Below are 115,343 nucleotides of genomic sequence, written 5' to 3'. Positions count from 1 at the left end.
TTGTGCAAACTCAGCCACATCTCGTGTGATTTTATTTTCAATTCCTAAAAATTCTAACGAACGAGACAAACTAAATAAATTACCTACGCCATAATCAACAATTGCTAACATTTAGTGCCTCCTTTATACGATTGTTCCTTTAGTTGAAGGAATTTCATCTGGTGCTGCCTGATTGATAGCGACTGCTTCGCCTAACGCACGACCAAAACCTTTAAAACACGCCTCCACAATATGGTGGCTATTTTTTCCAGCAATTTGATGGAGATGCACACTCGCACCTAATTCTCTAGCAAAAGCAATAAAAAATTCTTCTACCAATTCGGTATCAAACTGAGAACCAATTTTTTCACTAGGAATTTCTAGTTCGACTACCGCCATACCACGACCACTAATATCGATTGCCGTCATTACTAAAGCTTCATCCATCGGTAGTAACATACTGCCGTAGCGTTTAATCCCACGTCGTTCGCCTAAAGCATCTGAAAAAGCCCGAGCAATCGCAATTCCCACATCTTCAGTCGTGTGATGCGCATCTACTTCAGTATCGCCATTACAAATCAATTCCAAATCAAAGCGACCATGGCGGACAAACAATTCCAACATATGATTTAAAAAACCGACTCCAGTCTCAATCGATTGTTTTCCGCTGCCATCTAGATTTAAGCTTAATTGAATTTTTGTTTCGGTCGTATCTCGTTTGACTGTTGCTGTTCTCATCAGGCCACTTCCTTTAAAATGTCTTTACAAGCTGTTATTAACGCTGCCATTTGTTCGGTTGTTCCAATCGAAATTCTCAAATAATCTTTGGTTCTAGGTTGATTAAACCAGCGGACAAATATCTTACGGGCTTTTAATTGGTTTAATAAAACTTCGCCCGAAATATTTGGATGTTTAGCAAATAAGAAATTGCCATAGCTATCAGTTACTTCAAAGCCCAATTTTTCCAAAGCTGCTTTTGTTTCTGTACGATTATCAATAATTGTTTGAATTTTTTCTGCCACATAAGCCGGTTCACTTAAGACAGCCGCAGCCACTGCTTGAGTCATAGAATTGATATTATAGGGATTGGTAGAAAACTTTAATTTATTTAAATCCGCAATCAAATCCGAATTACCCACCGCATAACCTAGTCTTGCACCAGCCATTTGACGAGATTTAGAAAACGTACCAATCACCAACAAATTCGGCAATTGATCGACAAATTGAGTCATTGATTCTGCCCCAAAATCAACATAAGCTTCATCAACAATCAATAAGCGTTCTGGATTGCGCTGTGCAAAAGCTACTAATTCATCTGTGGCTAAAAAAATACCCGTCGGTGCATTGGGATTCGTAATAATCACTGCACCAGTTAAATCATCATAGGCTGTTAAATCAATCGAAAAATCCTCATTAAGAGGTATGATCGTTGCGGGCGTTTGATAATAATTGGCATAGATTTGATAAAAACCGTAAGTAATATCTGGAAATGCTACACCATCTTCAGTGAAGGCTTGAAAAAGATAAGCTAAAACTTCATCAGAACCATTACCTAAAAAAATCTGATTTTCTTTTACTTGAAAATGTTTAGCCAATGGTTTGATGACTGATTGACAACTGGTATCACAGTAACGATTCAAATTTACTGCTGCTGTTACCGCTGCTTGTTTAACTGCTGGTGCCGGCTCAAAAGGACTTTCGTTGGTGTTTAATTTAATAAATTCAGTATCATCGACTTGTTCTCCCGGTGTGTACGGCACTAAATCGGCATATTTTCGATTTAAAAATGACATTTAGTCCGCCTCCAATCGTAGCTGCATCGATCTAGCATGCCCCACTAAATCTTCTGTTTCAGCAAAATACGCCACCGCTGCGCCAACTTCTTTCAAAGCAGCTTCATCATAATACAAATAGCTACTTTTCTTCACAAAATCATCCACAGACAATGGCGAATAAAAGCGAGCAGTACCTTCTGTCGGTAAAGTATGATTCGGTCCTGCAAGATAATCTCCTAATACTTCTGGTGTATGGTGACCTAAAAAGACACTTCCGGCATTTTTCACTTGGCTTAATAATGCAAAAGGTTCTTTAACAGCTAATTCTAAATGCTCTGGTGCAACTAAATTAGCAATTTCCACGGCTTCTTTTAAATCCTTAACTAAAATAATTTTACCATTTTGATTCAATGAAGCTTCAGCAATTTTTTGGCGGGGTAAAGCAGCCAATTGTTTACTGACCTCAGCTTCAACAGCCTCCGCTAAATCAGCATCGGTCGTCACTAAAATGGCTTGAGCCAACGTATCGTGTTCAGCTTGCGCAATCATATCTGCGGCTAACCAATTAGCTTTGCCACTTTCATCCGCTACGATTAAGACATCACTTGGTCCAGCGATCATATCAATATCGACTTTGCCATAAACCATTTTTTTAGCTGTCGCAACATAAATATTTCCCGGTCCGACTATTTTATCGACTTGCGGAATCGTTTCCGTTCCATAAGCCAAAGCTGCGACTGCTTGTGCACCACCAACTTTATAAACTTCATCAACACCAGCAATTTTTGCCGCTGCTAAAATAGCCGGTTCAACTTTTCCTGCTTGATTTGGTGGTGTCACCATCACAATTTTAGCTACGCCAGCGATTTTTGCCGGAATCGTATCCATTAAAACCGTGCTAGGATAACTAGCTGTCCCGCCAGGAACATAGACGCCAACTTTTTCTAAGGGTAAGATTCTTTGCCCCATCACGACACCGGGCTCGTCAGTCGCAACAAATCCTTGACGAACTTGCTTTTGATGGAATGAGGTGATTTTTTCTTTGGCTAATTTTAAAACGGTCAATAATTTCTCCGGTACTTTTTCTAACGCTTCTACCATCTCAGCTTCACTGACTTTTAGGGCAGTTAATTCAATCCCATCAATTTTCTTGGTTAATTGAAATAAGGCTTGATCCCCGTTTTTTTCAACATCTGCCAAAATATTTGTTACAACTTGGGAAACATCGGCGGTTTCGTTTGCTTGTCTTTGTAAAATTCGACTGTATTCATCTTTTTTTGTATCAAATTTTCTCATAGCTGTTTCCTCACATTTTCAATTACTTTTTGAATCCGTTCCTGTTTAAAACGCCAAGCAGCTTGATTGATAATTAATCGGGCAGATGATTGGGCTATATCAGCGGTCACTTCTAAATCATTTTCCTTCAAAGTCGTTCCTGTCTCTACAATATCGACAATCACATCTGATAAGTTTAGCAATGGCGCTAACTCGATTGATCCATGTAATTGAATCAATTCTACTGAACGTCCGATGCTTTCAAAATATTTTCGGGTAATCTTAGGATATTTTGTGGACACTCTCAATGGTCGTGAAAAATCCTCTTGATAATCTTTATGCGCTGCCACCGCTAATTTACAAACACCCATTTTTAAATCTAAAAATTCAATCACATCGGCTTCTGATTCTAATAAGATATCTTTGCCTACCACACCAATGTCAGCAGCACCATGCTCTACATAAATCGCGACATCACTAGGTTTCACTAAAAAGAAGCGCAACTGATTCAACTGGTCTTCAAATATCAGTTTACGATTGTCCTCAAAAATATTCTCTGCTGCAATTCCTGCTTGGGTCAGCAATTGATAAATAGCATCTCCCATTCGACCTTTTGGCAAAGCAATATTTAAAAACTCTGTTTGTTCGGTGGTCTCATGAGCTGTTTTTCCCACGTGATTTAGATTCATGCCATAACCAACAGCGCCTTGATTCTTATGTTCCTTTTCTAATAAGCGATCATAGCGACCCCCGTAAAGGATCGTTTCTTTTGCTTCTTTAATGAACCCTTGAAACAATAAACCACTATAATAATCCGCATCATTCACAACTGAAAAATCCAAGCGCATCCGAATATTTGATGATAAGTCATCCATCTGACTTAAAGTGTCAAATAAATTTTTTAATTCTTTTAAGCTAGCTAAGCTTTCAGGAAAGTTTGCCAACAATTCTTCGGCTCGACAAATTTTCTTTTCAAAATGACCAGCTACTCGGACAAGTTTTCCAAGATTTTCGCTTTCTTCTTTCGTCAATCCATTCTTTTCAGCCAGTTCTGTCATGGCGTGGGAGCTCTTCATTCGCATGGCAACGACTACTTTTTCATGCTCAGACTCAGGAAATTTCTGACAAATGCCCGCTAAAATACCGATGTGAGAAACATCTAATGTCCCTTCGCCAACCAAAGATAGACTTTGCCAAGCCAATTTCAAAACTTCTACTTCGTCTTTTGGTTGGATTTTATCGATTAGTTCGATCCCGATTTGATTGATTTTTTGATATTCACCTGCTTGCGAGTCATGACGATAAACATCTTCCACATAATACACTCGTTGCGGTTGATTATTGGGTAAATTTTTAACGATGGATAAAGTGACATCCGGTTTTAAAGCCATTGTACGCCCATCATTTCCGGTAAAGGTAATTACACCAGTATTTCTTAGGAAATTCAGATTCCGTTGATATAGTTGATATTCTTCAAAATTATTTAAGTGATATGGACGAAACCCATGCTCTCGGTATAACTTTCTAAGCTGTAATTCAATTTTTTCTTTTGGAAGTAAAATATCCCACAATTGATCCATTTATTTCGCCCCTTAAATTAGAATATAATTAGTTTTTGTTTAAACTATATTAATCATTTATGCAGAAAAGGTCAATCTTTTTCAGTAAAATAAGCATTTTTTCCAAAAAAAAGAAACCTAATTTTCAGGTTTCTCTGGTCGTTTTAAAACATCTTCCCATTCAGTCATTTGGTCGATAAATTTTTTACTCTTTAAATGCAATCCCACATACTCATCATATAATTGATCCAGTATCTTGCGAATTTCTTTTTTTGTTTCTGCTTTTAGTTTGATTTCACCGATTTTGTCATAAGATAAATTGGCAAACATCCGTAAAAAATAAATACCCCGAGGATCCGCATGATAACGATGAAGATCATGATCAAAATGCTGCTGACATAAGATGCCATGATATTTTGAAGAAAAATCAAAAATCCCTGTCGTCTTACCGCAAACACCACACGCCCGCCAATTCAAGCCAACACCAAAGCGAGCCATCATTTGAACCTCAAAAATATTAAGGATGGTTTCACCGTCATAACCCTCATCTAATAATTTCAAAGCCGAATGAGTGAAATGATACAAAGCTGGATCATAGACATGGTCGTCGATTGCCGCATCCACCAAACCTAAGATATAAGTGCCATAAGCATTTAGAAAAATATCTGCTTGTAACTGACGAAACGGGTGTACCTCTTTCGCACTGTTTAAAAAAGACAAGCCTTCTTGTTTCAAGCTGCCAATATAAATAGCTTCCGTAAAAGGCTGAGTCGCACTTCTCAAAGGATTATTGGGTCGATGTAATCCTTTTGCATAAAACATCACCTTACCGGCCGATTCAGTAAATATTTTCACTAGCTGGTCTTTTTCTTTATAGTCGCGGGTAAATAAAATCATTCCTTTTGTTTCTGCTAGATTGGCCATCCTTTCACCTCCCCATCAAAAAAAGACAGAAATTCTCTGTCTTTTAATAGTCATCGTTGCGATAACCATAATCTTGTAAATAAGTTTTCTTATCACGCCAGTCTTTTTGTACCTTAACCCAAAGTTCTAAAAAGACTCTATCGCCCAAAAGATTCTCAATATCTTTACGGGCCTGCGTACCGATATTTTTCAGCATTTTACCGCCTTTTCCGATAATAATGCCTTTTTGACTATCTCGTTCCACGATAATAGTCGCTTGAATATGAATTTTACCAGTATCAGCCCGTTTCATCGTATCGGTAACCACCGCAACTGAATGAGGCACTTCATCCCGCGTTAATTTTAAGACTTTTTCACGAACCAATTCAGAGACAATAAAATATTCTGGATGATCAGTGATTTGATCATCAGGGAAATATTGCGGACCTTCTGGCATTTGGTCCACTAAGACTGACAACATCCGATCGACATTGTTTCCTTCTGTCGCAGAAATAGGAATGACTTCTTTAAAATCCATTTGAGTTCGATAGTCGTCAATAATATGCAACAACTGGTCTGGATGAACCTTATCGATCTTATTAATGATCAAATAAACTGGCACGTTTTGATGGGACAATCTTTCTAAGATGAAATCATCTCCGCGACCTCTTTTTTGATCAGCGCTAATCATAAACATGATGGCATCCACTTCCCGTAACGCACTATAAGCAGCTTCCACCATATAATCACCTAAACGTGATTTAGGTTTATGAATTCCCGGTGTATCGATAAAAATAATTTGGGCATCGTCTGTTGTATAGACCCCTTGAATTTTATTTCTTGTTGTTTGCGCTTTGTCACTCATAATCGCAATTTTTTGACCAATTAAACGATTAAGTAAAGTTGATTTACCCACATTAGGACGACCAACAATCGCTACAAAGCCTGATTTATGTTCTGTCATAAATTGTTCCTTTCTTAACTAAATAATAGTGCCCAGATTTTGGGAATAAAGATCATCGCACCAATCAATGCGGCAAATAATGATGTAACTAACACAGCGCCTGCCGCCATATCCTTAATTTTCTTTCCGATTGGATGAAAATGAAAGTCAGTCACCATATCGACGACATTTTCAAAAATAGTATTGATGATTTCTACAATCCAAACAATGAAAACCGCTAATATAATCCAAAGCCATTCTTGATGGGATAAACGAAACAAGAAGCTGGCAATAAAAACCAAAACACCAAATAGGACATGTTTACGCATATTACGTTCTTCTTCAAACACAGTTCGAATACCAACTAGCGCAAACTCCAGTGAATTAATGAAGTGTTTATTTTTTTTTACGTTCTTATCTTTTGAGTCCATAGGCATCCAAAATCTCTTTCTGTAAACCAAACATTTCTTTTTCGTCTTCAGGTGTCATGTGGTCATATCCATTAATGTGTAGGAAGCCATGGAGCGCCAAAAAACCAATTTCACGATCAAAACTATGACCATATTCTTCCGCTTGCTCACGGGCTCTTTCTGTGGAAATCATGATATCGCCTAATTCTCGCGGCATCTCTGCCAACTCTTCATCATTCATGATGACGGCAATTTCCCCTTCGCCTTCTTCTTCCAAGGCAAAGCTTATGACATCAGTCGGCGCATCTTTTCCACGGTAGTCACGATTGATCACTTGAATCGCCGCATTATCCATAAAAGTTACTGACATTTCGGTATCTTTAGGCAATTTCAAAAAATCAGCAGCAAATTGCAACAATTCGTCGATTTCTTTGATTTTTTCAGGTGTCACTTCGCCTGTTTCATCAATAAAAGTAATCTCCATTATTCTGCTCCTTGTTCTTCTTTCATTTTCTCTGCTTCAGACTTCATCTTAGGATATTTAATCCGAGAATGGAAGGTTGAGCTCAAACTAGACACTAGCGACTTTTCAACAATCCGAATTTCTTGTAGTGTTAGTCCCGATTCATCTAATTGGCCATCTGAGATTCTTTCTTCAATTAAGTCATGAACAAAAATTTTAATTTTATCAAAGCTAGGCTGGTCCATCGCTCGAACGGCAGCTTCACAGCTATCGGCAATATTAACGACACCAGCTTCGCGGGTTTGCGGTTTTGGTCCCGGATAACGAAAATCAGCTTCTGTTATTTCTGGGTTACGTTCTTTGGCTTTCACATAAAAGTATTTCATTAACGTTGTACCATGATGTTGCCAGCAAATATCAATCACCATTTGTGGCATCTTATATTCTTCTAAAATTTCTGCACCTTCAGTTACATGACCAAATATAATTTGCTTACTGTCTTCTGGTAATAAGAAATTATGAGGATTTTCTGCACCTGGCGGCAGATTTTCCACGAAGAAATTAGCATGACGTATCTTACCAATATCATGGTAATAACAAGCCACTCGTGTTAACAAACTGCGGCCGCCAATTTCAGCAACGGCGTTGGCACTTAGATTCGCGACCATCATTGAATGATGATACGTTCCCGGTGCCTCTTCTAACAATCTTTTTAATAAAGGATTGTTCGGATTACTTAACTCATTCAAGGTAATGACACTGCTATCTGTCACTAATAATTCAATATACGGCTGTAATCCCATGCCCAAAAGAATCGAAAACATTGAGCCGGCAAACGAACTAATTAATGTGGTCCATGTTCGACTGTCAAAAGCCGACAAGCCTTGATAAATATTCAACACAATTGTCCATAAAACCGGAAATAGCACAACCCAAAGCAATGCTTGTTTTGCTTGATCGGCAATGCGTTTTTGTTTCACCATAATCGCCAATGTTCCAGCAAATAGATAACTCATTAATATAATCGTTAAATTATTGGTTCCAATCGCGCTATAAAAAACAAACAAGGCAAAGATAGTTTGAAAGACTGCTGCCAAGGCTCCTGCTCGTCGATTTACAAAGACTGTAAGAATCAATGGCACAAACGCTGCTGGGAAAAATAAAGACAGCGTACTGGTATTACTACTTTGGAAAATCTGTAGGAATTTCATCAGCAAAATACCGACACTCAAACTAGCTGCATAAAACAAGATAAAGCGAACTCGTTGAAAATTCCCTTCGATTTGATGAGAATAAAAATACAACAACAATAATTGTAATAATACAGCACAAATCATCGCTACTAACGGAAAGATTGAACCAGTTGAATTGGTCATTCCTAGTAAATCCAATTTATTTAAAGCAGTTGCATCAATCTGACTGCCCTCGCGGACAACTACTTCCCCTTGATAAATCATGACCGGTTGAACTGATTGTCGCGCCTGTCTTTTTAATTCTGCTGTTCTTGTTTCATTTAATACATCATTGATGACGATGCCATCTTCAATCAAATAACGAATGACTTGGACTTGGACTTCTGTGTGATTGGTCATATCAATCTTATCCAACGCCAATTGTTTATCATCACTTAAATCCGTTTCACGAATCCTTTTTTCCATTTGTTCATCGATTAAAGCCAAACTTTCCGTTTTCACTGCTTCTAATTGACTTGATGACAATTGCACCGCATCACTATAAAAATCATTAGGCAACTGTTGATAAAAATTCACAGTATCTTGATCTAGAGTTTCGAAGCTTTTTTTAACGGCGGCAACACGTTCATCCACAGTGGGCTGAGAAATGACTTCACCGCTATCTGCATCAGCAACCTTATCTTGATAGCTTTTATCAATTTCATTATTTGTTTTAACAATCAAATCGATCAGCTGACTGATTCTATCGTGCTGAGTATCCGCTGTATCTGCTTGGTAGGTATATTCAGGCGTAACTGCCTCAGCCGCTAATTTTCTACGCTGTTTTGTCTCAGTCGTGTTCTCAATCGTTTTATTTGCTCGAACACTTTCAGTCGCTACTTGACCCTCTTGGTAGTTTACGCCCTTTTGCTTCACACTACTAAAGAGCGTCAAAAATAAAATCAAACCAAAGACGAATAAAATCAATGGAATGAAGTATTTTCCTAGCTTTTTGCGTAATTGATTGATTGGCTGGTTAAACATAGATTTCCTCCAATCTATTCGTTGGTACGTTTCAAGCTTTCTTTTTCGTAAGCTTCAATAATTTCAGCAACTACAGGGTGCCGAACAACGTCGCTAGACTCAAAATTAACAAAGCGAATTTTTTTTATGCCTTTTAATGTTCTTTCTGCATGAATTAATCCACTCAATTGACCTTTAGGTAGATCGACTTGGCTAGTATCACCATTGACAATCATTTTAGAATTAAAACCTAGTCTAGTTAAAAACATTTTCATTTGCGCAATCGTTGTATTTTGTGCTTCGTCTAAAATTACAAAGGCATCATCTAAAGTTCGCCCCCGCATGTAAGCTAACGGTGCTATTTCAATCACACCGCGTTCCATCAAACGATTGGTATGTTCTAAACCAAAAATTTGGTGTAACGCATCGTACATTGGTCGTAAATATGGATCGACTTTTTCCTTTAAATCACCTGGTAAAAATCCCAAGCTTTCCCCGGCTTCCACCGCTGGACGAGTTAAAATAATTCTCTGGACTTCACCTTTTTTCAAAGCCGCAATCGCCATAACGATCGCTAAATAAGTTTTTCCTGTTCCGGCCGGTCCAACACCAAAGACAACGTCAGACTTGTTGACGGCTGCAATGTAACGACTCTGACCGATATTTTTTGGTCGGATTGGTTGACCATTGCGATCCTTTAAAATTTCTTGTTCATACATTTGAATAAATTCATCCAGATGTTGTTCTCTTGCCAATCGTAAAGCAGACATAATATCAGGTGTCGTAATCTTGATGCCACGATCAATCAAGACTTGCAACGCCCGAATAATTTCCACAACTAACTTGGCTTCTTCTGACTCGCCGATGACCTGAATCGTTTCTCCGCGAGTGTTAATCGTCGTTCCAGTATTTTCTTCTAAAAATTTAATATGTTTATCGTGAGCACCTAACAGCATACTCACATCGTCTTTAGCATCTAATTTTATCTCTAACGACTCAAAATCGTTGTTTACCAAAAATCCTTCATCTCCTCGTTTTTTTGTTCATCTTATCATACCACATCACCCTTAAAAGCAAAATTTTCAGGGCTAATTTCTTATCTTGCGCTGCTATGTAAAGTAACAAAAAAGCCACCGACTAAACGATGGCTTACTAATCTTATTGTAACAGTTCTTTGACGATGGCGTTAACTGCATTACCATCGGCTTTGCCTTTGACTTGCGGCATCACCACACCCATCACCTTACCAAATTCTTTAGCTGATGTTGCGCCTGTTTTTGCAATTGCCGCCTTCACAATTTCTGTAATTTCTTCGTTAGAAAGTTGTGCTGGTGAATACTTTTCGACAATCACCATTTCTTTTTTTACCTTGTCAACTAAATCTTGACGGTCAGCTTTTTCAAATTCAGCTAAAGAATCACGCCGTTGTTTCATCTCACGAGATAAAACCGTTAATTCTTCGTCTTCATTTAAATCACGACCTAGTTTGATTTGCTCATTTTGAACTGACGCTTTCAACATTCGAATCACTTGCAAAGACTCTTTATCTTTTGCTCGCATCGCTGTTTTCATGTCATCGTTCAAAGTCGTAAGTAGTGACATCTGAATCACTCCATTTGCTAACTAGAATTTTTTACGTTTTCTAGCTGCTTCTGATTTTTTCTTACGTTTCACGCTTGGTTTTTCATAAAACTCACGTTTACGAGATTCCTGCAAAGTCCCAGCTTTTGATACGGAACGTTTGAAGCGACGAAGAGCATCGTCAAGGGATTCATTTTTACGAACCACTGTTTTTGACATATTTAATTCCCTCCCTCCGAGCTTTAAAAGTAACCGTTTTTGTATTTGAAATTAAAATTCCAAAAACTAGACTGTCCATCTGATATTATAGCTAAAGGTCAAATAACAGTCAAGTTGTCTTGCGTTTTTTTATTTTCGTTGACAATCTGGACAGCGTCCATATAATTCAAAACGGTGTCCTTCAATCTCACAACCATTTAATTGTTCTTTAAAGAAATCCATCGGACACATATGAATTTCTTCTGTTTTCCCACAAACATTACAAATAAAATGATGATGATGGCCAAAATCTTCATTACAGCTAAAACGGAATTTCATTTCTCCATGAAGTTCGGTATCTTCAATAATTCCGATCTCACAAAACTCCCTTAGATTACGATAGACTGTGTCATAACTTAAACCTGGAAATAAATCATTCATATAGTCATAAACTTCTTTAGCCGCCACATAACGATTATTTTTAATTAAAAAATCAATTAGGGTCTCTCTTTTTTTTGTATATTTAAAGCCATTATCTTTTACCGTCACCAATGCTTTTTCTAAAAGTGTTGCCACAGGTATCCCTCCATCAAAGTGTAATCATTCTGATTAAAAATATGGTATAATAAAATTACTATCAATGCAAGGAGTTATCAAACATGGAGAATCAAAACCCCGATTTAGTTTCAATTTTTATTCTGTCAGATTCAGCCGGCGAAACTGCTTCAAAATTGGCACAAGCGTCTATGGCGCAATTTCCAACGACTGAATTTTGTTTATTCCGCCGTACTTTTATTAATACCGAAGAAATGTTAAATAAAGCTTTAAATGATGCAAAAAGCGAGGATGGTATGGTTTTTCATACCATTATTGACCCACATCTTTCACAGCTTGCCCGTGATTTTTGTGAACGTGAAGGTATTTTCCAGCTAGATGTCCTTCATCCTGCGGTAGATGAGATTTCTCGCCGAGCACATGTTGATCCCACTGGTGAACGTGGTGCCTTACATCATTTGAATGAAAATTATTTCAAACGGATCAAGGCAATGGAATTTGCTGTAAAATATGATGATGGAAAAGATCCTAAAGGCTTTTTAGAGGCCGATGTCGTTTTACTTGGTGTTTCTCGTACATCAAAGACGCCTTTAAGTTTGTATTTAGCAAATAAAAACTTAAAAGTCGCCAATTTGCCGTTGATTCCACAAGCGCATATTCCTAAACAACTTTGGGAAATTGATCCGAAAAAAATTGTCGGTTTAACAAATGATCCAGAAGTTTTAATCGGTATCCGCAAAGAACGGATGCGGGCCTACGGTTTAAACCCCGAGACAGCCTACTCAGACGCTTCTAAGATCCAAGCCGAACTAGACTTCGCTAATGACCTATATCAAAAGCTAGGTTGTGTCATCATCAATGTCGCGACTCTTTCAATCGAAGAAACCGCAGCAATGATCATGAGTGCCCTAGATTTAGAGGATCACAGTTATTTCTTTACCGAAGAAGAAAAAGCCTGATAAAAATAAAGCCAGTGAATCTGAGATATTTTTCTCGATTCACTAGCTTTTTTGTTTAATCTTTTGGTTCATCCTCAGTCTTAGTTTCTTCGGTTTTTTCAACTGACGATGTATCAGCTACTTTATTTTCTACTTCATTGTTTTCATTACTTGTTTCGCTAGTTGATTCACTAGCTACTGATTGTTCTTCTGTGATTTGTTTCAGACTATCAGGAGTATTCTGACTTTCTTCTAAAGCTTTTAATTTGGCTTTTTGTTGTTTATTCTTACGGATTAAGAAAATTGCTGCTAAAGCAAAAATTGCTACTAAGACCCCTAAAATAATCACCATCGTGTAATCTTCTGGTTCCACATCTGGATCGGCCTCATTAAACTTATCCGCTTCCTCGCGAGTGATAGTAAAGCTTTCTTCGATAGGCCATTCATTCTCTCCTGATGTAACCGAACCAGTTAAAACATAATCTCCTGCTTCAAAACGTCGGCCATCCATCGGCAAGAACAAATCAAAAATAGTATTTGGCGCAAACTGCATATTCTCCTGATCCGTTTCAACGATCACTTCATCCGATCCTTCTCGCTTAAGTTCAGCTTTGTAATGAGCTTTATTAATGTATGTAGCTGAAGTATTCCGAACTTTTAAAGAAATCGCATTTCTTACATTTTGTTGGTTGGCTACAGCGCCGTCAAAAACAACTTCTGGCGTAACTATTGTTTCATTATTTCGTAATAAGATGGCAATTTCATAGCCAAATAAATTTTTAATATTTGTTCCGGAAGCTTCTTCATTAGTAGAATCATCTTGTTGACTTAAATAAATACCACCGGCGATTACACCATCATATTCTTCCGCGGGCATCGTAATCGTCATCGCTAATTCTCGCTCTTCTTCTGGCGCTAAAGTGACAGTCTCTTCATTTAATTTCACTATGTCTTCTATATTATATTTCAAGCTATCGTCGTAAATTCGTTCTTTATTTTCAAAATTAGAGTATTCAACTACCCCACCAGAATTGGTCATTGCAGAATTAATTTTAGGAACTACTGTAACATCACTGTCTGAAGTATTTCTTAAAGTAACGGTGATTTCCTGTGATTGACCTGGCGACATCATTAAATCATAATAAGTAACCTCTTTATTATGTTGATTATCTGGAATATTAGGTTTCACACTAAATCGTAGTCCACCTGCTGCTTCCACTTGCTCCACGAAAAAAAAGGCACTAGTTATAAAAAAAAGACTACATAGTACAGTAACTAACTTTTTGAATTTCATCTTCTTCCCTCACTTCTCATTTAACTTTGCTATAAAAAAGCTCAAACATTAACTTTAAGAAAATGTTTGAGCTATTCTTTTAAATAATCTTATGGAGCTGGAGCTGCTGTAACTGTCCAATTGATAGTAGATTCATACTTTCCGACAGCTTTAGATGCTTCTTTAGGAACTTCCAAAGTAAACTGAGTTAGATCTAGTTCAGTTGTTCCTTTTGCACTATCAGAAGTCACTGCATTTAAAACTGTTCTATCTGATCCTGGTACTAATTCTAGTTTATTTTCAATTGGATCAAAATCATTGGAACCAGTGATATTAGTTAATGCTCTAGGATTACCGTAAGTTGATAATACTGCACCATTTAGCTCATCTGTTCCTAATTTAAATTGTTCAGCTTGTTGAACTTTTACAACCCAACCATTTGTTGCACTACTACGATTATCCGTTACAATAACTTTACCAGTCGTGATATTAGAAGCTGAACCATTCTCATTATCTGTGCCATCATCAGTGGCATAGTAAACTTTGTCTGCATCATATTGAATTTCATGAGAACCAAACAATAAATTATCTGGCAAAGCAGCATCACTATCATCCAAATCTAAGGTCCCGTCAGTGTAAGTAACTTCTCCTTTAGTAGTTTTTGTTTGAACCGCTTCTACACTCTGTAACCCCGCTGTAACACATACTGCTGATAAACCAATAATACTCAATACGTATCCTAATGCTTTTTTCTTCATAATCTTCTCTCCTTAATTTTTTTTATAATAAAACATTAAATGTTTTACTAGCTTTGTTAGGTAAATCATCATACAAAATATCACTACACCAATTCCCAAACCCACCAATGACCATTTAATCAACATACCGGTTTGAGGTAGACGACCATTAGGTTTAGTCCCACCGGTTGATGGTACAGTTGATCTGTTTTGTTCGGACGTGGAGCTTTCAGTAGGCGGGGGATCAGATTTTTCATAAAAACCAACTTGTGCATTTGAACCATTTCCCTCATTATCTACCGTTTGTGCCCCAAACCCAGCAGAGGCCATGCTCAAAAGTATCAAGATACTTAAGAACAGACTGGAAAAAAATTTAATTAAACACTTTTTCATTGTTTTTCCCCTCTCCTCTGTCTATGGCACATTTGACAATAACCACTCTACTTCTGTGGTGCTTTGTCCTACATGCTTTGCACCCGTCTTTGGAATTTTTAACGTGAAGCGTTCGATTGGCAGTGTCACTGTTCCTTTTCCCTGTCCATTGGAAGCTCGCAATAATTCTGTTGCATTGCCGGGAATTAGAGTGATCTCTTCATCATCGACACCGCTCGGAATACCTCCTGTACTTTGACTTGTATCTAATGGTCCTACTTTAAAACCTAATTCAGCTGAAGATAATTCTTGATTAGTACTTGTCTTAAACTGAGCCAATTGCTTAACTGTTAAACTCCAACCTTCCGTTCCCAATCGAGTATCTAGCATACCTATTTCACCGGTTGTCAAATTGTTGGCTGAACCATTTTCAGTATTTGTTCCATCATCTGTCGCATAAAAAGTTTTATCCGTGTCGTATTGAATCTCATGAGTGCCAAAGTTTAAATGACTCGGTATCTTTCCATCGATTAAAGATAACTCTTCGACAACACTATTCGAACGCCACTGTGCAGTGAACGTCACATCTGATTTTCCCATTTTATAAGTCGTCGGTGAGCTAGCAATTTGCGGATTTTGATAAACCTGACCATCGGCACTATTCAGCCAGCCAACAAAGGTGTGATCCGTTAGCGTTAAGTTCCCTTGTGATGCGACATTTACTGAATCATTTTCAGAATAAAGATTACTATCAGTTGGAACATCTCCACCATCTGCACCGTTACCGTCATAAGTTACTTTATATTGTTCTTCACGGCGAACAATCATGTTGATTTGATGGAGGATTTTTTTATCATCTCCAGAAACATCCGCATTAAAGATTCTTTCGTCAGTAAGATATTTTTCACGACTTGCAGTTAATTTAGCTTCCGTATATGAAATATCGTTAGTTGAAAGTTGATTATTAGCAATTTGACTTTCATCAATTACTACATCTCCACCTGTATCAGTTCTCGTTGCAGACCATTGATAGTTTCCATATTTTTCAACATTGAAAGGATTCGTAGTTTTATATGGAGAACTCGGAGTAGTGTTGAAAGGCTGTGAGACGGCTGTTTGGTAGTTTTCAATGAATTGAACCCCTTCGTTATTGTTCATCTCAACATTATAGTTTTCAACATAAAGCGCTGGATAATCAGCTTTATCTGGTACTAAATTACGCGAGGTCGCAATAAAAGAAAATGTATTTCCTAGAGGATCTCCCGTTTCTTCATGGTTACCTGAGTCGTTACTGATATTTACCATCTCGCTACCACTAACCCAAATCGGATATTGGTCTGCAGTAACTTTAATTGGGTTATCCGTTGCTGTCGTGCCTCCGTCTACATAACTAGAAAAATTAATATTATATAGTTGATTTAATTTCAACCCATAAGTACCACTATCAATGTCCACTGTTGTATTTTCTATAGATCCATATCCATAACCACTTCCGCCTTCTTCATCAAATACTAGCCCATCCTCAGAACTATTAATCTTAATTGTAGAATCACGCAAACTATAATTTTCCTGTTTGATCGCAGAAAAACCCAAACGAGCATTGTCAATCACTAAACCAACATTAAAAATATTAATCCCTGACTGATAATAGGAGGCACTTCCAGAAGCAGCAGGATCTGGTGCAGAAATCCCCGTATCAGTTGCTGTGATATTAACAGGTAAACGCCATTTTTGATCGTATGTCATTATATCCCACTGTAATCCATATGGTACGTTAATGCCGTTTCCTTCAGATGCTTCGATATTTATCTGCATGTCTTCGCTAGTGCTATTATATCCATTAAAAGAAATTATAAATCGGGGAGCATTGATACCCGCCGTACGACCATCTACATCAACCGAGAAAACTGGACTTGCATCACTTGTTTCATCTGAGCGTCCCATAGATAAAGCTCCGGTCTGCATACCGATATCACCAGCAATTACAATATTGGTATATTTTATTCCTTGGATGTTTACTCCCGATTCAGATCCTTCTGGACTGTACACACCATAAGAATTATCTTCATTAATTGGCGCAGTTGCAGTAAAATTAGTATCAAAGCCCATTCCCCCTTGAGAATCGACCTCCAATCCTTCAAGAGCAACTACCCCTACTGAACTTGGAAATTTATCAAGACTTATGCCAGACTCTTGACTTTGAGTTGCTAAAATTTTTTTTACCATTGACATTGTCGCTGTAGAACTACCATTTGAAGTAGCAGTAAAATCAAGTTTCGGTGCACCTGATTGTACTTGATTAGATAAAGTGAGTTGACTACCAATGATTCCTTGCCCTATTGTGGCCGTTCCAGAAACTTCAATATCAGCAAGATTAAATAACTGTCCGCTAATACTAGACATAATCCCTGTACCATCCTGTGTATGACCGTTAATTTTTCCACTTGTCACATTAATGCTTCCGATAGATAGACTATCACTATAAGAATCATAAGTTCGTGTCAAGATACCAAAACCAGTCCCCGTCATGCCGTTGACTTCAGGAGCATTCCCTGTCTCATTTTGATCCGTCATAGTAATATTATATGCCTCAAGTCCTATTCCGTTAGTTGTTTTTCCAGTAACTATTCCCGCATCATTCCGAAAATCCATAAACGAAAAAAAGCCAATCCCATCAGTACTTGTTCCTGAAATATTGGAAATGTAAGTAGGAGATGGTGATGCGTAATCGTCATTTGCTGTATCTAAAACTGTTATACCACCATCAAAAAGACCGTATTTTTCTCCAGTGGCATTTAAAGTAGCACCTTTTAAATTCACAAATTTTAATAATGCACCTGTACTATCAGGATCAGTTGCTGTGGCAGTCATACTTGTATCAAAACGACCCTCATAAGATGGCTGCGCCTCGCCAAATGCACCCAAATCCATATTTTCTACAAATGTGTTAACTTCTACATATTCTTCCCGATCAGGCGCCAGATCATCCACAACACTAATTCCTGCTTTAGTAGCCCTTGCTGTAGCACTCCCTGTATAATTCGTAATTCCTGCAGGTGTATATATACCAATCTGATTAGCATTAACGTTTAAAGTTACAGGCAATCTAACAAGTTCCGTTGGTTCACCAATATTTAAGTGGTCCACATAAATGCCATAATCTAAAGTTGTCGTTACATCTAGTGTTGAGTTTCGACAAATAGTTAAATTACTTTGTGTTCCTTCAGTTCTGATAATTTGTTGCACTTTATTATTTCCATCACCTGTTCGTGGCTCAGAATAAATTCTATTTTCTAAGTATGAGTTGCTATTCGTAAATTCGATAATTGTGTTTTCATCATATTCTCCCTCTCCTTTGATTTCTCCGGATATAGGAAATTGCGATGGATCTTCATAATACATTTCTGGCGAATCTGTTAGAATATATGTCCCATCATTTTTTAAAATTATCCCTGTATCAACAATCGTGATTTTACTCTCCGCCGCCTGAGTCAGATCAGCGGAACTATCAACTTTTTTTTCAGGTTCCACATTTTCTGGTACTAAAGAAGTGACTCCCCTTGCTGGTTCTTTTTCTTTGACTGTTTCATTTGATTTTGTAATGCTTGGTAATTCATTTTCTACAATGTTACTTCTGATTGTTTGCAGCGAAGATTCTCCGACAGCTGCTTTTGCCTCAATAAAAGTAAGTCCAGGAAAAATTGGTGCGAGTGTACTAGATATCAAACAAATCGTTACCAATAGTTTCAATTTTTTTGTGTGTTTTACTTTCCTTTTCCCAAAATGCCCCTTCAAAGATTACACACCCCCTTTTCTTTTTCACTTGTTACTAACTACACAAAATCAAGTGTTAAAAATAACTTTATATAAATAAATATTTAAAAATATGTATTTGAAAAAAGCGTTATATTAAATGTTTATTCAAAAATAATTATAATATCCTTACAATCATTCTATTTAATTAACAATAAAAAGTCAATTTTTTTCCAAAAATAACTTATTTTATAATTATATTTGCTTTTTTATTTTTAAAAATGGATATTTTTTATTTATTCAAGTGATATTTATACCATCTTTTTTATTTTATAATTATTTAATTTTATTTTATATCTAAAAAAAGAATAATAAATATTTTTATCAAAAAAAGCTCTAATAATTAGTAGTCTCCCTACTAATTATTAGAGCTGAAATACATCTTATTTAAAAAACTTGTACGCCTTCTTGTTCAATCGCCAAAACTTCTATTTTACTAGTTGATTTTATTTTCATTAATTGTTTTACAATTTGTTTGGTTTTATCATAGGGACTTAAAATTAATACAGTTGGACCGGCACCACTTAAAAAACTACCATAGCCATCATTTATTTTGGCAGTTTTGCGAACTTCAGCAAAATTTGGAATTAAATTTTTACGATGAATTTCATGAAATAGATCTTTTTCCATCATTTTTCCCGCTAATGATAGATTGCCATTCAAAATTGCAGCAATCATGACATTACTGATAGCGCTGGCTTTTACTGCTTCACCATAAAGCATTTCTTCAGGTAGAACGCCGCGGCTGCTGCTAGTCAGCAATTGCGTTTCAGGAATCACCGCGATTATATCACAGTCAGGAAAATGATGCTTCACATAGCTGACTTTTTCATCAATATAGCTAGCAACCACAAATCCTCCGCAAATTGCTGGCGCAACATTGTCAGGATGGCCTTCGATTTTTGTTGCTATCTCTATTTTTCTTTCTTGTGTTAAACCTAAATTACCCAATCGATTCGCCAACTCAATTCCTGCAACAATCACCGAAGAACTGGAACCTAATCCTCTAGCAACTGGAATATTAGAAATCATTTTTATCTTATGAGGCGTTAAATTTGGTGCCAATCTTAATGCTGTTTGAATCAATAAATTTTTTTTATTAGTGGGAATTTCAGCTGTAAGATTATGTTCAATCTCCCAGTCCAAACTTTCTGCACCGACTTCAATCTCTAAATAAAGCGAGACTGCCAAGCCACAAGAATCGAAGCCTGGTCCTAAATTAGCACTAGTTGCAGGCACACGAATTCTCATAGCTTTGCCACGCCTTCCCGCAAATGATTACGCATATCTTCTAGATCACTCATTTTTGAAATATTCACATTTGATTCATTAATTGCAGTATCTGGATCTTTTAAGCCATTACCAGTGAAGATCGATACAACTGTTTCGCCTGGTTTAATACGTCCATTTTTAACATGTTGAATGACACCGGCTAAAGAAGCTGCTGAACCTGGTTCTACAAATACACCATCTTGGGCAGCAATTTTTCGATAAGCATTTAAAATTTCTTCATCAGTTACCGCATCGATAAAACCGTTTGATTCGTCGCGGGCTGCTTCTGCTAATTTCCAGCTGGCAGGATTTCCGATACGGATAGCTGTCGCGACTGTTTCTGGTTGTTCAATTACTTCATTGCGCACAATCGCAGCTGCACCTTCTGCTTCAAATCCATGCATTCTTGGTAGAGCTGTTCCTTTAACTTCATGCCATTCCTTAAAGCCTTTCCAGTAAGCTGAAATATTTCCAGCATTTCCCACCGGAATCGCTAAAACATCTGGTGCTTTTTCTAATTGTTCACATATTTCAAAGGCAGCAGTTTTTTGTCCCTCTAAACGATAAGGATTGACTGAGTTTACTAGTGCCACTGCTTCAGTTTTGGCGATGTCACGTACAGCTTTTAAAGCCTCATCAAAATTACCTGGAATCGAAATAATGTCAGCGCCATACATAATTGCTTGGGCTAATTTTCCCATGGCAATTTTTCCATCTGGAATCACCACATAGGCTTTAATTCCCGCTCTAGTCGCATAAGCCGCAGCTGCTGCCGAAGTATTTCCAGTAGAGGCACAAATAATTGCTTTGGCGCCATCTTCTACCGCTTTTGCCACTGCCATCACCATCCCACGATCTTTAAATGAGCCAGTTGGATTTAATCCTTCATACTTTCCATATAAGGTAATGCCTAATTCTTTGGATAAATTTGGTAAAGGAATCAGTGGTGTATTTCCTTCTGCTAGAGAAATCATTGGTGTGTTTTCAGTGATTGGTAGATACGCTTTATATTGTTCTAATAGGCCTTGATACATTTATTTTTCCTCCATAACTTTCATTGACGAGATAAATTTGAATTTGGTTTTTAATTGGATTTGATTTTGAATTTCGGCATACGTTGTTTCTGATATAGGATGAGTAATAATCACTACTCTAGCTTTTTCACCATCACCTTTAGCTTGAGAGACTTGTTCGAATCCAGCATCTAGTTTAGTAAAAATTTCAGCCAACTTTAAAAATTGACCTGAATGATCCGGCATTTCTAAAGAGAAGAAATAAGAATTAATGATTTGATCTTTCGGAGTCAATTTTAATTCTTGCTGATACGGACTAAATGGTCTTCCTGTAGTACCGTTTTCTATTTCTTGAGCAATTGCTGCAAGGTCCGCTACGATACTTGTGCCAGTCGGCCGTCCACCAGCTCCGGGACCATAATACATTGACTCACCGATACCGGAACTTTCTACAAAAACAGCATTATACTCGTTTTGAACAGCTGCCAGTGGATGATTTTTCGGTACTAAAACCGGTCCGACTTCAGTATGGATGCTGTCGTTAATTTTAATTGCTGAACCGATTAGTTTTACTGCATAGCCTAGTTTTCCAGCAACTGCAACATCTTCAGCCGATAATCCACGAATGCCACGAATCGTCATCTGATCCATCGTAATCGTCATGCCAAAAGCAAATTTACTTAAAATGACCATCTTGTAAGCCGCATCTATTCCATCAACATCATTAGTAGGATCACTTTCAGCAAAACCTAAAGCAGTTGCTTCATCCAATGTATCTTGATAGGTTCGTTGTTCTTGAACCATTTTCGTCAGCATAAAATTAGTGGTGCCATTGACGATTCCTAAAACTTTTGAAATATTGTCTCCAGCAAAACTAGTGGCTAAAGTACGTAAAATCGGAATCCCACCCGCAACACTAGCTTCATAATAAAGATTGACTTGATTTTCTGCTGCTAATTCAATTAATTCGGTGCCATGTGTCGCCAATAAATCTTTATTAGCAGTTACAACATGCTTGCCAGCTTTTAAACTAGCCGAAATGTAAGCTTTCGCAGGCTCAATGGTTCCCATCGTCTCAATGACAATAGCTATTTCTGAATCTTGTAAAATTTCTTCAACCTCATAAACCAAAGTTAAATCAAATTTTTCAGCTAGTCTTTCTTTTTCTTTGGAAGGGCGGACGAAAGCTTTCGTCACCGTTAAGGAGCGCCCGATTTGGTTGGTTAATTTCTCTTGGTTTTCAGCCAAATTCTCTAAGACGCCTGTGCCGACAACCCCCATACCTAGTAAGCCAATCTTGATTGGTTCTGCCATAATGTCCCTCCATCATTAAAATGTTAATTTTATTTCATCGTTTTCTAATGTTTAACTTTCAGTATAGCGAAATCTAACAAAAAAAACTAGTGATTTTCCAAATAAAATCGGAAATCACTAGTTGAATTATTGATGTAAAATATGTTGGAAAGTTTGATCTAAAATATCTAGGACATGATGATCATCTAGACTATACAGCATGGCTTTACCATCGCGGCGCGCTTTAACTAGTCGGTTATCCCGTAATAATTTTAGTTGATGAGAGACTGCGCTTTGTTCCATGGCTAATTTTTCTGAAATAGAAGAAACATTGCGTTCGCCATCTTTCAAAAACATCAATATTTTTAGACGAGTGGGATCACTTAGTACTTTATAAAAGCGGCTGACGGTTAAAATTTCTTCATGTTCCTTCATCTTGTAGCTCCTTTATTCAGTCAATTGTTTAATAGCTGTTTCAAAAGTTTCAAGCTTATTGACTGCATCAGCTTGGCTTTCACCTTTCACGCCGATATAAAACTTAATTTTTGGTTCTGTCCCTGAAGGACGGATGGCGATCCAAGTTTCATCTGCTAAAACATATTTTAAAACATTTGATGGTGGCATTTCGATCGGACTTATTTTACCACTTTCGTCTGTTGTTTCTCTTTTTAAGAAATCTTCGGTTAAGACAACATTTATACCAGCAAAATCTTTAGGCGCTTCTTGGCGTAAATTACCTAAAATTTCTTCAATTTTTGCAGCTCCAGCTTCCCCATCCAAAGTAATAGAAATTGTTTTTTCAGCAAAATAGCCATATTCAGCTAAGATATCTTGTAAACCATCATATAAAGTCTTACCAGCTTTTTTATAATAAGCTGCTACTTCTGCTAATAAAATCAATGCTTGAATCGCATCTTTATCTCGTACGAATGGTTTGATCAAATAGCCATAGCTTTCTTCAAAGCCAAACATAAAGGTATGAGAACCATCATCTTCATATTGTTGAATTTTTTCAGCGATAAATTTGAAACCAGTTAAGACACTAATCATTTCTGCGCCGTAGCTTTTAGCGATTGCAGTCGGTAGCTCACTAGAAACAATTGATTTTAAAACAGCGGCATTTTTAGCTAAGGTTCCTGCATCTTGATGGGCTTGTAATATATAGCGAATCAATATTGCACCAATTTGATTTCCAGTTAACACTTGATAACTGCCATCTGGTAAACGAACTGCTGCACCTAATCGATCGGCATCTGGATCGGTGGCAATCAATAAATCAGCATCTTCTTTTTCACCCAACTTCATAGCGTATTCAAAAGCGCCTGGCTCTTCTGGATTTGGTGACTTCACAGTTGAGAAATCTGGATCAGCAATAGCTTGTTCTGGCACTAACATATAAGATTTAAAGCCGGCTTGTTGTAAAGCTTTCTCACCTAACATGCCACCAGTACCGTGTAATGGTGTATAAACTAGTTTTAGTTCTTCGCCCATTTCATTGATTAGCTCTTGATTGATCGTGACAGTTTTCATTTCTTTTAAATAAGCGGTGTCGATTTCTTCACCGATGATATGGATTAAATCAGCCTGTTTCGCTGCTTCTTCAGATAGAATTTCAACTTCCAAAGGATTTTCTACTTGGCGCACAAAAGCTGTTAAAGCATCCGCGTGCTCAGGTGGCATTTGACCACCATCTTCGCCGTAGATTTTGTAGCCGTTATAAGCGGCAGGGTTGTGGGATGCAGTAATCATAATCCCCGCAAAAGCTTCTTCAAAACGAACCGCGTATGACAATTCTGGTGTTGGCCGTAAGCTTTCAAAAACAAAAGATGGAATATCATGTTTAGCTAATGTTTTTGCTGCCTCCATTGCAAATTCTGGTGACATGTGACGAGAATCGTAGGCGATTGCTACCCCGCGTTTTTTAGTTGCCAAATCTTGTGTATCCATGAAACGTGCTAAGCCTTCTGTTGCTTGTCGTACCGTAAAAATATTCATCCGATTAATACCAGGTCCAATAATTCCCCGCATTCCGGCAGTTCCAAATTCTAAAGGTTTATAAAAAGCGTCTTTTTTCATTGCCTGATCGTTCGCTAAATCTGCCAATTGTTTTTTTAAGGTATCATCTAATTTATCAGAATCGGCCCATTGTTCGTAAACTTTTTCCCAAGACATATCTTGCACCTCTTTTTAATTTTTATTCTTAATAAGTATACCATTGTCGTTATTCTACGCAAAGCCAAAGTCCAGCAAAAAAAAGCAAGAAAAACTCAAAAAAGTTCATCTTGCTTTAGATTATTAGGCATTTTCTTCAATATATTTATAGACTTGTTGACCAGCAATACCGCCTTCACCAACAGCAGTTGTAATTTGACGCAAATCTTTGTTACGCACATCACCAATAGCAAAGACACCAGGAATACTTGTTTTCATTTCAGTATCGGTTTCTACCCAGCCTGCTGGATTGGTAATACCACTATTGATAAATGGTTCAGTTAATGGTTCTAAACCAACATAAATAAAGATTCCACCAGCTGCTTCTTCAGTCACTTCGCCAGTTTTTAGATTTTTAATTTGGACTCCTGTAACAGCCATATCATTACCATGAATTTCTTCAACAACACTATCCCAAATGAAAGACATTTTTTCATTGGCAAAAGCGCGGTCTTGAATAATTTTTTGCGCCCGTAATTGGTCACGACGATGAACAACAACTACTTCAGCAGCAAAATTAGTTAAATAAATCGCTTCTTCAACTGCAGAATCACCACCACCAACAACGATTAATCGTTTGTTACGGAAAAAGGCACCGTCACACACGGCACAATAAGAGACACCGCGACCAGCATATTCTTCTTCACCTGGCACACCTAGTTTACGATGGTTACATCCAGTTGCAATGACAACTGTTTTCGCTTCGAAGGTTTGGTCTTCAGTAATGACTTCTTTATGTGTGCCTAAATCTTTAATATCTTGCACAATGCCATAAGCATTTTCTGTCCCAAATTTTTCGACGCTGTCAAACATTTTTTGTGATAATTCTGGTCCCATGATTGATTCGAAACCAGGATAATTTTCCACTTCAGCTGTATTATTCATTTGTCCGCCAGGGGCACCACGTTCCAACAATAATACTTTCAAATTAGAACGGGAAGCATATAAGGCAGCGGTCATCCCTGCAGGACCGGCACCGATTACGATTACATCATACATTTGTTTTCCCTCCGTTTGTTCTTACAATACATCCATAATCATTTTCTGTCGATTAATTTGCTTACTAAAGATTAGTAAGTTAACGATAAAAAAGAGCAACCTCTTAAGATTGCTCTCATGAATCCTTATTGTTGATTTTTCATTTGTTGCATCATTTGACGAATCTTTTTCTCAGATGGTTTTTGGCCCATAGACATCATCATTTGACGTAGCATATCTTCGTTAATTGGTGGATTTTTTTTGAAATAATCCATCATATATTTACGAGCTAAGAAGAACCCGCCGACTGCCCCAATGGCAATTCCGATCACAATAAATAATACGATCATCCCGACACTCATGTTCACCGCTCCTTTCTGGTAACATTCCCATCATATTTTACTAGACTTCTCTGTAAAAGAAAAGTTTATTTTTTAAAACTTCTATGCTTCTAATTCAGGAAAAGCAGTTGGATCAAAAGTACCTGCTCTGAACATCGCAATCTCTTTGCCATATGGTGCATAAGCAGTCTTTTTATCTGGACCAACATAAGGTGTTTCCAAAATTTTTGAGACATGGCTAAAACGTTCATCATGGACAATTTTATTAAGTGCTTCAAAACCGATTGTGCCGTGACCAATATTGGCATGACGATCTTTGTGAGCACCAATCGGATTTTTTGAATCATTAATGTGTAAGACTTTTAAACGATCTAAACCGATAATTCGATCAAAATCCGCCATCACACCATCAAAGTCTTCCTTGACATTGTAGCCGGCATCATTGGTATGACAAGTGTCGAAAGTGACTGACAATTTTTCATTTAATGTCACGCCATCAATCATATAAGCCAATTCTTCAAAAGTTTTACCAACTTCGGTTCCTTTACCAGCCATTGTTTCTAAAGCGATTTGAGCCTTTTGATCTTTGGTTAGGACTTCATTTAACCCTTTTATAATTTGATCCATCGCAGCTTTTTCACCTGCACCTACGTGAGCACCAGGATGTAAAGTTATTTGAGTCGCACCTAAGGCTTCTGCACGCATAATTTCTTCTCTTAAAAATTGTACGGCAAAAGGAAACATTTCTGGTTTGGTCGTATTCCCTAAATTAATAATGTAGGGAGCGTGCATCACAATATTACTAAGACCGTGTTCCTTCATATAAGCTTCACCAGCAGGAATATTCATCTCCTCAACTGGTTTTCTTTTGGTATTTTGCGGCGCGCCACTATAAATCATAAATGTTGTGGCACCATAACTAGCCGCTTCTTTAGCAGAGCCCAACAACATTTCTTTGCCTTTCATTCCAACATGAGATCCTATTAACATAATTTCCTCCAATTTCTTTTATAACATAAATAGTAACATAGCTGTCATGAGGGGCAAACTAATTAAAAAACTTAAGCTAGAACTAAAACCAATTACTTCTTGTGGCATGCCGGCTTTCGCACTATTCACAACACCAAACATGGGAATGGGGCCAACAGAAACTAGACACAACACAACTTTTACTAAATTAGGCAAAGGTAATAAGAAAAAAATCACCGCAATAATAATTCCGAAAAAATATTTGATACTTAATAAACGAACAACGACCGAAAAATCTTTTTTTGGCAGACGTAATTCTAGATACAAGCCAATCACAAACATCGATAAAAAGGCATTGGCGTTAGCAATTGGTTGCATAATTTGAAAAAAGCTCGCCGGTAAATCAATGGAAAAACTCCGCAGAATGAACATCACCAAGTAACACATAAAAGGAACCGACGTCCCTAATCGCTTAACAATCGAAAATAAATTAGGTTTTTCTCTTTCATCGCCAACTAAATTATCAACAGCAACATTCGTACCTCCGGCTAGCATAATGGAATTACCAATATCAAAAAAAGAAAGAAACGGAATCGCTTGTGGCAAAAAACTTTGCAGAAAAGGCAAAGCAAAATTACCAATATTGTAACCTGAGCCGCAATACATGATAAATTCCCGTTCAGTAGTGGTTTGTTTTTTCGATAATAAATTGCCAACTACCACCATCAATAGATTTAGTAAAAAACCTGCCAATATCAAAAACAATAAATTGACATGGACGGTTAATTTTTGTAAGTTTACCAGCACAGCTGCGGGTAAGGTAACATTGATGATGATTCTGGATAAAGTATCTCCGTCTACTTTTGATAGCAGACCGACTCTTTTAACTAAAAAACCAAAAAAGATAATTACAAATAATCCAAAAGAATTAATTAAAATTGTACCCATTTTCTTCTCCTCGCTAATTCACACAAAAAAGGCGAGACTGTTGCCTCGCCCCATTTTTAAAATTCTAAAACAAAATACTTTTTCTTACCACGACGAACGACTGTATAGCCACCAGCTAATTTATCAGCATCAGATAATGTGTAAGCCGTATCTTGTATCCGTTCCCCATTCAGATAGATGGCACCATTAGTAATATCTTCACGGGCTTGACGTTTTGAGTTTTCAATGCCAGCTGTAATTAAGATTTCTACTAGATTCAAATCATCTTCGCCCTTAACTTGATAACTTGGCACGTCTTTAAAGGCTTGTTGGATTTCTTCAGCGGCTAGATTTTTCACATCGCCAGAAAACAATGCCTCTGAAATACGAACCGCTTGTTGGTAAGCTTCTTTTCCGTGAACGATCGTAACTACTTCCTCAGCTAAACGTTTCTGTGCCAAACGTTGTTCTGGTGCTTTAGCAAATTCAGCTTCAATCTCAGAAATTTCTGCTAAGCTTAAGAATGTGAAATATTTTAAGAATTTCACAGCATCACGGTCATCAGTATTAATCCAAAATTGGTAAAATTCATATGGAGAAGTTTTTTCTGGATCCAACCAGACTGCGTTTCCTTCTGTTTTACCAAATTTCGTGCCGTCTGCTTTAGTAATTAACGGCATCGTAATACCAAAAGCTTGAACACCTTTTTCACGGCGGATTAATTCTATTCCTGAAGTAATATTGCCCCACTGATCGCTACCACCTAGTTGTAATAGACAACCGTAACGTTCATATAATTGTTGGAAATCATAAGCTTGTAACAATTGGTAAGCAAATTCAGTATAAGAAATCCCCGTTTCAATCCGGCGCTTCACACTTTCTTTACTCATCATGTAATTAATCGTAAAGTTTTTACCAATATCCCGTAAAAAGTCAATCATTGAAAGTTCGCTCAACCAAGTATAGTTGTTCGCCACAATCGCGGGGTTTTCTTTATTTTCAAAATCAATAATGCCAGAAAGCTGGTTTTTAATACTTTCTGACCAATTTTTAACTGTGTCTAATGTGTTCAATTGACGTTCCGCATCTTTAAATGATGGATCACCAATCATGCCTGTCCCGCCACCAACTAAGGCAATTGGCACATGACCATTTTGTTGGAAACGACGCAACGTTAGAATTGGTAACAAATGTCCAATATGTAAACTGTCAGCCGTTGGGTCAAATCCGATATATAATTTGACAGACTCTTCATTTAATTGTTTTTCTAAAGCTTCTTCGTCTGTTACTTGGTAGACTAATCCGCGGTTTTTTAATTCTTGAAAAAAGTCCGAATGCATCTCATTTTCCTCCTAAAATATGGTATATCACCCATCTTAACTGAAAAAAAACGCAAATAAAAGCTTAAAATTTCATTTTGACTGGATTTATTTGAAGTTTGTGTTACAAAACTGTCAAGCGCTTGTGAAACATGTAAAGACTTTGCTATAATTCACTGGTGATTGAAATGAATTTAACGAGGTGAAATCTTTGGTTTCAAAGAAAAATCCAAAAAAGATAAAAAAGAAAAATCCGCAAAGATTAGGTGGCAGTTTTTTTCTTAACGTATCGATAAGCGTTGTGAAATCTTTGCTGCTAGGTTTTACTACCGTCCTTTTCTTAGCTGGCATGCTGGCTTTGGGAATTGGCGTCGGTTATTTCGCTAATTTAGTCGAAGGCACCTCCTCATTAACCAAGACCGATGTCCGACAAGACATCTCGAATGTAAATGAAGGCTCTCTTTTAAAATATGATGACGGTCAAAACATTGCTACCATAAATACTGATCCTATCCGGCAAAAAGTCGACGGAGACGAAATTTCTCCATGGGTCAAGAAAGCCATTGTAGCGACTGAAGATGAATACTTTTACAAGCATAAAGGAGTCGTTCCAAAAGCAGTTATTCGTGCACTATTAGGTGAAGTTACTGGTCTAGGCTCAGGGTCTGGTGGCTCAACTTTGACACAACAGTTAGTAAAACAGCAAGTGTTAACCAGCGAAACATCTTTTAAACGAAAAGCCAATGAAATTTTATTAGCCATGGATGTTGAAAAATATTTAAGCAAAGATGAAATCTTAACGGCTTACCTAAACATTTCTCCATTTGGTCGTAATAATAAAGGACAAAATATTGCTGGCGTAGAAGAGGCTGCCCAAGGAATTTTTGGTGTCGATGCCAAAGATTTATCGTTAGCCCAATCTGCTTTTATTGCTGGCCTGCCTCAAAGTCCAATCGTATACAGTCCCTACACCAATACCGGTGAACTAAAAGATGACTATTCATTGGGTATCGAGCGACAAAGAAATGTCTTATTCAATATGTATCGCGAAGGTGCGATTAGTAAAGACCGCTATGAAAAAGCTGTGAATTATGACATCTCCAATGATTTCTTGCCACAAGGAGAATTAACTGTTGATGAACATGGCTTCTTATATTACACCGTCTATAATGAAGCAATTAACTTATTGGCAAAAGAAGCAGCTAAAAAAGATGGCGTCAGTGATGCTGATTTTGAAAATGAATCTGTCAGCAATCGCTATGTTGAACAAGCAACTTTAAGTATTCAAAATCAAGGTTTAACCATTAATTCCACGATTAACCGAAATATTTATGATGCGATGCAACAAAGTGTTACTTCTTACGGTTCTTATTTAGATGATGGCTCAGGAGTCACTGTCGAGACTGGCTCAGTTTTGATGGATAATAAAACCGGAAAAATCTATGGCTTTATTGGCAGTCGGGATTATAGCACTAATCAACTAAATCATGCTTTCGATACTTCTCGTCAAGCTGCTTCTTCCATCAAACCTTTATTAGTTTACGGACCAGCAATTGATCAAGGCTTAATTGGTTCAGAAAGTCGTATTTCTGATTATCCAACGACTTATCAAGAAGGCAAAAACAATGGCAAGCGATTAAAAAATGCGACTAACAACGGGACAAGAACTTTCTTAACAGCCCGAGACGCTATTGTACAATCTTCAAATATTTCAGCCTATCATTTATATCAAGATATATTGACGCAAAAAGGTTCAACTAGCTACGTCTACGATACGTATTTATCTAAAATGAACTTCCCAGAAGCTAGCAGCTGGGGCTTAGAATCTGCGGCCCTAGGAACGACCGGTGTTTCTACTTTAACCGAGGTCAACGGCTTCCAAACCTTAGCCAATGAAGGGGTTTATCAAGAAGGTTACCTGATTGATTCGATTACCAATGCAAATGGTAAAACTTTATATGAACATGAATCAAAAGGAACCGAAGTATTTTCAAAAGCAACGGCTTCAATTATGAATGACATGATGCGTTCCGTTATTGATGAACAAGAAACAACACCATTTAAATCTATTTTATATAGTACAAATAATACTTTGGCTTCCGTCGATTGGGTGGGTAAAACCGGTACAGCAGATGATTCTGCGGATAATTGGCTAATTGTTTCATCTCCTTCATTAACTTTAGGTAGCTGGACAGGAAAAGATGATAACTCAGCGATGGCTGATGGTACTGGAAATAGAACAGCCACTTATATGGCTTATCTGGCTAACCAGATTTACTCTGTCGCGCCGTCATTATTTGATCCGAAGGAAAAATTTGAATTAGATGACAGTGTTAAAAAAGAGAAAGTCAGTGAATTTACTGGTTTGAAAGAAGGTAAAGTTGCCTTTGAAGGGAAAAATATTTCTGTTCCCGGCGGTGACACTACCTCCCTTTGGGCAACTGGTGGTCCCGCAGACAATACTTATAAATTTGGGATTGGCGGCACCGATGCCAATTATAAAAATTATTGGGACAATAAAGGTAACAATTCCTCTGACGATGAAGATGATGATGAATAAAAATAAGCAAAAAAACTGGGAAGTAAGGTCATTTCAAACCTTACTCCCCAGCTTTTTTTATTGTTTCTGCGCAACCATTGCTAAACCTGATAATGGATGTCCACCTGGCAATTGGAAAGAAGTATCCCAATCATAGCCTGGTGCGATATTGGCAGTTCCATGAATTCTGAAACTTGGTTTGTATAATTTTGCGTCATTTGTCGTAAAGGCGTCATTACTATTATGAACTGTCCCTTCTTTAATCAAATCAGCTCGTAAACCAAAGAAATTAAAATCATCATTGTTCCAGCCGTCTTTAGCTGCTTTGATAATACCTAAATGATTAACGTCATTCGGATTACCTGCCTTGACTGTGACATCTTTCAAATAGGCGTCAACACTTTCATCACGTTTTCTAACACTAGCTTCTGCACCAAAGGTAAATGGTCCAGTTAAATTGGCTTTAGTTTCAACTATTTGAACATCATTGACATAGCCTTTCAAAGTTTGATCTGGATACCATGACAAACGAACTTTAATATCTTGATTTAAAGCTGCTTGTTGAATAAATAAATATTCTTTTCCTACAGGACCGGCTTCAGCTGCATTACTTTTTATATTTTCCAACAAATAGGCTGGCTGATTGGGAAAACGAGCATTATCTGGATCAACTTGAATCCCAAATGAAGCTACTGTCCCGCCACCTTTTGAATTAATCATCACTTTAGAATGATAACCGCCGGTACCAGACAAATTCATAACCGCTTCAATGGAAACATATCCATCATCTTGTGTGATTGGTACAGAAGGTTCACTTCCTGTGGCACTGATTGCATACCAACCATGACCTTCATCTTTCCAACCAACCGAGACAATATGATTTTGTTCACTGCTGCTAGTTGTATAGTTATGAGATCCTGCTACTGCATTAGGATTATAAGCCCGATAAACGGGGGCTGTTTTCGCATCATCAGAATACCAATTGACTCCTTCAGCTTTCCAGCCTGCGTTAACTAAACCATCTCGTTCACTGGCGCTCAACGTATAATGATGATCCCCTGCATTCTGATTATACAAACGGTAAACCGGGGAATCACTTTTTTCTGGTGCTACCCAGCCGATTCCTTCATTATGCCAGCCCGCTCGAACTAATCCCCATCTTTCACTGGTGTTTGAAGTATAGAAATGTTCGCCACTGTTAGGATTGTACAAACGATAAATATTTTGTTGTCCACTACTGGCAGCATCTGCTTGATTCGTTAAACTAATCGCAAATATTCCTAAAAAAACCGGTAAAACCAACCATAATAACTTCTTAAAACCCTTGTTCATTCTCTCATCTCCTTTATAAATTTTAGATAAGCCGTAGCTGATTAAGCGCTACCATTATAATTATACAATATTTGTTTTAAAAAGATTAATTATTTATTCCAAAATCTCTGCTTGTTGTTTCTTTGTTAATTTCTTTAACACCAAATCATAAGAACGGGCGATCATTGCTTCGATTTCAGAATCGCTTATCTCTTCCACAGCTAACTTGATTGAATTCCAATGTTTTTTATTAGCGTAATAGCCAGGAATAATCATTCCAGGATAAAGTTCCCGCAATTCTTCATTTTTTTCAGGTAAGTTTTTTAAGGTAATCAATGCTTCAGGACTTGCTTCAGGACTCATCATACCAAACTGTTTTCCTAATAAATCAAAATAAATGGTACCCCAATCTTCTCGAAAATAAACCTTCGCTCCTTTTAGCTGATTGCCGTAAGCTTGAAAATGATCAATTCTTTTTTGAATAGATATGTTGTCCATCTTTATTCTCCTTATCTAAAAAAAGACCGATTCAAAAAGAACCGGTCTAAAATTTTTATTTTGTTGAACCTTTTTCATAAATACTGTGAGGTAAGATAATTGTTTTTTCTTCTAAATCTTCTTTATTCATCATTTTAGTTAATAAACGCATAGCAACCGCACCGATATCATAAAGTGGTTGAGTCACACTAGTTAAACGAGGGCGAGCCACGTCAGTTAATAATGAATCGTTCGAAGTCACAATTTCAAATTCTTCTGGTACTTTGATACCTTTGTCGATTAAACCATCTAATAAGCCAATCGCTAATTCATCATCGGTTAAATATGCCGCTGTTGCACCACTGTTTAAAATACGGTCTGTTAAAGCTAAACCTTCTTTAAAGCTGTACGGCGCTTCAAAAATTAAACCTTCGCTGTATTTTAATTTGTGGTTTTCTAAAGCTTCTTTATATCCGCTCATCCGGTCTTGTCCGTTAATTGGATCAATTAAAGCGCCACTGACAAAAGCGATTTTTTCATTGCCATGACTTGCTAAAAGATCAACGGCTTCTTTTGTCGCTTGACGATAATCAATATTAACACTACCTACTTGTACATCTGGATCAATCGAACCAGCTAAAACAATCGGTGTTTTTGAGCGAGAAAATTCAGCTCTGATTTCATCAGTGATACGGTGTCCCATGAAAATCACACCATCTACTTGTTTTGCTAATAAATTGTTTAATACATTGACTTCTTTTTGGGTTTCGCCATCTGAATTAGCTAAAATAATATTGTATTTGTACATGGTCGCAATATCATCGATTCCGCGTGCTAATGAAGCAAAGAACATGTTGCTCACATCAGGAATAATGACGCCGACTGTAGTTGTTTTTTTACTTGCTAAACCACGCGCAACGGCATTTGGTCGATAATCTAAACGATCAATCACCTCTAAAACTTTTTTTCTAGTGGTTGGTTTTACATTTGGGTTGCCATTTACGACCCGAGAGACGGTCGCCATTGAGACATTGGCTTCACGAGCAACGTCGTAAATTGTAATTGTTTGTTTTTCCATTTATATTTCTCCTGTTCTGTTTCGTGTTTTCTGAAAATATCATTTACATTTCTAAAAGATAATAGCACGCTGTCATGATTATTGCAACCGTTTTACACTAGAATCTTTTTAAAAATGTAAGCGTTTTATCATTTTTATTTTTCAATAAAATGAACAAGTGATACAATAGCTTTAAGCTTAACAGAAAGAAGGATATGTAATGAATCAAGAAAAAGTTTCAGAATTACGCAAATGGATGGCCGCCAATCAAGTTGATTTAGCCTATATTTCAGATCCAGCCCATATTGGCTATTTCTCAGGATTTGAAAGCAATCCGATGGAACGGGTGCTTGCTCTTTTCATTCCGCTGGAAAAAGATCCTTTCTTATTTGCTCCGGGATTAGAAGTTGAAAGTGCTAAGGCAAGTAGCTGGCCCTTTGATGTAGTAGGATATTTAGACAGTGAAGACCCTTGGAAGATTATTATCGCAGAGATCAAAAAACGCTATGGCGATGTAAAAAAAGTGGCTTTGGAAAAAGGCCAACTAGTTTTAGATCGGTATTTAATTTTAGTTGAAGCTTTTGGCAATGCTGATTTTTCAGCTGATTTAACGCCGATGATTCAACAATTACAACTTTATAAAACTAAAGAAGAATGCGACAAATTAGTCGAAGCTGGTCGCAGTGCGGATTTAGCTTTTGAAATTGGTTTTAAGATGGTCAAGGCTGGTGCAACGGAAGAATCAATCGTAGCCGAAATCGAATACGAGTTGAAAAAACAAGGAATCAAGCAAATGTCCTTTCCAACTGAAGTTTTAGCGGGAGCAAATGCTGCAAATCCTCATGGTTCACCAGGTAAAAATACAGTGAAACAAAATGAATTAGTTTTATTTGATCTTGGAACTATCGTTAACGGTTATTGTAGCGATGCCACTAGAACAGTTGCTTGTGGCGAACCAACCGATCATATTAAGAAAATTTATGACCTTGTTTTAGAAGCACAATTAAAAGCGCAAGCTGCCGTAAAACCAGGGATTACTGCCGCTCAATTAGATAAAATTGCCCGCGATGTGATTGAAGACGCTGGTTATGGCGAATACTTTAATCACCGTTTAGGTCATGGCATTGGTACGACGATCCATGAATTCCCATCAATTGTTGGCGGCAATGATATGGAAATCAAAGAAGGTATGTGCTTCTCTCTAGAACCGGGCATTTATTTACCTGATGATGTCGGCGTGCGGATTGAAGACTGCGTTTATGTTACTAAAGATGGTTGTATTCCATTTACCCAAACTTCTAAAGAATTAATCATTCTTTAAAAAAATTGGTAGACCTAGTTTGTTTACCAATCCAAGTACTAAAAAAGAGGTTGAGAAATTTTTTCTCGACCTCTTTTTCTTTAGAAAAATTATTCTGGATTGTTTTCTTCCAAATCTTCTTTTAATTCTTTTAAATCTTCTAGCGGTGCTGGATCTTCATCACTCAATACTTCATCTTCTTCAGCAACTTCTCGTTCCATTTCATCAGCATTAATCACAATATCGGCGGTATCTGCTGCTTCACTAGCTGCTTTGCGAAAACGATCTGACAAGTCTTCACTTTGTTGTTTCAAGCTGTCAGATAAGTCATCAGCTGCATCTTGCATGTCATCAGCAGTATCGCTTACTTTATCTTTTAAATTGCTGGCTTGTTCTTTTACGACTTCACCAAATTCATTTGTTTTCAAAACAAAATCATCTGTATAATCACTCGCTAAGTCCATAAAATCATCAGCTTTTTTCGCTAAATCATCTCTTAATTCACGCCCTGATTTTGGTGCTAATAAAAGAGCAACGGCTGCAGCGGCTGCACCACCAAGAATCGCACCTGCCCAAAAATGTCCTTTTTTTGCCATAGTAAATCCCTCCAATTTTTATTTAACTGTTTGATTACGTTTTTTGAAAAATTTTAAAGTCGCACTACCCACTTTTCCAGCAACAGTTGCTTTAGCGGTTGTTTTTCCTACATCTGCAAATTTATCTACTAAATGACGACTAGATAAATTCAAATCAGAAACGGTCTCACTTAAATCTGCGACTGCGGTAAATAATGGATCAATCGTTTCAACCTTACCGTTGATATCGTTTAACAACGTATTACTTTTCACCAAAAGCCCTTCAACTTGAACCATCAGCAAATCAACATCTTTTGTTAATACGTCGATCGTATTATTGGCTTCCTTGACGGTGTCGTCAACTTTAGACACGGTACCGGCTACTTGATTTAAGACCTTCACTAAATAAATCACCAATACAACAAACGCCAAAGCTGCGATGATTGCTGCAATTCCTCCTAGACTCATGACATCACCCCTTACTTATTATCCATTATTATACCATTTACTTTAAGATATAAACAAAAAATCCCCCTTTCATTATTTAGAAAAGGAGACTTCAATTGTTTTACTCTGATTTTTTATTTTCGTTAGGCGCTAATTCTTGACCAAGTTCAATAATGTATTCTCTCAACTTGTCTTTGATTTCTGGATGTTTCAAACCATATTCGATACTAGTAGTCATGAAACCAAATTTATCACCAACATCAAAACGTTTGCCGGTAAATTCTCTAGCAAAAACCCGTTGTGTTTTATTCAAATTATCAATGGCATCAGTTAATTGAATTTCATCACCAGCACCAGGTGCTTGATTTTCTAAAACTTCAAAGATTTCTGGTGTTAACAAATAACGTCCGATTATCGCTAAGTTACTTGGAGCTTCATCAGCTTTTGGTTTTTCTACAAAATTCTTAACATTGTACAAGCCTTTTTCCACTTGTCCTTCAGGATTAATGATTCCATATTTTGAAGTCTCTTCTTGAGGAACCTGCATCACTGCAATTGTTGAAGCATGAGTTGTTTCATAATCATTCATCAACTGTTTGGTTAAAGGAACCTCACTTTCCATCAAGTCATCACCTAACATCACAACAAATGGTTCATTGCCGACAAAAGCTTTGGCTTGCAAGACTGCATGACCTAAACCTTTAGGATGAGATTGACGAATAAAATGTAGATTCACATCGGTAGTTTCTTCCACCAATTTTAAAAGATCTGTTTTGCCTTTTGATTTTAGATTGGTTTCCAATTCGATGTTGGCATCAAAATGATCCTCAATCGGACGTTTGGCTTTTCCTGTAACGATTAAAATGTCTTCAATTCCAGAGCTTAAAGCTTCTTCTACGATAAATTGAATCGTTGGTTTATCAACAATCGGCAACATTTCTTTAGCCATTGCTTTAGTTGCTGGTAAGAATCTTGTTCCTAAACCCGCAGCAGGGATAACTGCTTTTTTTACTTGCATAATGGGGCCTCCTGATAAATTATAGTGTAAATTCATTTTCGAAAGTGCCCTCCCGTGTCATTAAATCGTTACAAGCTTGGCGCACTTCTTTTCCATTGTATAAAACATCATAAATTGTTTCAGTGATAGGCATATCAACGCCTAAGCTTTCTGATAATTCCTTGGCAGCTTTCGTTGTCGAAACACCTTCAACCACCATACCCATATTTTCTAATACTTCATCCAATTTATGGCCTTTACCTAATAGATTACCAGCTCGCCAGTTTCTCGAGTGAACCGATGTTCCAGTCACAATCAAATCACCAACACCGCTTAAACCGATAAAAGTTAATGGATTAGCACCCATTGCCACGCCTAAACGACTGATTTCTGCTAAGCCACGAGTCATAATTGCGGCTTTGGCATTATCGCCATAATTTAAACCAGCTAAAGCACCAGCACCGATGGCAATAATATTTTTTAATGCCGCGCCAGTTTCAACGCCAACCACATCTGTATTAGTATAAATTCGGAAATAATCATTCATAAATAATTTTTGGACGTATTTCGCTAAGTTTTCCTCGTCACTCGCAGCTGTAATTGTCGTAATATCATGAACCGCTACTTCTTCAGCATGACTTGGTCCAGATAAAACAACTATTCCTTGACGATTTTCTGGAGCGATTTCTTCTGCTAAAACCTCTGAAATTCGTTTATGACTGCCTTGTTCCAAGCCTTTACTGGCATGGATAATCACTGGTTGATTTTTCACCACTTGATTAAATTCACGAGCAACAACACGAATGGCTTTAGTTGGTACTACAAATAAAACTGCATCCACATCTTTGACGGCATCAGCTAAACTCTTCTCAGCGACAATGCTGTCAGGAATTTTTAGATCTGGTAAATAATGACGGTTCGTGTGATACGTGTTAATCTCATCCATTTGTGCTTGGTTGTCACCCCAAATATGCACATCATGACCATTCTCAGCTAATACTTGCGCCAAGGCAGTCCCCCATGAACCAGGGCCTAAAACGGCAACTTTTTGTTTCACACAAGTTTCCTCCATTCATAATTTTTCTACCCTTATTTTAACATAATCAACTATTTTTATATGAAAGATTGATTAGTCCCTAAGTTTCTGAGATAGGTTTTAGGCTGCACTTTTTTCCTACGATAAATGACTAAAGCAATGCCGCCAACAAATAAAACTAATGATAAAATTTGCGATACTCGTAGTTGTGTATCAAAGAAATACAGACTATCTGTGCGTAAACCTTCTACAAAGAAACGTTCGAAACTATACCAGATAACATAACTCAAAAAGATTTCCCCAACCTTAAAAATGTTGGTTTTCTTTCGGATAATAATGATTAAAATAAACCCTAAGAAACACCACAGCGATTCATAAAGAAAAGTTGGTTGACGATATGCACCATCAATGTACATATTATTAATGATAAATTCTGGCAGATGGAGACCTTCTAAAAAACTGCGGGTGGTCTCTCCACCATAGGCTTCATGGTTTAAAAAGTTTCCCCAGCGGCCAATCCCCTGTGCCAAAATCACACCAGGTGCCACCACATCTAAAAAGAGCCAAGAGTTAATAAAATGATGGCGTGTATAAAAGATTAAAAATATCCCCGCAGCTAATAAGCCCCCGTAAACTGCTAGTCCTCCGCCGCGAGTATTAAAAATCTGAATCGGATCCGCCAAATACATCGGTAAATCAAACAACACATAATAAAGACGGGCACCAATAATCGCAATCGGTAATGCAAACAATAAAAAGTTTGAAAAATCATCTGATTTCAAACCGACTCGCGGTGCTTCTCTAGTGGATAACCATAAAGCAATCGCAATTCCCGAAACGATTAAAATTGCATACCAATAAATCGGTAAACCAAATATAGTAAACGCTGTCCGATTTAAATAGCCGTCCATTATTTCTCACCCGAATTTTCATCAATTAATCTTGATAAACGATCTTCAAAGGTTTTGGTTGCATCATAACCCATATTTTTCGCTCGGAAATTCATCGCAGCTACTTCAATAATAATCGCCACATTTCGTCCAGTTTTTACCGGAATTTTAATTCGTGGTACTTTAACATCAGCAATCTCAACTTCAGTATTATCTGAGCCTAAGCGATCATAAGTTTTGTCTTTTGACCAATTTTCTAAATAAACTACTAATTGAACCGGCATTTCACCACGAACGGCACTTGCACCAAACAAATCCATCACATCAATAATGCCGATGCCACGAATTTCGATTAAATGCTGCAAAATCCCTGGTGGTTCACCGATTAAGTTTAATTCATCTTGTTGATAAACATCCACTCGATCATCAGCAATTAAACGATGACCACGTTTGACTAATTCTAAGGCAGTTTCACTTTTTCCGATACCGCTATCTCCTTGAATCAATACACCTAGACCATAAACATCGACTAATACGCCGTGAACACTGGTTCTAGCAGCCAAGCGACCACTTAAAAAGCTAGCGATTTCTCCAAGTAGCCGGGAAGTACCTATTTTTGATTTTAAAACGGGAATATTATGTTCATCGGCTGCTTGAATCATTTCTTTTGATGCTGTTAAATCCCGAGAAATAATAAATGCGGGTGTATCATCTGTACACAGACGACGCATCACCATCAAGCGTTCTTCAGGAATCATTCGCTCAGCGAAAGTAATTTCTTTATTTCCAAATAATTGCAGACGATCATGAGAATAATAACTAAAGTACCCTGTCAACTCCAGACCGGGTCGCGAAATATCACTATTGGTTACGATTCGTTCCAAACTAGCAGCATTACCGGTGACCACTTCTAATGACAAATTGTCTACCAATTCTTTTACTTTTACAATTTCAGACATTGTTTACCTCTTTTCTACGACTTACTGCTATATTTTATCATTTTATCTTACTCCTTACTAGATTTTGACTGTTTCTAGTGAAAATCTCTAAATAAGTACTCTTTACTACTGTTTTTTAATATTTTCCATTGAAGTTATACTACTATATTTTTCTTTTGGACAATTTTTATTTTAAAACAACAAAACATCCGAATTATCTAGAAAGAAGTGATACTTGTAAATTTAAGCACTTCGACCATAAATAATTCGGATATTCTGTTTTTAATCTTTATATTGTTAAACACTTAAAAAGCCCTAGTTAAAATTAAATTATTTAGTCACCATAAACTGTGGGACCATTAATGGCGAACTCCAAAAATCCGTCAACATTATGCCCATCACTTCTGGCGATTGTCGACAGCCTCTTTTAAGCCACTCTTCAAAAATGGTTACGTAAGCGTTAGCTAAAATTTTTCTACGGTAGACTTCCAAATCATCATAATTTGTCTCTACTCCCCAAGCACTAATAGTTCCTTGGCGAGTTTCATTAATTTTATTTGCTAAAAGTTCTTGAAAATTAGTTGCTGAGGTTCCCGGCAGTAAAGCAGTAAAATAAAACTTATGTTTATTCAAGTAAATAAAGTAATCAATATATGGCTCACAATAGTGATTAGTTATTTCTTCAAAAAAAACTCTTTCTCCACGTTTTCTTAGGCGCAACATGATATCAATAAAGCCCGCAATCAATTCATTCGAGATTGTCTCCAGCACATCAAATTTATCCTCAAAATGATTATAAAATGTTGACCGACTGATTTCAGCAATATCAATAATTTGTGGCACTCGAATCTCATAAAAATTTTTTTGATACAACAAACTAATAAAAGCGTATTGAATCTTCTTTTTGGTTTTATTCATTTTTTGATCCCCCAAAATTTTCTCACTCTGGACAAAACGACAAAAATTGTGTACTTCTGGACACTTGCACGAAAAGTGTTCTAAGCAATTGGAAGCGCTTACGTTACTATTGAATAAAGAAAAAGAAAAGACCCTACAGTAATCATAGCACATTTTGTCCATTTTTTTTAATTTTTAAAAAAAGAAAGGAGATTTTTGACATTTTGGAAAGGAAGGAAAAATAATGAAAAAAAGCATTTATCATGGATGGTTCATCGTTTTAACTTGTATGGTTATCATGGCTTTTGTTTTTGCTCCAAGAATTAATTTAGTCGGCGTTTTTGTACAACCACTTTCAGAGAGTTTTGGTGTCAGTCGAACCGCTGTAACTTTAATGATGACAATTGGAACAATCGTCACTATGCTAGGCGCGTTATTTGTCGCAGGAAAACTATTTCAAAAAGTAAAAATTAAAAAAGTCATGACTGTCGCTATCGTCTTAGAAATTATCGCTTTTATCGGATATGCCTTAGCACCAAATATTTATGTAATTTATTTCTTTGCTGTAATTGGTGGTTTTAATGGTGTCTGTTTAACTAGTATCCCTATCTCAATTTTAATCAATAGTTGGTTTGGGCCAAAGTTACGAGGTCGTGCAATGGGAATTGCTATGTTAGGTAGTGGTTTGGGATCAATGATTTTAAATCCAGTCATGGGTTTCATCATTCAAGAATTTTCTTGGCGTTGGGGTTATGCATTAATTGCTGTTTTAAACTTAATCGTTACGCTACCGTTAATATTATTTACCATCGCTAACAGCCCAGCTGAAAAAAATCTTGAACAAATTGGACAAGTTGAAAATACAGGCACCTCAGCTGTAAATGGTTTAAGTTTCAAACAAGCTAGACATACCTCAATATTTTGGATTATGGCCTTTGCATTTATTCTTTATAGCGCTGTTTCTACTATCTTTAATGCAAATGGTGCGGCTTATTATACAGACATTGGTTTCACGCCAATTTTTGCAGCTTCGCTAATTTCTTTTTCTTCAGCTGCATTATTAGTCGGAAAACTTATCTTAGGCGAAATTTGCGACCGAACAAATGCTTTTACGGGTGCAGCCATTGCTTCAATGGTCATGTTTTTCGGGGTTGTCTTAATTTTGGTAACCTCCAATATTCCATCAATGGGTATTCCGTCAGCAATTGTGTTTGGCTTAGGAAATGCATTGCCAACTGTTACCATCCCTTTATTAACGGCTGAAATGTTTGGTAATCTCGATTACGGTCAAATTGTCAGCAAGTTAAATGTTGCTAGCTCATTTGGTGCTGCTCTGGGCCCTATCCTAGGTTCTTCATTTTATGACATGACTGGTAGCTATAGTTCTGCATGGTATATCGTATTATTTTTGATGGCTGGTATGACAATTATCACCTTAATTGGCAAAACAATGACAAAACAATTACACAACAAAATGGAAGGAGTCGAACGAATTGAGTAAGATTATGCGCGCAATAGATGCTGTTCAAGTTGTTAAAGATGGCGACACTGTTGCCATTGGAGGATTTGGTCCCTTAGGTTGTCCCGTTCAACTGATTAAATTTCTCTTTGCTAGAAGTGATGCTAAAGATTTACACATCGCTTTAAATGCCCCTAATGGAATGGTTTTACGTCATTTGGAGCGTCTAATCAAAGAAAGAAGCAAAAAACTGACTACTACCTTTATGAGAGGCAGCCAATCTGCGGAAATATTTTTTGATCATCAGCAATTAGACTTGGTCCCCCAAGGAACTTTTGCCGAAAGACTCCGTAGTGCTGGTGCTGGAATTCCAGCTTTTTATACTCCAGTTGGCGTAGGAACAATCGTTGCAGAAGGAAAAGAAACAAAAATATTTGATGGAAAAGAATATTTAATGGAGTATTCGCTACCGGTTGATGTTGGTTTTGTTCGAGCCACTAAAGTCGACCGAGACGGTAACTGCTTTTTAGAAGGCTCCACTAAAAATTTCACCCAGTTGATACCACCTGCGGCTAAATATACGATTGTTGAAGCTGAAAGTATTGTTGAAGTTGGTGAAATTGATCCTGAATTAGTTACTATTTCAGGTATTCATATTGATGCAATCGTAAAGGTAGGTGCTAGAAATGAATAGTAGAACGTTTATTGCATATCGTGTTGCTCAAGGTCTTAAAGATGGAGACATTGTGAACTTAGGCATCGGGATTCCAACCTTAGTACCAAAGTTTATCAGTCAAGATAAAAAAGTCGTTTTCCAAGCTGAAAATGGCATTATCGGCATTGCTGCTGCCACAAATCCACCAACACCCAATGTCTTCGATGCTGGCGGTTCCAGTGCTTCGGTAGCTCCTGGAGGACAACTGATTAATTCAGCAGAATCTTTCGGATTAATACGCTCAGGAAAAGTTGATGTGACCGTTTTAGGTGCTTTGCAAGTAGACTCAAAAGGAAACTTAGCCAATTGGCAGATTCCCGGAAAAATGGTGGTTGGCTATGGTGGAGCAATGGATCTAGTTACGTGTGCAAAAAAAGTAATCATTGCTATGGAACATACAGCGAAAGGGACACCAAAAATTTTAGAAGAATGTGAATTTCCTCTAACTGGTGTTGGCTGTGTCAGCGAAATTATTACAGAATTAGGTGTTTTTGAAGTCACACCAACCGGTCTTGTTTTGACAGAGATGTCCAGTACTACCACCTTGGATGAAATTAAAGAAAAAACTAAAGCAAATTATCAGGTCGCTGAAGATTTGAAGATTAATCAAATTAATTAGGAGGGTATAATAATGACAAGAGAAGCAGTAATCGTTGGATATGGACGTTCACCTGTGGGTAAAGCAGTAAGAGGAACACTCGCTGATGAGCATCCAGTTGAATATGCAGCAGAAGTTTTAAATGGTGTACTAAAAAAAGTTGAAAATTTAGATCCTAGTGAAATTGATGATATTATTGTTGGCTGTGCAATGCCACAAGAATCTCAAGGAATGAATATGGCCCGAGTAATTTCACAAAGAGCTGGTATTCCTGATAGCGTTTCCGCTCAAACAGTCAATCGTTTCTGTTCTTCAGGTCTACAAACAATTGCTACGGGAGCCAATGCTATCATTGCCAATCAGTCAGATATCATCGTGGCTGGTGGTGTAGAGTCTATGTCTTTAGTACCGATGGGCTTTGAATTTGCGGGTATTGATCCCTGGGTAATGGATAACAAACCTGGTGTGTACGCTTCTATGGGCTTAACCGCTGAAAATGTTGCCGTGAAAGATGATGTTAATCGCGAAGATATGGATCAGTTTGCTTTAGAAAGTCATCATAAAGCACAAAAAGCACAGGAAGCTGGTCTATTCAAAAAGGAAATTATTCCTGTTACTTATGGTGATATCGAAGGAAATCCACATATTTTCTCTGATGATGAGTCGATTCGGTATAATTTAACCTTGGATGACTTAGCTGGTTTGGGCCCTGCATTCCAAGAAGATGGTGGTACAGTGACTGCAGGTACTTCATCGCCGTTAAATGACGGTGCTGCATTTGTCATCTTAATGGAACGTTCGGTAGCAGAAGAAAAAGGAATTAAACCAATTGCTAAGTTCGTTGGTTTTCAAGTTGCAGGATTAGATGCACTACTGATGGGTGAAGGACCAATCTATGCCATTCCTAAAGTAATGGAACGGACTGGCTTATCTCTAGATGATATGGATATTATTGAATTAAACGAAGCCTTTGGTTCACAATCTTTAGCCTGTATTCGTGAATTAGAATTAGATGTAAATAAAGTGAATCCTCGCGGTGGTGCAATTGCTTTAGGTCACCCGCTAGGAGCAACCGGCGCAATCCTGACCTGTAAAGCATTAAGTTATTTAGAAGACACTGATGGAAAATATGGACTGGTTTCTATGTGCATCGGTGGAGGCATGGGCGCTGCAGGTATTTTCGAAATGATTTAAAGAAGATGAGGTGAATAATGTGAAACGAATTGCAGTAATGGGTACTGGGTCATTAGGTACAATTTTAGGCGCCTTTATCTCTTTGCATAGACAAGTTGACTTAATTGATGTAAACGAAGCTCATGTTAAAGCTTTAAATGAGCATGGTGCAAAAATCACTGGAACGATGGAATTTACTGTTCCTGTCAAAGCTTTCTTACCAGAAGAGCTCACCGGTGAATATGACTTGATTATATTTTTAGTGAAACAAGTATACAATGATTCAGCAATTGCTTCTATTAAAAATCATATCAATGAAAATACGATTATTTTAACTTTACAAAATGGTTTTCCAGAGCCTGCGTTAATTGAAGTATTTGGTGAAAATAGAGTTATTGGGTGTACAGTTGGCTGGGGCGCGACTTGGATTGAACCAGGTGTTTCCGAATTAACTACACCAGAATCAGCTTTAAGCTTTTCGATGGGTCGTTTAAATGGCGAAGTTGATCAGAAAGTCTTAGACTGTAAAACAATTTTAGAAAATATGTGCGAAGTCCATTTGGAGGATAACTTTGCAGGCATGCGTTGGGCAAAATTGTTAGTTAATGCTACTTATAGCGGCTTATCCGCTGCTTTAGGTTGTACTTTTGGTGATGTACTAGATGATCCGATTGCCAGTGTTTATGCTATGTACGTTTGTAATGAATGTATTCGTGTGGGAGATGCCTGGGGAGTTACTAAATATTCAACTGCTCAAGGTGAAAACATGCGTGACACTTTAGGCTTTAAAGATAATCAGGAAAGGTTATTAAAAGCCAATACTTATGAGACTGGTTTCAGACCAGCACAGCTATTAAAAGCTAGCATGTTGCAGGACTTAGAAAAAGGCCGTCCAACTGAAATTCATGCAATCAATGGCATTGTGACATTCTTTGGTAAAAAAGAAAAAATAGCAACCCCTTTTAATGATGAAATCATTCGAATCGTCACTACCGCCGAAGCCAACAAAACAGTTCCAACTATGGAGAATCTTCCAGCTTTAGAAAAAATCTTAGCAAAATATCGCTATTAAAAGAAAAAACTGATGGATAACATAATGATCAATAACGTAAAGTTAATGATCATTATATCCGTCAGTTTTTATTTCTAGCTAAAAAAACGGATAGCTATTACTAGCCATCCGTATATTTATCGATATTTCGTTCTGAGACAATCGCATTGACAATCGCCATCACGACTGCGACTAAAATCGAGGCCCAGAAACTTGAGAAACCGAAGCGAGCTGCTCCTAAAATACTAGAAGTCAGTTGTAACATTCCAGCGCTAATCACAAAACTAAATAATCCAAGAGTTAAAATATTTAGTGGCAGTGATAATAAAACTAACACCGGCTTAACTAAGGCATTTAACAAGGATAGCACGAAACTCGCTATAAGTGCGGTGGTTAAACTAGCCACAAAAACGTGGCTAGGAAATAACACCGTCAGCGAAATAAAGATTAACGTGTTTACGATTAAGCGCTGCAAGTAGGTCATTAAAAGTCGCTCCAGTCATCATCATCAATTTTTTCTGCTTGTTTAGGTTGTTTCTTTTGGTTTGCACCATAATATTGGTTTTGGTGACCATAAGATTGCCCACCGCGTGGTGCTGCTGGGATAATGATCGCCAATAAAATATATAATAAAATTGGTGAACCAATTAATACTAAACTTAAAAATACATAAATGACACGCACAATCGTAGGATCAATCCCGAAAAATTCAGCAATCCCAGCTAAAGTCCCGGTTAATACTACATTATTACGAGATTTGCGTAATTTCTTATCCATAAAAATCTTCTCCTTCTATCAGTAAACTAAGCGTCATAATCTTTTAAGAAAATGCTCCCAGTTGTCGTTGTTAAATCAATTTGAGTCATCGCATCATCTAAGCGACGGAATTGGAATAGGCGGTTGGTTTTATCTTTTTTCTCCCGCACAACTTCAACTTCACTTAAGCGTTGATTGATATTCCCAAAGCTTGTTTTAGCGATTCCTTCTAAACCGATGTTTGTTGGTAAAGAAACTTTGATGGTTCCGTTCACCGCACTAGCTTTAACTTTGCGCAATGAATCATTTTTAGCGGTTAATTTAATATCGCCGTTGATTAATGAGATGCCGTAATTTTGTACATCTGCTTTCCCAACAATCGTACCATTTACTGTTTCAATAATCGAGTCTAAAATTTCACCATTTTGAATTTCAATGTTGCCGTTAACTCCTTCAATTTCCAACATTGTTGCATTGATTTGTTTGAAGGTGATGTTCCCGTTGGTTGATTTTGCGTAAACATCTTTTGCATTTAATTCTTCTACTGTAAAGTTCCCATTTAATAGTTTGACTGCCACATGATCGTAAGTCCGATTTGGTAAATAGAAAGTTAATTCAGCATGGACCCGTTTGTTTGGTACTTGGAATGAAATGTGATCATTATCCACTTCAATCTGACTACGTTCCATGAATGATTGAATTGGTGATGCTTCATTCATCTTACCATATAGTTTAATTTTGGCATCAATTTTGATGTCATTATCGTCCCATGATTTAAAGATTACTTTACCGTTGGCTAACTTCACGTCAATCAAGGTTGGTTCAACCTCAGTATATAAAAATTGATGTTCAAATTTTGTTGAAGCGACACCTGGAACTTTGACGTTGAAATCTTTCCAGTCAACATTATCTTCTACTGTGTCAGAAATCGTTTTGAAAGTTTTCTTCATTAAACGACCTAATTGTAAACCAGCATCCCCTAGTTTTTCACCGACTTGAGTAAAGGTTTCAGTCGCTTGTTCTTTCAAATCTTCTGGAATATCAAAATGACTACGACGAGAACGACGATTTTCTTGTTGGTCTTCGTGAATGCTGTTAAGCATTTCTTTTTGGGCTATTTCTTGATTGTCCAAGAGAATTAATTGTTCTTCCAACTCTTTAATTTCAGCTTCCAATTCAGCCATCAAACCTTCATCACCTTCGATTAAAATTTCGAAGTCCTGTTTTGTGTGAAGTTCTGATAAAGCTTCCTGTTTGTCAGCTAATAATGATTTTACTTCGCCTTTTTCTTGATTGATTTCATCAATTTTGGCAGAAATTTGGTTGGCTTCAGTCGCTAACTCATCGTAGTATGCTTCTAAATCTGCTTGAGATTCCTCTTCAAATTCATCCATCAAATCATCGACTTGATCTTTATGATAAGAATCTACTTGATCGGCTTCTTTTTGAACTTGTGCTTCATCTTTATCTTTTGCGATATTTTCTAATAATACTAAACCTTCTTCAGTTGTAATGATCCCTTTTTTAACTAAGTCTAAAATACGTTGTCTTTCATTCATAAAAATTGCCTCCTTCAGCAATGTTAAAGTCATTTTGTTTACATCCTTATTATGCAACGCTTCGCAAATTTTGTCATAGGACTTAAGGCCGAACTTTGACTAAGACTTTAATAAATTAAACAAAAAAAAGAAACTCAAGATAATTATCTCAAGTTTCTTCTATTATATACTTAAAAAATTAGTCTCCTCCGGCAGCAATTTTTGCACGGTTATAAATCGCATCTTTTTCCTTTAAGTCGGCTAAATCTGCGATATCTTCGCCTTTGGAATGGAATTTATCAGTAATTCCCAATGCTTGAAATACTGCTTGTTTATAAGCTATTTCCGCATTCCACTCGACAGTGTCTAATATTGATAAAGCTTTATGAATTGCCATCATTCCAGTATCACCAGTCGCATTAATTAATACACCATGGCTGTCCAACAACAACATATGTGGAACTGGTAAATCATTTTCTTTGATATAAGAGCTAGTAATTTCAGCTAGTTCTTCCGAACAGTTCGGTGCAAACTTCATTACAGGAACTGGTCCCACTTTTTGAGTAGCTTCAGTCAGATTAGGCATAGGTAAGCCACTTGTTGCCCAAAACATTGCATTTGGTGCATGAGAATGTAAAACAGCTTTAATCTTTGGATTAGAGTCATAAACTGCCTGATGCATATTGATTTCTCTCGTCAAGCTACCAACACCACTGACTACTTCTCTTGTATCAGGATCCACAACTAAGATTTGAGCCGCTGATAATTCTCCTAAGTAAGCTTCTGACATCATTGTTGGTGTCATAATAATAAAATCTTTTCTATTATCATCTGTAGCTAAAAAAGAGAAATTTCCACCAGCCACATTTGTATTTTTTCTAGTAAAAATTAATTTAACGATTTTTGCCAAATCTTCTCTTTCTCTTTCAAACAACATACGTCCATCTGACATTTATAATTCCTCCATTATTTTTTTCTAAGTAGATTACCTGATTGAAGTGCTGTTTTTGCAGCTTCTCGCACAGCTTCAGATTCTTCCAATTTTTTCTTACGTTTTTCATCGTATTCTTTAAATAAAATCGGACTCCCATATTTATAGATATACACTGCTAGTCCAATCACAATAAGATTTAATAGCACTTGTTTAGTAGCCATTGCAGTAAGGAAAAGAACAACTGCTAAAAAAAGCAATCCATACCACTTCATTTTTTCTCTTTCAATTTGCTTCACAATTCTCTCTCCTTACTTCAATCCTGATTATTCTGTTGTGGTACTGACATTTAATTTGGTATCTTTTCCACTTTCTTCGTAGCGTTTACTTGGGATGGCAACTTTATTCATATATTTATAAAGAAGTACAAACAATCCTAGGAAGATGATTACACCCGCTATAGCGATTGGATTTAAATTAAATGCTTCTGCAAAAAAGATTCTAAACTCTGGACCTTCTATTGATGACCAAGTAATCGATTGTCCTTCACGGAATCCTTCTACCGCTCCAGTTGATTCAGCCAAACCAGTAAGTATTGGTGCAAGATACGTCGCTGCATATAAATAGATCGGTAATGAAATAACACCTAAAACCAACATCCGTAAAAGATTACCACCAGTTAATAAAAGACCACCGACAGCAATTGCATAGTTAATAATACCTGCCAATGGTAATACTTCATTTCCAGGAAGAATGATGGCGTAACCGATAAATACAGGAACTAACAAGATTGCTGTTACCCAAATTTCAGAACGACCTGCCAAAATTGGCCAATCCAATCCGATATACACTTCTCTATCTTTAAATTTACGTTTCATAAATTCCGACATTGCATCTGCTAAAGGAGACAAAGATTGCATAAACATTTTTGAAATCATTGGAAATAGCGCCATTGCTGTAGCGACTTGAATCGCCAAATTTAATGAACCAGATACACCGTAAGCAGCCGCTAAACCAAGACCTAAACCAATGATGAATCCCATAACAGAGTTCTCAGAAAAAATACCCAACTTAGATTTTAAAGCATTGGTATCTGAACGTTTATTAAAGAAAGGAATTTTATCCATCAGCATATTAAAAGGCAACAATAAGACTGCTGAAGAAGTCATAAAATGTGTCACTGTTACTAAAGGAATACCAGTTAAATCTTGAATATGACGTTGGAACATATCTCCTAACTTCAACTCTAAAACAACTTGAACAATCGCTGTAATAAATCCAGCTACTAAGTTTCCTGACACATAATAAACTAAATAAGCAGTTAAGGCTTTACCCCAAACGTTCCACATATCTACGTTCAAAGTTTTTGTAAGATTTAACACCAATAGTAAAAAATTTACACCAATCGTCACTGCAAAAAAGACAAAAGCATAAGTCCAAGACCAAGTAATACTTGCAGCTCCCGTCCAACCTAAGTCAAGTGCCGGTAGGCTAATACCAGTATTTGTAGCTAGTGCTTCTGATGCAGGACTTACCGCATTTGACATAAAAGCAATTACCATCGACATCCCAGTAAAAGCGATACCCAATGTAATAGCTGACATAAAGGCTTTTTTGATTTTCATTCCAGCCAGTAAACCTAATACTAAAATAATCAGTGGGACAAAAATTGCCGAACCTAATCCTAAAATGTAATTAATAATATCTTGAAATATCTGCACATTCGTTACCCCCTTATTTTTTTATTTAATTAGAGCTAGTATTTCATTGTAGACATCCGCATCACCCATACCTGTTAAGAAAGGAATACCAGGGAAAACTTTTACGCCTAATTCCTCTGCTTTTGTCAATACATCTTCATCTGGTTGGGCAACATACACATAAATCCCGGCAGAAGGTAGTTCATTTTGAATCGATTTGTAATCCACTGCTTCCACTGGGAAATCAATACCATCATCCTCAAATTTGCTAGCAATTTTACTAGCAATTGTTTGACTTGTTGCTACTCCACTACCACATGCTACGATTAATTTTCTCTTCATTGTTTCTTCCTCCTATATATTATTAAATATTTTCTACAAATAATTGATAAACCGATTCTGGACAATTTGTATTTTGGTAAGCTTCAACAAAAGTCTCATCCATAAATAAATTCATAAAGGCTTGAAGCAAGCCAACTTGATTTTTGCCATCTTTGATACCCAAGAAAAATAAATTTTTGACCTTCATTTCTTGGCTGTCTCCCATTTGACGACATTGAACATCTTCATTTAATCGACAAATAAATACAAAAGGCTTTTTTACATACTCAGGATCAGCATGTGGTAAACCAATATTTAAATGCTGTGTAATTAAACCTGTGGGAAATTTTTGTTCACGTTTGGTAATGCCTGTTAAGTAATCATCATTAACCATTCCGTTTTCTTTAAGCAGATCTGCTACTTGACTAAAAGCTTCTTCTTCAGATGCTGCAGAAATCTCCAAATCAATGAGAGCCGGATCAAACATTTCTTTATAGTCCATTACAATACCTCCATTTTGAAATAATTTGAAAAACATTGTTAATCTTTTGTGATATAATGTTTAACTTTGTTTGCAAAACAATCATATTACAAAAAAAGCCTTATGTCAACGCTTTCTTAAAACAAAGTTTAACAATTTTACAAGTGATAACGCTTGAAAATAATAATAATAGCGACTATAATGAACTTGAACATTAATGTTGAACAAACATAAACAACATAAAACAAATAAAGGAGGTACTTGTTCTATGCTAAAACAAGAACGACAAGAAAAACTCTTAGATCTAATTCAAAAACACACTTATCTTTCAATAGTTGAAATCGCTTCACGTTTAGATGTTTCCGAAATGACGATTCGTCGTGATATCACTGAATTGGCAAAACAGAAAAAACTGACTAAATTATATGGAGGTGCTCAAAAGCTAGATATTCTTGATAAAGAATTGTCTACTGATGAAAAGATCCAAACCAATGTAGCGCAAAAAAAATACATTGGAAAAATCATTAATAGTTTAATCCCAGATCATTCGATTATATTTGTTGGTGCTGGTACAACCATTTACTATGCCTTACCAGAAATTCAGCGAAAAGATTTATTCGTTATTACAAATAGCCTAATCGCCTTTACTTATTTGAAAGAAAATACAAATTATCGGATTTTGTTAACTGGAGGAGAATTTTCCCATACAACTGAGGAATTCATAGGTGAAGTAGCTGTCCGTTCCTTTGATAATTTAAATATTGACTTAGCTTTTGCTGCTACTAATGGTATCTTTGACAACAATGTCACAACCGCTCAATTTGATGAAGGAAATGTCCAAAATGCTGCGTTTAAAAAAGCAAAAACAACCTGTATTGTTGCTGACAGTTCAAAGCTAGGTGTGTCAGATATTTATACCTTCACACGCTTAAGTGATCACGACTACTTAATTACGGATGATGGTATTTCCGATGAATTAGTAGCGCATTATAGTGATTACACGAAAGTTTTGAAGGAGGAAATTCAATGATTTTAACTATTACCATGAATCCTTCAATGGATTTTGCTTATTTTATTGACCACTTTAATGTGGGTAAAATGAATCGTTTTGAATCCCCTACAAAATCAGTTGGCGGAAAAGGTGTTAATGCAGGGCGAACAGCAGCAATTTCAGGTTCAAAGGTTTTATTAACTGGTTTTTTAGGTGGCGATTTTGGCTCCTTAGTGAACAAATATTTACTCCAAGAAAATCTGTTTGAATTGGATATGCTACAAGCTAAAGGAGAAACACGCAACGCCATAACAATCATGCATGATAACCATACCCACACAGAAATTGTCGAAAGTGGACCAAAAATTTCTGATGATGAAACTTCGATCTTAATGGAAAAAATTATGCAAAAAAATAAGCAAAAAAAAATCAATCTAGTTTGTATTTCTGGGTCGGTCAATTCAGACAATCCACAACTTTACTTACAAATGCTAAACTATATCCGAGAAAATATTGATGCTGATATCCCAGTTTTTATGGATGTTTCAGGAGTTCAGCTAACGTCTTTATTGAAAAGTGAAAACTATAAGCCAAATTTTATCAAACCCAATGTTCATGAATTAAGTGAAATTTTGGATAAAAAAATCGAGACAAAAGAACAGGCACGAGGTGAATTAAACCACCCTTATTTTGCTGGTATTCAATACATTATGATTTCTTGTGGCAGTGAGGGTGCCCTTTGTAAAGTGAATAACGATTTTTATGATATTGAAATTCCTAAAATCGATATTACCAATACAACCGGATCAGGAGATGCTTCAGTAGGTGGTTTTGCTCACGCAATCGAGCAAAATTTTAAATTGGAGGATGCTTTAAAATATTCGATGGCTTGTGGCATGTCTAATGCGCAACATGGCGAAGTTGGCGTAATCGATGTTAATGATGTTAAAAAGTTCATCAAAATGATTACAGTAAAAAAACTATAATTATTATTTTTTTAGTAAACATAGAGCGACCCTCAAAAAGTTAGCACTTTGGTCTAACTTTTTGAGGGTCGCTTCAGTAGAAGCATATTGTGAAACTCTCGATACAAAAAAATCTAGTGCTACAACATTTAAAACTGATAAAAACTTTCTTGTATCTGAGACTTTTTATTGTGGCTTTCGTGATTCTCAGAATATGATAACTAAAATTCTTCTATTGAATCATTTAATTCAATACATTAAAAAAAACAAGAACGATTTGAAATCCGTTCTTGTCATAGGTCTGATTTAAAAAAGTTACTGAAAAAAATTCAGCAGTTTTTTTCAGGATGTTTAGTGATTTTCGGCTTTTCGTCGATAGATAATCATTACGACACCTACTAGTAACATAATTCCGACTATCGATAAAATACTAGATATTTTTTTATTTTCTCCCGTTTTTGGTAAAGTTTTTGCTGTATTAGTAGCAACATAGTTAGTTGGTGCTAGTCCATTACCACCTGAACCAATGTAATTTGAAGTATTTTTGCCCCCCGTTGTTGGGATGGTCGGTTCATTTTTACTATAAACATAGATGATAGTAATTACTTCATCACTATATTTCCCTTTAGTATTTCCTTTTGTCTCTTTGAAGGTAAATCCATCAATTGTTTTTTGTTTTGTTTCATAAGCAGTATTAATGGCTCCAATTGAAAAATCTGGCATGGCAATATCTTCACCTTGTTCATCTTGATATCTAGTAATGACTAAGCCATTTTTTACTGCTTGTTTTGCATAAATTAAAGTAACTGTTTGTGGTTGTGCTTGATAAATACCAAACAAATTACCCTTCACTTCTGTTAAATAATAGTCTGGAATTGTTTTAATGACATCAGTATTTGTCCCTGGATAAACGTCACCGACATTTCCAGTTATTTCTTTGGCATCAGCTAGCTCTTTTCCTTGTTCATCTTGATAATAATAGGTAACTTTACCAGTTTCGACAGGCGTTGGTATCTTTTGATAAACATAGGTCACAGTTATTAAATCTTTGCTATAGGTCCCTTTGGCATTATCTGGAATTTTCGGTCCCGTATAACCATTAATTTTTTTAGCTTCCGTGTCGTAAGCTTCATCAATTTCCCCTGTTTTTACTTCGCTTAATGCAATTGGCAAACCTGTTTCATCAACATAATGCACTAAAACAGTTCCAAGATCTTGACCCTGTTTGATTTTTTGGTAAACTAACACCACTTCTTGTGGTTCATCTGTAACAAGCCCTGAAAGTTGTCCTTTAACTGCTTTTAACGTGTAACCCTCAAAAGATTTTATTTCAGTATTATAAACGGTCCCTATATCTTGATTGATTACAATATCTGGACTAAACAGAGGATTGCCCTCTTCATCTTGATATTTAATAGTGACTTGACCACCAGCAATAGTATCTTTTTTATAAATATATTTTACGTAAGTAATATCTTCAGCATAATTTCCGTTAGCATTTGTCGGTGTAGCGACTAAACTATAACCACTAATTGTTTCGGCAGAAGTTGTGTAAGCTGAATTTATTTTACCTGTTAAAATCTTAGTGTCTGCTAAAGGATTTCCTGCTTCATCTTGGTGACTTACTACAACCGTACTAACATCTGGTTTATATTCAAAAATAATGGTTTGTGCTTGATCAGTAAAGGTACCACTCATGCTGGTTAAAGGATTTCCTGCACCATCTTTAACATTTACCAGACCATAGTTTTCAAACATTTTTACTTCTGCTTCGAAAGAATCGCCAACAAAGCCAGTCAGAGTTATCTGATCTAATTCCTTTACTTCATTTCCTGCACTATCAATTTCGATGTAACGAACTTTTACGTCAGCTGCTTTTTCTTGATATATAGCGTATAAAGTTTGATTGCCTTTAACAATATTGATGGCTTTTCCGACCTCTAAACCAACATCTGGTTTTGTAGCAGCTTTATTTTCTGACCAGCCTAAAAATTTAGCATTGGCTTTAGTTGCCTTCAATGTATTTGCGCCATCAACAATTGTTGTTGCCAACTGATCGTAGCCAACTTGATAATACGCTGTAGGATTTTCACCTTCATAATAAATTTTTCCATCATATGTTGTTAAGGCCTTATTTAGTTCAAAGGTTCCTCCGTTAGCATCATATTTAAGCCAATTGATTTCCACTGAACCAGGATCAGACTTCAAGCCATTAGTATTTAAATCCGTTTCATCTGGTCGTGGTCTCCCTCTCTGATCCAAGACAGAATCAATACCATCAACATAATTGTCAATTTTATCATCTGCCACTTTTTCAGGAGCAATCGGTACAGTCGGAATAATAGTAGTCGAACCATCTACTGCGGCACCGGCGGAAATCTTTCCGTAATTTTCCAACAAATCCATCGTATCTAAACCAAAAACATCCGCCATGGTAACATCCTCTTCAAGTCCGATATTGGAATTCTTTTTAGAGATTGTTTTTGCGCCACCAACGTTGTTAGTCTTCGCATCTGACTGTGAAATATTACCAACAAATAAATTATTATAAAATTTCCCAGCACCACCGATGCCCCAAGAACCGCTGTTTCCAATTGCTCCACCACTATAAGTAGCAAAATTATTAATAAAGCTATTATTAATGTAGTCAATGTTAATCGTACGAAGTCCTACGGCAAAAACCTGAATGGCACCACCGCTATTTGAACCCTTATCATTTCCTAAAGCTTGATTGCCATAAAAAGTATTATTCTTAAAAGTAATACCACTAGGAATACTTTCATTTGATTGCAGTAAGATAGCGCCACCATCATCACCGGCAATATTATTGGCAAAAGTATTTCCTGTTAATTGAATGGTGACTCCTTTTTTAACATTCCAAAAAGAAAGTGCCCCACCATCAGCCAATAAAGAATATTGATTCGTTTCTTGGACATTTTTTGCTGCAGAGTTTCCTTCAAAATAATTGTTCTTTAATTCAATGACTGCTGTTGCTGCAGGCTGATGAAAATGAATGGCGCCACCCTCACCGCCAACCACCGGACCGGTAACATCTGTTGTACTATTATTATTAAAGCGTGTATTCATAATTGATAACTTTTTGCTGAAGCCATCAGCCGTGCCAATCGCTCCACCAGAATAACCACCATTGTAATTTACATTATCAGAGAAATTCGAGTTTTTGATGGCTGTATTGCTAGCGATATACATCGCACCACCATGACCCCCACCATTAAAGTGACTAATTGATAAATTGTCCAAGATCAATGTTCCAGTGTAACCACCAGCATCAATACCTTTACTTTTATCTGTCGTACCATTCCCTGCCAGTTTCAGATTTTGCAAAGTCAACTCAGAATTGGTATCTCCAGTACCAGCCCCATAAGAAAAAATTTGCACACTTTTTCCAACTGCTGCCTGTAAGGTTTTTCCACCACCATCAATAACTGTCTGATAAGCTGTCTCTTTTAATTTGATCGTTTGATCAATCTCTGTCGGAAAAGTATCCCCTAAAGTAATTGTCTGATTGCTGCTAGCTTGATTGACTGCATTTTCTAAATCCGCAATCGTATTTACCTCAGTCCCAAACACTGGAGTAGAAAACCCTACTAAAAACAGACCACTTAAAAGAAACCCTAATAAATATAGCCTTTTTTTCATTTACCTCTCACCGCTCTTTTCTTGATTAATAAGCTAACTATAGCCTCATAATGAGCAGTCGAAGTTTTTTTGAAACCGTTTACAATACTTTTTGGCAAAAAAATATTATTTTTATGTTTTTTTCCCTTTTTTTATAGGTCAATAGCAATATATTATGAATTTTTTTCATAAAAAAAAGCAGTTCTTAACAATTACTAATTAAGAACTACTGTTTTTATATTAAAAATTTTCATTTCGATTCGAATTTAATTCAGTAATTTTTCCAGTTGCTAAGTAAACAATCCACTCACAGATATTGGTCACATAGTCGCCAACCCGTTCCAAGTAACCAGCCACGTGTAAATAATCTGTTCCACTAATAATCGTTTCTGAATCTTTTTCCATTGTATTGGTGGTCATGTCATAGATTTTTTGGAAGTAATCATTGATAGTTTCGTCCATCTTCGCAATCATCCGAGCATCTTTTTCGTCAGTTTTTACGTAAGCAACTAGCACGTTGTCTACCATTTTTTTCACGTAATCAGACATTTCGTTGATTTCTTTTTCGACTTCTAAAATTCGTGGCAAGCCTTTTAGTCGGATCGTTGATTTGGCGATTGACACCGCGTGATCAGCCATTCTTTCTAAGTCAGAACTCGCTTTCATAATCGTAATAATCGTTCTCAAATCCGTGGTAACCGGTTGTTGTAAGGCAATCATTTCGAAGCTTTTCTTTTCTAATTTGACTTCCATCTCATTGATTTCAATATCATGATCAATGACTTCTTGGGCCAATGCTTTGTTATGATCAATATAAGATCGCACCGATTTATGGACGGCACTAGAAACCATCATCCCCATCTCGTAAAATTGGTTATGCAAGTTTAATAAATCTTCTTCAAATTGTGTTCGTAACATTTTTTTCCCTCCACTAAGGTGCTCTCTGTCTCGTCTTTAGCCAAATTTACCAGAAATATAATCCTCTGTTTCTTGTTTTGCTGGATCTAAAAAGATTTTTTTCGTTTTATCAAATTCAATTAACTCACCTTGCAAGAAAAAGGCAGTCTTGTCAGAAATACGTGAAGCCTGACTCATATTGTGGGTCACAATAATAATTGTATAGTTTTCTTTTAATTCTAACAGCATATTTTCGATTTTCCCAGTCGAAACTGGATCTAGCGCACTAGTAGGCTCATCTAATAAAATGATCTCAGGATTTACTGCCAAAACACGGGCGATACATACCCGTTGTTGCTGCCCACCAGATAAAGACAAAGCACTCTCATGAAGTTTGTCTTTCACATCTTCCCAAACCGATGCTGCTCGCAAACTTTCTTCAACTTTTTGATCTAAGACTTGTTTATCCTTTTCCCCTTTTAATTTCAATCCGTAAATAACATTTTCATAAATTGAGAAAGGAAATGGATTAGGCTGTTGGAAAACCATTCCGATTTCTTTTCGTAACTCGACAGTATCTGTCTTCGGACTATAAATATCGCGGTTTTTATAATCAACGCTTCCTGTGATTGTCACACCCGGAATTAAATCATTCATCCGATTTAAACAACGTAGATAAGTTGATTTACCACAACCTGATGGACCAATCATAGCAGTAATTTCATTTTTATTAAAGGCTAAATCAATGCCTTTCAAGGCTTCTTTTTCACCATAATAAAGGTGCAAATCTTTTGAAGTAATAATTTTGTCAGCCATATTTTGTCGTCTACTCCATTTCAAGGTATTAAATTTCTTGCCAGAAATTTAGTTTTATCTTCCGTGCGACTACCATTCTACTAAAGCAAAGAACGCTAAGTAGAACTGGTAACTCCATTTCAAGGTATTAAATTTCTCAGCACACTCTTCTAACCAAAATGGCCAGATACATAATCTTCGGTGGCTTGAATTTTTGGTCGGGTAAAGATTTTAGTCGTCTTGTCATACTCGATGGCATGTCCCAAGTAAAAGAAAGAAGTGTAGTCACTGATCCGTGCGGCTTGTTGCATATTGTGGGTCACGATAATGATGGTGTAATCTTCTTTTAATTGTACCAAAGTTTCTTCCACTGTTCCGGTCGAGATCGGGTCTAAGGCCGAAGCTGGTTCATCTAGTAATAAGATGTCGGGTTTCATGGCAATTGCTCTGGCGATACATAATCTTTGCTGTTGTCCGCCAGACAAGGCTAAGGCACTTTTATCCAAGTTATCTTTGACTTGTTCCCATAGTGCCGCTTGTTTTAAGCTGGTTTCTACCATTTCTTCTAATTTGTGCTTATCTTTTTCACCGTGTTGTTTCAAAGCAAAAGTAATGTTGTCACGGATCGATTTACTAAATGGATTTGGTCGTTGAAATACCATGCCGATTCTTTTACGCATTTCGTAAACATCAATGTTATCGGCATTGATATTGACATCTTTGTACATAATTTTTCCAGTTACATGAGCTGCGGCGATGCCATCATTCATCCGGTTTAAAGAACGTAAATAAGTTGATTTCCCACAACCGGAAGGACCGATTAACGCGGTAATCTTATTTTTTTCAAATTCCAGATCAATTCCTTTAATCGCTTCGTTGTTACCGTAAAACACATGTAAATCTTCTGTATGCAAAGCAATTTCACCAGGCATGCTGATAATATTGCGTTCATCCCAATTATAATCTTTCATTATGTTGCTCCTTATGCTGAAGTCATCTTTTTGTGAAGTCGTTTGCCGATTGCGCGGGCACCAAAGTTGAATAATAAAACAGCGATAATCAATACGGCAGAAGCTCCGGCTGAAACAGCTGATCCATCTGGCATTGTACCTTCTGTATTAATTTTCCAAATGTGTACCGCCAATGTTTCCGCTTGACGGAAAATACTAATCGGACTTGAAACACTTAATGGGTTCCAGTTTGAAAAGTCTAAAGCTGGTGCACTTTGTCCAGCAGTATAAATCAAAGCCGCCGCTTCCCCAAATATCCGACCAGAACTTAAAATAATCCCAGTTAGAATCCCTGGTGAAGCATCAGGTACGACAATCTTTGTTACGGTTTCCCAACGTGACAAACCTAAAGCCAAACCTGCTTCTCGTTGAGTATAGTGAATCGCCCGCAAAGATTCTTCGATATTTCTAGTTAATAACGGTAGGTTGAACAGCGTTAATGCTAAAGCCCCTGATAAAATCGAGAAGCCATAGCCAAATTGAATAACAAAAATCAAGAAACCGAACAAACCAACTACTACTGAAGGTAACGAACTTAAAATTTCAATCGATGTCCGAATGACATTCGTGATCCAGTTTTTCTTGGCGTACTCAGATAAATAAATCCCAGCACCTAAAGAAATTGGAAAACTAATCACCATGGTAACCAATAATAAATAGATTGAGTTAAATAATTGAATCCCAATCCCGCCACCGGCTTCATAAGCTTTTGACGGTGAAGTCAAGAAGCTTAGTGAGATATTCGGTAAGCCTCGAACTAAGATATATAATAGTAGGAAAGCCAAAATACAAACGATTAGGCCAGAAATAAAATAAAGGACTCCCGTCGCAATTTTGTCTGCGCGTTTTGCTTTATCCATTTGTTATTTCCCCCTTTTTCCCAATGTAGCGAATCAAAATATTAAAGACTAATGACATGAATAATAGAATCAATGCCAATGACCATAAGACATTATTTTCAACAGTACCCATAATAGTATTTCCGATACCCATAGTTAAGATTGAAGTTAAAGTTGAAGCTGGGGTAATTAAACTTGTTGGCATCAATGCGGCATTCCCGATGACCATTTGAATAGCCAAAGCTTCACCGAAAGCTCGCGCCATACCGAAAACAACAGCTGTTAAAATCCCAGGAATCGCTGCCCGCAACACCACTTTATAAATGGTTTGCCAACGTGTCGCTCCTAAAGCTAGAGAAGCTTCACGATAATATCGTGGCACTGATTTTAACGTATCGACGGTCATTGTGGTAACTGTTGGTAAAATCATTACAAACAAGACGAAGGTTCCAGATAAAATCCCAAAACCAGTCCCACCAAATACTGAACGAATCATTGGAACAATTACTGATAAACCAATAAAACCGTATACTACTGAAGGAATTCCTACTAATAGTTCAATGACTGGTTGTAAAAAGCGTTGACCTTTATTAGGTGAAATCTCAGTCATAAATACAGCCGCACCAATCGCAAATGGTGTTGCCACAATCGCCGACATGAAAGTAACGACAAAAGAGCCGACAATCATGGGTAAAGCCCCTACCATTGGTTTGCCATCAGGACCAGTGGCACTTGGATTCCAATCAGTTCCAAATAAGAAATCCATTACGTTTATTTTATCTACAAAAAATGTTGCTAAACCTTTGCTGGCAACAAAATAAAAAATCGCTGCTACCACAAAAACAATTAGTGCAATACAAGCAAAACTAATCAGGCGCCCCCGTTGTTCAATTCTTGCACGTTTAGATTTTGTTGTGAGTGCTTTTTTCACATCTTCATTATTCATTTCTTTACTCCCTCAAAAAAAATAATCTAACACCGCTATTTTACAAGGCGAAAATCAATTTCTCTTTAACCTTCTATGTTGTTTTTGTAACAATTGTAAATTTTGTGTAAATATGCAAATAAATAAAAAATCCAGTGAAATTTCATTCACTGGAAATCATTTTTATAATTCAGTTGTATCGCCGGCGGCATTGCGTTCGACTTTCATTTGAGAAATCGGAATATAACCTAATTTTGAAACAATCGTTTCTTGAACATGCTCAGAAACCATATAATCAAGAAATTCTTTGGTTAATTTTGTTGGTTCACCTTTAGTATACATATGTTCATACGCCCAGATTTTCCAAGCATTATTCGCCACATTTTCATCCGTTGGTTCAACATTATCAATACTTAATGTTTGCACATCATCTGTCACATAAGAAAAAGCAGTATAGCTGATTGCGCCTGGTGTATCTGTAACAATTTGTCGTACCATGCCGCTGGAATCTTGTTCTTGTGCTTGAATCGCTGTTTGTCCATCCAATACCCATTTTTCAAAAGTCGAACGGGTTCCACTTCCAGATGCACGGTTTAAAATGACAATCTCTTGATCCTTGCCGCCAACATCCTTCCAGTTCGTGATTTCACCTAAAAAGATTTTACGTAAATTATCTAGACTGATATTTTTTACGCCAACTTTTTTATTTACAATGGGTGTGATACCTACTACCGCTACCCGATGATCAACTAATTTAGAGGCATCGATGCCATCTTTTTCTTCAGCAAACAAATCTGAATTCCCAATATCGACCGCACCAGATTGGACTTGGCTCAGACCAGTCCCACTTCCTCCCCCTTGAACATTGATAAATTCGCCGGGATGATCGTTTTGATATTCATCAGCAACTGTTTCTACAAGCGGTTGTAACGCCGAAGATCCCACCGCTGTAATCGATTCTCCGCGGTCAATCCATTTTGCACAACCAGATAATATAAGGACTGTACCTAATAAAATAGGCAGTAACCATTTTTTCATAATATTCTCCTTTGACAAAAAAATAAGCTAGTTCATTTTAACATGAACCAGCCAAACTGAAAATTAAAAGTTTTATAACAATGGTGAAATCAGACGAGCGATTCCTTCTTTGAATTTTATCAACAGTCCTCGCTCTTGATAAATCTTTTTTGTCAGCAAGTGAGATTTCTCTGAATCCTCAAAAAATGCATCTCGAACTTGCTTAGCAAAACCACTATCGTAAATAATCGTATTAACTTCAAAGTCCAATCTAAAAGAACGAACATCGATATTGGCTGAGCCAACAGAGGCGATCCCTTCATCAATAATCATTGTTTTAGCATGAATAAATCCTGCTTCATAAGTCTCAATAATTGCCCCATAATCCAATAATTCTGCCGCAAAAGAATAGGTCGCCCAATAGACCAAAATATGATCTGGCTTATTAGGAATCTGTAAACGAACTTTTACACCTGACAGCAATGCCAACTTAAGCGCCTCATGAATCGAAGCATCTGGAATATAATACGGCGTCTGAATCAAAATTTCTTTTTTTGCCAAATTAATCATTTTTAAATAAGTCATCTTAATCTGTTCATGTTCACTATCAGGACCACTAGAGACGACTTGACTAGCATAATGACCAATCGAATAGTTTTCCGGGAAATATTTTACATCATAAGCTACTTCATGCTTATGCTGAGAGTTCCAATCCATCATAAAACGATTTTGCAAAGTGTAAACCGCATCACCGACTATCCGCAAATGATTGTCCCGCCAATAGCCAAAAGTCGAAACCAAACCTAAATATTCATTTCCTACGTTAAAACCGCCAGTGTAGCCTATCGTTCCATCAATCACAACAATCTTGCGGTGATTGCGATAATTCATCCGCGGATTTAAGTAAGGGACAAATAATGGGAAGAAAAACTCCACCAAACCACCAGCTTCAATCAGCGGCGCAAAAAACTTATTATTTACTTGAGTGGATCCCCATGCATCTAAGAGTAATAAGACTTTCACACCACGTTTAGCAGCTTCAGTCAAGGCATCCCGCACTTCAATCCCCAGTGCATCACTCCGATATATATAATATTCCATATGAATATGAGATTTTGCTTGATGGATATCAGCGATCAGAGCGTCAAACTTTTCACGTCCATCCGTATACAGCTTGATATCATTATTCATCGTATAAAGAGAGCTTTCAAACATCGTTAACATATAAATCAATTGCTGAGAATCTACCAAATTCGTATTCGGCTTCGGAAAAAGTCCCCGCTCTAGCGCACGTTGCTGATCAGCAATCTCAATATTTAACCCTAATTTATTTTGCATCCGCAAATCAAAAATCTTTTCTTTGGAAATCCCCTTACCAATAAATATATATAAAACAAATCCCAAAACAGGAATAAAGGTCAAAATTAATAACCAAGCCCACGTGTGGACCGTATCTTTACGTTCACGAAACACAATAATCAACGATAAGATTGTATTAATCACTAAAAAAATTGTCCCAATATTGTTCCACACAAACCCCACACGCCTCACCCCTTAGAGTTAAGCATAGCAAAAAGCCGCCACTGGGTAAATATAAAAAACAATTAATGCCCGCTAGTCACCTTAATTCCGATGATGCCTATAATCAATAAAGCCACAAAAAATTCTGTCCACAAAGATAAATGATCCTTGAAAAAAAAGATCCCAATCAAAATCGAACCCACGGCTCCTATCCCTGTCCAAATAGGGTAAGCCAAGCTCATGGGCATAACCTTAATAGCTTTCGCCAAAAAATAAAAACTGGCGATCATTCCGACAATTGTTAAGACCGAAAAGCTTAACTTACTAAAACCATGACTCAACTTCATCGTCGTCGCCCAAAAAACTTCAAACACACCTGCAATAATTAATTCAATCCACGCCATCAAAAATCCCTCCTAAAAAAATACAAAAAGAGAGCCACCAATTTCTTCATCGACCTAACGAAATTGGCACTCTCTTAACTACTCGGTAGCAGTTTTTTATTTACTTAGCTATTTTAGTCCTAGATTTTTTTAAAGGCAAGCTCTGTAAAAAAATTCTTACAATTTACACCAGCATTTCTTACAAAAAAAGACTGGAACAAAAGATTCCAGTCTAAAACTTTTATATTTTTAAGAAACGGCGCATTGACATCACTGAGCCTAATGAACCAATCAAATAGCCTGTCGCTACCATCGCGACATCTAACTGCCAGACAATCTGACTTGGTCGCAATAAATCTAAACCAGATTGCACCAAGTATTGAGCAGCTAATTGATAGACTTGTTCGTAACCATAAGTGATAATCAGAACTGGGATAATGGCACCGATTAAGCCAATCCAACCACCTTCTAAGAAGAATGGCCAACGGATGTAACCATTTTTGGCACCTACTAAACGCATAATTTGAATTTCTTGTTTACGGGATAAAATCGTAATTCGAATCGTGTTGGAAATCAGGAAGACTGCTACAAAGACCAGCAATAATGCTGCTCCTAAGCCCCACGTTCGCACGACTCTTGCGATACGAATTAATTGATCTGCCGAGGCACCGCCATAATCGGCTCGATAGACATTGGCTAAATCACCTGCATCATTGGCAACTGAGCGCACATATTCGGCATCGGTCGTTTGTACCACATATACATCAAACAATGGGTTGTCATCGCCACTGAATAGGCTCCAAGCATCACCATATTGTTTCTTGATATTTTCTAGCTGATCTTCTTTACTAGAGAAGGTTACTTTGTCTACATGATTTAAATCACGTAATTGGCTGGCTAGCTCATCACGATCATCCTTACTGGTTTCAACGTCAACAAATACTGTTACATCAACATCGCCTTCTGCATCTTGCGCCAGTTTGGCTGCATTTAAGATGACTGCTAAAAAGACACCTGCTAAGGTTAAAGTAATGGTAACTGCTGAAACAGAAGCAATCGTCATCCAACCATTGCGTTTAATATTCTTAATACTTTCCCACCAATGCCGGAAAAAATTTCTAATCATCAAACTCGTATTCTCCTTCCGCTTCGTCACGTACAATCAAGCCATTTTCAATACCAATAACCCGATGACGCATCGTATCTACGATGGTTTTATTATGGGTTGCCATAACGATTGTCGTGCCTTGTTGATTAATACGATCTAACAATTTCATAATTTCCCAAGAAGTATCAGGATCTAAGTTACCAGTTGGTTCATCAGCGATTAAAACTTTAGGTGTGTTAACAATTGCTCGGGCAATCGACACCCGTTGTTGTTCCCCACCAGATAGTTGATTAGGAAAAACTCGGACTTTGTGTTTTAAGCCAACTAAGTCTAACACTTCCATCACTCGTTTTTTGATATCTCGCGGTTTACGTCCGATAACTTGCATAGCATAAGCGACATTTTCGTAGACTGTCTTACGCGGCAACAATTTAAAATCTTGGAAAACGACACCGACATCGCGGCGCAAATAAGGGACTTCTTTGTTTTTGATTTTCAATAAATTATGACCAGCAACTTCTAATTTATTACCAGAAGTAGCTTTTTCTTCACGATACATTAATTTGATAAAAGTTGATTTCCCACTACCAGAAGGACCGACAACATAAACAAATTCACCGCGGTCGATGTTTACTGAAATACCACGAACAGCGGTTGTTTTATTAGGATATTTCTTTACTACATCCTGCATTTCAATCATGGTTATCTCTCCAAATTCTCTATAAAATTCTTTGCTATTATAACACGCTAACATTGCAAGTGGCTTTCATAAGGTTACATTTTCATTTCATTTTTAATTGTTGCCTTGAGCTAAGTGCCATTTTAAGTAGGCATCAATGAATGGATCTAGGTCTCCGTCCATCACTGCTTGAACATTTCCGGTTTCATAATTGGTTCGATGATCTTTCACCATTGAATAAGGATGGAAGACATAAGAACGGATTTGTGAACCCCAACCGATGTCCATTTGATCGCCACGTAAAGCCGCAGCTTCTTGTTCTTTTTTCTCTAATTCTAACTGATACAGTTTTGCCTTTAACATATTCATAGCTGTTTCACGGTTATGGAATTGGGAACGTTGGGCTTGGCTAGCCACGACTGTTCCAGTGGGTAAATGAGTAATCCGTACTGCCGAAGAAGTCTTATTAATATGCTGACCACCAGCACCACTTGCCCGATATACGTCCACCTTTAAATCATCTGGATTAATTTCAATATCAATATTATCATCCAGCTCTGGCATGACATCTAAAGAACAAAAAGAAGTATGGCGACGGTTAGCCGAATCAAATGGAGAAATTCGTACCAAGCGGTGCACGCCTTTTTCAGATCGCAAGTAGCCGTATGCATTTGTGCCTTTAATCATCAAAGTCACACTTTTAATTCCAGCTTCATCGCCCGCTTGATAATCAATCGTTTCAACAGAAAATTGATGTTGCTCTGCCCAGCGAGTATACATTCTTAGTAGCATCGAACCCCAATCTTGCGACTCGGTACCACCAGCGCCAGGATGAATTTCGATAATGGCATTGTTTTTGTCATAGGGACCATCCAATAAGAGCGCCAATTCAAAACTTGCCACTTGGCTGTTGATTTCTTTTAGCCGTTCTTCTAATTCAGTCTGCATCAAAGGATCAAATTCTTCCTGCTGCATGTCCATCATTAGATTTAATTCTTCTACTTCCTCACTCAAATGAGTGAATTGGTCGTAGGTAGCTTTATCGGAATTATTTTGATTGATTAAGGTTTGGGCTGATTCTTGATCATCCCAAAAATCTGGTTCAGACATCTTTTGTTCCGCTTCAGCAATTGCTTCTTCTAGCTGATCGAGGTCAAAGGGACCCCCTAAAGCTGACTACTTGTTCCTGCAGTTGGTCAAGCATGTTACGAATTTCTGCATTTTCCAAAAGGTTTCCTTCTTTCTTTAAAAAAGAACCGGAACACCGTTATTCACAGTGCGCCGGGTTCTAGAGCTTCTTTAGCTTATACTTCTTTGCCGTGGCAATTTTTGAATTTTTTACCGCTGCCGCAAGGACATGGATCATTTCTGCCAGCATGTTTGAATTGTTCAATCATTTCTGGTGTTAGATTTGTTGGTGGCACGCCACGCGTTTGGCTGTTTGCAGGTGGTACTTGATCACCGTCTGCTTCAACTGGATGCGTTTCTTGGGTTTCACCGACTTGTTCCCGTTGGACATTTTGGCGGATTTCAGCTTTCATGAATAAACGAGTTACTTCATATTCAATCGCGCCGACCATGTCTTCAAACATTTTGTAGCCTTCTGTTTGATATTCAACCAATGGATTATTTTGACCATATGCCCGCAAACCAACTGATTGACGTAATTGATCCATCGCATCGATGTGATCCGTCCATTTAGTATCTACAACTCGTAGAATAACTACTTTTTGAAATTCCAATAATTGTTCTGGACTTTGTAGCTGTTCGACTTTCATATCAAAAATTTCTTTTGCTCGTTCCAACAAGTAATCTTTGATTTCTTGAGGTTTCTTACCTTCTAAGTCACTAACGGCAATCTTGTCTTCATGGACTAACGCATTACCAGCAAAATCTTTAATTCCTTCAAGATTCCAATCTTTTTGTTCCCCTTGGGTATGTCCATCAACTACCCGTGAGATTGAACGGCGAACCATATTTAATAATTGTGGCGATAAATCTTGTTCCGCCATAATGACATCTTGTCTTTGTTTGTAAATAACTTCCCGTTGTTCCCGCATTACATCATCGTATTGCAAGACATTTTTACGTGTATCGTAGTTATTACCTTCTACCCGTTTTTGTGCTGATTCAACTTGACGAGTTAACATTTTACTTTGAATAACTGCATCTTCATCTTCAACATTTAAGCGATCTAAGAAAGCTTTGATTCGTTCTGAACCAAAACGTTTCATCAAGTCATCTTCCAATGATAGATAAAATTGTGAAACCCCTGGGTCACCTTGACGACCAGAACGTCCACGTAGCTGATTATCAATCCGGCGTGATTCGTGACGTTCAGTACCAATAACGGCTAAACCGCCAACTTCGATAACACCTAAGCCTAATTTAATATCGGTTCCCCGACCAGCCATATTGGTAGCGATGGTTACCGCGCCTTTTTGACCAGCATTCATAATAATTTCAGCTTCTTTAAAGTGATTCTTCGCATTTAACACTTCATGAGGAATGCCATCTTCATTTAACATGTTAGAAAGTAATTCAGAAGTTTCAACGGCAACAGTACCGACTAGTAATGGTTGACCTTTGCGGTGGCGTTCTTTGATATCTTGTACCACAGCATGAAATTTACTTTCCAAAGTTGGGTAAAGTAAATCTGGATGGTCTTCCCGAATAACTGGTTTGTTGGTTGGGATTTGAATAACTTCGATATTATAAATTTCACGGAATTCTTCTTCTTCGGTTTTCGCTGTACCGGTCATCCCAGATAATTTCTTGTACATCCGGAAGTAGTTCTGGAAAGTGATGGTCGCCATCGTTTTGGTTTCATCTTCAATTTCCACGCCTTCTTTGGCTTCAATCGCTTGGTGTAAACCGTCAGAATAACGACGACCATCCATGATCCGACCAGTAAATTGGTCAACGATTAAAACTTTGCCTTCTTGAACCACATAATCAATGTCTCGCAACATAATGTAGTTTGCCCGTAAAGCCTGATCCATATGGTGAGTCAAGGCAGTATTTTCGATATCATATAAGTTTTCTAAGTTAAAATTCTTTTCAGCTTTGGCAATTCCTTGTTCCGTTAAGCCAATTGTTTTTGATTGGACATCGATCTTATAATCATCTTCTTCTACCAATCGTTTGACAAAGTTATCTGTCCGATTGTATAGCGCTGTTGATTTTTCAGCTGCACCAGAAATAATCAATGGTGTCCGAGCTTCATCGATTAAGATTGAGTCGGTTTCATCAACGATGGCATAATTTAATGGCCGTTGTACCATTTGGTTACGGTAAACTACCATGTTGTCCCGCAAGTAGTCAAAGCCTAATTCATTATTGGTACTATAAGTAATATCACAGTTGTAAGCTTCACGCTTTTCATCACTGCTCTTAGAGTTAATATTTAAACCAACTGTTAAACCTAAGAAATTATACAGTTCACCCATCTCAGTTGAGTCACGGGTTGCTAAATATTCATTCACGGTAACTACGTGAACCCCTTGACCAGTGATCGCATTTAAATAAACTGGCATAGTCGCTGTTAAAGTCTTACCTTCACCTGTTTTCATTTCAGGGATATTGCCATCATGCAATACGATCCCACCCATTAATTGGACGTGGTAAGGGTATAAGCCTAAAACGCGTTTTGCTGCTTCACGAACTGTCGCAAAAGCTTCGGGTAATAACTCATCTAAAGTTTCTCCCGCTTGATAGCGTTGTTTGAATTCGTCAGTTTTTCCTCGCAGTTGTTCATCTGATAATTTTGCCATGTCTTCGGAAAATTCTTCAATCTTGTTTGCAATGCCATCTAAACGTTTTAATTCTTTTTTATCATTTTCGATTAATCTTTTAAGCACGTTCGCCATTTTTTACAGTACTCCTTTAGCCTCATTCGTTTATACGTATAAACTCGCTAGTATATTCTATCATTAGTTCCCTTGAAAAGAAACTTTTGATTCATAAAATCAGCTATCTTTTAGAAATACTAAGGATTTTTTCTTGAAAATAAAAAAAGACCTGTCAAAAAATCAAAAGATTTTCTAACAGGCCCAATTTTTTAGTCTACATCTGTTTCAATTAATCCGTATTTGCCATCTTTACGACGGTATACGATGCTAGTGCCATTTGTTTCAGCATCTTCAAAGATAAAGAAGTTATGACCTAACATATTCATTTGTAATACGGCTTCTTCGCTACCCATTGGTTTTAAAGAAAGTCGTTTTGTACGAACGATTTCTAATTCAGCATCGTCAGTTTCTTCTTCCATCAAAACAGCAACTTCGCGATCTGGTAATGATGTTTCTCGTGCTTTGCGGTTAATTTTTGTTTTGAACTTGCGGATTTGACGTTCTAATTTATCCACAACCAAATCAATACTTGCATATAAATCTGGTGAAGTTTCTTCGGCACGAAGCACTAAGTATGGAAGTGGGATTGTCACTTCTACTTTTGCAGTTTTTTCAGTGTAAACCTTCAAGTTTACATGCGCTGTTGCATCCGGCACATCAGTAAAGTAGCGTTCTAATTTACCTACTTTTTTTTCTACATAGTCACGGATTGCTTCAGTAACTTCGATGTTTTCTCCTCGAACGTTATATCTAAACATACAAATTGCCCCTTTCATCTAACCAACTGAAGATTTCGGAAAGGACCACTCTTTCCATCTCTTCTTAATTTCATTATACCTAATTCTAATCTCTTTGGAAAGTGAATCGCTAACAAAATTCAATAAATGTAACCCTTTTCCTAGCGAGCGAAAGTGAAACTTGTCACGCTTTTTGCACCGTTTTTCAGTAATAATTCCGCCCCATGATACAGGGTTCTGCCGGTAGTATAGACATCATCGATGAGAATAATTTTTTTGTTTTTTATTTTTTCTGAGGAAACTCTCATAACAAAGGGTTGTGGTAATTTTAACCGAGCTAATCGTTTTTTATTGGCTTGCGGCAAATCATTGGTTGGCCGCAGTAACAATTCTTGATAGTCTATTTTTGCTGCTGCGAGACAGCCACTCACTTGATTAAACCCTCTTGATTCAAAACGTTCGGGACTGATTGGCAAAGGACAGATGATGGTCTGTTTGACCTGTTTCAACTGGTAATGAATTTCTCTAGCAAAGGCACTTTTCAAACGATAATCACCTTTATATTTATAATCTTCAATCCACTGGGCAAAACCGTCATCATAATGAAACAATGCTCGATTTCCAATTAAAAAGCCTAATTGTGCTTGCCATTGTTGACAGTCTTTACAAATTTTTTCGGAAGTTTCTCGACCACAACCAAGGCAGCATTGACGATTTTTAATTGGTCGAAACAATTGCTGACAACGAAAACAGCGTCCCCTAAATGAACTAAAAAAATCTATTAAGGTCAAAGTCTCACAATATTCCTCATGGCAGCAGCTACATTTCATTTAACAGTCCTCGTGTAAAAGCCAATTGATTATTTTCTTTAATTTCTGCCAATGCTTTTTTTATCGTCAGAGTCATTTCGCTAGTAACAAACACAACCTCTGCCTCATGAAAATCCCCTTTACGATCTGCCCGTCCAGCAATTTGCACCAAAGCAGCTTGATTAAATACCCGATGGCTGGCTTCTAAGACAACGACGGAGACTTTTTCAAAGGTGACTCCCCGTTCTAAAATCGTAGTCGTTAACAGCAGTTGATATTTTGCTTGGCGCATCCCGTCTACTTTCATTGCCCGCTCTTGATCTTGTGCATGAACGGTGGTCATTTGACAATCTGGAAATTCCTTTTGTAAGAATTGTGCAACGGCTAATAAGCTGCTGACACTAGGACAAAACAACAAGACATCATTTTTTCCCAACAGCGCCAATAATCGGCTTAAAACTTTTTGCGACAACCGCCCACGATACATTTTTTTTGCTAAAGTAACAGCAAGTAAAATTTCTGGAACCGGTAATGGACGACGATGAAATCGCGCAGGCAAGCGATAGCAAAAATCAACGGCTTTTTTCAATTCAGCATTCGGTGTGGCACTTAAATAGACCCGCTTGCCAGATCTAACTTGTGCTTTTTCGACCGTTGCTTGCAATAAAGGATTATTCGCATAGGGAAAAGCATCTACTTCATCGACTATCATCAAATCGAAATAATCTCGGTAACGTAACAATTGATGGACGGTACAAATAACGAATTGACCCGCGCCTTCGATTCTTTTTTGTCCATGATATAAATTAATTTCTTCTTGAGGAAAAGCCTGAAGCATTCGTAGATGGAGCTCATTACAGACATCCACACGCGGACTTGTTAAACAAACTCGGTTGCCGACGGCTAGATTTCTTTGAATCAGTTGAAACAACATTTCGGTTTTGCCTGCTCCTGTTACTGCCCACAGTAAAAAGGATGCGCCTTTTTTTTGGTCTGCTTGTAATTGATCCGCTATTTCTTGTTGACTTATCGACAGAGTTTTATCCCAGTTTAAAAAAATTTCTCGTGGCTTTTTTTCAGGAACAGGAAAAAAATAAAGATCTTTTTGGCTGGTCATTCGCCCTAAAGTTATGCACTGATAACAATAAAAAAAGCCCGCTGGTACTTGTTTCTGACAAATGGAGCCGCAACGGTTACATCGATAAGAATCAACTGAAATCTGATTCATCGCTGGCAGTTGATGCGCCTGTTCCAGTGAGACTTTCGGATAAAAAGTTTGCCATTCTTCCAATGCTAAATACTGACCCCACATTTTGTTCACCTCATTAAATAAATACGTAAAAAAAAGACCACGTCATTTTGACGCAGTCACTAAAATCAACGAAATATTTTTTCATGCATGTTTATATCAACCAACTGGATTTGACTAATTTATTGAAAACAATGAATTCTTTTGCTAAGTTTATAGAAACGACTTCATAACTGGCATTCAGCCAACCGTAGGCGCCTTTTTCGGGATGACGATAATCATTGGCCCACCAATCTTTTTCTGTTCGTGCCGTCTTAGGTAAGCCAGAGCTGGGAAACAATAGCTCGTCAATCTGAGTAAAAGTCAAGGTCACTTGTGAGCCACCGTTGGTTTTTAAATAATGGGTGATTACATCATATTTTTTAGTTTGTGCCATGTGCCATCTACTCCTATCCTAACAATGAGGTGAAACGATGTTAGCTACTTATCGAACGATTCAATCAGACAGTATTCATGAAACGGAGATCAAAAAATCTCGCTTTATTTGCCATTTAAAACGGATCACTTCTGAAGCAGAAGCCAAAGAATTTATCAATCAAATTAAAAAGGAACATTGGAAAGCCAATCACAATTGCAGTGCCTTCGTTTTAGGCGAGCAAAACGAGATTCAACGCAGCTCTGATGATGGTGAGCCTAGCGGAACCGCTGGTGTTCCAATGTTGGAAGTCTTAAAAAAAAATACTTTAATTAATGTTTGTGCTGTTGTTACTCGCTATTTTGGTGGCACAAAACTAGGTGCCGGCGGTTTGATTCGCGCTTATTCTGGAGCTGTCGCTAATAGCATCGCCGAGACTGGCATCGTTGAAGGCCGTCTGCAACAAGAAATTTCAGTGACGATTCCTTACAATCATTGGGGGAAACTCGAAAAATTTCTGGAGACCCAAAAAATTGTAGTAAAAGATACCTTGTTTACCCATGAGGTCACTGCGATATGCTTTGTTGATGAAGATCAGGTCGCCAATTTCGAAGCCCAAGTCACCGATTTATTAAGCGGTCAAGCGACTTTTGTTGCAGGAGAAACCAGTTATTCCGAACAACTAATCGAAGAATAATTATTTCTCTAAATAAAACTCGAAACGACTGCCGACGTATTGAGTCCGGACATATTCAAAAGGACGCTCGTCAACCAAATAAGAAAGTTGACGTAGCCGCAAGATTGCTTCGCCACGTTTGATTTCTAAATAATCAGCAATTTGTTCAGAAGCCAACACTGCAGAAACCGTTTGATTGGCATGACCGATCTCCATACCTCGCTCTTGTAGAGAATGATAAAAAGATTCGGTAATCTCTTCTTTACTGAAGCCTTCTACCAATTTTGCCGGAATACTAGCGACTTCAAAGCAAATAGGTACATTGTCAGCATAACGAATCCGTTCCATTCTTAAGACTCGTTCTCCTTTAGTCAAGTTTAAATTTTCAATCTCACTTGAGCTGGCGGGGGAATTAAAATAAGAAATAGTTTTGCTGGAAGGGACTTTGTTTAAAGATTCCATAATATCAGTGAAACTGGTGGTTCCAGTCATTTTTTCTTGGACTTTTTCATTGGCGACATAGGTTCCTGAGCCGATTTTTCTTTCTAAAATCCCTTCATCTGCTAAAGTCTGGATGGCTTGTCGTAAAGTCATCCGACTCACGCCAAAGGTCACCGCTAATTCTCTTTCAGAAGGCAAGCGGTCGCCCACTTTCCAGACGCCTGTTTCGATTTGATTTTTTATTTGGTCATGAATCTGAATATACACGGGCACTTGATTTGCCATCTTGAATGCCTACTTTCTTATAATCTAAAAAAAGCTCTTGTTTTCTTTCCATTATAACTGGTATATACCTCCGCGACAATCAAAAAGTAGACCATTTCGGAAAAAATGGTCTACTTACTTGTGTTTACTTGTTTAATTTGTTCTTACCTCTTCATCCAACATTTTATTGGCTGTTGCCATCATTAGTCGGATTCGGTTTAATTGATTGACAATGGAAACACCTGGATCATAATCAATCGCTGCAATATTGGCTTTCGGATATTGATGGCGTAATTCTTTGATCACGCCTTTACCCACCACGTGATTTGGCAGACAGCCAAACGGTTGCATGCAGACAATATTGTTTACGTCACTCTTCAATAAATCAATCATTTCACCAGTTAAGAACCAGCCTTCACCTGTATGATTACCGATGGAAAGAACTTTGCTGGCATCCTCAGCCAATTGATAAATTGAATGAATGCCGTCAAACCGATCAGAAGCCCGTAGTGCTTTATCCATCGGTTTTTCAACCATTTCGATTAGTTTAATCACAAATTCTGCCATGGTTTTATTTTTCTTCGGCATCCCCAAATTATCATATTTCCAAATTTGGTTATACAAGGAATAATTCATAAAACCGATTAAATCTGGCACAACAGCTTCTGCACCTTCTTCTTCTAATAAACGAACGATGTCATTGTTGGCAGTTGGTGAATATTTCACCAAAATCTCGCCTACTACCCCAACTTTGGGTTTGACTTCATCAGATAATGGCACCGTATCGAAATCTTTAACGATTTTTTTCATGTTGCGATTAAATTGCGTCAATGAACCATTACGCACATTATTAGCAACTTTTGCCAACCAATCTTGGTGCATTTGATCAATCTGACCTTTTTCTAATTCATAAGGTCGCGTCCGATAGACTAAACGTTCAAATAAATCACCATACAGAACTGCTACAACAATCCGTTTCACCATTGGCAAAGTAAATTTAAACCCAGGATTACTTTCGACCCCTTTATTTCCCAGTGACACTGAAACGACTGGAACTTGCGGGAAGCCAGCATCATTTAAGGCTTTGCGCAACAGTGGAATATAGTTGGTTGCCCGACAGCCACCACCAGTTTGACTCATCATAACACTGACATTGTTTAAATCATATTTGCCACTTTGTAAAGCTTCCACAAGCTGTCCAATTGAAATAATCGCTGGATAACAAGAGTCGTTATTCACATATTTCAAACCAACATTAGTGGCTTCTTTATCCATCGCTGGTAAGCAGACAACATTGTAGCCAGAAGCTTCTAAAGCTAAATCGAACAAACCCGATTGGTGAATTGGACTCAACATTGGTAACAATAAAGTGTGAGTCTTTTTCATTTCTTTAGTGAAAACAATTTTTTCTGGTTCTTCAAATTTTTGGGTTGGTACATAATTAACTTTTTGTCGCTCTTGAACAGCTGCTTTTAAGGAACGTAAACGAATCCGAACTGCTCCTAAGTTTGATCCTTCATCAATTTTCAAAACGGTATAAATTTTTCCATATTGATCCATGATTTCTTCCACTTGGTCAGTGGTTACCGCATCTAAACCACAGCCAAAGGAATTTAATTGCACCAATTCAAGATTTTTTGATTTAGCAACCACTCGTGCAGCTGCATATAATCGAGAATGATAAACCCATTGATTGACTACTCGTAAATTACCTACATCTCCTAGATGAGAAATCGAGTCTTCTGTTAATACATGGAAGCCTTCTTGCGTGATAACGTCAGCAATCCCGTGATTAATTTCTGGGTCAACATGATAAGGACGACCAGAAAGAACGACGCCCCGTTGACCTTTCATATTTAACATCATTAGGGTTTCTTCGCCTTTTTGTCGAATATCTTCTTTAAAGGCTTCTAACTCTTCGTAACCATGATGTAAAGCTTTAGTAATTTCTTCTTTAGTAATACCTAAATCTTTAAAAGTTCGGTACAACACTTCTGCCACCGATGCTTCATTGGCAAGATTTAAGTAAGGATTGCGATAATCGACTTTCCCTTCACGAATATCATCCACATTATTACGAATCACATCGGGATAACTTTGCACAATCGGGCAATTAAAATGATTGTCGGCCTCTGCTGATTCTTGTCGTTCAAAAACCACACCAGGATAAAAAATCATCGGTACACCTTGATCGATTAAGGCTTGAATATGTCCATGAGCAATTTTTGCTGGATAACAAGCCGTATCGCTAGGAATAGTTTCCATACCTTGTTCATACAAATCTTTATTCGACCGAGGAGAGAGTTTGACTCTAAAGCCTAAATCAGTGAACAATGTATGCCACAAAGGATAATTTTCATACATATTTAAAACTCGTGGAATCCCAATCTCACCATGGACCACTTCTTTTTTCCGTAATGGTCGGTAATGGAATAAACGACGATATTTATAATCCACCATATTGACTTTGCGGTCTTCTTTTTTGACTTTAATTTGTGCGCCTCGTTCACAGCGGTTACCGGTCACAAATTTACGTCCATCAGAGAAAACCGTCACCGTCATCATACAATTATTTTCGCATAAGCCACAGTGGGTAAACTCTTTGTCAGCAGAAAAATTGTTTAATTCGTCTAGACTTAAAGTCTCTGTCAGTTCACCGATTTGATAGTTTTCTGAGGCAATCAATGCTGCTCCAAAAGCACCCATCAAGCCAGCAATCGAAGGTCTGACTACTTCACGACCTGAAACCAATTCAAAGGCCCGTAAAACTGCTTCATTATAGAAAGTTCCCCCTTGGCAGACAATTTTTTCGCCAAGTTCTTCTGGACGACGAATCTTAATCACTTTATAAATCGCATTTTTAATCACTGAATAAGACAAACCAGCGGAAATATCACCAACTGAAGCCCCTTCTTTTTGGACTTGTTTGACTTTCGAATTCATAAAGACGGTACAACGAGAACCTAAATCAACTGGCTGACGAGAATGAACTGCCGCTTCTGCAAAATCTTGCACAGAATATTTCAATGATTTAGCAAAAGTTTCAATAAATGAGCCACAACCAGAGGAGCAAGCTTCATTTAGCTGAATCGAAGATAGGGCGCCATCTTTTATAGTCATGGCCTTCATATCTTGCCCACCAATATCTAAGATAAAATCGACACCTGGTAGGAAATGATTGGAAGCTTTGTAATGGGCCATCGTTTCTACTTGACCGATATCCACTTTCAAGGCATTTTTTATTAATTGTTCGCCGTAACCAGTCACTGCTGCTTTACCGATATAGACATCATCCGGTAATTTTTCGTATAAATCTCGCAATACAGACATGGTTGTTTCTAGCGGCTGTCCTTGATTATTGCCGTAAAAAGAGAACATCAAACGACCAGTTTCATCGATTAAAGCAACTTTTGTTGTAGTAGAGCCGGCATCGATTCCCAGAAAAGCTGGTCCTGAATGATCTGCCAAATCTTTGGTTTCAACAGTTGCTTGTTTATGACGGTCACGAAAATCCGCTAGTTCTTGATCGTCTTTAAATAAAGGCGCCAATGTATCAGAAGGCGACAAGCTATTTTTATTGGCTGTATTTAATTTATTTAATAGTTCTGCTAAGGTATGCTCACCAGTCTTTTCTGAATAGAAAGCGGCACCCATCGCGACAAATAATTGCGGGTTTTCTGGAAAAACGACATCCTCTGGTGCGATATCTAGAGTTTCAATAAATCTTTTCCGCAATTCTGACATGAAAAATAATGGTCCACCTAAAAAGGCAATTTTACCGACAATTTTTCGACCAGCTGCTAAACCGGCAATCGTTTGATTGACAACTGCCTGAAAGACACTGGCTGCAATATCTTCTTTGGCCGCTCCTTCATTAATTAACGGTTGCACATCTGTTTTAGCAAACACACCACAACGAGAAGCGATAGGATAAATTGTTTGATAACCTTTCGCCAGTTCGTTTACACCATTGGCGTCAGTTTTCAACAAAGCTGCCATTTGATCAATAAAGGCGCCGGTTCCGCCTGCGCAACTACCATTCATCCGTTGCTCTAAGGCACCTTCAAAGAAAGTAATTTTCGCATCTTCTCCGCCTAGTTCAATCACGACATCGGTTTCGGGAATAATTTCTTCAACTGTTTTGGTACAAGCAATCACTTCCTGAACAAATGGAATCTCCAACACGTCTGCTAGGCCCATTCCTCCTGAGCCTGTAATATTAATCGTAATCACTTGATCTCTAATAATTTCTTGCGCTTCTGCTAATATTCTTTTTGTGGCGGCTTTCACATCTGAAAAATGACGTTCGTATTTCGAAAATAAACTCTCGTTATTCTCATTTAGAATCACTAATTTCACAGTGGTAGAGCCGACATCGATCCCTGCTTTTAATGTCATACTTGATACCCACCTTTTCTTTTTTACAACATGTGTTGATTATCTGACAGTGTGTTTGTTATACTACTCACGTATATTTTAGAAAGATTTTAAATAATATGCAACAACCAAAAGTGAGAAAAGTGTGAGATAAACAACAGCTATCTTAATAATGTTGTCAAAAGAAGGGAAAAAAATGACAAAAAAAACTGATTTACGTGTAAAACGTACCCATAAAATGATAATTGAAGCATTTATTCGTTTAGTCGAAGAAAAAGGCTACGATAATTTAACCGTCCAAGAGATTGCTGACGAAGCGATGATTAATCGTGCAACTTTCTATGCTCATTTTAAAGACAAGCAAGATTTATATGACTTCATTTTTCATAACGCTATCGATGCTTTCGTCTCGGTTTTAGATCCTGATCAGATTGTCCAAGGCAATCGACTAAAAGTGAAACAAGTCGAGGTGGTATTAACAAACATCTACAAGCAAATCCATAACAATAAACAATTCTTTTTAACGGTCATGGATTCTTCCGGAAATGAAATGATGCGCAAAGAAATTGCGGACATTTTAGATGAAAAATACGCCCATGTCTTTCAACGGCTAAAAATTACCGAAAATGATATTGAGGTTCCGATGGATTTTATTATTGAATACATGACCTCAATCTTCGTTGGGACACTTCATTGGTGGATTACTAGCGAGACAACGATGGATGCCAACAGCTTGGCGAAGTTAGTTATCAAGTTGGTGGGAAATGGTCATTTGACGATTTTAGGCATTGAGATTGATCATTAAAAAAAGCCTGCTGAAGAAATTCAGTAGGCTTTTGCTTTAATGATTTTTAGCTTTCCATTTGATTGTGTGGCGAGTAGGGCGCTTTTTGTTTAGTTTTACGCCTTTGTTCTTATTAGTCAGCTCTACCATTACGTCATATTTATCATCTTTGACAATGTCATATACACGTTCTGCTGCATCGCTAATGATTTCAGTCATTTTCTTTTTCATTTGTTTCCCTCCTATTTAACCATCTTGTTCCTTTAAATTTAGCGCAAATCTGGTTTGGCATCAAGCAAAAAGAAAAAGAGATGCCGATCCGAAGACCTGCATCTCTTAAAATGACTGGGGTAGCTGGATTCGAACCAACGCATGAGGGAGTCAAAGTCCCTTGCCTTACCGCTTGGCTATACCCCAATGGTGGAGGAGAGTGGATTCGAACCACTGAACCCTAAGGAACGGATTTACAGTCCGTCGCGTTTAGCCACTTCGCTACTCCTCCAAAAATCAAGTTTTCTGAAAAACCCGACTCAGTTATAATACCCAACTTTAAAATAAAATGCAAGACTTTTCTTTCAATTTATTGATGCAAATTATAGTTGGCAATGACTGCTTCAAAAGCATCATCAATTTTTTTGAAATTTCCTAATAAAGTTCCTTCAGCATAGGCTTGAAATCCCTTTATTTCTCTAATTTCGCCAATTTGTTTCTTGCCTGCAAAAAGCTCAGTGACACTGACTTTTTGTCCATCTAGCATAACTTCTTTTTCATTTCCTTTAATTTCAATATCTTTATTTTTTTTCGACATGTTATCCCTCCGCAGAAAACATTTTACCATAGCTGTAGGCAAAAAGAAAAAAATCCGAGACAAAAGATCGCCTCGGATCAAATATTATGGATTGGTCACAACTGCTCGTTGAACATTGAAGCCGGCGTCTGTTAAGACTTGAGAAATAGCTTCAGCATCTTTAGAAGATATTTGAAATTCCATCACAGTCCCAGTTTTTGCATGATCGATAATGACCGTTAAAATATCGTAGTCATGGTCGGCTAAAACTTTTGCTACTTCAGCTAATAAGCCTTTACGGTCTTCCTTTACAGCAATCTGAATCCGACTGCCACCTTCGTGATAACCAGTTATTTTTAAGAAGGCATCAAAAATATCGTTGTTGGTAATAATTCCCACCAATTGATCGTCTTTTAATACCGGTAGAACATTAACATTTTTTTGGCGCATCTTATAAATCGCGTCTTCTAATTGGGCATCTGGATCAATCGTTGCTACTTTTTCGATCATCACATCTGCCACCACAGTTTTATTTAATAAATAATTGGTTTCATAAACACTTAAACTAGTTGTCGTTGAAGGTAATGCTTCTTGAATCGTTCCTTCTGTAATTAAACCAACCAATTTATCCGCCTTAACGACTGGTAAACGATGAATATCGTGTTTTTTCATTAAATCTACCGCATCAAAAATTTTCGTTTGGGGATCAACTGTTACTAGCTCAGCTGCCATAAAATCTTTTACACTCATTTTTTATCCTCCTAAATATGCTTTGCGCACTTCATCACTCGCCAGTAACTCTTCACCAGTTCCGCTTAAAACAACTTCACCAGTTTCTAAGACGTAGCCGCGATCAGCAATTGATAAAGCCATTTTGGCATTTTGTTCAATCAATAAAACCGTCGTTCCTTGTGCTTGAATGGCTTGAATAATATTGAAAATCTCTTTGATAAAAATTGGCGCTAGACCCATTGATGGCTCATCTAATAATAGTAAACGAGGTTTAGACATTAATGCCCGACCCATTGCTAGCATTTGTTGTTCCCCACCAGATAGTGTTGAAGCATCTTGACTTAAACGTTCCTTTAAAATCGGGAAACGCTGATAAATCGTTTCGTACTCTTCACTTAGATTTTTTTCTTTCCGTAAATAGGCACCCATCTCTAAATTTTCCTGAACAGTTAGACCAGAAAAAACATGACGACCTTCTGGTACTTGCGAAATCCCTTTGGCAACAATTTTTCGTGGAGCTCTTTTTTGGATTTCTTCACCTTCAAAGGTAATTTTACCTGCAGAAGGCTGAATTAGTCCTGAGATTGTATGAAGAATCGTCGTTTTTCCAGCACCATTTGCACCGATCAAAGAAACAATTTCCCCTTGATTGACTTCAAAATTTACATCGCGAACAGCTTGGATGACACCATAATGGACGGCTAAATTTTCAACCTTTAACATCTTACAGGTCACCTCCTAGATACGCTTTGATTACTGCCGGATTACCTTTGATTTCTTCAGGTGTTCCTTCCGCTAATACACGACCATATTCCAGTACATAGATTCTTTCACAGACATCCATGACTAAACTCATATCGTGTTCGATTAAGAGAATCGTAATCTTAAATTCAGCCTGGATTTTACGAATTAATTCTGTCAAATCAGCCGTTTCTTGCGGATTCATCCCAGCAGCTGGCTCATCTAAAAATAAAATTTTAGGATTCGTTGCTAACGCCCGGACGATTTCCAGTCTACGTTGTTCACCATAAGGAAGGTTCTTTGCCAAATTTTGAGCTTTTTTCTCTAAACCAAAAATCGCTAATAATCGAAATGCTTCTTCTTCTAGTAACGCTTCTTTTTTATAAAAGCTTGGTAATCTTAAGACACTTGAAAGAAAACTTTCTTTATTTTTACTATTCATAGCAATTAGAACATTTTCCATCACTGTTAAATCTTTAAATAGACGAATATTTTGAAAGGTTCGGCTCAATCCTAAATCAGCAATCGTATAAGGCTTCTTGCCATTTAAACGTTGATTGTTTAGTAATACATCCCCTTCACTAGGTTCGTATACGCCAGTGATTAAGTTAAACAATGTCGTTTTACCGGCACCATTGGGTCCGATTAAACCAACTAATTGATTTTCGCCTAATTCCATGTTGACATTAGAGACTGCCGCAAGTCCCCCGAAATTTTTAGTTAACTCTTTAATTTCCAACAGAGGCATTTTGGTCATCTCCTTTTTTAAATTTATTGACAATTTTCTTCACAGAGAATTCTCTCGTACCTAGAATCCCACCTGGACGGAAAATCATTAATAAGATTAAGGCCAAGGCATAAATGATCATCCGTAATGCACCAAAATCTTGTAAATACATATTGATAATTCCTAAAACAATTGCTGCAACAAAACTACCAGTCACACTACCGATCCCACCTAATACTACCATGATTAAGACATCCACTGATTTAGTGAAGGCAAAATCTTTTGGTGCAATTGATTGAAGATAGCCGGCATATAACGAACCAGCAATCGCTGCGGTCATAGCTCCTAAAGCAAAAGCAACCACTTTAAATTTCGTCGTGTTAACCCCCATCGACTCGGCAGCAATTTCATCTTCACGAATAGCCATCGTCGCACGACCAGCACCTGAACGAATATAGTTCACTAAGATTAACGTAGTAATCGCCATAAAGCCGTAGACCATCTGCCAATTAACAAAAGGTAAGATTCCAAAGATACCAGAAGGTCCGTTAGTGATTTCATCAAAATTAATTAATAAAATTCGGATAATTTCGGCTACCCCTAGTGTAGCAATTGCTAAATAATCTCCACTCAAACGTAAAGTTGGTATTCCTACGGCTACAGCCACGATACCAGCAATCACAACACCAGCTGCCATCCCTAAGAAGAAGCCACCATAAGTTGGCAGTTGCATTGAAATTAAGGCTGCTGCGTATGCACCAATCGCCATAAAACCAGCGTGACCTAGTGAGAACTGACCAGAAAAACCGATAATTAAGTTTAAACCCACCGCTAAAATAACGTTAATGCCAATTTGAACCAAGACATTGTCTAAAAATAGATTGACCATCCCCGCTGAATAAGCTGCATACAAAGCAAAATATCCAAGAACAATGATGGCTAACCAGATAATATTATAAGTTAAATTCTTTTTCATAGAAGCCACCTACACTTTCTCTTTAATATTTTTGCCTAAGATACCAGCTGGACGAATCAATAGAATAATAATCAAGACAGCATAGACCGCTGCATCTTTGAAATCTGAAAAACCTAATGCAGTCGTAATTGTTTCAATCAAGCCAATCGCGAAACCACCGATTGCTGCCCCTGGAATAATCCCAATACCACCTAAAACGGCTGCGATAAATGATTTCAAGCCAGGAATATAACCCATCATTGGTTCGATTGAGTTATAGTACAAACCAATCATCATCCCGCCGGCAGCTGCTAAAGCTGAACCTAAAGCAAAAGTAAATGAAATCGTCCGATTCACATCAATACCCATTAATTGAGCCGCTGAAGCATCCACACTAACTGCCCGCATGGCTTTCCCCATTTTGGTCCGTTGAACAATTAAATTTAATAAGATCATTAAGAATAAAGAAACAAATAAAATCATTAATTGAATATTTGAGACTTGTAAAAAGCCTAAACGATAGGTATGCATTTCAATCACTTGCGGGAAAGGCCGCGTATTTGAGCTGAAAAAATAAATCATAGTATTTTGTAGCAAATATGAAACCCCAATTGCAGTAATTAAAGCGGCAATCCGCGTAGAATTTCGTAATGGTCGATAAGCTAAAAATTCGATCACGACACCTAAGGCCGCACTACCAATCATCGATAAAATCATCGCTGGGAAAAAGCCCATATTAAATTGATTAATTAAAAAGTAACCGATGAAGGCACCGATCATATATATTTCCCCATGGGCAAAGTTAATCAGCTTAATAATGCCGTAAACCATCGTGTAGCCTAATGCCATCAAAGCATAAACACTACCTAGGAATAAGCCGTTAACTAGTTGTTGTATGATAACTTCCATTGTCTTCCTCCAAATTTTTGTCTAAAAAACGGCAAGACAAGCAAACTTGCCTTGCCGTACAGGATTCTTCTAAGGGTTCACAGTTTCTGCTGAACTTTCTTTTCCATCTGTTAAGCCTAACACTACTGCTTGTTTTTCAGGGTTATGATCTTTATCCATAGTCATAGTACCTGTTACACCAACGAAATCTTTCAAGTTAGCCAAGCCTTCTTGAATCGCTGTTGAGCTTGCTTCACCTTGATCTTCGATAGCTTGTTTAATCATGTAAACTGAATCGTAAGCTAAAGCATTGAAGGCAGATGGTTCTTTGCTGTATTTCGCTTTGAAAGCATCAATAAATGGTTGAACTTTATCATTTGAAGGAGCATTCACTGAGAAATGACCAGTGTAATAAACATTGTTTACATTTGCTGCACCAGCTGTTTCAACTAATTTTTCATCACCGAAACCATCTGCACCGATGATTGGTTTGTCGATACCCATCTCACGCGCTTGTTTGATGATTAAGCCAGCTTCAGTATAATAAGCTGGGATATAAAGTACATCGTAGTCTAAATCTTTTACTTTTGTTAACATCGCTTGGAAATCTTTGTCTCCAGCAGTAAAGTTTTCTTCAGCAACAATTTCACCTTTATAAGTATCTTTGAAGGCTTTGGTTAAACCAATTGCATAGTCACTAGAGTTATCACCCAAGATGACTGCTTTAGTCGCACTTAAGTTTTCTTCAGCGTATTTCGCTAATACAACCCCTTGGAAACTATCTTGGAAACAAGCCCGGAAGATATAGTCTTGTACTTTATCCTTTTGTACTGTGATTGAATCATCTGTACCAGAAGGTGTTACTGCTGGTACTTGTGCTTTTGTAATATTAGGTAAAGTAGCTTTAGTCGCTCCTGATGTTGCTGGTCCGACGATAGCAACCACACCATCATTAGTAGTTAAATTAGCTGCTACTGATGCTGCTTCATTGTTATCAGATTTGTTATCTTTTGAAACATACTCGATTTTTTTACCGTCAATTCCGCCAGCGTCATTAATTTCTTCAATCGCTAACTTGACCCCTTCATTTTCAGCTTCACCATAGGCTGCTACTGCACCTGATAATTCAAAGTTACCACCGATCTTGATTGTGTCGCCGTCTGACTTGTTGCCGCCGCCTGAATTGTCATTTGTCGCTGAAGGTGAGCCACAAGCACCGAATAAGAATAAGCCGGCTGCTAGGGCCGCTACCAATGTACTTTTTTTCATCTTTTTTCCCCCTAATTGAATTATGATAATTGGATAAGATAATTAAAAATATATAAGAAATCAGAAGTAATGTCAATTGAATTTTCTGAATTTTTTTACAATTTGTCGGAAATTTTCCGATTATTCAATCAAATTGAATAAAAAGCAGATTTTTGCACAAAAAAAGCTATAACTCATTATTTTTTGAGTTATAGCTCTTTTCGTAAAATAATTTGATCTCTTAATTGTTTTCCGTCTTCAATAATTGGTTCTTCGTAATGAAGCACAAAATAATCTTTTTGAACTTCGACAATTTCAAAACCAAATTTTTGATACAGTGCCAATGGTATCGGCGGATAATCACCAGTTTTTACTATGGCACTTTGATAGTTTCCTCGCACTTCTTTAAAAAATGCAGTCAAAAGTTGACTAGCAATTTTTTTATTTTGATAGGCTGGTGCGACTGCCAAATTTTTTATCTCTACTTCATTTTCACTAATCCCTTGATAAACTAAGACCCCAACGATTTCTTCTAAACGATAAACTAGTAGCTGGCTCTCTGATAAATAGTTTTGGATCATTTCTTTACTAGGATCAGCTAATAATAATAAATCCCACGGCACAGGTTCTTTCGGATCTAGTAGTTGAATTTTATTTTTTTCCATAATCAGGCTCCTCTTCATCAATTTTATTTTTGTGAAGAGAAAATTTCACAGGAACATAATCGATTCCACCTTTTGCAAAGGGCTGACATCTTAAGATACGCGAAATACCCATTAATAATCCTTTGAAGGCTCCATGGACTTGAATGGCCTTAATCATATAGCTTGAGCAGGAAGGATAATAACGGCAGCTAGGAGCAAATAACGGTGAAATAAATTTCTGATAGCCTCTAACCAAACCAACCATTGCTTTTGATAGTATATTCATTGCCTTTCCCTTTCTAACAAAAAAGCCGAGACAATTGCGTCTCAGCTAAAATTTATTGCATGAATTCTAAAATGTGACGCCATACCCCGGGTAATAGGACACTAAATGGATTGCCATCGCCCACAACACCAAAACCAATCATACTACCAATAATAAATAGCAAGACACCCGCTAATAAAATGGCGACAATTTTGATTAAATTTCGTAAGATATGTTCACTTGCACTCATTTTCTAACTCCTTACGCCATTACTTTAGAAACTTCTTTAACGACGTTTCCTTCAGCATCTACTCGTTCAATATCAGCACCTAAAGCAGCCAATTTAAGATGGAATTGATAGTAACCACGGTCTAAATATTTTAAGTTGCGGACTTGTGTTACACCATCTGCCCGTAATCCAGCTAAAACTAAAGCGGCAGCAGCTCTTAAATCAGTTGCGTAAACTTGCGCACCTTGTAAGTTTGTATTGCCAGAAATAATCGCAATATTATTGTCAATCTTAACTTGTGCGTTCATCCGACGCATTTCTTCCAAATGTTGGAAACGATTTTCAAATACCGTTTCAACTGTTCGGCTGTTTCCTTCAGCTACTAATTGAATCGCAGTCATTTGCGCTTGCATGTCTGTTGGGAAACCAGGATGTGGCATTGTTTTAATATCTGTTGCTTTCAAATGTTTTGGTCCAATAATCCGAACCCCATCATTTTCATCAATGATATCAACGCCCATTTCAGATAATTTAGAAATCAAAGGACGATTATGCTCAGAAATTGCATCTTCGATCAAGACGTTTCCTTGTGTCATAGCAGCGGCAACCATAAAGGTACCAGCTTCAATCCGGTCTTGCACGATTGAGTGAGTTACAGCATGTAACTGTTCCACTCCTTCAATCCGCATAGTTTCAGTACCCGCACCATAAATGTGGGCACCCATTTTATTTAAAAAGTTGGCTAAGTCAACGATTTCTGGTTCTCTTGCCACGTTTTCAATGTAAGTTGTTCCTTTGGCTTTAACAGCTGCCATCATAATGTTTTGTGTGGCACCCACACTTGGAAAATCCAAATAAATTCTTGCGCCGATTAATTGATCTGCAACAGCCTCAATATAGCCGTTCTTTTGAACAATTTTCGCGCCTAGAGCTTGAAAACCTTTCAAGTGAAGATCCACCGGGCGTTCACCAATGGCACAGCCGCCTGGCATAGCAACTTTAGCATGACCATTACGTGCTAATAATGGGCCCATCACAACGATTGAAGCCCGCATTTGACTAACATATTCATAAGGTGCTTCAACAGCTAAATCCTTTGTCGCATCAATTGTTACTGAGCGATTAGCTTGATCAAAAGCAACTTCAGTGTTTAAGTGACGAATCACTTGGTTCATTGTAAATACATCTGATAAAATTGGTACATTATTTAAAGTAGTTATGCCTTCTTCGGCTAATAAGCTTGCTGCTAAAATTGGTAATACTGCATTTTTCGCGCCTTCAATTTTGACTGTTCCTTTTAGTTGTCTGCCGCCACGAACAATAATCTCTTCCATTGTGGTCCCTCCAAAAAATCTCGCTAACGAGTCCTTTTTATGTACTTAACGATAAGTTAAAAAAATGTTGCGACACAGTGCGATAATTTCTAAAAAGAAATTACTACAAGTAAAGCCTAAAGCAATCGCAATCATCATGATGCCCATCCGTACTTGCTGCACGTGATAAGCCTTAAATAAGTTTTCAACTCGCAATGATTTTAATGCCCAAAATGCCAAATAAATAAAAGCAAAATGTGACACAATCCGAATCATTGCATCTATCCCAAAAACCTGCATCTGTTGTCTTCCTTTCGTGAAAATCAACATAATGGATTATAGCATAAAATGTTTTAGGTGAGTATGTTTTGCAGACTATTAAGGTTGTTTAAAGTTTTTTAAAAATCTTTTGAGAAAAAATTACAAAAAAGTCAGGTTTACAATAAATGTCAACCTGACTGTTAATATTAATTATGTTTTGATACTTTCAAACGATTCATCGCACGGTGCAAGGCAACTTCCGCTCTTCGTAAAGAATCGGCATCTTGCGTTGCTTTGGCTTCTTCAATCGTTCTTTCAGCTCTTTGTTTTGCACGTTCAGCCCGTGAAACATCGATATCCCGTTCCCGTTCAGCTGTATCGGCAATAATTGTCACTACGTTGTTTCTCACTTCTAAAATACCACCATTGACAGCAATCCAATCGACATGAGTTTCATCGTCTACACGACGCACTCGTACTTCATCGATGGCTAAAGGCACAATAATCGGTGCATGGTTAAGTAGAATTCCGAGCTCGCCACTAACAGTTCGCGCAACCACTATTTGTGCATTGTGGTCGTAGATTAAACCATCTGGCGTCACAACGTTAACAGTCAAAGCCTGTTTTTTCTCTTCCATTGGGCACCTCTTTCTAGTTGCCTAAAGTTTTTGCTTTTTCAATCACTTCATCGATGGTTCCGACACTTCTAAAAGCATCTTCTGGCAGATCATCGTATTTACCTTCAAGAATTTCTTTGAAACCTTTGACAGTTGATTCAACTGGAACATAAGAACCTGGTTGTCCGGTAAATTGTTCTGCAACGTGGAAGTTTTGTGATAAGAAGAATTGAATTCGACGTGCCCGCGAAACAATCACTTTTTCACGGTCAGATAATTCATCCATCCCTAAAATAGCGATAATATCTTGTAACTCACGGTAACGTTGTAAAATTCTTTGGACTTCGGTTGCTACTTGATAATGTTCTTCTCCAACAATTTCTGGTGCCAAAGCACTAGAAGAAGACGCTAACGGATCTACCGCAGGATAAATCCCTTGTTCGGTTAATTTACGTTCCAAGTTAGTCGTTGCATCCAAATGGGCAAAAGCAGTTGCTGGTGCCGGATCGGTATAGTCATCGGCTGGTACATAAATCGCTTGGATTGATGTAATAGAACCTTTTTTGGTTGAAGTAATCCGTTCTTGTAATTGACCCATTTCAGTCGCTAAGGTTGGTTGGTACCCAACGGCAGAAGGCATCCGACCTAATAAGGCAGAAACTTCTGAACCAGCTTGAGTAAAACGGAAAATATTATCGATAAATAATAATACGTCTTGACCAGCTTCATCACGGAAGTATTCCGCTAAAGTTAAACCAGTTAAAGCAACCCGCATCCGCGCACCTGGTGGCTCGTTCATTTGACCGAAGACCATCGCAGTTTTTTCAATAACGCCAGAATCTTTCATTTCAAAATAAAGGTCATTTCCTTCACGCGTCCGTTCACCAACACCGGTAAACACTGAAATCCCACCATGTTCTTGGGCGATATTATGAATTAATTCTTGAATCAAAACGGTTTTACCAACACCGGCACCACCGAACAATCCAACTTTCCCCCCACGTAAGTAAGGAGCTAATAAATCAATAACTTTAATCCCAGTTTCTAAAATTTCATTACTGGTACTTAAATCTTCGAAGGCAGGAGCTTTTTTATGGATACTTGAACGTTCTGTATCTTCTGGGAAAGGTTCCAACGTATCAATTGTTTCACCTAAAACATTAAACACACGTCCTAATGTTTTTTCTCCCACAGGAACAGAAATGGCTTTTTCCGTATCAATTACTTCCATTCCACGTTGCAAACCGTCAGTGGATTCCATCGAAATCGTCCGAATCACACCGTCTCCAAGTTCTAACGCTGCTTCTAAAACAACTTTCGTTTTATCATTTTTATAAACAACTAAGGCATTGTTAATATCTGGTAAGGATTGATCTAAAGAAAATTCCACATCGACAACGGGACCAATAACCTGAACAATCTTGCCTGAACTCATATTTTTTCCTCCAATCTCGAAATTATTCTAATGCGGAAGCTCCGCCGACAATTTCGGTAATTTCTTGAGTGATCGCCGCTTGTCGTGCGCGGTTATAAGAAATTGTTAAATCACCAATAATATTTTTGGCATTATCTGTTGCTGTCTTCATAGCAGTCATTCCAGCAGCGTGTTCAGCTGTTTTGGCGTCAATAATAGCACCATAAATCAAACTTTCTGCATACTGTGGTAATAACTGATCCAAAATGGCTTCTTTGGAAGGTTCAAAAATATATTCTTCTTGATATTCTTTGGCTTCGGTTGGATCCAAATCAGAAATCGGCAGCATTTTTTCTACGCGATATTGACTAGACAATGAATTTACATGATGGTTGTAACAAACATACAATTCATCAAACACCTGGTTTTCATACATACTAGTCGTCATAGAAACAATCTTACGAACTTCATCAAAACTCGGGTTATCCGATAAATTTCTTAATTCATAAGCTACTTTCATGTCCCGAGTCTTAAAGAAATCAGCACCTGTTCCACCAATTGCTAATAAAACATATTCATCGGAAGCATCATGATCGCTTTCCAACATACTCATTGTTTGTTTCAAGATCGAACTATTATAACCGCCGACTAAACCACCATCAGAAGTGATGACGATATAGCCAGTCTTTTTAACTGGTCGACTTTGCAACATACTATGATAATTAATATCACTGTTGGGACTATCAGAATTTGCTAATTCTGCCAATTCATTGGCGGTCAAATGAGTTAATACTTCCCGAACTTTTGATGCATAAATTTGAAAGCGCGCGGAATATCCTTCAGATTTAGTTAGTTTAGCAGCTGAAACCATCTGCATAGCACTGGTGATTTGACTAGTTTTTTTAGTCGATGCAATCCGTGTTTTTATTTCATTTAAGGATGCCATTTACTTTCACCTCACTTATGCTTTTGGCACATTTTGGCTGGCTGTATCAAAAATATCTTTAAATTCTTGAATGGCCGCGTCGAATTTTTCTGTATCTGGTAAGTCTTTGGTTTCTTTTATGATGTTAAATAGATCAACATGATTGGTATCAAAGTAATCAAACAGTTGACTTTCAAAATCTAAAATACTGTTGACTGGCACACTATCTAAAAATCCATGGGTCAACGCGTAAAGAATTGTTACTTGTTTTTCCACAGCTAAAGGAGCATGTAATTTTTGTTTCAACACTTCAACTGTTCGACGTCCACGATTTAATTTTGCTTGCGTTGCAGCATCTAAATCTGAACCAAACTGAGTAAAAGCTTCTAATTCACGGTAACTTGCCAAATCTAAACGCAAGGTACCAGCAACTTTTTTCATGGCTTTAATTTGCGCATCGCCACCTACTCGTGAAACCGATAAACCGGCATCCACGGCTGGACGATTCCCTGCATAGAACAAATCACTTTCTAAGAAAATCTGTCCATCAGTGATAGAGATTACGTTCGTTGGAATATAAGCTGAAATATCTCCAGCTTGTGTTTCAACAAATGGTAAAGCTGTTAATGAACCGCCACCTAACTCATCAGAAAGTTTAGCTGCCCGTTCTAACAAACGAGAATGCAAATAGAAAACATCCCCTGGATAAGCTTCACGACCTGGTGGCCGACGTAATAGTAAAGACAGTTCACGATAAGCAACCGCTTGTTTTGATAAATCATCGAAAACAACTAACACGTGTTTACCGTTATACATAAATTCTTCACCAATCGCTGTACCAGCATAAGGTGCAATGTATAATAACGGCGCTGGTTGAGACGCCCCGGCATTAACCACGATGGTATAATCCATTGCGCCATAACTTCTTAAAGTTTCAACTTGTGAGCGGACAGTTGATTCTTTTTGACCAATCGCCACATAAATACAAATTAAATCTTGGCCCTTCTGATTAATAATTGTATCGATTGCAATCGATGTTTTCCCTGTTTTACGGTCACCAATAACTAATTCCCGTTGGCCACGACCAATTGGTACCAACGCGTCAATCGCTTTTAAACCAGTTTGCATTGGTTCAGAAACTGATTTTCTTTGCATAACGCCAGGAGCAACTGCTTCAACTGGACGAGTATTAGTCGTTTCGATTGGACCTAAACCATCGATTGGTTGTCCTAAAGGATTTACAACCCGACCAATCATTTTTTCACCGACTGGCACTTCCATAATCCGGCCAGTTCGTTTTACTTTATCGCCTTCACGAATGGTTTCAAATTCTCCAAGGATAATAATCCCTACATCATTGCTTTCCAAGTTTTGTGCCATACCGTAGGAACCGTTGGTAAATTCCAAAAGTTCGCCACTCATGGCATTTTCTAACCCGTGAGCGCGGGCGATACCATCACCGACATAAGTGACTGTTCCGATTTCTTCAACAGAAAGTTTATTGTCGTAGTTTTGAATCTGTTCTTTGATTAAAGCACTGATTTCTTCTGCTTTGATGGCCATTTCTTTCACCTCTTCTTTATTTACCTAGTGCTGCCCGCAATCCTGCCAGTTGACTTGCTAAGCTGCCGTCTAATACGCGATGGTTGGCTTCAACCACGACACCACCTAAGATGCTTTCATCAATTAACGGTTTTAGCAAAGCTTTTTGATAGCCAAAAACCTCCGCCACTTTCGCTTCAATTTCTGCTTTTTTTTCTGGTGTAATTGCAACAGCTGTTGTAATCGTACCTTCTGCAATTTTATTTTTGATATCGTAACGACGATTAAATTCTTCAATCATAAAAGGCACATCATCTATTCGATTATAGTCAAAAACAACTTTTAAAAAGTTTTTAACTAGACCATCAAAATTTTGCAATAAACGATTCATAATGGCTTCTTTTTCGTCTCCCGTTAAGCGCACATCAGTTAAAATATTGCCTAAATCAGGAATCTCATCAAAGACACCATCAAGAATTATTAAGCTTTGGTAGACTGCATCGGTTTCACTGCCTTCTTCCGCCAATTCGAATAAGGCTTTGCCGTAACGTTTACCAACTGTATATTTATCAAGCTTCATGTTTTGTTTTTCCTAATTGATCAAGATATTGATTGATCAAGTTTTCATGCGCATCAGCAGATAATTCTTTTGATAAGATTTTTTCTGCGATTTCTAAAGAAAGGCTAGCCACATCATCTTTCACTGAAGTAAGCGCGTTTTCGCGTTCATCATTGATTTCCGCTTTTGCCCGTGCTTTTCGAGCAGCTACTTCAGTGTCAGTATCATTTAAGATACTTTGACGGGTCAATTCGCCATTTTCTTTGGCATTTTTGATAATTTCTGCTGCATCACTGCGAGAATTTGCCAGCTGGTCTTCTCGTTCTTTTTCAAGCTGGGTTGCTTTTAGCCGTGATTGTTCAGCAGAATCTAAATCATTGGCGATTTTATCTTCTCGTTGTTGCAGAATATTTTGGACTGCGCCCCAAGCAAATTTTTTCAATAGTATTAGTAGGATGATGAAGGCAATTGTGACAGCCATCAAATTCCCTAAGGTCGTATTGACTTGGGCAACTACTAGATGATTCAGCATACTGGTCTTCCTTTCTTTTGGTTTCTCCTACATAAAAAACAGCAACGACCTCCCGTTGCTTGAATTTTATTGGAATACCATCAATAGACCTAAAACGACACCTAGAATGGGCACAGCTTCAATTAAACCAACCCCGATAAACATTGTTGTTCTTAATTGTCCAGCCATTTCTGGTTGACGTGCCATAGATTCGATTGTTTTACTGATAACTTGTCCGTTACCAATACCAGCACCGATAGCTGCTCCTAAAATTGCAATCCCTGCACCGATAAAGTTCATAATAAATTTCCTCCTAATTGGATAATAGTTAATCTTCTAACTCAATTTTGTGACTAATATAAACCATTGACAAAGTAGTAAAGACAAACGCCTGGATACTACCGATAAATAATGAAAATGCAATCCAAATCATTTCAAGCGGAATCGCCAATGGTAAGGCAATCCAACCTGCACTGGTTACCATGCTGGCAATTACTGTCAGCAAAACTTCACCAGCATAAATATTACCGTATAGCCGTAGACCTAATGTAATAACATTGGTAAATTCTTCCAAAATCTTAATTGGAAACAGTGCTGGCATCGGTGCAAAAAATGAATTTTTCACATATCCTTTAAAACCAAAACGATCTGCTCCTAAGAAGTTGGCTAAGACCAAGACAAGTAAAGCTAAGCCCATCGTCACTAGCGGATCAGCTGTTGGACTCTTCCAATACGAGATCTCACTAGGCGAAACGATTTTTGTTACCAAACCAATTTGATTTGAGACAAAAATAAATAAAAATAAAGTGAATGAAAAAAAGCTAAAATTGCGAACCTCTTTTTTAGGCATGTTATCTCCGACAATGTTCGCCGTGAAATCAACCACCCATTCTATTGCGTTTTGTTTCCCAGTGGGTTTCATTTTTAAATTTCTGGTAAAAATAAAAACAATCAGAAAGACAATTAACACCGTCAACGCTAACATTGTCGTTACTGTACCATCAAACCATACCGGACCGATATGGAAAACCCAAGACTTTTCATCCAATCCATTTCACCTCTTTTCCCATTGACGTGCGTCTAAGTTAATGTGGCATTTGGCTATCAGTCAAAATACTACGCTATGTTACCACCACAAAAGGAAAATTTCAAAGAATTTTCGTGAAAATAGTTAAATAATCTTAAAGTATTATTCTAAGAAATATTTAATCTTTTTTTTATAGCGTTTTCTTACAATTTTACTTAAAACAGCCATCCTAAATTCTAAACAATCCTATCAAAATTCAAAGTGAAGTAAAGAAATTTTCATCAAATATGCGAAAAAGAATATTCTGTTAACGGCTGTAGTTTTTTAATGTTCGGCTGATTTGTCGATCAACGTCTTTACGTTTTAAAGCTTCCCGCTTATCATATTGATGTTTCCCCTTAGCAACCCCGATAAGTACTTTGGCAAAGCCATTTTTCATGTAAACTTTCAGGGGTACTAATGTGACACCAGGACTTTTCACTTCACCAGTTAAACGAGCAATTTGCTTTTTGTGTAGCAGTAGTTTCCTAGTTCTTAACGGATCGTGATTAAAAATATTGCCTTGCTCATACGGGCTGATGTGAACATTGTATAAGAAGGCCTCACCATTTCTAATACGGGCAAAGCCATCTTTTAAATTAATTCGGCTATTGCGAATCGACTTTATTTCTGTTCCTTGTAACACCATCCCTGCTTCAACGGTGTCAGTGATGGTGTAATCATGGCGGGCTTTTTTATTTTGGGCAATTAATTTCCCTTCGCCTTTTGGCATACTATCCCTTCTTTCGACCTTTTTTCTTTGGTTTTTTAGCTACGCTTTGATAAAAGGCTTTTTTATTTTTCGGTTTTTTCTTTTTACCTGAACCAGATTCTCGGTTGGGTTTCTTTGAATTAGATTGCTTTTTGTTAGTTGGTTTATCACGGCGACGACGGCGGTTTTGTGGTTGGTGACTTAGTTCCACCTCTGCCACTTCTTCTGCCGATAACAACTCAAAATCAATTTCTCTGGTTTCAGGATCAGCTTTAGTTACTTTAATGCGAACTTTTTGACCAATTTTAAAGGTTTGACGGGTTCTTTCCCCCACTAAAGCCAGTTGGTTTTCGATAAATTGGAAATAGTCTTGTTTCAACTCATTAACGTGTATCAGCCCTTCAACAGTGTTAGGTAATTCAATGAACAAACCAAATTTGGTCACTGAGCTAACAATACCGTCATATTCTTCACCGATTTTATCTGCCATGTATTCGGCTTTTTTCAGGCTATCTACATCCCGTTCAGCTTCTACTGCTCGGCGCTCCATTTGCGAGCTATGATCGGCAATTTCTGGCAAAGCCTCAGCCCAAACAGCTTTGGTTGTTTCACTTTGATCTTGACTATACGTCCGAATCAAACGATGAACAATCAAATCTGGATAACGTCGAATCGGCGACGTGAAATGAGTATAGTATTCTGCTGCTAAGCCATAATGTCCATAATTATCTTCAGAATAGCGCGCTTGTTGCATACTACGTAACAACATCGTGTTAATCACTGGTGCCTCAGGTTTATCTGCTACTTGATCAATCACTTTTTGTAAATCTTTTGGCGTAATGTTTTCTTTTGTTCCTTTGACTAAAATACCCAGTGCAGAGGCAAAATCAAAAAAGCGCTGCATTTTTTCTTCTTTTGGTTGTTCGTGGATTCGATAGATAAATGGAACTTTCAAGCGATTAAAATGTTCGGCAATCGTTTCGTTGGCTGCTAACATGAAAGATTCAATTAAGCGTTCACCCACACCACGTTCTCTTAATTGAATTTCTAACGGTGTCCCTTCAGGATCAACTAAGATTCGCGCCTCTTGATCATCAAAATTAATGGCGCCACGCTTGGTGCGCATCGCTTCTAAAATTTGGTGTAATTCCTTCATTAATTCAAACATCGGCACTAATTCTTGATATTGTGTCATCAACTCAGAATCTTGCTCCTCTAAAATGCCATTAACAGCACTGTAAGTCATCCGCTCTGTCGTTTGAATCACACTTGGGAAGATCTCATGTGCTACGACTTGACCGTTAGGTGTAATCTCCATCTCACAACTCATTGCCAAACGAGGTACTTTAGGATTTAACGAGCAGATCCCGTTTGATAAGCGTTGCGGAATCATCGGAATTACACGGTCCGTCAAATAAACGCTAGTGCCTCGTTCAAAAGCTTCTTGATCTAATAAACTGTCTTTTTCAACATAATAAGAAACGTCAGCGATATGGACACCTAGAAAATAATTACCATTGTCTAATTTTCTAACCGTCACAGCATCATCTAAATCTTTTGCATCAGCACCATCTATCGTCACAATTTGCTGATCCCGCAAATCTCTGCGACCAACTAAATCAGCTTCACTAATTTCATCTGGGACTTCATCAGCTGCTGCCATTACTTCGTCAGGAAAGCTAGTGGGAATCCCCAATGCAATAACAACTGATAAAATATCCATGCCGGGATCATTTTTATGACCAATCACTTTTGTGACTAATCCTTCTAAGCTAGTTGCGTAACCTTCTTCGGGAAAATGAGTAACTTCCACAATCACAATACTGCCATCCACCGGTTGAATTCCTTCAGCAGGAATATAGACTTTAAATTGACTGCTTTTTTTATCTTTAGGGATGACGAAACCATAAAGATCGGACTCTTTCATTTCATCTACATCAAAAGCGACAAACTCTCCGACGATTTGAGTGATTGCTCGTTGTTTAATCTTTAGGACTCGGCCTTCAGCACCACGCTCTGAAAAAGGATCGGCTGTCTTGATAATCTCGATTTCAACAGTATCACCGTTCATGGCGTAATGTGTTTCTTCTTTAGCGATATAGACATCCGGCTCTTCTGGGTCAATCGTAACAAAGCCAAAGCCTCGTTCGTTACTGCGGAAAATCCCCTCTATCGTGACTGCTTGCAGCGGCAATTTAATTTTCCCTTTTTGATTCAATGCGACTGATTTTTCTCTTTCCATCGCAGCAATTGTTTGGACCAATAATTTATAGTCCGCACTTTTTTGCATCTTTAAGGCTTCCGCAAGTTCTTCCATCGAAAAACTTTTCTTATTGGCCGTTTGCAAAAAAGTTAAAATTTCTTGTTTCATTGTTTTTCTTTCCATTATTCTCTCCATTCAAGTGTTGCTAAAAAATCAGCAACATCTCTTTCTAACTGATGGCGATCTACGCCGACAGTAATCACATGCCCGCTTTTCGGGTACCATTTCAATGTGAATTTAGTATTGGTTAATTTTTCAGCTGTCTTTAAAGCGCCTTTAGGATCAATCATCTCATCTTTTCCTGCTTGTGCTAAAAAGAAAGGTTGGCTTACTTGCTCTAATTGTTCATGGGTTATTTCTGCCTGCTTTTCAATCAGACTTAATTGTTTCTCAACTAAAGGCCGATAATCGATTAATAGTTGTTCCGTTGGTTGTTGATTTTTTTCCAAAACTTTCTGGGTATATAATAGGAAGTTTTCGACAACAGTATTTTTTACCGGCGTAATTGGTGAACAGAAAAAACCGCCACCTACCAGATCATTACCATATTCTGTCAAAGCTCGTGTAGCAAACACGCCACCCATCGACAAGCCAAAGACCGCCACTTGGTGACCTTTTTCTTGTAAAAAACTGATCGCTAAGCGAGTTTCTTGCCACCACTGCTCAGGATCTTTTTTCAAAATATCTAAAGGGTCTGCTGTTCCATGCCCTTGAAAAAGCGGTGCATAAACAGTGTAATCATATTTTTCTAAAGCTCGTGCCAGCATTCTTACGTCATTAGGACTGCCTGAATAAGCATGTAATAATAAAACGGCTTTATTTCCATGGGGAAAATAAAGCGCTTGTCTTGTTTGCGCCATAAAACAATTCCTTTCTGCGTCTTTACCTTTATACTATTGATAATCATACTTGATTTTTGCTAGAAAACAAAATAAAAAAAAGCCTCTCATCATGAGAAGCTTAGTTACTTGAAATATACATTAGGGCAAAAAGTAAAATCATCCAGACAGCACCTAAAATAGCTGTTGATCGCTGCATGACTGCTTCAAATCCGCGGGCTTTTTGTTTGCCGCCGAAAAGTTGATCTGCACCGCCAGTAAATGCACTAGCTGCACTATTCTGTTTACTTGGTTGCATCATAATCGTAATCACAATGATAACTGACAAAACCAAAATAGTTCCTAAAATAATATTATACAAAAAAAGAGACCTCCTTTTTCCAAACTTTCTCAATGATACTTTAGCATAAATCAATAAGTTTGGCTAGAGGACTCTTTTTGATTATTTTCTTAAGACGTCGTCGTATTCAGGTTTTTCAGCAAATTCTTTTTTTGCAAATGGGCATAATGGAATAATTTTTTTGTTGTCACGACGAGCTTTTTCTACACCAGCAGCAACAAGTTTTTCTGCTAATTTTTGACCACGGTAAGTTGGATCTACGAAAGTATGGTCAATAATCATAATTTCTGGGCCTGCATCAGACCAAGTCATTTCACCCGCTTCAATACCATCATCATTAATTAAGGCAAAACGATTTTTTTCTTCTTTGATTTCCATCTTGTTTCCTACTTTCTAATATATTTTAGCGCACCACTGGGACAAGTATTTACTACTTGAACCGCATTTTCTGCTGGACCATTGTCGGCAATAATCCAAGGACGGCGGCCTACTTCAAAAATTTCGGGATTTCCCCGTACACAATTACCAATGTGGGCACAGATATCTTTATTGTAATAAATGTCGACATCTTTACCAACATATTTACGGTAGCCATTTTCTAGCAAACTTTCTTCTGTAACTGGTTCTTGATCAAATTTACTTGCATCCATTCAGGCTCACTCCTTTTTTTCATTATAGCAGACCCAAAAAAAAATGAATAACAAACGTCCTCATAATCTGAATCAATTTTAGGAATCTTTTTTCAGAAAATCTGAAGAAAAATAAGGATATTTCACTCATTGATTCTGATATTTTGGATAATTTCCATTTTTATAAGCTTCACCAGCCTCATAATAATGTTGGGCATTTTCTCGATTTTTGGTTATTTCTTCTGGCGTGAGTGGACGAATGACTTTAGCTGGCCGACCAAAAGCCAAGACGTTTGGTGGAATCACTTTGCCTTCCGTTACTAAAGAGCCTGCACCAATCAAACTATTCTCACCAATTACCGCCTCATTTAAAATGGTCGACCCCATGCCGATTAGCGCACCTGATTGAATTTCACAACCATGAATAATGCAACCATGGCCAATTGTTACGTAATCATCAATTTTAACCGGTGCATGATGATCGACATGAATAACTGTCCCATCTTGGACATTTGTCATTTCACCAATTTCAACTTTATTACTGTCACCGCGTATCACACTTTGAAACCACACTGTGCTTCCCCGGCCAATAGTTACGTCACCATAGATACTCGCATTCTCAGAAATATAATTTTTCATGTCTTCACCTCATTCTTATCATACAGCTTTCTAGTGATAAACAAAACGGTTAGCTTAATCCCAAAAACTTTAGGAGAAATTAAATTCCCCTCCTCAATCTAACCAAAAAAGCCACCGACAAAATCTTTTACAATTTTGCCAGTGGTTTATCAATTAACTTTAAGCCCAGTTTCCGTTACGGAAAATCGGTACTTTTGTTCCATCGTGACGAATACCGTCAACATCCATCTTATCTGAACCAATCATAAAGTCTACGTGGTTTTTCGAACGATTCAAACCTTTGGCATCTAATTCTTCTTCAGTCATGTCAACGCCGCCTTGTAAGTTAAAGGCATAAGCATTTCCAATCGCTAAGTGATTCGAAGCATTTTCATCAAATAAGGTACTAAAGAATGTAATACCTGATTGCGAAATTGGGGACGGATCTGGTACTAAGGCTACTTCACCTAAATGTTTTGAGCCTTCATCCATTTTCACTAAGTTTTTCAGAACTTCTTCCCCTTGATCAGCTTTTACATCGACAATTTCACCATCTTTAAAGGTTAATTTAATACCGGTAATGACTTGCCCTGCGTAAGCTAACGGTTTTGTTGAAGAAACGACACCATCAGCCACACGCGCATCAGGAGCAGTGAATATTTCTTCTGTTGGCATATTTGCCATAAATTCAAAACCTTTTTCATTAATACTACGGGCGCTATCCCAAAGATGGCCTTCTGGTAAGCCAACCGTCATATCCGTCCCAGGTGCTGTATAATGTAACGCTTTGAATTGTTCTTTGTTCATCATATCAGCTTTTTCCCGCAATAATTTTTCATGGGCAACCCAAGCTGCGATTGGATCGTCTTCATAAACTTTCGTCGCTTTAAAAATTGCGTCCCATAAGGCATCTACTTGTTGATCTTCTGGTAAATCTGGAAAAACTTTTTTTGCCCAGCCAGCTTCAGAAGCTGCTACGACTGTCCAAGAAATTTTATTAGCAGCTGCAACTTGGCGCAAACCAAACAATAATTTACGATCATAATCTTGATAAGCCGCAATTTTGTCAGTATCAACTCCGGCAAAAACACCCGGGTCTTGTGAGACTACACTGATACGCGTCATTCTTTGGTCAACTAATTGATCCATTTCATCCATCTTATATTGGGGAACTGCTCGTAAATCTTCAATGTCCATACTTTCTACTTGGGCTTTCAAGATCACATCATCATTCCAACGAATAATCACTTCTTTGGCACCTAATTCATAAGCTTTTTTGACAATTAAACGTGCCAGTGGTGCTTGATTTACAGAAATATCCAGTTGAATCAAATCACCTTTTTGAATGTTGACCCCTGTTTTAACAATTAGATTCGCATATTTTTCTAAATTCTTTTGAAAATTTTCCATTCTTTACACCTCTAGTTTTGGCTAGCTTGTTTTTTTTCATAGCGACTAAACATGACTAAGGCAATCACACCAAAGATTACCGGGCCGGCAATTGACCAGATTGTATCTGAAATCATTCCTTGAGTAGCTGGTTGAATGATTGTAAATACATTGGCAAAACCTACCACGAAAGTAACCACTACTACAGCCAGCGTCGTCATACTCTTCGTTTTATAAATTTCAAATGGCTTATGAATTTCTGTTTTCTTCTTAAATCCTAAGAAAGCAATTGATAAGAACATATAAGGAATTGTCATCGACACGTTAGTCATCGAAACCAATACTTGGAAGAAGGCTTGCGCGCCACGTCCCCCAAATGATACTAATGCGATCATTGCGATTACAATACCTGCTTGTACTCGCATAGCGTTAATTGGCATATCATTTTTAGATTTGGTTAAGAATTTAGGCCAAACTTCTTTTGGTGTTCCTTCGATCAACTGTTTTAATGGAGAGAAGATCAATGTGAAGAAGGCACCAGTTAGAGATAGGAACATTGAAAGACCCATGTAACGAGATACCCAGAGACCAATTTGTACAGCCGCAGCTTCAGATACGCCTAATGCGTGACCTAATTGGTAACCCATATTGTTCATCATGATATACGCTACGTTTCCTAACGTTACTTCTGTATCACCAGGAAATTGGGTAAAAGTAAATTGCCAGTTAGTAAATGTACCAACCATGAAAATACCGACTGCGTAACCTACCGCAATAACGATTGCCGAAATAGTTACCCCTTTAGGGAAAGTCTTTTCTGCATTTTCAGTTTCATCAACTAAACCACCAACAACTTCTAGTCCCCCATAGGCGAAGATAGCAAATACCAAGAAACTAAAGACAGAAATCATACTAGTGTAGTTGGCATTTGGTGAAGTCACGAAAGCTTGCGCTGAAACAGGCTCAGCCATTTGACCATTTAAAACTAAGATAACCAATCCACCAACAAATAATACAACGTTAATCAATGCTACGGCAGTTCCGCCGATTGAGGTTACCTTTTTGATACTATCCAAACCTTTTGAGGATACAACTGTAATTAAAATAATCCATAAAATACCTAAAACACCTAATGTTTGCACCCCAGATAGACCCAGTGGTGACCAAGTTTGGGTTTGGTCAGTTCCGAAAATAGCATTAGATAATGGAATCCAAATCCCTGTACCAACGTTTACCATCCAAACGATATAAGATGCATACCACATGAATGTTCCAACGAAAGCGAATTTTGGATTAAAAGATTCTGCCATCCAAACATAAATACCACCTTTACTGTCTTTAAAAGCAGCACCATACTCAGACAACATAAAAGCAAATGGCAAGAAGAAAGTGATGGCCGCTAAAATGTACCAAAGAATTGATGCGTAGCCCATTAAATAAAAGGCCCGTGTAATATTAGTGAAACCAAATACTGAAGTAAAAATCATTAAGATTAGAGAAATCAGAGTCAGTTTCTTTTTCGTTCCATTCGACATAATTAACCCTCCAAATTATCATAATTATTGCATGAGTCTTTTTAAATAAAATCCTCCTTTTTAAAAAATTTGACTCATTTTATTGCTGATTTAATACTAAATAAATTTTACCCTTTAATTGTAAGGGCTTTCAAGGTTATCCGCTGACTTTTTAGCAAAGCATAATCGAAGTAAATAAAGCGATTATAGTTTTCTTTAAATTGAACTTGTTATCATTCGCTTTTTCTATCTTAAGGTATTTTTAAATCTTTCAAAAATCCCGAATTGATGAGCTTTTCAGAATACCGAAAAATATTTAGAAAATTTTGGAAATAGAGAACGGAAAACTTAAAAAAAAATGAAACCTTATCACGAAATACTCATAAAAAAAAGAGTTAACCATATTTTCTTATGATTAACTCTAAAAATAATTAAAATATTTTTATTTTTTAAAACTCCTGGTTAGAATCGCTTATTTTTTTAATCTTCCGCAAACTGGCTGTTATAAAGTTTTTCATAGAAGCCACCCTTTGCTAATAAACTTTCATGTGTCCCATGTTCTATGATAGAGCCCTCTTGCATCACTAAAATTAAGTCTGCATCACGAATCGTTGATAAACGGTGGGCAATCACGAAGCTTGTCCGCCCCTGCATCACTTTTTCCATCGCTCTTTGAATCAGACCTTCTAGTCGTGTATCAACTGAACTAGTAGCCTCATCTAAAATCAAAATTTTCGGATCAGAAATAATCGCTCGTGCAATCGTTAATAGTTGCTTTTGCCCCAAGGAAACATTGTCACCTTCAGAATTGATTTCCATTTCATAGCCACCTGGCATTGTACGAATAAAATGGTCAACGTTAGCCGTTTTTGCTGCATCAACAACTTCATAATCAGTTGCGTCTAAACGACCAAAACGAATATTATCAGCAATCGTTCCTTCATACAGCCAAGCATCTTGCAACACCATACCAAAGATAGATCGAACATCAGAACGATTCATTTCTTGAGAATTCACGCCATCAATTAATATTTGACCACTGTCGATATCGTAAAAACGCATTAATAAATTAATTAAGGTTGTTTTACCAGCACCAGTCGGACCAACAATCGCGACCGTTTCACCGGCTTTTACTTCAAAACTCAAGTCCTCAATCAATGGTTTTTTCGGATCATAACTAAATTGCACGTGATCAAAAACAACATTCCCAGAAATTTTTTCTGGTAGCGGCAAATCATGGGCATTTTCAATTTCTTCTGGTTCATCCAAAATGTCAAAGACCCGTTTGGCAGAAGCGGAAGCACCTTGGATCATTGATGACAATTGCGTAATTTCACCCATTGGTTGGCTGACTTGCCAAATATATTGGATAAAAGCTTGTAACTGACCTACTAAGATCACACCACTAATAACATTCCAGCTACCTAAGACAGCCATGGCAATATAAGTGCCGTAAGCTGTTAATTGAACTAGCGGCTGCATAATAGAAGAGACAAAGTTTGCTCTGAATCCATATTTACGCAGACGGTGATTGACTGTATTAAAACCTTGCAAGGCTTCTTTTTCACGACCATAAACCTTCAATACATTAAATCCAGTCATATTTTCTTGAACATAGCCATTCATATCCCCAAGTGAGTTTTGCATTTCTTGGAAATCTTTTTGAGAAATTTTCACAATAAAGGTTGAAATTACTAATGATGCTGGAATCATAATCATTGAGATTAGAGCCATCGTCGGATTGATGTAAAACATCATCGCCAGCCCAAAAATGATTCCTAGAACAGCATTGATACTTCGGATAGTTGCTTGTTGCATCGCGTTACTTACTGCATCTACGTCATTAGTTACCCGTGACAAAATATTTCCTTGTTGATTGCGATCAAAATAAGAAACTGGCAAGCGATTGATTTTTTCTTCAATTTCTTCCCGTAAATCTCGCATCGCACTTTGGACAATATTTGCCATCAGCCAGTTAGAACCCAACTGAGTGCCACTGTAAATGAGACCGACAACGATGATCCAAACGATAATTCTAAAAATATAATCGAAGTTAACACTTTCACCTTCACTAATATTTTTAGCAATTTCAGTTGTTGGCAAGCCAGATAAATAAGGACTTAATGTTCCTAAAACTAAAGCTATCACGGTTAAAATTAAAACGATAATAAACGTAAATTTGTAAGGATTCAAATAGCTGAAGAGTCGTTTTAGTGAATGAATTGATTTTCTCATGCCAATTCCTCCTCTGATAATTGTGAAGAAGCAATGTCATAATAAATTTCACAAGATTTCAATAATTCTTGATGGGTCCCTTCCCCCACTACAACACCTTCGTTTAACACAATAATTTTATCTGAATGCATAATTGTTCCGACCCTTTGCGCCACAATCAGAACAGTTGATTCAGTGGTTTCTTTTTTCAAGCGGGCTCTTAAATTCGCATCAGTTTGATAATCTAAAGCAGAAAAACTATCATCAAAGATATAAATTTCTGGTTGGCGAATCACTGCTCGGGCAATCGCTAGCCGTTGCTTTTGACCACCAGAGAAATTGCTACCGCCTTCAGATAATTTTTCATCAAAGCCTTTTGGTTTTTTACTGATGAAGTCTGTTGCTTGGGCAATATCGGCTGCTCTTTGCATCTCTGCTTTAGTAGCATCGTCTTTCCCAAAGCGTAAATTATCTGCAATGGTTCCAGTAAATAACTGGGCCTTCTGTGGAATATAACCAATTTTTTGCCGTAAATCTTTTAATTTATAATCTCGCACATCGATGCCATCTACTAAAACTTGACCATCTGTAACATCATAAAAACGTGGAATCAATTGGATTAATGTAGATTTCCCAGAGCCTGTACTCCCAATAAATGCTACTGTTTCCCCTGGTTTGGCTGTAAAGCTGACATTTCTAATCATCGGACTTTCTGCATGTCCAGGATAAGCAAAGGTAACATTTTTAAACTCTAAATATCCTTTTTCAGTTGACTGAGTAATTCCTTCAGGATTGTCTTGCACATCTGGAATCATATCAAAAGCTTCTTGAATCCGTCCGGCAGAAACATTTGCACGAGGGTACATCATGAATACTGAGGCAAACAACATAAATGAAAACAGTGCGTGGAAGATATATTCAATAAAAGCGATCAAGGTTCCGACTTCTAGTGAACCGACATTGATTTGAATTGATCCATTCCAAATAATCAAGACCATCACGATATTAAATAGGAAGTAAAATCCCGGTTGTGCCACAGCCATTAAATGGAAGAGACTTTTTGAGCTATTAGCATAATCATCATTTACTTTTCTGAAACGTTTTTCTTCGAATTTTTCGTTTACAAATGCACGAATTACTCGTAAGCCTGACAAGTTCTCCCGTAAAATACCGTTAATGTTATCTAGGTTTTTTTGTTGCTTGGTTGATAAAGGTTCAGAGTATTTCGCAATTAGCACTACAGCTAAAAGTAAAATTGGCAGAGCTCCTAAAACGAAAATCCCTAGACTCGGACTAGTTCGAACAATTAAATACAAGCTGGCACCAAACATCATCGGCGTCATGAATCCTGTATTTAGAATATTTTGCATAAACAACATAATTTGATACGCATCATTTGTCGTTCTTGTAATTAATGAAGAAACACCTAATTTTTCAAATTCACTATGAGAAAAAGTTTGAATTTTTTCAAATAGGTCATCTCGAATATCCGCTACTATATTAGAAGTGATTCGAGAACTAAAATAGCGTAATCCAATATTCATTAATACGCCAAGAATAGTAATGGCGATCATCCAAAGGCCCATTTTTTGAACATAGTTAAAATCATTTTGATTGATCCCTTTATCAATCATCATCGCCAAAATTGTTGGCAAACCTAATTCAATTAAAATGAAACCAAACACACAAATAAAATCAAACAACAGCAACTTCTTATAACGCCAAGTATAGCGCCACATTAATTTCATCAAATTCCTCCTTTTTCGATCAAATAAATCTTTTCCATTGATTTATTCTCTTTTTTAAGGCGGGAATACCCCAATTATTTGAGATGAAAAATCAAAAATTGAAGCCAAAAAATCTTTTCTACCGCAATATTTCCAATATATCACAAAAAATATCGGAATGCTCACAATTTTCCCAAATGAAATTATTTCTGAAAATTTTCTTAAATTCCATTTGACCCGCCTTGTTTCTATACATCTAACAACTTCTATGCTAAAATACACTTACTTGTTGTATCAAACAGACAACACAACGGTGAAAATATTTTTACAAATAAGAAGCAAAGACGAGGCTTCTTCTCAACTCTTTAGTCTACTAAAAGTCTGAGTATAAAAAATTAGGTGGCCGACGCCCCTCATTTTGTCGTGGATAAATTTATTTAAAAGGAGATTTTCAAATGATTTACAAAGTTTATTACCAAAAAACCAAGGATCGTAATCCAAAAAGAGAACAAACTTTATCACTTTATATTGAAGCTGATAACGAAGAACGCGTGCACGATTTAATGCGCGAAAATACCCCATTTAACGTGGAATACATCCAACTTTTAGAAGGCAATCATTTAACTTACGAGCAAGAAAATGCCGACTTTAAGCTAACGGAGTTTTAATAATGAAACTCTCGCTTAAAAATAATGAAACTGGGGTTTTTGCCCTAGGTGGACTTGGCGAGATTGGGAAAAATATGTATGGGGTTCAATTTCAAGATGAAATTATCATCATTGATGCTGGAATAAAATTTCCGGAAGATGATCTTTTAGGAATTGATTATGTCATTCCCGATTACAGCTATGTCGTACAAAATATTAACAAAGTTAAAGCTTTAGTCATTACTCACGGACATGAAGATCATATCGGTGGTGTACCTTACTTATTAAAACAAGTAAATATTCCAATTTACGCAGGTGCTTTGGCATTAGCATTAATCAAAAATAAATTAGATGAACATGGTCTATTACGGGATGCTGAATTACATGAAATTGATGAAGATACGGTGATTCGTTTCCGTAAAACTTCAGTCAGCTTCTTTAGAACCACTCATAGTATTCCAGATCCATTAGGCGTAGTTGTTAAAACACCTTCAGGAAACATCGTCGAAACCGGTGACTTCAAATTTGATTTCACGCCGGTTGGACAACCTGCCAACTTACACAAAATGGCTCGTTTAGGTGAAGAAGGCGTCTTATGTTTAATGTCTGATAGTACCAACGCGGAAGTGCCAACCTTTACAAAATCAGAACAAACCATTGGTCATTCGATTTTGCGAATCGTTGAAAAAGTTCCTGGCAGAATCATATTTGCCACTTTTGCTTCAAATATCAATCGTTTGCAACAAGCCGCTGAAGCTGCTGTTGCGACAGGTAGAAAAATTGCCGTCTTTGGACGGAGTATGGAAAATGCGATTGTTAATGGTCGAAACTTAGGCTATATTACAGTGCCAGAAAATACTTTCGTTGATGCTTCCGAGATTAATCGGATGCCAGCCAATGAATTATTAATTTTATGTACTGGCTCACAAGGAGAACCGATGGCTGCTTTGTCACGAATCGCTAACGGTACCCACCGACAAATTCATATTCAACCTGATGATACAGTAATTTTTTCTAGCTCACCGATTCCAGGAAATACGACAAGTGTCAATCATCTGATCAATTTACTATCAGAGGCTGGCGCTGAAGTGATTCACGGAAAAGTCAACAATATTCATACCTCTGGTCATGGGAGTCAGCAAGAGCAAAAATTAATGTTACGTTTAATGAAACCAAAATACTTCATGCCAATTCACGGTGAATTCCGGATGTTAAAAATTCATACTGGCTTAGCCCAAGATACTGGTGTTCCAGAAGAAAATTGTTTCATGATGGAAAACGGCGATATGTTGGCATTAACAGCTGATTCCGCTAGAAAAGCTGGTCATTTTAATGCTAGTGATGTTTATGTTGACGGTAGCGGAATTGGCGATATCGGTAATGTCGTTTTACGTGACCGCCGAATCTTATCTGAAGAAGGATTAGTTTTAACTGTGGCGACCATCGATTTAGAAAAACGTGAAATTTTAGCTGGACCGGATATTTTGTCTCGCGGATTTGTTTATATGCGTGAATCAGGTGATATGATCAATGAAGGTCAAAGAATTTTATTCCGCGCATTAGTAGATGCTTTAAATGATCCAAATTGTACGGAAGCAAAATTAAAAGAGGCAATGGTAGGTGCCATTCAACCATTCTTATTTGAACAAACTGAGCGTCATCCGATGATTTTACCAATGATTATGACTCCAGATTAATAATAATTCTAAAAAACACTGATTGCTATCAAGCACTAGTGTTTTTTATTTGTTTTTTGATATTTTAAAAAAACTCTGATCTACTACGCGATCCTTTATTTTATTGTAGGATATCTGCTGATTAATCATTAAATTAACTACACTACGCAATTTTTATCTTTAATTCATTGAAAACTTTATTGACAAATTGCAAAAAAAATTAGAGAATAAAAAATAAGAATGAGATAGATTTCATAATCTTGTTATTTTTTTGAATTATTCTAGAAAAGTTTAGGAGATGATTGTTCATGGTAAGGACCAAACGTGTACAACGAAATCATATTATTGATGGCGCATACAAATTAATTATCAAAGATGGTTTCAAAAAGTTTCATGCTCGTAATATTGCTCAGCAGATTCCTTGCTCCACACAACCAATTTATCGCGAGTTTGAAAATTTATCCGAATTAAAAACAGTGCTAACCAGTCGTGTTTTAGCTAAATACACTGATTTTTTAGATGATCACCTACCAAATTCTTTAGATCAACTGACAAATGTAATTGTTGATTACAGCCTTGATTATCCTGAGGAATTTCAACGTTTCTTTTTACAAGATAATGAAACAATGATTCAAATCAAAGAGGCTACTAAAAAATACTTTGATCAGCTAGATTTAAAGCATTCTTATGATAACACGCAAGCATTTGATTTATATTGGCAATATATCATTGGTAAAGCTGCTTTAGCTGGCCAAGACAGATATTATGCCAACTGCGACGAACGTAGCCAAGAATTGATCAAACTTTTATTGAGCAATTAAAAAAACCTTAGGAAAATTCCTAAGGTTTTTTGATTGCATTAAATTATGCTTTGTTAACGTTAGTTGCTTGAGGTCCGCGATCGCTATCTTCAACGTCGAATGTTACTGCTTGACCTTCTTCTAAAGTTTTGAAACCGTCGCCTTGGATAGCTGAGAAATGTACGAATACATCGCTACCGTCTTCGCGAGTGATAAAACCAAAACCTTTTTCTGCGTTAAACCATTTTACTGTACCTTGTTCCATGAATAATATCCTCCTCGTGCTAAAGCACTAATGATTGTAAAGTTTGCCCGTGTACGATAGAGGTAATACCTGTATACCAACTCTCATCCAAACCAAACAAAAAATTACATTTATAGTTTAACATTTTCTATTATGACATTGCAAGGGCTGTCATCAATCATTCCCAATAATTTTCTTCACGTAAACTAAAATATTTTAAGTCTCCTACAATAATATGATCCAAAATCTCAATTCCAATCAGTTCTCCACATTGCCGAACCCGTTTAGTAAATGCCAAATCGTTCTGAGATGGTGCAGGATTTCCTGAGGGATGATTGTGAGCCAAACAAATTTTTGCTGCACTTATTTTGACTGCTTCACGAAATATTTCTCTTGGATGGGCAATCGATTGATTCAACGAACCAATAAAAATAGTTTTTTGGCAGATGATTTCATTTTTAGTATTGAGATACAACGCCATTAAGTGTTCTTGCTGGAAATCTTTTAACTCATTAATGAAAAGCTGCCCCATTGCAAAGCTTGATTGAGCTTTACCTAGTTTAGGCTGTAAGGAGCGATTGATCCGAAAACCAAATTCCATAACAGCCTTTAATTCCACCGCTTTAGCTTTGCCGACCCCTTTAAATTTCATTAATTCCGTAATACTTGCTTGCTTCAGCTGATATAAATCTGGGATTTCTCGTAAAATTTCGCCTGCCAAATCCATCACGTTTTGATCTCTTGAGCCACTTCGCAAAATAATTGCTAATAATTCTTGATCCGTTAAATAGCGTTCGCCCACTTCAATCAAACGTTCTCTCGGCCATGAGCTTTCTGGTAGTTCTTTCAGTAAAAATTTTGCCATCAAAAAACCTCCTCTACGTCTTTAATAAAGTACGCAGAAGAGGAACTGTTTAATTTTTCAAATAGGTGATCACTTCATGCAAACTTGGTAAGACTTCTAAGGTCTTTTCAGCTAATTCTTCCGTTGGCGGAATTAAATCCGGCACCATAATTACTGGAATATTGGCGCTATTGGCTGCTAAAATCCCATTTTTTGAATCTTCCAAAACCAAGGTTTTAGCTGCTTCTGTCCCTAATTTCCCCAAAGCATTCAAGAAAATTTCAGGATCTGGTTTAGCATAACTAACATCATCTGCTGACACAATATCAACAAAATAATCGCGAATCTGCGCATGCTCTAACAAGGATTCAATCACCGATCGTACATTGCTGGAAGCCACAATCTTAGGAATTTCTTGTTCTGTTAAATAATCCAACAATTCAATTACACCTGGCTTTAATTCAACTTTTCCAGCAAAGAAAAGTTCTTTGGCATCGCCCCAGCTTTTTTCGATGAAAGCATTGACCACTTCTTTGCCATGTTGGGCATAGACTTTATGCAAATCTTCCCAGACTTCTTCATCGCTAATACCGATATAACGATTATAGATATTCTTATCAAAAGGCAAACCAAATTGATCAGCAGCAACTTGTTGCGTCTCATAATAAATAGTCTCCGTATCAAACAATAAACCGTCCATATCAAATATTACTCCGTTAAATTTCTTCATCTGCGCCTCCTAAATTTATTAATAATTCCCGCACTTGCGAGATAAAATACAATGATCCAGTGACTAGCAATAAGTCGCCTTCTTCCATATCCTCCAACAATTCAGCTAAACCAAATTGCCACAATGAAACGACTGAGAAATTCTTGTTGTTAAATTTGGCATAACGACTCAAATCTAAGGCTTTTGGATATTCAAAAGTAGTTAGATACACTCTGGAACGAGGAATTTTCGCTAGTAAATTTAACATTTCATCAACATCTTTGGTTTCTAAAGCTGAAAATAAAATTTTTATATTAAAGCCTCGAAATTCAGTTTGAATATTTTCCACTAATCGTTCAATCGCGTGACTATTATGGGCACCATCTAAGATGACTAGTGGTTCATCGCTGATTTTTTCCATCCGACCAGGCCAGCTAGTTTGCGCCAAACCAGTTTGGATATTTTTTTCTATAAAAGGGAGATTCTTTAGCTGGCAATATAAATGATAAAGCTGAATCGCTAAACCAGCATTTTCCACTTGGTGCCGACCTAACAAGGGAACCTTCAAACGGTTTATTTTTCCTGCACCATCAAGATAATTAAATTGTTCACCCCATTGGTTATCTGGTCGTAAATATTCCACTTGATATTCTTTTTGATACTGATAAAGGAGGGCTTGATTCTTTTTAGCAAACTCTTCGATCACAGTTAACGCTTCGGCGGGAATATTTCCAGTCACGACTGGAATCTGAGATTTAATAATTCCCGCTTTTTGGGCAGCAATCTTTTCCAAGGTATTTCCTAGAACATCCATATGGTCATAACCAATCGTTGTAATTGCGGTTAAAATCGGAGACACCACATTAGTAGAATCTAACAAACCACCTAAACCGACTTCTACAATCGCCACATCGACTTGTTTTTCCAAAAAATAATCCAACATCATTGCGGTAATTACTTCAAACTCGGTGATTCCTTGGATCTCTGGCTGCACATCCAATTCAGCGACTAGTGGTTGATATTTTTCGACTAAAGCAATCAAATCCTCATCGGCAATCGGCTGATTATCAATCGCAATCCGTTCGTTGAAACTAGTAATATAAGGAGACGTAAAACTCCCCACGGTAACCCCTGTTGCCCCTAACATATTCCGTAAATAAGTAACAGTAGAACCTTTGCCATTTGTACCGGCGATATGAATCACGGGAACTTTTTTTTCAGGATTCCCTACCTTATCTAATAAAGCTTGCACTCTTTCTAACCCAGGTCGTTGTCCAAATTTTACCCGATTATGAATCCAAGCAATCGCTTCTTCTATTGTCAATCTGACTCACCTCATCTTCAGTATAGCAGAAATGTTCAATAGAAAAAGGATTTGCTTTACGCAAATCCTTCGCTTATTTATCCAATTGTTCGTAAACTTTCGATTCGTTCACTTACAGCTGCTTGTTTTTCTAAATAATCTTTTTCTTTGGCTTTTTCTTCAGCCACAACTTTTTCTGGCGCATTAGCAACAAAGCGTTCATTGGCTAGTTTACCTTGCACCCGTTTCACTTCACTAGTCCATTTTGCCAATTCTTTTTCTAAACGTTTGATTTCTTCATCAATATTAATCAAACCAGCTAAAGGTAGATAGATTTCCGCACCGGTTAACACCGCAGACATCGCCAAATCTGGCGCAATAATATCGGCCGAAATCGTCAATTCTTCTGGATTACAGAAGCGTTCGATGTAATTAGTATTTTCCACTAAGAATGTATCAATTGCTGGGTCATTAGTTTTGATTAACAAAGTAATTGGTTTTGATAAAGGTGTATTTACTTCAGCTCGAATATTCCGCACTGAACGAATCACTTCTTTTAAGACTTCCATTCCTTTAGCCGCGTCAGCATCATCGTATTCT

General features: G+C 37.4%; 117 protein-coding genes, 2 tRNA genes and 1 pseudogene (2 of these 120 cut by a window edge). 15 read left to right on the top strand and 105 right to left on the bottom strand.

The window, feature by feature from the left end; genetic code table 11:
• From hisH to ACVWNY_RS02425, 14 genes are all read right to left on the bottom strand, one after another.
• Positions 1–111, bottom strand: partial view of an imidazole glycerol phosphate synthase subunit HisH gene (gene hisH, locus ACVWNY_RS02490; RefSeq protein WP_218324256.1) — the start only. The gene continues 513 nt to the left of window position 1, outside the view; only the first 111 of its 624 coding nucleotides appear in the window; its start codon is at positions 109–111; the stop codon falls past the left edge of the window.
• Positions 112–123: 12 nt separating this feature from the next.
• Positions 124–717 (bottom strand): imidazoleglycerol-phosphate dehydratase HisB, encoded by a 594-nt coding sequence (gene hisB, locus ACVWNY_RS02485; protein ID WP_218324255.1) that lies wholly within the window; start codon positions 715–717, stop codon positions 124–126.
• Positions 717–1,772: a histidinol-phosphate transaminase gene (hisC, locus tag ACVWNY_RS02480; protein ID WP_218324254.1), complete on the bottom strand. Its 1,056-nt coding sequence runs from the start codon at positions 1,770–1,772 to the stop codon at positions 717–719. Before hisC ends, hisB begins: the two co-directional genes overlap by 1 nt.
• On the bottom strand, positions 1,773–3,050 hold the full coding sequence (gene hisD, locus ACVWNY_RS02475; RefSeq protein ID WP_218324253.1) for a histidinol dehydrogenase: 1,278 nt from the start codon (positions 3,048–3,050) through the stop codon (positions 1,773–1,775).
• Entirely contained in the window at positions 3,047–4,609 is a 1,563-nt protein-coding gene (gene hisG, locus ACVWNY_RS02470; RefSeq protein ID WP_218324252.1) for an ATP phosphoribosyltransferase, read from the bottom strand. Before hisG ends, hisD begins: the two co-directional genes overlap by 4 nt.
• Positions 4,610–4,726: 117 nt before the next feature.
• Complete coding sequence (gene recO / locus ACVWNY_RS02465) at positions 4,727–5,512, bottom strand: DNA repair protein RecO (RefSeq protein ID WP_218324251.1); 786 nt, start codon at positions 5,510–5,512, stop codon at positions 4,727–4,729.
• 43 nt (positions 5,513–5,555) lie between these two features.
• The gene (era, locus tag ACVWNY_RS02460) at positions 5,556–6,455 is read right to left on the bottom strand and encodes a GTPase Era (protein ID WP_218324250.1); all 900 of its coding nucleotides are present in this window, start codon (positions 6,453–6,455) and stop codon (positions 5,556–5,558) included.
• Between the two features lie 14 nt (positions 6,456–6,469).
• Positions 6,470–6,865: a diacylglycerol kinase family protein gene (locus tag ACVWNY_RS02455; RefSeq protein WP_218324809.1), complete on the bottom strand. Its 396-nt coding sequence runs from the start codon at positions 6,863–6,865 to the stop codon at positions 6,470–6,472.
• Positions 6,849–7,328 carry an rRNA maturation RNase YbeY gene (gene ybeY, locus ACVWNY_RS02450; RefSeq protein ID WP_218324249.1) on the bottom strand — a complete coding sequence of 160 codons (480 nt, stop codon included), beginning with the start codon at positions 7,326–7,328 and terminating at the stop codon, positions 6,849–6,851. The genes ACVWNY_RS02455 and ybeY overlap by 17 nt, the downstream gene beginning before the upstream one ends.
• Positions 7,328–9,523, bottom strand: coding sequence for an HD family phosphohydrolase (locus ACVWNY_RS02445; RefSeq protein ID WP_218324248.1), 2,196 nt, complete (start codon positions 9,521–9,523; stop codon positions 7,328–7,330). Before ACVWNY_RS02445 ends, ybeY begins: the two co-directional genes overlap by 1 nt.
• Positions 9,524–9,537: 14 nt before the next feature.
• Positions 9,538–10,458: a PhoH family protein gene (locus ACVWNY_RS02440; RefSeq protein ID WP_218324808.1), complete on the bottom strand. Its 921-nt coding sequence runs from the start codon at positions 10,456–10,458 to the stop codon at positions 9,538–9,540.
• Positions 10,459–10,660: 202 nt separating this feature from the next.
• A complete protein-coding gene (locus tag ACVWNY_RS02435; RefSeq protein ID WP_218324247.1) occupies positions 10,661–11,104 on the bottom strand; it encodes a GatB/YqeY domain-containing protein in 444 nt (147 codons plus the stop codon).
• A gap of 21 nt (positions 11,105–11,125) precedes the next feature.
• Positions 11,126–11,302: a 30S ribosomal protein S21 gene (gene rpsU / locus ACVWNY_RS02430; RefSeq protein ID WP_002356740.1), complete on the bottom strand. Its 177-nt coding sequence runs from the start codon at positions 11,300–11,302 to the stop codon at positions 11,126–11,128.
• Positions 11,303–11,431: 129 nt separating this feature from the next.
• Positions 11,432–11,863, bottom strand: a complete 432-nt coding sequence (locus ACVWNY_RS02425) for a Fur family transcriptional regulator (RefSeq protein WP_218324807.1) — start codon at positions 11,861–11,863, stop codon at positions 11,432–11,434.
• Positions 11,864–11,940: 77 nt separating this feature from the next.
• On the opposite strand from ACVWNY_RS02425, the gene ACVWNY_RS02420 reads away from it, so the two are divergent.
• Positions 11,941–12,795: a pyruvate, water dikinase regulatory protein gene (locus tag ACVWNY_RS02420; RefSeq protein WP_218324246.1), complete on the top strand. Its 855-nt coding sequence runs from the start codon at positions 11,941–11,943 to the stop codon at positions 12,793–12,795.
• A 55-nt stretch (positions 12,796–12,850) separates the two neighbouring features.
• Here ACVWNY_RS02420 and ACVWNY_RS02415 read toward each other — a convergent pair whose 3' ends face one another.
• The 14 genes from ACVWNY_RS02415 to tyrS form a co-directional block, all read right to left on the bottom strand.
• A complete protein-coding gene (locus tag ACVWNY_RS02415; RefSeq protein WP_218324245.1) occupies positions 12,851–14,068 on the bottom strand; it encodes a WxLIP family cell surface protein in 1,218 nt (405 codons plus the stop codon).
• A gap of 89 nt (positions 14,069–14,157) precedes the next feature.
• Positions 14,158–14,805 carry a WxL domain-containing protein gene (locus ACVWNY_RS02410; protein ID WP_218324244.1) on the bottom strand — a complete coding sequence of 216 codons (648 nt, stop codon included), beginning with the start codon at positions 14,803–14,805 and terminating at the stop codon, positions 14,158–14,160.
• Between the two features lie 12 nt (positions 14,806–14,817).
• Positions 14,818–15,177, bottom strand: coding sequence for an EF2685/EF0750 family sortase-dependent surface protein (locus ACVWNY_RS02405; RefSeq protein ID WP_218324243.1), 360 nt, complete (start codon positions 15,175–15,177; stop codon positions 14,818–14,820).
• Between the two features lie 21 nt (positions 15,178–15,198).
• Positions 15,199–18,951, bottom strand: coding sequence for a WxL domain-containing protein (locus tag ACVWNY_RS02400; protein ID WP_461211719.1), 3,753 nt, complete (start codon positions 18,949–18,951; stop codon positions 15,199–15,201).
• Between the two features lie 405 nt (positions 18,952–19,356).
• On the bottom strand, positions 19,357–20,220 hold the full coding sequence (gene thrB / locus ACVWNY_RS02395) for a homoserine kinase (protein ID WP_218324241.1): 864 nt from the start codon (positions 20,218–20,220) through the stop codon (positions 19,357–19,359).
• The gene (gene thrC, locus ACVWNY_RS02390; RefSeq protein WP_218324240.1) at positions 20,217–21,275 is read right to left on the bottom strand and encodes a threonine synthase; all 1,059 of its coding nucleotides are present in this window, start codon (positions 21,273–21,275) and stop codon (positions 20,217–20,219) included. Before thrC ends, thrB begins: the two co-directional genes overlap by 4 nt.
• Positions 21,276–22,568: a homoserine dehydrogenase gene (locus tag ACVWNY_RS02385; RefSeq protein ID WP_218324239.1), complete on the bottom strand. Its 1,293-nt coding sequence runs from the start codon at positions 22,566–22,568 to the stop codon at positions 21,276–21,278.
• A 126-nt stretch (positions 22,569–22,694) separates the two neighbouring features.
• Positions 22,695–22,982, bottom strand: coding sequence for an ArsR/SmtB family transcription factor (locus ACVWNY_RS02380; RefSeq protein ID WP_218324238.1), 288 nt, complete (start codon positions 22,980–22,982; stop codon positions 22,695–22,697).
• 12 nt (positions 22,983–22,994) lie between these two features.
• Positions 22,995–24,719 carry a phospho-sugar mutase gene (locus ACVWNY_RS02375; protein ID WP_454071597.1) on the bottom strand — a complete coding sequence of 575 codons (1,725 nt, stop codon included), beginning with the start codon at positions 24,717–24,719 and terminating at the stop codon, positions 22,995–22,997.
• A 123-nt stretch (positions 24,720–24,842) separates the two neighbouring features.
• Positions 24,843–25,757 carry a thioredoxin-disulfide reductase gene (gene trxB, locus ACVWNY_RS02370; RefSeq protein ID WP_218324236.1) on the bottom strand — a complete coding sequence of 305 codons (915 nt, stop codon included), beginning with the start codon at positions 25,755–25,757 and terminating at the stop codon, positions 24,843–24,845.
• Between the two features lie 125 nt (positions 25,758–25,882).
• Positions 25,883–26,098 (bottom strand): YneF family protein, encoded by a 216-nt coding sequence (locus ACVWNY_RS02365; protein ID WP_218324235.1) that lies wholly within the window; start codon positions 26,096–26,098, stop codon positions 25,883–25,885.
• Positions 26,099–26,179: 81 nt separating this feature from the next.
• Entirely contained in the window at positions 26,180–27,067 is an 888-nt protein-coding gene (locus ACVWNY_RS02360; protein WP_218324234.1) for a deoxyribonuclease IV, read from the bottom strand.
• 18 nt (positions 27,068–27,085) lie between these two features.
• Positions 27,086–27,994: an AEC family transporter gene (locus ACVWNY_RS02355; RefSeq protein WP_218324233.1), complete on the bottom strand. Its 909-nt coding sequence runs from the start codon at positions 27,992–27,994 to the stop codon at positions 27,086–27,088.
• A gap of 56 nt (positions 27,995–28,050) precedes the next feature.
• Positions 28,051–29,313 carry a tyrosine--tRNA ligase gene (tyrS, locus tag ACVWNY_RS02350; protein WP_218324232.1) on the bottom strand — a complete coding sequence of 421 codons (1,263 nt, stop codon included), beginning with the start codon at positions 29,311–29,313 and terminating at the stop codon, positions 28,051–28,053.
• 190 nt (positions 29,314–29,503) lie between these two features.
• Between tyrS and ACVWNY_RS02345 the strand changes: the two genes are divergently transcribed.
• A complete protein-coding gene (locus ACVWNY_RS02345; protein WP_218324231.1) occupies positions 29,504–31,852 on the top strand; it encodes a transglycosylase domain-containing protein in 2,349 nt (782 codons plus the stop codon).
• 57 nt (positions 31,853–31,909) lie between these two features.
• Here the strand turns inward: ACVWNY_RS02345 and ACVWNY_RS02340 are convergent, their stop codons facing one another.
• The 3 genes from ACVWNY_RS02340 to ccpA form a co-directional block, all read right to left on the bottom strand.
• Positions 31,910–33,163 carry a hypothetical protein gene (locus ACVWNY_RS02340; protein WP_218324230.1) on the bottom strand — a complete coding sequence of 418 codons (1,254 nt, stop codon included), beginning with the start codon at positions 33,161–33,163 and terminating at the stop codon, positions 31,910–31,912.
• A gap of 93 nt (positions 33,164–33,256) precedes the next feature.
• The gene (locus ACVWNY_RS02335; protein ID WP_218324229.1) at positions 33,257–33,640 is read right to left on the bottom strand and encodes an MmcQ/YjbR family DNA-binding protein; all 384 of its coding nucleotides are present in this window, start codon (positions 33,638–33,640) and stop codon (positions 33,257–33,259) included.
• Between the two features lie 55 nt (positions 33,641–33,695).
• A complete protein-coding gene (gene ccpA, locus ACVWNY_RS02330) occupies positions 33,696–34,697 on the bottom strand; it encodes a catabolite control protein A (protein WP_218324228.1) in 1,002 nt (333 codons plus the stop codon).
• Between the two features lie 199 nt (positions 34,698–34,896).
• Between ccpA and ACVWNY_RS02325 the strand changes: the two genes are divergently transcribed.
• Positions 34,897–35,997, top strand: a complete 1,101-nt coding sequence (locus tag ACVWNY_RS02325; protein ID WP_218324227.1) for a M24 family metallopeptidase — start codon at positions 34,897–34,899, stop codon at positions 35,995–35,997.
• A gap of 89 nt (positions 35,998–36,086) precedes the next feature.
• Here the strand turns inward: ACVWNY_RS02325 and ACVWNY_RS02320 are convergent, their stop codons facing one another.
• The 7 genes from ACVWNY_RS02320 to ACVWNY_RS02290 form a co-directional block, all read right to left on the bottom strand.
• On the bottom strand, positions 36,087–36,572 hold the full coding sequence (locus ACVWNY_RS02320; RefSeq protein ID WP_218324226.1) for a YtxH domain-containing protein: 486 nt from the start codon (positions 36,570–36,572) through the stop codon (positions 36,087–36,089).
• Positions 36,573–36,590: 18 nt separating this feature from the next.
• A complete protein-coding gene (locus ACVWNY_RS02315) occupies positions 36,591–37,019 on the bottom strand; it encodes a DUF948 domain-containing protein (protein WP_218324225.1) in 429 nt (142 codons plus the stop codon).
• Between the two features lie 100 nt (positions 37,020–37,119).
• Positions 37,120–38,016, bottom strand: coding sequence for a UTP--glucose-1-phosphate uridylyltransferase GalU (galU, locus tag ACVWNY_RS02310; RefSeq protein ID WP_218324224.1), 897 nt, complete (start codon positions 38,014–38,016; stop codon positions 37,120–37,122).
• A gap of 19 nt (positions 38,017–38,035) precedes the next feature.
• Positions 38,036–39,052: an NAD(P)H-dependent glycerol-3-phosphate dehydrogenase gene (locus ACVWNY_RS02305; RefSeq protein ID WP_343214696.1), complete on the bottom strand. Its 1,017-nt coding sequence runs from the start codon at positions 39,050–39,052 to the stop codon at positions 38,036–38,038.
• A gap of 56 nt (positions 39,053–39,108) precedes the next feature.
• Positions 39,109–39,942: a prolipoprotein diacylglyceryl transferase gene (gene lgt, locus ACVWNY_RS02300; RefSeq protein WP_454071595.1), complete on the bottom strand. Its 834-nt coding sequence runs from the start codon at positions 39,940–39,942 to the stop codon at positions 39,109–39,111.
• Positions 39,942–40,880 (bottom strand): HPr(Ser) kinase/phosphatase, encoded by a 939-nt coding sequence (hprK, locus tag ACVWNY_RS02295; protein ID WP_218324221.1) that lies wholly within the window; start codon positions 40,878–40,880, stop codon positions 39,942–39,944. The genes lgt and hprK overlap by 1 nt, the downstream gene beginning before the upstream one ends.
• Positions 40,881–41,189: 309 nt before the next feature.
• Positions 41,190–41,777: a TetR/AcrR family transcriptional regulator gene (locus tag ACVWNY_RS02290; protein WP_218324220.1), complete on the bottom strand. Its 588-nt coding sequence runs from the start codon at positions 41,775–41,777 to the stop codon at positions 41,190–41,192.
• A gap of 223 nt (positions 41,778–42,000) precedes the next feature.
• On the opposite strand from ACVWNY_RS02290, the gene ACVWNY_RS02285 reads away from it, so the two are divergent.
• Genes ACVWNY_RS02285 through ACVWNY_RS02265 form a run of 5 tightly spaced genes read left to right on the top strand, consistent with a single transcriptional unit; the run spans position 42,001 to position 46,773 of the window.
• The gene (locus ACVWNY_RS02285) at positions 42,001–43,257 is read left to right on the top strand and encodes an MFS transporter (RefSeq protein WP_218324219.1); all 1,257 of its coding nucleotides are present in this window, start codon (positions 42,001–42,003) and stop codon (positions 43,255–43,257) included.
• Positions 43,250–43,909 carry a CoA transferase subunit A gene (locus tag ACVWNY_RS02280; RefSeq protein WP_218324218.1) on the top strand — a complete coding sequence of 220 codons (660 nt, stop codon included), beginning with the start codon at positions 43,250–43,252 and terminating at the stop codon, positions 43,907–43,909. Before ACVWNY_RS02285 ends, ACVWNY_RS02280 begins: the two co-directional genes overlap by 8 nt.
• A complete protein-coding gene (locus ACVWNY_RS02275; protein WP_218324217.1) occupies positions 43,902–44,549 on the top strand; it encodes a 3-oxoacid CoA-transferase subunit B in 648 nt (215 codons plus the stop codon). The genes ACVWNY_RS02280 and ACVWNY_RS02275 overlap by 8 nt, the downstream gene beginning before the upstream one ends.
• A gap of 12 nt (positions 44,550–44,561) precedes the next feature.
• A complete protein-coding gene (locus ACVWNY_RS02270) occupies positions 44,562–45,722 on the top strand; it encodes a thiolase family protein (protein WP_218324216.1) in 1,161 nt (386 codons plus the stop codon).
• Positions 45,723–45,741: 19 nt separating this feature from the next.
• Entirely contained in the window at positions 45,742–46,773 is a 1,032-nt protein-coding gene (locus ACVWNY_RS02265) for a ketopantoate reductase family protein (RefSeq protein WP_218324215.1), read from the top strand.
• 100 nt (positions 46,774–46,873) lie between these two features.
• On the opposite strand, the gene ACVWNY_RS02260 is transcribed toward ACVWNY_RS02265, so the two are convergent.
• The 8 genes from ACVWNY_RS02260 to ACVWNY_RS02225 form a co-directional block, all read right to left on the bottom strand.
• Positions 46,874–47,236 (bottom strand): phage holin family protein, encoded by a 363-nt coding sequence (locus ACVWNY_RS02260; protein ID WP_218324214.1) that lies wholly within the window; start codon positions 47,234–47,236, stop codon positions 46,874–46,876.
• On the bottom strand, positions 47,236–47,529 hold the full coding sequence (locus ACVWNY_RS02255; protein WP_218324213.1) for a PspC domain-containing protein: 294 nt from the start codon (positions 47,527–47,529) through the stop codon (positions 47,236–47,238). The genes ACVWNY_RS02260 and ACVWNY_RS02255 overlap by 1 nt, the downstream gene beginning before the upstream one ends.
• 26 nt (positions 47,530–47,555) lie before the next feature.
• Complete coding sequence (gene liaX / locus ACVWNY_RS02250) at positions 47,556–49,067, bottom strand: daptomycin-sensing surface protein LiaX (protein ID WP_218324212.1); 1,512 nt, start codon at positions 49,065–49,067, stop codon at positions 47,556–47,558.
• A 178-nt stretch (positions 49,068–49,245) separates the two neighbouring features.
• A complete protein-coding gene (locus ACVWNY_RS02245; protein ID WP_218324211.1) occupies positions 49,246–49,998 on the bottom strand; it encodes a class II aldolase/adducin family protein in 753 nt (250 codons plus the stop codon).
• Between the two features lie 14 nt (positions 49,999–50,012).
• Complete coding sequence (locus ACVWNY_RS02240) at positions 50,013–50,276, bottom strand: hypothetical protein (protein ID WP_343214695.1); 264 nt, start codon at positions 50,274–50,276, stop codon at positions 50,013–50,015.
• 27 nt (positions 50,277–50,303) lie between these two features.
• The gene (locus ACVWNY_RS02235) at positions 50,304–51,698 is read right to left on the bottom strand and encodes a PTS galactitol transporter subunit IIC (protein ID WP_218324210.1); all 1,395 of its coding nucleotides are present in this window, start codon (positions 51,696–51,698) and stop codon (positions 50,304–50,306) included.
• Between the two features lie 21 nt (positions 51,699–51,719).
• The gene (locus tag ACVWNY_RS02230; protein ID WP_218324209.1) at positions 51,720–52,019 is read right to left on the bottom strand and encodes a PTS sugar transporter subunit IIB; all 300 of its coding nucleotides are present in this window, start codon (positions 52,017–52,019) and stop codon (positions 51,720–51,722) included.
• A 22-nt stretch (positions 52,020–52,041) separates the two neighbouring features.
• Positions 52,042–52,500, bottom strand: coding sequence for a PTS sugar transporter subunit IIA (locus tag ACVWNY_RS02225; RefSeq protein WP_218324208.1), 459 nt, complete (start codon positions 52,498–52,500; stop codon positions 52,042–52,044).
• Between the two features lie 247 nt (positions 52,501–52,747).
• Between ACVWNY_RS02225 and ACVWNY_RS02220 the strand changes: the two genes are divergently transcribed.
• Positions 52,748–53,509, top strand: a complete 762-nt coding sequence (locus ACVWNY_RS02220) for a DeoR/GlpR family DNA-binding transcription regulator (RefSeq protein ID WP_218324207.1) — start codon at positions 52,748–52,750, stop codon at positions 53,507–53,509.
• A complete protein-coding gene (locus tag ACVWNY_RS02215; protein WP_218324206.1) occupies positions 53,506–54,456 on the top strand; it encodes a 1-phosphofructokinase family hexose kinase in 951 nt (316 codons plus the stop codon). The genes ACVWNY_RS02220 and ACVWNY_RS02215 overlap by 4 nt, the downstream gene beginning before the upstream one ends.
• 330 nt (positions 54,457–54,786) lie before the next feature.
• Here ACVWNY_RS02215 and ACVWNY_RS02210 read toward each other — a convergent pair whose 3' ends face one another.
• From ACVWNY_RS02210 to ACVWNY_RS02125, 18 genes and pseudogenes are all read right to left on the bottom strand, one after another.
• Complete coding sequence (locus ACVWNY_RS02210; protein ID WP_218324205.1) at positions 54,787–58,095, bottom strand: MucBP domain-containing protein; 3,309 nt, start codon at positions 58,093–58,095, stop codon at positions 54,787–54,789.
• A gap of 219 nt (positions 58,096–58,314) precedes the next feature.
• Positions 58,315–58,992: a phosphate signaling complex protein PhoU gene (phoU, locus tag ACVWNY_RS02205; RefSeq protein WP_218324204.1), complete on the bottom strand. Its 678-nt coding sequence runs from the start codon at positions 58,990–58,992 to the stop codon at positions 58,315–58,317.
• A gap of 36 nt (positions 58,993–59,028) precedes the next feature.
• On the bottom strand, positions 59,029–59,787 hold the full coding sequence (pstB, locus tag ACVWNY_RS02200) for a phosphate ABC transporter ATP-binding protein PstB (protein ID WP_218324203.1): 759 nt from the start codon (positions 59,785–59,787) through the stop codon (positions 59,029–59,031).
• A 149-nt stretch (positions 59,788–59,936) separates the two neighbouring features.
• Positions 59,937–60,737 carry a phosphate ABC transporter ATP-binding protein PstB gene (gene pstB / locus ACVWNY_RS02195; protein ID WP_218324202.1) on the bottom strand — a complete coding sequence of 267 codons (801 nt, stop codon included), beginning with the start codon at positions 60,735–60,737 and terminating at the stop codon, positions 59,937–59,939.
• Between the two features lie 11 nt (positions 60,738–60,748).
• A complete protein-coding gene (pstA, locus tag ACVWNY_RS02190) occupies positions 60,749–61,636 on the bottom strand; it encodes a phosphate ABC transporter permease PstA (protein ID WP_218324201.1) in 888 nt (295 codons plus the stop codon).
• Positions 61,629–62,561 carry a phosphate ABC transporter permease subunit PstC gene (gene pstC, locus ACVWNY_RS02185; protein WP_218324200.1) on the bottom strand — a complete coding sequence of 311 codons (933 nt, stop codon included), beginning with the start codon at positions 62,559–62,561 and terminating at the stop codon, positions 61,629–61,631. Before pstC ends, pstA begins: the two co-directional genes overlap by 8 nt.
• 162 nt (positions 62,562–62,723) lie before the next feature.
• Positions 62,724–63,578 (bottom strand): phosphate ABC transporter substrate-binding protein PstS, encoded by an 855-nt coding sequence (locus ACVWNY_RS02180; protein ID WP_218324199.1) that lies wholly within the window; start codon positions 63,576–63,578, stop codon positions 62,724–62,726.
• A 72-nt stretch (positions 63,579–63,650) separates the two neighbouring features.
• Positions 63,651–65,099, bottom strand: a complete 1,449-nt coding sequence (cls, locus tag ACVWNY_RS02175) for a cardiolipin synthase (RefSeq protein WP_218324198.1) — start codon at positions 65,097–65,099, stop codon at positions 63,651–63,653.
• Between the two features lie 62 nt (positions 65,100–65,161).
• Entirely contained in the window at positions 65,162–65,482 is a 321-nt protein-coding gene (locus ACVWNY_RS02170) for a DMT family transporter (RefSeq protein ID WP_218324197.1), read from the bottom strand.
• Between the two features lie 220 nt (positions 65,483–65,702).
• Positions 65,703–66,587: a permease-like cell division protein FtsX gene (gene ftsX, locus ACVWNY_RS02165; protein WP_454071594.1), complete on the bottom strand. Its 885-nt coding sequence runs from the start codon at positions 66,585–66,587 to the stop codon at positions 65,703–65,705.
• Entirely contained in the window at positions 66,580–67,269 is a 690-nt protein-coding gene (ftsE, locus tag ACVWNY_RS02160) for a cell division ATP-binding protein FtsE (RefSeq protein ID WP_218324195.1), read from the bottom strand. Before ftsE ends, ftsX begins: the two co-directional genes overlap by 8 nt.
• A 93-nt stretch (positions 67,270–67,362) precedes the next feature.
• Positions 67,363–68,476, bottom strand: a protein-coding gene (gene prfB / locus ACVWNY_RS02155) for a peptide chain release factor 2 (RefSeq protein ID WP_454071593.1) whose coding sequence is annotated in 2 segments (ribosomal slippage) — positions 67,363–68,403 and positions 68,405–68,476 — 1,113 coding nt in all. Because the reading frame shifts where the segments join, the coding sequence is not laid out codon by codon here.
• A 76-nt stretch (positions 68,477–68,552) separates the two neighbouring features.
• Positions 68,553–68,645, bottom strand: coding sequence for an SEC-C metal-binding domain-containing protein (locus ACVWNY_RS02150; protein ID WP_425514592.1), 93 nt, complete (start codon positions 68,643–68,645; stop codon positions 68,553–68,555).
• Between the two features lie 98 nt (positions 68,646–68,743).
• Positions 68,744–71,117: pseudogene (secA, locus tag ACVWNY_RS02145) on the bottom strand (preprotein translocase subunit SecA); the annotation flags it as partial.
• Positions 71,118–71,308: 191 nt separating this feature from the next.
• Complete coding sequence (hpf, locus tag ACVWNY_RS02140) at positions 71,309–71,857, bottom strand: ribosome hibernation-promoting factor, HPF/YfiA family (protein ID WP_218324192.1); 549 nt, start codon at positions 71,855–71,857, stop codon at positions 71,309–71,311.
• A gap of 140 nt (positions 71,858–71,997) precedes the next feature.
• Positions 71,998–72,627 (bottom strand): ComF family protein, encoded by a 630-nt coding sequence (locus ACVWNY_RS02135; RefSeq protein WP_461211718.1) that lies wholly within the window; start codon positions 72,625–72,627, stop codon positions 71,998–72,000.
• Between the two features lie 28 nt (positions 72,628–72,655).
• Positions 72,656–73,957 carry a helicase-related protein gene (locus tag ACVWNY_RS02130; RefSeq protein WP_218324190.1) on the bottom strand — a complete coding sequence of 434 codons (1,302 nt, stop codon included), beginning with the start codon at positions 73,955–73,957 and terminating at the stop codon, positions 72,656–72,658.
• Between the two features lie 91 nt (positions 73,958–74,048).
• Positions 74,049–74,330 carry a DUF7662 domain-containing protein gene (locus ACVWNY_RS02125; RefSeq protein ID WP_218324189.1) on the bottom strand — a complete coding sequence of 94 codons (282 nt, stop codon included), beginning with the start codon at positions 74,328–74,330 and terminating at the stop codon, positions 74,049–74,051.
• 37 nt (positions 74,331–74,367) lie between these two features.
• Between ACVWNY_RS02125 and ACVWNY_RS02120 the strand changes: the two genes are divergently transcribed.
• On the top strand, positions 74,368–75,006 hold the full coding sequence (locus ACVWNY_RS02120) for a YigZ family protein (protein ID WP_218324188.1): 639 nt from the start codon (positions 74,368–74,370) through the stop codon (positions 75,004–75,006).
• Here ACVWNY_RS02120 and ACVWNY_RS02115 read toward each other — a convergent pair whose 3' ends face one another.
• Positions 75,007–75,711 (bottom strand): GntR family transcriptional regulator, encoded by a 705-nt coding sequence (locus ACVWNY_RS02115; protein ID WP_218324187.1) that lies wholly within the window; start codon positions 75,709–75,711, stop codon positions 75,007–75,009.
• 132 nt (positions 75,712–75,843) lie between these two features.
• Positions 75,844–80,088, bottom strand: a complete 4,245-nt coding sequence (locus tag ACVWNY_RS02110) for a 2-hydroxyacyl-CoA dehydratase (RefSeq protein ID WP_218324186.1) — start codon at positions 80,086–80,088, stop codon at positions 75,844–75,846.
• 175 nt (positions 80,089–80,263) lie between these two features.
• Here ACVWNY_RS02110 and ACVWNY_RS02105 point away from each other — a divergent pair, with 175 nt between their 5' ends.
• A complete protein-coding gene (locus ACVWNY_RS02105) occupies positions 80,264–80,872 on the top strand; it encodes a TetR/AcrR family transcriptional regulator (RefSeq protein ID WP_218324185.1) in 609 nt (202 codons plus the stop codon).
• A gap of 36 nt (positions 80,873–80,908) precedes the next feature.
• Here the strand turns inward: ACVWNY_RS02105 and ACVWNY_RS02100 are convergent, their stop codons facing one another.
• The 34 genes from ACVWNY_RS02100 to ACVWNY_RS01935 form a co-directional block, all read right to left on the bottom strand.
• Positions 80,909–81,082, bottom strand: a complete 174-nt coding sequence (locus ACVWNY_RS02100; protein WP_218324184.1) for a hypothetical protein — start codon at positions 81,080–81,082, stop codon at positions 80,909–80,911.
• Positions 81,083–81,196: 114 nt separating this feature from the next.
• Positions 81,197–81,268 (bottom strand) — tRNA-Gln (locus ACVWNY_RS02095).
• Between the two features lies 1 nt (position 81,269).
• Positions 81,270–81,353, bottom strand: a tRNA-Tyr gene (locus ACVWNY_RS02090).
• A 78-nt stretch (positions 81,354–81,431) separates the two neighbouring features.
• Positions 81,432–81,659: a DUF2969 family protein gene (locus ACVWNY_RS02085; protein WP_218324183.1), complete on the bottom strand. Its 228-nt coding sequence runs from the start codon at positions 81,657–81,659 to the stop codon at positions 81,432–81,434.
• A gap of 84 nt (positions 81,660–81,743) precedes the next feature.
• Complete coding sequence (locus ACVWNY_RS02080; RefSeq protein ID WP_218324182.1) at positions 81,744–82,388, bottom strand: CBS domain-containing protein; 645 nt, start codon at positions 82,386–82,388, stop codon at positions 81,744–81,746.
• A gap of 3 nt (positions 82,389–82,391) precedes the next feature.
• Positions 82,392–83,093 carry an ABC transporter ATP-binding protein gene (locus ACVWNY_RS02075; protein ID WP_218324181.1) on the bottom strand — a complete coding sequence of 234 codons (702 nt, stop codon included), beginning with the start codon at positions 83,091–83,093 and terminating at the stop codon, positions 82,392–82,394.
• 1 nt (position 83,094) lies between these two features.
• Complete coding sequence (locus tag ACVWNY_RS02070) at positions 83,095–83,859, bottom strand: ABC transporter ATP-binding protein (RefSeq protein ID WP_218324180.1); 765 nt, start codon at positions 83,857–83,859, stop codon at positions 83,095–83,097.
• Complete coding sequence (locus ACVWNY_RS02065; protein ID WP_218324179.1) at positions 83,840–84,814, bottom strand: branched-chain amino acid ABC transporter permease; 975 nt, start codon at positions 84,812–84,814, stop codon at positions 83,840–83,842. The genes ACVWNY_RS02070 and ACVWNY_RS02065 overlap by 20 nt, the downstream gene beginning before the upstream one ends.
• 9 nt (positions 84,815–84,823) lie before the next feature.
• Positions 84,824–85,702 (bottom strand): branched-chain amino acid ABC transporter permease, encoded by an 879-nt coding sequence (locus ACVWNY_RS02060; protein ID WP_218324178.1) that lies wholly within the window; start codon positions 85,700–85,702, stop codon positions 84,824–84,826.
• A 69-nt stretch (positions 85,703–85,771) separates the two neighbouring features.
• Positions 85,772–86,950 (bottom strand): ABC transporter substrate-binding protein, encoded by a 1,179-nt coding sequence (locus ACVWNY_RS02055; protein WP_218324177.1) that lies wholly within the window; start codon positions 86,948–86,950, stop codon positions 85,772–85,774.
• Positions 86,951–87,138: 188 nt separating this feature from the next.
• The gene (locus tag ACVWNY_RS02050; protein ID WP_218324176.1) at positions 87,139–87,594 is read right to left on the bottom strand and encodes a GNAT family N-acetyltransferase; all 456 of its coding nucleotides are present in this window, start codon (positions 87,592–87,594) and stop codon (positions 87,139–87,141) included.
• Positions 87,581–87,859: a membrane protein insertion efficiency factor YidD gene (yidD, locus tag ACVWNY_RS02045; RefSeq protein WP_218324175.1), complete on the bottom strand. Its 279-nt coding sequence runs from the start codon at positions 87,857–87,859 to the stop codon at positions 87,581–87,583. The genes ACVWNY_RS02050 and yidD overlap by 14 nt, the downstream gene beginning before the upstream one ends.
• A gap of 52 nt (positions 87,860–87,911) precedes the next feature.
• Positions 87,912–88,088, bottom strand: coding sequence for a DNA-directed RNA polymerase subunit beta (locus ACVWNY_RS02040; RefSeq protein WP_218324174.1), 177 nt, complete (start codon positions 88,086–88,088; stop codon positions 87,912–87,914).
• A gap of 11 nt (positions 88,089–88,099) precedes the next feature.
• The gene (gene murA / locus ACVWNY_RS02035) at positions 88,100–89,401 is read right to left on the bottom strand and encodes a UDP-N-acetylglucosamine 1-carboxyvinyltransferase (RefSeq protein ID WP_218324173.1); all 1,302 of its coding nucleotides are present in this window, start codon (positions 89,399–89,401) and stop codon (positions 88,100–88,102) included.
• 45 nt (positions 89,402–89,446) lie between these two features.
• Positions 89,447–89,680, bottom strand: coding sequence for a DUF1146 family protein (locus tag ACVWNY_RS02030; protein WP_218324172.1), 234 nt, complete (start codon positions 89,678–89,680; stop codon positions 89,447–89,449).
• Between the two features lie 167 nt (positions 89,681–89,847).
• Entirely contained in the window at positions 89,848–90,279 is a 432-nt protein-coding gene (locus tag ACVWNY_RS02025; RefSeq protein ID WP_218324171.1) for a F0F1 ATP synthase subunit epsilon, read from the bottom strand.
• Between the two features lie 13 nt (positions 90,280–90,292).
• The gene (gene atpD / locus ACVWNY_RS02020) at positions 90,293–91,693 is read right to left on the bottom strand and encodes a F0F1 ATP synthase subunit beta (protein ID WP_218324170.1); all 1,401 of its coding nucleotides are present in this window, start codon (positions 91,691–91,693) and stop codon (positions 90,293–90,295) included.
• Between the two features lie 22 nt (positions 91,694–91,715).
• Complete coding sequence (locus tag ACVWNY_RS02015) at positions 91,716–92,618, bottom strand: F0F1 ATP synthase subunit gamma (RefSeq protein ID WP_218324169.1); 903 nt, start codon at positions 92,616–92,618, stop codon at positions 91,716–91,718.
• A 15-nt stretch (positions 92,619–92,633) separates the two neighbouring features.
• Positions 92,634–94,160, bottom strand: a complete 1,527-nt coding sequence (gene atpA / locus ACVWNY_RS02010) for a F0F1 ATP synthase subunit alpha (RefSeq protein WP_218324168.1) — start codon at positions 94,158–94,160, stop codon at positions 92,634–92,636.
• A gap of 16 nt (positions 94,161–94,176) precedes the next feature.
• Complete coding sequence (gene atpH, locus ACVWNY_RS02005) at positions 94,177–94,719, bottom strand: ATP synthase F1 subunit delta (RefSeq protein ID WP_218324167.1); 543 nt, start codon at positions 94,717–94,719, stop codon at positions 94,177–94,179.
• The gene (gene atpF, locus ACVWNY_RS02000; RefSeq protein ID WP_218324166.1) at positions 94,709–95,230 is read right to left on the bottom strand and encodes a F0F1 ATP synthase subunit B; all 522 of its coding nucleotides are present in this window, start codon (positions 95,228–95,230) and stop codon (positions 94,709–94,711) included. The genes atpH and atpF overlap by 11 nt, the downstream gene beginning before the upstream one ends.
• 66 nt (positions 95,231–95,296) lie before the next feature.
• Complete coding sequence (gene atpE / locus ACVWNY_RS01995; protein WP_218324165.1) at positions 95,297–95,509, bottom strand: ATP synthase F0 subunit C; 213 nt, start codon at positions 95,507–95,509, stop codon at positions 95,297–95,299.
• Between the two features lie 28 nt (positions 95,510–95,537).
• The gene (atpB, locus tag ACVWNY_RS01990; RefSeq protein ID WP_218324164.1) at positions 95,538–96,257 is read right to left on the bottom strand and encodes a F0F1 ATP synthase subunit A; all 720 of its coding nucleotides are present in this window, start codon (positions 96,255–96,257) and stop codon (positions 95,538–95,540) included.
• A 286-nt stretch (positions 96,258–96,543) separates the two neighbouring features.
• On the bottom strand, positions 96,544–97,008 hold the full coding sequence (smpB, locus tag ACVWNY_RS01985; RefSeq protein ID WP_218324163.1) for an SsrA-binding protein SmpB: 465 nt from the start codon (positions 97,006–97,008) through the stop codon (positions 96,544–96,546).
• Between the two features lies 1 nt (position 97,009).
• Complete coding sequence (gene rnr / locus ACVWNY_RS01980) at positions 97,010–99,373, bottom strand: ribonuclease R (RefSeq protein WP_218324162.1); 2,364 nt, start codon at positions 99,371–99,373, stop codon at positions 97,010–97,012.
• Positions 99,373–100,110 carry an alpha/beta hydrolase gene (locus ACVWNY_RS01975; RefSeq protein ID WP_218324161.1) on the bottom strand — a complete coding sequence of 246 codons (738 nt, stop codon included), beginning with the start codon at positions 100,108–100,110 and terminating at the stop codon, positions 99,373–99,375. Before ACVWNY_RS01975 ends, rnr begins: the two co-directional genes overlap by 1 nt.
• Before the next feature lie 100 nt (positions 100,111–100,210).
• Positions 100,211–100,450, bottom strand: coding sequence for a preprotein translocase subunit SecG (gene secG / locus ACVWNY_RS01970; protein WP_218324160.1), 240 nt, complete (start codon positions 100,448–100,450; stop codon positions 100,211–100,213).
• An 81-nt stretch (positions 100,451–100,531) separates the two neighbouring features.
• Positions 100,532–100,807 carry a GNAT family N-acetyltransferase gene (locus tag ACVWNY_RS01965; protein ID WP_218324159.1) on the bottom strand — a complete coding sequence of 92 codons (276 nt, stop codon included), beginning with the start codon at positions 100,805–100,807 and terminating at the stop codon, positions 100,532–100,534.
• 8 nt (positions 100,808–100,815) lie between these two features.
• The gene (locus tag ACVWNY_RS01960) at positions 100,816–101,079 is read right to left on the bottom strand and encodes a (4Fe-4S)-binding protein (protein WP_218324158.1); all 264 of its coding nucleotides are present in this window, start codon (positions 101,077–101,079) and stop codon (positions 100,816–100,818) included.
• A gap of 126 nt (positions 101,080–101,205) precedes the next feature.
• Positions 101,206–101,697: a gamma carbonic anhydrase family protein gene (locus tag ACVWNY_RS01955; protein ID WP_218324157.1), complete on the bottom strand. Its 492-nt coding sequence runs from the start codon at positions 101,695–101,697 to the stop codon at positions 101,206–101,208.
• A 159-nt stretch (positions 101,698–101,856) separates the two neighbouring features.
• Positions 101,857–103,086 (bottom strand): aminopeptidase, encoded by a 1,230-nt coding sequence (locus ACVWNY_RS01950; protein ID WP_218324156.1) that lies wholly within the window; start codon positions 103,084–103,086, stop codon positions 101,857–101,859.
• Between the two features lie 11 nt (positions 103,087–103,097).
• Positions 103,098–104,600, bottom strand: a complete 1,503-nt coding sequence (gene yjeM, locus ACVWNY_RS01945; RefSeq protein ID WP_218324155.1) for a glutamate/gamma-aminobutyrate family transporter YjeM — start codon at positions 104,598–104,600, stop codon at positions 103,098–103,100.
• Positions 104,601–105,059: 459 nt separating this feature from the next.
• Positions 105,060–106,814, bottom strand: a complete 1,755-nt coding sequence (locus tag ACVWNY_RS01940; RefSeq protein WP_218324154.1) for an ABC transporter ATP-binding protein — start codon at positions 106,812–106,814, stop codon at positions 105,060–105,062.
• Entirely contained in the window at positions 106,811–108,541 is a 1,731-nt protein-coding gene (locus ACVWNY_RS01935) for an ABC transporter ATP-binding protein (protein WP_218324153.1), read from the bottom strand. The genes ACVWNY_RS01940 and ACVWNY_RS01935 overlap by 4 nt, the downstream gene beginning before the upstream one ends.
• A gap of 434 nt (positions 108,542–108,975) precedes the next feature.
• Between ACVWNY_RS01935 and ACVWNY_RS01930 the strand changes: the two genes are divergently transcribed.
• The 3 genes from ACVWNY_RS01930 (at position 108,976) to ACVWNY_RS01920 (ending at position 111,664) form a co-directional block, all read left to right on the top strand.
• Positions 108,976–109,188 (top strand): DNA-directed RNA polymerase subunit epsilon, encoded by a 213-nt coding sequence (locus ACVWNY_RS01930; RefSeq protein WP_218324152.1) that lies wholly within the window; start codon positions 108,976–108,978, stop codon positions 109,186–109,188.
• Positions 109,189–109,190: 2 nt separating this feature from the next.
• Positions 109,191–110,864, top strand: coding sequence for a ribonuclease J1 (rnjA, locus tag ACVWNY_RS01925; protein WP_218324151.1), 1,674 nt, complete (start codon positions 109,191–109,193; stop codon positions 110,862–110,864).
• A 287-nt stretch (positions 110,865–111,151) separates the two neighbouring features.
• Entirely contained in the window at positions 111,152–111,664 is a 513-nt protein-coding gene (locus tag ACVWNY_RS01920; RefSeq protein ID WP_218324150.1) for a TetR/AcrR family transcriptional regulator, read from the top strand.
• A gap of 43 nt (positions 111,665–111,707) precedes the next feature.
• Here ACVWNY_RS01920 and ACVWNY_RS01915 read toward each other — a convergent pair whose 3' ends face one another.
• From ACVWNY_RS01915 to ACVWNY_RS01895, 5 genes are all read right to left on the bottom strand, one after another.
• A complete protein-coding gene (locus ACVWNY_RS01915; protein ID WP_218324149.1) occupies positions 111,708–111,908 on the bottom strand; it encodes a cold-shock protein in 201 nt (66 codons plus the stop codon).
• Between the two features lie 157 nt (positions 111,909–112,065).
• Positions 112,066–112,752: a RadC family protein gene (gene radC, locus ACVWNY_RS01910; RefSeq protein ID WP_454071591.1), complete on the bottom strand. Its 687-nt coding sequence runs from the start codon at positions 112,750–112,752 to the stop codon at positions 112,066–112,068.
• Between the two features lie 49 nt (positions 112,753–112,801).
• Positions 112,802–113,461, bottom strand: a complete 660-nt coding sequence (locus ACVWNY_RS01905) for an HAD family hydrolase (RefSeq protein ID WP_454071590.1) — start codon at positions 113,459–113,461, stop codon at positions 112,802–112,804.
• Entirely contained in the window at positions 113,448–114,764 is a 1,317-nt protein-coding gene (locus tag ACVWNY_RS01900; RefSeq protein WP_454071589.1) for a bifunctional folylpolyglutamate synthase/dihydrofolate synthase, read from the bottom strand. The genes ACVWNY_RS01905 and ACVWNY_RS01900 overlap by 14 nt, the downstream gene beginning before the upstream one ends.
• 77 nt (positions 114,765–114,841) lie before the next feature.
• Positions 114,842–115,343, bottom strand: partial view of a valine--tRNA ligase gene (locus tag ACVWNY_RS01895; RefSeq protein ID WP_218324145.1) — the end only. 2,144 nt of this gene lie beyond the right edge of the window; 502 of the gene's 2,646 nt are visible here — the last part of the coding sequence; its start codon lies beyond the right edge, outside the window; it ends in the stop codon at positions 114,842–114,844.

It is taken from the genome of Enterococcus sp. JNUCC 77 (assembly GCF_054819945.1).
Note: the sequence above shows the minus strand (reverse complement) of the source record. Positions and strands in the feature narration are given on the sequence as shown.

Excerpts from the sequence above, each read along its gene's own strand:
- hisB (WP_218324255.1), bottom strand. The coding sequence starts at position 717 with ATGAGAACAGCAACAGTCAAACGAGATACGACCGAAACAAAAATTCAA.
- hisC (WP_218324254.1), bottom strand. The coding sequence starts at position 1,772 with ATGTCATTTTTAAATCGAAAATATGCCGATTTAGTGCCGTACACACCG.
- hisD (WP_218324253.1), bottom strand. The coding sequence starts at position 3,050 with ATGAGAAAATTTGATACAAAAAAAGATGAATACAGTCGAATTTTACAA.
- hisG (WP_218324252.1), bottom strand. The coding sequence starts at position 4,609 with ATGGATCAATTGTGGGATATTTTACTTCCAAAAGAAAAAATTGAATTA.
- recO (WP_218324251.1), bottom strand. The coding sequence starts at position 5,512 with ATGGCCAATCTAGCAGAAACAAAAGGAATGATTTTATTTACCCGCGAC.
- era (WP_218324250.1), bottom strand. The coding sequence starts at position 6,455 with ATGACAGAACATAAATCAGGCTTTGTAGCGATTGTTGGTCGTCCTAAT.
- ACVWNY_RS02455 (WP_218324809.1), bottom strand. The coding sequence starts at position 6,865 with ATGGACTCAAAAGATAAGAACGTAAAAAAAAATAAACACTTCATTAAT.
- ybeY (WP_218324249.1), bottom strand. The coding sequence starts at position 7,328 with ATGGAGATTACTTTTATTGATGAAACAGGCGAAGTGACACCTGAAAAA.
- ACVWNY_RS02445 (WP_218324248.1), bottom strand. The coding sequence starts at position 9,523 with ATGTTTAACCAGCCAATCAATCAATTACGCAAAAAGCTAGGAAAATAC.
- ACVWNY_RS02440 (WP_218324808.1), bottom strand. The coding sequence starts at position 10,458 with ATGCTGTTAGGTGCTCACGATAAACATATTAAATTTTTAGAAGAAAAT.
- ACVWNY_RS02435 (WP_218324247.1), bottom strand. The coding sequence starts at position 11,104 with ATGTCACTACTTACGACTTTGAACGATGACATGAAAACAGCGATGCGA.
- rpsU (WP_002356740.1), bottom strand. The coding sequence starts at position 11,302 with ATGTCAAAAACAGTGGTTCGTAAAAATGAATCCCTTGACGATGCTCTT.
- ACVWNY_RS02420 (WP_218324246.1), top strand. The coding sequence starts at position 11,941 with ATGGAGAATCAAAACCCCGATTTAGTTTCAATTTTTATTCTGTCAGAT.
- ACVWNY_RS02415 (WP_218324245.1), bottom strand. The coding sequence starts at position 14,068 with ATGAAATTCAAAAAGTTAGTTACTGTACTATGTAGTCTTTTTTTTATA.
- ACVWNY_RS02410 (WP_218324244.1), bottom strand. The coding sequence starts at position 14,805 with ATGAAGAAAAAAGCATTAGGATACGTATTGAGTATTATTGGTTTATCA.
- ACVWNY_RS02405 (WP_218324243.1), bottom strand. The coding sequence starts at position 15,177 with ATGAAAAAGTGTTTAATTAAATTTTTTTCCAGTCTGTTCTTAAGTATC.
- thrB (WP_218324241.1), bottom strand. The coding sequence starts at position 20,220 with ATGAGAATTCGTGTGCCTGCAACTAGTGCTAATTTAGGACCAGGCTTC.
- thrC (WP_218324240.1), bottom strand. The coding sequence starts at position 21,275 with ATGTATCAAGGCCTATTAGAACAATATAAAGCGTATCTACCAATCACT.
- ACVWNY_RS02385 (WP_218324239.1), bottom strand. The coding sequence starts at position 22,568 with ATGGCAGAACCAATCAAGATTGGCTTACTAGGTATGGGGGTTGTCGGC.
- ACVWNY_RS02380 (WP_218324238.1), bottom strand. The coding sequence starts at position 22,982 with ATGAAGGAACATGAAGAAATTTTAACCGTCAGCCGCTTTTATAAAGTA.
- ACVWNY_RS02375 (WP_454071597.1), bottom strand. The coding sequence starts at position 24,719 with ATGTCTTGGGAAAAAGTTTACGAACAATGGGCCGATTCTGATAAATTA.
- trxB (WP_218324236.1), bottom strand. The coding sequence starts at position 25,757 with ATGTATGATGTAATCGTAATCGGTGCCGGTCCTGCAGGGATGACCGCT.
- ACVWNY_RS02365 (WP_218324235.1), bottom strand. The coding sequence starts at position 26,098 with ATGAGTGTCGGGATGATCGTATTATTTATTGTGATCGGAATTGCCATT.
- ACVWNY_RS02360 (WP_218324234.1), bottom strand. The coding sequence starts at position 27,067 with ATGTTAATAGGATCTCATGTTGGAATGAAAGGCAAAGAAATGTTGTTG.
- ACVWNY_RS02355 (WP_218324233.1), bottom strand. The coding sequence starts at position 27,994 with ATGGGTACAATTTTAATTAATTCTTTTGGATTATTTGTAATTATCTTT.
- tyrS (WP_218324232.1), bottom strand. The coding sequence starts at position 29,313 with ATGCATTCGGACTTTTTTCAAGAATTAAAAAACCGCGGATTAGTCTAC.
- ACVWNY_RS02340 (WP_218324230.1), bottom strand. The coding sequence starts at position 33,163 with ATGAACAAGGGTTTTAAGAAGTTATTATGGTTGGTTTTACCGGTTTTT.
- ACVWNY_RS02335 (WP_218324229.1), bottom strand. The coding sequence starts at position 33,640 with ATGGACAACATATCTATTCAAAAAAGAATTGATCATTTTCAAGCTTAC.
- ccpA (WP_218324228.1), bottom strand. The coding sequence starts at position 34,697 with ATGGAAAAACAAACAATTACAATTTACGACGTTGCTCGTGAAGCCAAT.
- ACVWNY_RS02325 (WP_218324227.1), top strand. The coding sequence starts at position 34,897 with ATGAATCAAGAAAAAGTTTCAGAATTACGCAAATGGATGGCCGCCAAT.
- ACVWNY_RS02320 (WP_218324226.1), bottom strand. The coding sequence starts at position 36,572 with ATGGCAAAAAAAGGACATTTTTGGGCAGGTGCGATTCTTGGTGGTGCA.
- ACVWNY_RS02315 (WP_218324225.1), bottom strand. The coding sequence starts at position 37,019 with ATGAGTCTAGGAGGAATTGCAGCAATCATCGCAGCTTTGGCGTTTGTT.
- galU (WP_218324224.1), bottom strand. The coding sequence starts at position 38,016 with ATGCAAGTAAAAAAAGCAGTTATCCCTGCTGCGGGTTTAGGAACAAGA.
- lgt (WP_454071595.1), bottom strand. The coding sequence starts at position 39,942 with ATGGACGGCTATTTAAATCGGACAGCGTTTACTATATTTGGTTTACCG.
- hprK (WP_218324221.1), bottom strand. The coding sequence starts at position 40,880 with ATGTCTGAAATTGTAAAAGTAAAAGAATTGGTAGACAATTTGTCATTA.
- ACVWNY_RS02290 (WP_218324220.1), bottom strand. The coding sequence starts at position 41,777 with ATGAATAAAACCAAAAAGAAGATTCAATACGCTTTTATTAGTTTGTTG.
- ACVWNY_RS02285 (WP_218324219.1), top strand. The coding sequence starts at position 42,001 with ATGAAAAAAAGCATTTATCATGGATGGTTCATCGTTTTAACTTGTATG.
- ACVWNY_RS02275 (WP_218324217.1), top strand. The coding sequence starts at position 43,902 with ATGAATAGTAGAACGTTTATTGCATATCGTGTTGCTCAAGGTCTTAAA.
- ACVWNY_RS02270 (WP_218324216.1), top strand. The coding sequence starts at position 44,562 with ATGACAAGAGAAGCAGTAATCGTTGGATATGGACGTTCACCTGTGGGT.
- ACVWNY_RS02260 (WP_218324214.1), bottom strand. The coding sequence starts at position 47,236 with ATGACCTACTTGCAGCGCTTAATCGTAAACACGTTAATCTTTATTTCG.
- ACVWNY_RS02255 (WP_218324213.1), bottom strand. The coding sequence starts at position 47,529 with ATGGATAAGAAATTACGCAAATCTCGTAATAATGTAGTATTAACCGGG.
- liaX (WP_218324212.1), bottom strand. The coding sequence starts at position 49,067 with ATGAATGAAAGACAACGTATTTTAGACTTAGTTAAAAAAGGGATCATT.
- ACVWNY_RS02245 (WP_218324211.1), bottom strand. The coding sequence starts at position 49,998 with ATGTCAGATGGACGTATGTTGTTTGAAAGAGAAAGAGAAGATTTGGCA.
- ACVWNY_RS02230 (WP_218324209.1), bottom strand. The coding sequence starts at position 52,019 with ATGAAGAGAAAATTAATCGTAGCATGTGGTAGTGGAGTAGCAACAAGT.
- ACVWNY_RS02225 (WP_218324208.1), bottom strand. The coding sequence starts at position 52,500 with ATGGACTATAAAGAAATGTTTGATCCGGCTCTCATTGATTTGGAGATT.
- ACVWNY_RS02220 (WP_218324207.1), top strand. The coding sequence starts at position 52,748 with ATGCTAAAACAAGAACGACAAGAAAAACTCTTAGATCTAATTCAAAAA.
- ACVWNY_RS02215 (WP_218324206.1), top strand. The coding sequence starts at position 53,506 with ATGATTTTAACTATTACCATGAATCCTTCAATGGATTTTGCTTATTTT.
- ACVWNY_RS02210 (WP_218324205.1), bottom strand. The coding sequence starts at position 58,095 with ATGAAAAAAAGGCTATATTTATTAGGGTTTCTTTTAAGTGGTCTGTTT.
- phoU (WP_218324204.1), bottom strand. The coding sequence starts at position 58,992 with ATGTTACGAACACAATTTGAAGAAGATTTATTAAACTTGCATAACCAA.
- pstB (WP_218324203.1), bottom strand. The coding sequence starts at position 59,787 with ATGGCTGACAAAATTATTACTTCAAAAGATTTGCACCTTTATTATGGT.
- pstB (WP_218324202.1), bottom strand. The coding sequence starts at position 60,737 with ATGAAAGATTATAATTGGGATGAACGCAATATTATCAGCATGCCTGGT.
- pstA (WP_218324201.1), bottom strand. The coding sequence starts at position 61,636 with ATGGATAAAGCAAAACGCGCAGACAAAATTGCGACGGGAGTCCTTTAT.
- pstC (WP_218324200.1), bottom strand. The coding sequence starts at position 62,561 with ATGAATAATGAAGATGTGAAAAAAGCACTCACAACAAAATCTAAACGT.
- ACVWNY_RS02180 (WP_218324199.1), bottom strand. The coding sequence starts at position 63,578 with ATGAAAAAATGGTTACTGCCTATTTTATTAGGTACAGTCCTTATATTA.
- ACVWNY_RS02170 (WP_218324197.1), bottom strand. The coding sequence starts at position 65,482 with ATGGCGTGGATTGAATTAATTATTGCAGGTGTGTTTGAAGTTTTTTGG.
- ftsX (WP_454071594.1), bottom strand. The coding sequence starts at position 66,587 with ATGATTAGAAATTTTTTCCGGCATTGGTGGGAAAGTATTAAGAATATT.
- ftsE (WP_218324195.1), bottom strand. The coding sequence starts at position 67,269 with ATGATTGAAATGCAGGATGTAGTAAAGAAATATCCTAATAAAACAACC.
- ACVWNY_RS02150 (WP_425514592.1), bottom strand. The coding sequence starts at position 68,645 with ATGATTGAACAATTCAAACATGCTGGCAGAAATGATCCATGTCCTTGC.
- hpf (WP_218324192.1), bottom strand. The coding sequence starts at position 71,857 with ATGTTTAGATATAACGTTCGAGGAGAAAACATCGAAGTTACTGAAGCA.
- ACVWNY_RS02130 (WP_218324190.1), bottom strand. The coding sequence starts at position 73,957 with ATGTGGGGTCAGTATTTAGCATTGGAAGAATGGCAAACTTTTTATCCG.
- ACVWNY_RS02125 (WP_218324189.1), bottom strand. The coding sequence starts at position 74,330 with ATGGCACAAACTAAAAAATATGATGTAATCACCCATTATTTAAAAACC.
- ACVWNY_RS02120 (WP_218324188.1), top strand. The coding sequence starts at position 74,368 with ATGTTAGCTACTTATCGAACGATTCAATCAGACAGTATTCATGAAACG.
- ACVWNY_RS02115 (WP_218324187.1), bottom strand. The coding sequence starts at position 75,711 with ATGGCAAATCAAGTGCCCGTGTATATTCAGATTCATGACCAAATAAAA.
- ACVWNY_RS02110 (WP_218324186.1), bottom strand. The coding sequence starts at position 80,088 with ATGACATTAAAAGCAGGGATCGATGTCGGCTCTACCACTGTGAAATTA.
- ACVWNY_RS02105 (WP_218324185.1), top strand. The coding sequence starts at position 80,264 with ATGACAAAAAAAACTGATTTACGTGTAAAACGTACCCATAAAATGATA.
- ACVWNY_RS02100 (WP_218324184.1), bottom strand. The coding sequence starts at position 81,082 with ATGAAAAAGAAAATGACTGAAATCATTAGCGATGCAGCAGAACGTGTA.
- ACVWNY_RS02085 (WP_218324183.1), bottom strand. The coding sequence starts at position 81,659 with ATGTCGAAAAAAAATAAAGATATTGAAATTAAAGGAAATGAAAAAGAA.
- ACVWNY_RS02080 (WP_218324182.1), bottom strand. The coding sequence starts at position 82,388 with ATGAGTGTAAAAGATTTTATGGCAGCTGAGCTAGTAACAGTTGATCCC.
- ACVWNY_RS02075 (WP_218324181.1), bottom strand. The coding sequence starts at position 83,093 with ATGTTAAAGGTTGAAAATTTAGCCGTCCATTATGGTGTCATCCAAGCT.
- ACVWNY_RS02070 (WP_218324180.1), bottom strand. The coding sequence starts at position 83,859 with ATGCCTCTGTTGGAAATTAAAGAGTTAACTAAAAATTTCGGGGGACTT.
- ACVWNY_RS02065 (WP_218324179.1), bottom strand. The coding sequence starts at position 84,814 with ATGAAAAAGAATTTAACTTATAATATTATCTGGTTAGCCATCATTGTT.
- ACVWNY_RS02060 (WP_218324178.1), bottom strand. The coding sequence starts at position 85,702 with ATGGAAGTTATCATACAACAACTAGTTAACGGCTTATTCCTAGGTAGT.
- ACVWNY_RS02055 (WP_218324177.1), bottom strand. The coding sequence starts at position 86,950 with ATGAAAAAAAGTACATTGGTAGCGGCCCTAGCAGCCGGCTTATTCTTA.
- ACVWNY_RS02050 (WP_218324176.1), bottom strand. The coding sequence starts at position 87,594 with ATGGAAAAAAATAAAATTCAACTACTAGATCCGAAAGAACCTGTGCCG.
- yidD (WP_218324175.1), bottom strand. The coding sequence starts at position 87,859 with ATGAATATACTATCAAAAGCAATGGTTGGTTTGGTTAGAGGCTATCAG.
- ACVWNY_RS02040 (WP_218324174.1), bottom strand. The coding sequence starts at position 88,088 with ATGAGTGCAAGTGAACATATCTTACGAAATTTAATCAAAATTGTCGCC.
- murA (WP_218324173.1), bottom strand. The coding sequence starts at position 89,401 with ATGGAAGAGATTATTGTTCGTGGCGGCAGACAACTAAAAGGAACAGTC.
- ACVWNY_RS02030 (WP_218324172.1), bottom strand. The coding sequence starts at position 89,680 with ATGCAGGTTTTTGGGATAGATGCAATGATTCGGATTGTGTCACATTTT.
- ACVWNY_RS02025 (WP_218324171.1), bottom strand. The coding sequence starts at position 90,279 with ATGGAAGAGAAAAAACAGGCTTTGACTGTTAACGTTGTGACGCCAGAT.
- atpD (WP_218324170.1), bottom strand. The coding sequence starts at position 91,693 with ATGAGTTCAGGCAAGATTGTTCAGGTTATTGGTCCCGTTGTCGATGTG.
- ACVWNY_RS02015 (WP_218324169.1), bottom strand. The coding sequence starts at position 92,618 with ATGGCATCCTTAAATGAAATAAAAACACGGATTGCATCGACTAAAAAA.
- atpA (WP_218324168.1), bottom strand. The coding sequence starts at position 94,160 with ATGGCCATCAAAGCAGAAGAAATCAGTGCTTTAATCAAAGAACAGATT.
- atpH (WP_218324167.1), bottom strand. The coding sequence starts at position 94,719 with ATGAAGCTTGATAAATATACAGTTGGTAAACGTTACGGCAAAGCCTTA.
- atpF (WP_218324166.1), bottom strand. The coding sequence starts at position 95,230 with ATGCTGAATCATCTAGTAGTTGCCCAAGTCAATACGACCTTAGGGAAT.
- atpE (WP_218324165.1), bottom strand. The coding sequence starts at position 95,509 with ATGAACTTTATCGGTGCAGGGATTGCAATTTTAGGAGCAGCTATCGGT.
- smpB (WP_218324163.1), bottom strand. The coding sequence starts at position 97,008 with ATGCCAAAAGGCGAAGGGAAATTAATTGCCCAAAATAAAAAAGCCCGC.
- rnr (WP_218324162.1), bottom strand. The coding sequence starts at position 99,373 with ATGGAAAGAAAAACAATGAAACAAGAAATTTTAACTTTTTTGCAAACG.
- ACVWNY_RS01975 (WP_218324161.1), bottom strand. The coding sequence starts at position 100,110 with ATGGCGCAAACAAGACAAGCGCTTTATTTTCCCCATGGAAATAAAGCC.
- ACVWNY_RS01965 (WP_218324159.1), bottom strand. The coding sequence starts at position 100,807 with ATGGAAATCAAAGAAGAAAAAAATCGTTTTGCCTTAATTAATGATGAT.
- ACVWNY_RS01960 (WP_218324158.1), bottom strand. The coding sequence starts at position 101,079 with ATGGATGCAAGTAAATTTGATCAAGAACCAGTTACAGAAGAAAGTTTG.
- ACVWNY_RS01955 (WP_218324157.1), bottom strand. The coding sequence starts at position 101,697 with ATGAAAAATTATATTTCTGAGAATGCGAGTATCTATGGTGACGTAACT.
- ACVWNY_RS01950 (WP_218324156.1), bottom strand. The coding sequence starts at position 103,086 with ATGGAAAATTTTCAAAAGAATTTAGAAAAATATGCGAATCTAATTGTT.
- yjeM (WP_218324155.1), bottom strand. The coding sequence starts at position 104,600 with ATGTCGAATGGAACGAAAAAGAAACTGACTCTGATTTCTCTAATCTTA.
- ACVWNY_RS01940 (WP_218324154.1), bottom strand. The coding sequence starts at position 106,814 with ATGAGAAAATCAATTCATTCACTAAAACGACTCTTCAGCTATTTGAAT.
- ACVWNY_RS01935 (WP_218324153.1), bottom strand. The coding sequence starts at position 108,541 with ATGAAATTAATGTGGCGCTATACTTGGCGTTATAAGAAGTTGCTGTTG.
- ACVWNY_RS01930 (WP_218324152.1), top strand. The coding sequence starts at position 108,976 with ATGATTTACAAAGTTTATTACCAAAAAACCAAGGATCGTAATCCAAAA.
- rnjA (WP_218324151.1), top strand. The coding sequence starts at position 109,191 with ATGAAACTCTCGCTTAAAAATAATGAAACTGGGGTTTTTGCCCTAGGT.
- ACVWNY_RS01920 (WP_218324150.1), top strand. The coding sequence starts at position 111,152 with ATGGTAAGGACCAAACGTGTACAACGAAATCATATTATTGATGGCGCA.
- ACVWNY_RS01915 (WP_218324149.1), bottom strand. The coding sequence starts at position 111,908 with ATGGAACAAGGTACAGTAAAATGGTTTAACGCAGAAAAAGGTTTTGGT.
- radC (WP_454071591.1), bottom strand. The coding sequence starts at position 112,752 with ATGGCAAAATTTTTACTGAAAGAACTACCAGAAAGCTCATGGCCGAGA.
- ACVWNY_RS01905 (WP_454071590.1), bottom strand. The coding sequence starts at position 113,461 with ATGAAGAAATTTAACGGAGTAATATTTGATATGGACGGTTTATTGTTT.